The organism is Pseudomonas sp. Fl5BN2, from assembly GCF_009908205.1.
Classification (GTDB): domain Bacteria; phylum Pseudomonadota; class Gammaproteobacteria; order Pseudomonadales; family Pseudomonadaceae; genus Aquipseudomonas.
The window spans coordinates 113,113-222,679 of sequence record NZ_JAAARL010000009.1 but is presented as its reverse complement, the minus strand read 5'-3'; the positions used below and the strand labels follow the sequence as shown (position 1 = coordinate 222,679).

The window sequence follows — 109,567 nt, the reverse complement described above, 5'->3', positions numbered from 1 at the left end:
CCGACCCCGAGGTGCTGGCCACCAGTGGCAAGACCCATCACCCGATCCTGCGCCCGGGTTCGGCGGACAGTGCGCCAATTGCCGGCATGGTCTTTCAGATCACCCCGCAGGAGCTGGCGGCGGCCGACAGCTATGAGGTCTCGGACTACAAGCGGGTCAGCGTGAGCCTGGCGTCCGGGATCGAAGCCTGGGTCTACGTCAGCGCCTGAGTCTTGCGGCTCACTCCGGCGGCAGCATCACCCCGATGCACGCCAGTGCCAGCAGCAGCGCCCCGAGCACGATGAACACATAGTTGATCGGCGTGAAGCGGGCGTTGCTGCGGCCTTCGAGATCGCCGGCGGCGGCATTCAGGCCGCGCTGGCCCAGCCAGGTGATCCACGCCAGCACCGGCAGCAGCGCCAGGCTGGCGATGTCGGTCACCGGGTAGCCGATGTTCTTGCGCGACAGGGCATCAATCACGTTATTGACGATCAACCCCACCACAAACAGGGTCGCCAGTTCACCGGGTCGCCAGTCATGGCTGCGACCGTCGCGCTTGAGTATCGCGTCGGCTTCTCGGTACAGCGCATGGGTGAAGAAGATGGCGAAGAACGCCCGGGCTACCGGCCACAGTTCCTGGCCGCTGGCGTGCCTGAACTGATGCCAGTTCCTGTAGGCCCAATACAGCTGGTAGATACCGAAGGTGAGGATGTACAGGGTCAGGAACTTGGCCTTGGACACCACATAGAACGGTTGTGGTGCTGTGTGCGCCGAAGGGGCGACTAGATCCGCCTGGGGTGGGGCATAGAGATTGTCAGACACGGGCACTCCATGGGTTGGGTCTGAGGGGGAAGGCGGCAAGGTTAGCGCAGCTTGGGCGGCAAGCCTAGCGCAGTCAGGCGGCTCTTTTGATCATGAAACGGCTGTCCGGCCGATCCACGAATACTGGAAGGCTTTCGCTTCACCCCGGTGCCCGCGCCGGCGATAGCTGGCCAGGGTTGGGGTCGAGCAGTAGGTGCACAGCTCGCTGATTTCGATCTGTTCATCGTTGATGCCGGCGGCATTCAGCAGGTACACGGCGTAGCGGCTCAGGTCGAACCACAGGGAGTCAGCCTGGGTCGGTTGTGGTGGGGGAATCTGTGGGGGCAGGAGCGGGGCCGGCTGCTGACGACTCCAGGGCGCCTGCGCAGCAGGCCACAGCGGATCCTGAGTGGCGGACAGGGTATCGATGAAATCGGCGCTGACTTCATAGCAGCAGGGTTTGATCGACGGGCCGATGGCCACCCGCAACTGGCGTGGGGTGATGCCCTTGCTGGCGAAGTGTTGCAGCACATTGTCGATAATCCCGCCGTGCAGGCCTTTCCAGCCGCCATGTACCGCGGCCACCCAGGAGCTGTCGTCGCTGCTGATCAGCAGCGGCAGGCAGTCGGCGGTGACGACCGCAATCGGCCGGGTTGAACGGGTAAACACCGCATCGCCGCGAATGATTCCGCTGGGCAAGGTGGTGCTGGCTTCCACGACTTCGCCGCTGTGGATCTGAGAGCAGAAGAACAGGTTGGCCGGTACGGGGGCGCCCACGGTCGAGAACTCATGACGGATACCCGCAATCTGCTTCAACATTTCTGCCTGGAAACTCATCGGGCCTTCGCTCGGTAACCTGGGAATGGCAGCAGAGCATAGCGGTATCCGAGGTACTTTTGCTGACAGGCAGCGCTGGATGAGCAGGCGCAGACCAGCGGTAGCGTGCTGGTCTGCCTGCCCGTCGGGCGTTTCAAGCGTTCAGCGGGAGATACCGCTGCACTACACTTTCCGGGTGCGCAGGGCCGAGGAAGCGTTCGCCGGAGCAGCGGCTGCCGAAGATGATCGGCAGCGTAGCGGGCGTCGTTCTTGAGGTTCGAGGCTGATCCTCCGAGTGGCCTCGGCCTGCGGCAGCCGCTGGTGTCAGGCGATATCGATAACCACTTTGCCCAGCGCCTTGCCTTGCTGCACTGCGTCATGGGCGGCGTGGGCCTCAGCCAGGGCGTAGCGTTGCTCGTCCAGCAGGGGGACGAATTGGCCTTGCTCCACCATCTGCGCCGCCGCCTTGAGAATCTCGCCATGATGAGCCCGGCCGTTTCCGCTGAGCATCGGCAGCAGTACGAAGACTCCGGACAAGGTCATGCAACGCAAGGAGCCGGCCGCCAGGCTGTGCTGACCAAAGGCTGCGCAACTGGCGATGTGGCCGTAAGGGGCAATGGCCTCGAAGGAAGCATCCAGGCTGGCGCCGCCAACCGTATCGTAGATCACGTCAAAACCTGCGCCAGCGGTATGGGCTGCGACATAATCAGCGACGCTGCCGGTGCGATAGTCGATGGCCGTTGCACCATAGCCTTCGACGATGCTGCGCTTGCCTGCCGACACCGTAGCAAACACCTCGGCCCCCAGTGAGCGGGCAATCTGCACCGCCGCATGGCCGACACCGCCGGCACCGCCATGCACCAGCACCTTGTGCCCGGCGCCGACCTTGGCCCGATCCACCAAGCCTTCCCAGGCCGTGAGAAATACCAGTGGCATCGCCGCCGCCTGCCGCAGGCTGATATTGCGCGGCTTGTGGGCCAGCAGTTGGGCATCCACTGCTGCGTACTGTGCCAGTGAGCCCTGCAGGCCGCGCACGCCGCCGGTGAGGCCATAGACTTCATCGCCGACGCTGAAGCAGGTGACGCCAGCGCCGAGTGCTTCGACCACGCCCGCCAGGTCGGTGCCGATGATGGCTGGGAGCTCGGGCATGGCGTAAGGCGCGTTGCCGGTGCGGATCTTGTAGTCGATCGGATTGACCCCGCTGGCCACAACGCGCACCAGTACCTCACCCGGGCCGGCCTTGGGCACGGGCAGTTGCTGTTCAATCAGCTGACCGCTGGCGTAATCGTGCAGCACTAGGGCGCGCATGGTGGTAGGCAAAGACATATTCAAACCTCGAATCAATGTTGGGCGGCAATCGCCCTTGGCTTGGTTAGAATTATTGGCAGCCAGTGCCCGGCTGTAAATCAGGCACTTTTTAGTGCCCTAGACACGTGGAAGTAACCATGAGCGATCTCCCCCCCATTCCCGTTACCGGCCCGCTGATCGTCGAGGAGACCTGTCCGCCCCGACGCATTCACGCGTTGCTGTCGACCAAATGGACCTCCATGGTCCTGTACTGCCTGAGCTTTGGCGCCCTGCGCACCGGGCAGTTGCAGCGCAGCATGCCGGGTATCTCGCAGAAGATGCTGACCCAGACTCTGCGCGAGTTGGAGAGGGATGGACTGGTGGCGCGCACGGTGTTCCAGGTGATGCCGCCGATGGTGGAGTATTCGCTCACGCCCCTGGGTTGGCGCTTTGTCGAGCCTTTGAGAGCGCTGTATGGCTGGGCTGACGATAACTGTGATGCGCTGGATGAGCTGATGGACAATCGCCAGCGAGCGGGGTAGTTACAGGCGTTGTGCCTGCCCCGAGTGTGCTTCAGGAAGGCTTTGTCGGCTTGATCAGGCTCTCGGCGGGAATGCCGAACAGCTGGTGCAGTTTCCAGATCATCGGCAGGGTCAGCGCGCGCTTGCCGTTGAGCACTTCGTAGACGCGGTTGGTGCGGCCGATGGCGGGTGCCAGGTCGGCGGCAGACAACCCGGACTGTTCCATGCGGAACTTGATGGCTTCGATCGGGTTGGGCAGGTCCAGGGGAAACTGCTTGGCTTCGTACGCCTCGATCAGGGTGATCATGACATCGAAGTAATCGCCTTCAGGTGTCCCCGGCTGCGGTTCGTTGTCGAACAGTGGCGAGACGCTTTTCAGCGCTGCGCGGTAGTCCTGGTCGGTGTGGATAGGGCGGATGTTCATGTGGGTTACTCCATTTCTACGCTGTCGGCATCAATGGCATCGTACTGTTGGTGGGTGCCTACGAACTTGATGTAGAGCGCGCCGAAGCGATAGGCCACGGCAACGATCAGTCGATACTCATTTCCCTTGATGTTGAAGACCACCCTGCGGCTTTTGAGAATGCTCGCGTTGCGATATTGGTCCTTGATCTGCGCAGGGTTGGACCACTCTGCCTTCCTTGCTTCATCGATCCATGCCAGCAGAGGCTGTTCTGCATCCGGGTGCTTTGCCCAGAAGGCCTTCAACTGGCTGACGGCAATAATTCTCATGGCGCGATCCTAGTCCCGTGCTGGGACTTAAACAAGTCGCTGAGTGAGTCAGGCGACGTACGGGCAGATCGGTGGATCTGCCCGCGCAGGCGACGTTGGCTCAGTGACGATCAGGTCATGCAGAGAGCGTGGCGTGCACGTCGTCCATCAGTGCCTTGCCCATCTCTGCCAGGTAGTGTGCCGCCCAAGCATAGCGGTCGAACCGCGGCTCCATGGCCGCCTCCAGGGTGAATTGCTTTGCCAGATGCAACAGGGCCGAGGCGTGTTCCAGGGCATCGCTGATCGGCACATCGGCATTCACGCGAAACAGCGGATGCAGGTGTTCGCCGCATTGGGAAAAGCGGATTTCGCCGAGGGTGGTCAGGGGCGATTGAGTGGTCATTGGGTGCCTCCGGTTTTGTGTGACGGGAGGTGTGGGGGAAACAGATTGCAGAAGCAGTTCATGGTCACGACTCCTTGATTCGAAGGACCGTCACCGTCTGCCGCCAAGCAGATCAGGGTGGCGGATTGCGCAGGATTGGCGGACCGGGAATCAAGGAACCGGCGAACCCGAAGGTTCTCCCACGCAACCCGCCATAACGCAGGTATGCGGGCGCAAAAAAAGCGCCTGCATGATTGGTGGGGGCGCTGTTGCGGCTCGATTCTATCAGGCCGCCAAGCCTGTTCGCTGATTTTGCAGCGACGGTCGAACCATAGGTTGGAGGAGGGGGAGTCGCAACGGTATTACTGCGACATTTTGTGAACCGCCCCTGTAGCCGCTGCCGCAGGCTGCGAACGGCCGGAACGGCCGGAACGGTCGCAGCGATCGCCCAGGCGCCGAAGGCCCTTCGGTCCTTGTCGCAGCCTGCGGCAGCGGCTACAGAGGTTGTGCCAGCACCTCACGAAATACATCGGGCCTGAGCATCGCGATATGCAGCAATGAACGGGCAGCTCTGGAAGGCGAGCGCCGACCTTGCTCCCACTCCTGAAGGGTTCTCACCGAGACGCCAAGCAGTTGGGCAAATTTGGGTTGCGACAACCCGGTTTTACCGCGCGCTTCGGCAGCCTTGGTGATCGGAATGCTGTGGGTATGGCCCTGCCGACGGGCTTTGACATCGATGATCGCTTCCAGAAGCTCTTGGCCGATATTGCGCTTGGCATCGCGCTCCAATAGCTCTTTTTCAGTAAGGGGCATGACTCATCTCCTTCGCAATTCTGCGCAGAACAGGCGCTGGAATGTTTTCGGTGGCGCGTTGGAGATTAAGAACGTGGAGTTGCAACTCCAATGAGCGGAGTCCTGATCTCCAGTCAGCCCATTCGTTTTCTTGTGTGTGATCCATGCCCTCGATGTCACCTTTTGCATGACCTGAAACCCGGGCAACTCTGCTCAGGGCGGTTCCAGGATCCGGAGCCGCTCACTCAACCTTCCAACACTTTCGCCATCTCACTGGTCGCCGCCCAACCCAGCCCTTGATACAGCGGCTTGCCGGCCTCGGTCGCATGCAGCACGGCAAAGCCCAGCCCGCGCTGGCTGAACTCGGCGTCCGCCAGTTTCATCAGCGCCGACGCCAGGCCGCGGCGCCGGTAGGCCGGTTCGACGTAGACGTTGAGTACGTAGCCGCGCTGATCCTGGGTCGGATGGGAAGGGTGGGGCGGCCAGTCGATGTTCATCAGGCCGATGCTGGCCACGCTCTGCTCGGCGTCCATCAGGGCGAAGCCGTAGTAACGGCCGTCCTCCAGGCGTTCGCGCAACCAGGGGCGAAAGTGCTCGGTCATCACCTGCAAGGTGCAGAGGTCCTTGCCGGCATCGAGAAACATCGCCTGGCGATGGCGGCAGATCAGCTCAAGGTCCTGGGGCGTCAGGCGTCGTGGGCTCAGGCCCGGGAGATCAAGGTTGGCGGCAATTTCGTTCATCGTCGGTTCCTCGGTGGACAGGGACGATGCTAGGGCAGATCCCCAGGCCGGGTCAGACACAGACCGGCGCAAAATTTTGCATACAGCGCCGTTGTTCCCCGCCCACAAAAAAGGGCCAGCCTCACGGCCAGCCCTCGGGTTCAGCGCAGAGCCTTCAATCCCCCAGCGCTTCGCCTTCACGCCGAGGATCGGCGCCGCCGGCCCAGGACGCCTTGCCCTGTGCATCGCGCACGCGAACGATGGCCTGGGTGCCGCTGGTCATGTCGATCTCGTTCACTTCATGGCCCTGGGCCTGCAACGCCTGTTTCAACGCCGGGCTGAACTGGCCCTGTTCCAGTTCGGTGGGGCCATTGCGGCTGCCGAAGTTGGGCAGGCCGACGGCGGCTTGCGGGTCGAGGTTCCAGTCGAGCATGCCCACCACCGACTTGGCCACGTACTCGATGATCTGCGAGCCGCCGGGGGAACCGACGCTGGCCAGCAGTTCGCCGCTGGCACGGTCGAAGACCAGGGTCGGTGCCATGGATGAGCGCGGGCGCTTGCCCGGTTGGACGCGGTTGGCCACGGGCTGGCCGTTTTCCTCGGGGATGAAGGAGAAGTCGGTCATCTGGTTGTTGAGCATGAAACCCTGGACCATCAGGTGCGAACCAAAGGCCGCCTCCACCGTGGTGGTCATGGAGACGGCGCCGCCCAAGTCATCCACCGCCACCACTTGCGAGGTGGAAATGCGCATCGGCGAACGGTCCGGCGCGTAGGCCACCTGGATGCCCTGGGGCTTGCCCGGTTCGGCCTTGCCCATGCTGCGCTCGCCAATCAGCGCGGCGCGCTGGGCCAGGTAGCCCGGTGCGATCAGGCCAGCCACCGGCACTGGCACAAAATCGCTGTCGGCCACGTACAGGCCGCGGTCGGCATAGGCCAGGCGCTCGGCTTCGGCAATCAGGTGCACCGCTTGTGGTGCTGGTTCAAGGCCTGCGGGCAGGTTGGTTTTCTGTGGTTTGAGGTTGGCCAGGGCATAGCGCGGGTCGCGCTGCTCCAGGGCCTGCAGGGTGCCGAGAATCTGCGCCACCGCCACGCCGCCGGAAGAGGGCGGCGGCATGCCGCACACCTGCCAGCGCTTGTAGTCGCTGCACAGCGGCGCGCGTTCCTTGGCGCGGTAGCCTTGCAGGTCATTGAGCGACAGGCTGCCGGGGTTGGCGTGGCCCTGGACCTTGGCGACGATTTCTGCGGCCACCGGGCCTTTGTACAGAGCGTCCGGGCCTTCCTCGGCGATGCGCTTGAGCACTGCGGCCAGTGGTGGATTTTTCAGCAAGGTGCCCACGGTTTTTGGCGTACCGTCGGCATTCAGGAAGTACGCGGCCATGTCCGGCGAGCGCGCCAGGAACGGATCGGCGCTGATCATGGTATGCAGCCGTGGCGAGATGGCGAAGCCTTGCTCGGCCAGGCGGATCGCCGGTTCGAACAACTGCGCCCAAGGCAGTCGCCCATGTTTCTGATGAGCCATTTCCAGGGCACGCAGCACGCCTGGGGTGCCCACCGAGCGTCCGCCGATCTGCGCCTGGGGAAAGGCCATGGGCGTGCCGTCGGCTTGCAGGAAGAGCTTCTCGGTGGCGCCTGCCGGAGCGGTTTCCCGACCGTCATAGGTGCGCACGGCCTTGCCGTCCCAGAGCACGATCATCGCGCCGCCGCCAATCCCCGAGGACTGCGGCTCTACCAGGGTCAGCACGGCCTGCATGGCAATCGCCGCGTCGATGGCCGAGCCCCCCTGGCGCAGCATTTCGCGCCCGGCCTCGGCCGCCAGCGGGTTGGCCGCGGCGGCCATGTGCTTGGCGGCATGGTGGGTCTGCATGTCGCTGCGGTAGCCCGAAGCGATTTCCGGCGCGGCGGGCAGGGCGTTGGAGGGAGGCGGGTTGTGGCAGGCACTGAGGCCGAGGGTGGCGGCCAGCAGGCCGAGGCTGAGCAGGTGACGGGGAGGGAAGTTCGAGAACACGCATTGAGCTCCGTTCACTGGGAAATGAGGTGTCGTCCGTGTGGGGCAATGTACAGCAGTGACGCCGCGAGTTGGGCCTGGGTGTGGCCCTGGCCATGTCTGCGGCAAGGTGGACGGTATGGCCCATGTCCCCTGTACACGGGGTCGCAGGCAGGGCTTCACCCGGCCGTCGATTGATCTGAGTCAGGGCAGTGGGGGGGAGTTGGGTACAGGGTGAAGCAAACTATAAGCCTGATGAGAGGACGCCATGCACCGTTGTAAGTGGTTACTTGTTTTCGGATTGCTGTTAGGGGGCGAGGTACGGGGAGAGACGCCGAACGAGCCGATCCTGCCGGTACAACCGGCGAAGATTGTCGATGCCGCCAAGGTGGAGCTGGGCAAGCAGTTGTATTTCGACCCGCGCCTGTCCAAGTCCGGTTTCATTTCCTGCAACTCCTGCCACAACCTGAGCATGGGCGGCAGTGACAACCTGCCCACCTCCATTGGCCACAACTGGCACCAGGGGCCGATCAACTCGCCCACGGTGCTCAACTCCGGTTTGAGCTTTGCGCAGTACTGGGATGGCCGCGCGGCCACGCTTCAGGAGCAGGCCGGCGGTCCGATCACCAACCCGGGCGAGATGGGCTTTACCCACGAACTGGCGGTGGACGTACTGCGCTCCATTCCCCAATACCGGGCCTCGTTCAAGCAGGTATATGGCAGCGAGGAGATCAAGTTCGACGATGTCACCAATGCCATCGCCGCCTTCGAGGACACCCTGGTGACGCCGAATGCGCCTTTCGATCGCTGGTTGAAGGGTGACAAAGCGGCGATCAGCCCGACCGCGCTCAAGGGCTACCAACTGTTCAAATCCATTGGCTGCGTGGCTTGCCACAACGGTGAGGCGGTGGGTGGCAGCTCATTCCAGAAAATGGGCATGATCGAGCCCTATGTGACCCAGAACCCGGCCCAGGGCGTGGCCGGACTCACCGGCAAGGATGCCGACCGCATGCTGTTCAAGGTACCGACCTTGAGGAACGTGGCCTTGACCTACCCCTACTTCCATGACGGTGCCTACTGGAAGCTGGAGGAAGCGGTAGACGTGATGGCTCGGTTGCAACTGGGGCGCAAGCTGGGGGATGAGGAAATCGGCCAGATCGTGGCTTTCCTCGAAACCCTGACTGGTGATCAGCCGGACTTCAAGCTGCCGATGCTGCCGCCTTCCTCGGCGCAGACCCCGCGCCCGCAACCCTTCAACTGACCTGGGTGGAAAAACCGCAGCGTGCTGCGGTTTTTCCGGCAAGGCCCGGCATGCGGCATTCAGGTCTGCCGGGAAGGGGGCTCTGTTGTCATGAAAAAACGACTGGATAATAATGAGAGATATTATCATTAGCGACGGTCGATCATGGACGCAGGGGTCAAGGCTTCAATATTGCTGGAGATCGAAGATCTGTATGGCGCACACCACGGCTGGTTGAAGGGCTGGTTGCGCAGCCGTACCGGCAACTGTGCCGATGCCGCAGACCTGGCCCAGGACACCTTCGTGCGGATGCTGTCGCTGCGCCAGTTGCCGGCACTGCGAGAGCCCCGTCATTACCTTGCGACCATCGCCCGCGGCCTGCTGATCGACAAGGCGCGCCGCAGAGTTCTGGAACAGGTCTATCTGGAGGCTTTGGCGGCACGTCCGGAGCCCCAGCACATTTCTCCTGAAACCCATCATCTGATCATCGAGTCATTGCTGGCCATCGATGCCTTGCTCGATGGACTGGGCACGCGTACCCGGCAGATTTTCCTCATGGTGCAGCTGGACGGCTTGAGCTATGTGCAGGTCGGGCGGCAGTTGGGGGTGTCGGTGACCACCGTCAAGAATCATCTGGGCAAGGCGCTGCTGCAATGCATACAACTGATGGACGATTGAACGTGCCGTCGCCTCCTCCCCTGGACAAGGCCCACCTGCAGGCAGCGGTGGACTGGTACCTAGTCCTCAACGATCAACAGGTCAGCGCGGCGCAGCAACAGGCCTGGCAGCAGTGGCTTGGCGCCGATGCGCAACATGCGCGGGCCTGGGGCCGGGTGCAAAGGCTGCAACAGCAACTGCGTGGGGTCCCGCAGGATATTGCTTTGCCGGTCTTGTCGGAAATGGGCATCCAGCGCCGCCAGGGTCTCAAGGTGCTGCTGCTGATGGCTGGCGGCTCGGCGTTGCTGGGCGGGTATCGGCTGTCTCCCTACAGCGCCGACTTCGCCACGCGCACCGGCCAGCGCCGGGAAGAACTGCTGGCCGATGGCACGCGGCTGCACCTCAATACCGATACCCGGGTCGACGTTGCCTACAGCCATGAAGAACGGTTGATCTTCTTGCGTCAGGGCGAGATCCAGGTCACCACGGCCGCAGACCGGGCCCCGGCGCGCCCTTTGCTGGTGGCAACCCCCCATGGCCGCATCCGGGCCCTGGGCACCCGTTTCGATGTGCGCCTGGAATCGGCCTTCAGCCGTGTCTCGGTTCAGCAGCATGCGGTGGAGGTGCGCCTGAACGATGATCCACAACATGCCCAGAGGGTCGCCGAAGGCCAGGCGCTGACCTTCGGCTCCGGGCAGATGGGGGCGCTGCGGGTGGCGGACAATGCCGAGAGTGCCTGGGTCCGGGGCCAGATGGTGGCGCTTGACTGGCGACTGGCGGATTTCATCCGTGAGTTGGGCCGTTACCGCCCTGGCTACCTGGGGTGTGCGGATGAAGTTGCGGAGCTGCGGATCAGCGGCGCCTTTCGCCTGGATGATATCGATGGGGTGCTGGCCAACCTGCCGTTGTCGTTGCCGGTGAAGGTACGGCGGTTTTCCAGGTACTGGGTGCGTGTGCAAGCGTGACGGGCGGATGGTCGCTTGAAGAAAAATCGTCAATGCGCCTTGCCGATTCCCTCTGGCGTTCGGCTCATCAGTAGAGCGGTCAATCAGCCGCCTTTACTGCTATGGCATAGGACGCGTACATGAGCCACCGGAGTCGTTTCACCCAGGCCGCCCTGCGGCGCAGTTTCAATCGCACGGCGTTGAGCATCACCCTTGGCGCGCTGCTGGCGGCCACCAGTGCTGCGCCATTGGCCCTGGCCCAGGAGGCGGTGGGCGAAGCGCAGGCGTTCAACATAGCGTCAGGGGCACTGGGTACTGCGCTCAGTGAGTTTGCCGCGGCCAGTGGGGTCACTTTGTCCTTTGGCTCCAGCCAGACCCAGGGTCTCGTTACCCAGGGGCTCAAGGGCCATTATTCCTTCACTCAGGGCGTAGCGCAGCTGCTGGCCGGCAGCGGCTTGCAGCTGCGCCAGGAGGGCCCGGCGCGCTACACCCTGGTCAAGTTGCCGACGGGGGCGGCGCTGAATCTGGGGCCGACCCAGATCACCGGCGCGTCGCTGGGCACCACCACCGAAGACACTGGCTCCTACACCACCGGCGCCATGCAGACGGCCACCAAGCTGGCCCTGTCGATTCGCGAGACTCCGCAGTCGGTGACCGTGGTTACCCGCCAGCGCATGGACGATCAGAACATGCAAAGCCTGGAGGATGTGCTCAAGAGCACCCCGGGCATTTCCATCACCAAGGACGGACCACAGCGCCCCATTTTCTATTCGCGGGGTTTTGCCGTGCAGAACCTCATGGTCGATGGCCTGGCCAACGACATGTCCCATTACCTGAGCCGGGACATGAGCACTGCGGCCGACACGGCGATCTTCGATCGGGTCGAGGTCATGCGTGGCGCCGCCGGCCTGATGCAGGGTACGGGCAGCCCCTCGGCGGCGATCAACATGGTGCGCAAGCGGCCCACTGTGGCCCCGCGTTTGAGCATCACTGCCAGTGCCGGCAGTTGGGACAATTACCGCAGCGAAATCGATGCCTCCAGTGCCCTCAATGACAGTGGCACGTTGCGCGGACGCTTGGTGACTGCCTACCAGAGCAAGAACAGTTTCCAGGACGTGGCCGATGCCGAGCGTTCGGTGTTCTACGGCATTGCCGAGGCCGACTTGAATGACAACACCACGCTGAGCGTGGGCGCTACCAATCAGGCGTCGCACAACACCACGACCTGGGGCGGGCTGCCTGCGGCGATTGACGGCCGGCATCTGCACCTGTCGCGCTCGGCCTACCTGGGCAGTGACTGGGAGTACTGGGACCAGAACAACGTCACGGCTTTTGGTCGCCTGGAGTACCGCTTCGACAACGCCTGGAAATTGTTGCTGTCGGCCAGCAAGTCCCGGTCCGACCTGCAGATGCTCGGTTCGATGACCGAGCGTTTCGGCGCCGATTTCGACGAATTCGGTCAGTACGTCGGTCAGTACCACTACAAGGATCAGCAAGACAGCTACGACCTCTTCGCTTCCGGGCCGTTTGCCCTGTTCGGGCGTGAGCATGAGCTGGTGGTGGGGGCCAGTCAGCGTGAGCTGGCCTTTCGCGGCAAGGGCAATTTCCAGGACAACGAGACGCGGACCAACATCTACCATCCCGATCCCCATAGCGTGCCCAAGCCGCAGATGGACCTGGATTACTGGCGCCAGGAGCGCAACGCCGAGCTGAAAAGTTTCTACCTCACCTCACGTTTTAGCCTCGCCGAGCCCCTGACCCTGATTCTGGGCGGGCGCCTGGACTGGTACGACTACGATGTGGATACGCGCTTTGCCGGGGTGCGCACCGCCTCCAGTACCGACTACAAGGTCACCCGCAACCTCACCCGCTATGCCGGCGTGGTCTACGACCTCGACGCCCATCACTCGGTGTATGCCAGCTACACCGATGTCTTTAGCCCACAAGCGGAAGTGGACAGCTCCGGTGGCTTGATCAAGCCCGTAGTCGGCAAGAACTATGAGACGGGCATCAAGGGTGAATACTTCGAGGGGGCCCTGACCGCCAGCGCTGCGGTGTTCAGGATCGACCAGGTCAATCGCGCCAAGCAGGTGATCAGCGCTCAGTGCTCCAGCCTGCAGTGCTACGAAGCCAGCGGCGAGGTGCGCAGCGAAGGTATCGAGCTTGAGGTCAATGGTAAGCTGGCGCCGGGCTGGGAGCTGGGGACGGGCTACACCTATGCCCAGGCCAAGTACCGCAAGGACAGCAACGAAGACAATGTCGGCCGCCTGTTCGACACCGATATTCCACGTCACGTGTTCAAGGCCTTTACCACCTACCAGCTCCCGGGAGATCTGCATCGCTGGAGTGTGGGCGGGGGGCTCTATAGCCAGAACCGGATCTACAACAAGGATGTGAACTTCTACGACTCGGGCACGCCGATGTACGTCGAGCAGAAAGGCTATGCCCTGGTGGACCTGATGACCCGTTACCGGGCGTCCGAGCATCTCGAGTTTCGCCTCAACCTGAATAACGTCTTCGACAAGAAGTACTACCAGAGCATCAGCACCAATACCTATTACGGCAACGACATTTATGGCGAGCCACGTAATGCCATGGTGACCATGCGCTGGTCGCTGTAGGGGGCCATGGCTCGAAGGGAGTCATGACCGCCCTTGTGCGGGGGGGGCGTGGCGTTGCCTGGTTACTCTTTCGTCTGCCAGGCGTTGGCACCGGCTGCGGCCTTGAACTTGGCACGATTCTCCGGCGTGGCCGGTGGTTCGGAATCACCAAAGATTGCCTTCAGCCAGTGGCCGTCGGTGGGGTTGGGGAAAAGGATGAACTTGCGCCCGAACTGTTCCTTGTCTTCGGTCATCAGGCTGCTGCGTTGCTTGACGTCCGCCACGTAGTACTTGCGCTTGAAGTCGTTGAGGTTGTCACCGAGCACCACCACCACGGTGTGGTCCTTGGCGATTTCCATTTGCCGAGGCTCCTTGTTGGAGCTGTCGCGATATACCGTCAGGTGTTGCTCATCGGCAAAGGGCAGTTGGTTTTTACGCAGGTTGGCCAAGGCATATTCGTAGGTCTTTTCGCCTTGGTCCCGGCTGGTGACATAGAAGACTTCGACGCCCTTGGACTGGGCGTACTTCAGGAACTCCACGGCGCCCGGGGTGGCGACGGGGCCATTGTCTGCAACCCACTTGTCCCAGGCCTCGTCATCGAAGAACTCTTTCCCCGAGTTGATCATGTAGCCCCAGTAGCTGTTGCTGCTGAGCACGGTGTCGTCAACGTCGCTAATGATCGCCAGCGGCCGGTCACCGGCCTTGTGTTCTTGCAGAGCGCGATCCAGTTGCAGGCGGGCGATGTTGAAGCCCTGGTAGTACAGGGCCTCGAATTCGGCGGCGGTCTGCTTCCAGGCCACGGCGGCGGTCAGCAAGTTGGAGGGCGGAGTAGGGGCCTGTTCGGCGAAGGCTGGAGTACAGGTGATTGCCAGAAGCGAGAACAGCCACGGAGCGACTGAAGTCATGTGGTTTTTTATTGTCATTATCGAGCCCTTGAAGTGAGGATGGCGCAGCTCTCACAAACACTGCTGGAGTGTTCTATCCCAGCCAGTGGGGGTGCTCAATGCGGGTGTCGCGTTTGTAGATCAATGCGGCGTAATCTCCAGACTTTTCTGCGGCAATCCACACCTCAGCTTGCTGACCTACCACGGTGCTGGTGACCTGCAATACGTTGGCTGAGTGTTCTGGCAAGGCTCGCAGCCGGCTTATCGACGATATGTGTGATTCGTTTGCCTCGGGTATCAGTGTGCGAGGCATCGGTGGGTTTTCTCCGAAAAAATAGCTCAGGGAGCAGGGTGTGCGTAAATCCGACCGACTGTTCCAGGTCGTCAACCTGATCCGCGTGCATCAGCCGATCACGGCTGAGGATCTGGCCGAGCGTATTGGCGTTTCGGTCCGCACCATCTATCGCTATGTCGATGACCTGTCGGTGAGCGGTGTTCCGCTGTATGGCATGCCGGGTATCGGCTATGCACTGCGCGAAGGGTTCGAGTTGCCGCCTTTGAACCTGACTCAGAGTGAGTTGGATGCGCTGATGCTGGGTGTCGAGATGCTTTCAAATTCGGCGGGGGCGGAGCTGGCTGCTTCTGCCAGGACACTGTTGAGCAAGGTAGCCGCTGCGGTGCCACGGCGTAATACACAGCCTGGCCTTTCCAGTATCCGGGCGCTGCGGGTCAGGCCCTCGACCGTGCAGCAGCAATACCTGGATGACCTGCACCGCGCGATTCAAAAGGCCGGCGCGGTGCGTTTTTCCTATCTCAGCTTGAGCGGGCAGTTGTCGAGCAGGCGGGTATTTCCGTTGGGGCTGTTCTACTGGGGCGGGAAGTGGACAGTGGGAACCTGGTGCACGAGCAAAAAGGCATACAGGGATTTCAGAGTCGATCGGATCAGCCATTTACACATCACTGAGCATGAGCCGCCGTTAGCAGGACAATGGAATTTGCGCGCTTACATGCAGTTCCAGTCTGAGCAATGGGCGGCGCAGAACATCAACAGCGACTGACAGCACGCTGTCAGTAGGGGCTCCGGATACTGACCGCCTTTCACCACAGCAAAGGAGTGATGTATGACGCAGAGCAACCATGTACTGGAATTGGCCGTTTTTACCGTCAAGGAGGGTTTTGAATGTCAAATGCCGCAACTGCGCGTGATGCTTCGAGAGGCGCTGCGAGGATTTGATGGGCTGATCGAGTTCTTGGGGTATTGCCCTGAACCCCAAGGCCGGATGTTTGCCGATCTGGCTAAGTGGGACAGTCTTGAACATGCGCAGAAAGTTGCACGGGCTTTTGCGGATGGCGATCTCAGGTTTGCCCCATACGCTCAGGCGATCGAAACACTGACGTTCATGGGGCATTTTTACCCTGAGTAGAGCCGGCCTTTTCAAGGCCGGCCGTGGCGTTACTTTTCTACGGGCATAAAAAAACGGCCTACCTTGCGGTAAGCCGTTTTTAGTACTTGGTGGCTACACAGGGACTTGAACCCCGGACCCCAGCATTATGAATGCTATGCTCTAACCAACTGAGCTATGTAGCCAAGTGGCGCGCATTATTCGCTCGGAACGGCAATGCGTCAAGCATTTTTGTAAAAAAATTATCTACGCTATCAACCGTTTATCCCTTTCCCCCCGAAAGTAGCGGCGATGGGCAGCGCTGGAACCAGCGGCTGGCCTGTTCGTAGGCATGGGCCAGTTGCAGGACGGCGAAGTCGGCCTGGTGCCGGCCGATGATCTGCAACCCCATGGGCAGGCCGTCGGCGTTGAAGCCGGCCTGCACGTTGGCCACCGGGCAACCGGACAACGTGCCTGGGATCACCACCTCCATCCAGCGGTGATAGGTGTCCATGCTCATGCCTTCAATGCTCCGAGGCCAGGGCACGGTCTTGTCGAAGGGGAAGACCTGGGCGCTGGGCAGCAGCAGGTAGTCGAAACGTTCGAATAGCTTTGAAATAGCCCGATACCAGTCGCTGCGAATCACCGAGGCTTCAAACACCTGGTTGGCGGATAGCTTGAGGCCATTCTCCACTTCCCAGATGGCTTCAGCCTTGAGTTGTGAACGCTTCTGCGGATCGGCATAGACGCTGCCCAGGGAGCCGGCAACCATCCAGTGGCGCAGGGTGCGCCAACTGCTCCACAGGCGTTCCGGGGCGAAGTCGGGGGTTGCCGGTTCAACGCTGCAACCCAGGCTGCGGAAGTCGTCGAAGGTCTTTTCGCAAAGTGCCAGCAGGCCCTTTTCCATGGGCAGGTAGCCGTTGAAATCTCCCAGCCAGCCCAGGCGTGCACCTTTGAAGTCGCGCTCCAGCGGGGCGGCGAAGCCTTGGCCGGATTCGGCGATGGACAGTGGCGCCCGGGCATCGCCGCCGGCCTGCACCGACAGCAGCAGCGCCGCATCGCGCACGCTGCGGGCCATGGGGCCTTCGTAGCCGAGTTGGTCGATGAACAGGTCGGCACTGTCGTCGAAGGGCACCCGGCCCTGGGACGGACGGAAGCCGAAGATGTTGTTGAAGGCCGCCGGGTTGCGCAGCGAACCCATCATGTCGCTGCCGTCGGCCACTGGCACCAGGTGCAGGGCCAGGGCCGCGGCGGCGCCACCGCTGCTGCCGCCGGCGGTCTTGCGCGGGTCATAGGCACAGCCGGTGGCGCCAAACAGCGGGTTGTAGGTCTGGGAGCCGAGGCCAAACTCCGGGGTGTTGCTCTTGCCGATCAGAATGGCGCCGGCGGCCCTGATCCGTTCCACCATGATGCCGTCGCGCTGGGGGATGAAGTCGCGGTACAGCGGTGAGCCCAGGGTGGTGCGGATGCCCCGGGTCAGGGACAGGTCCTTGATGGCATGGGGCAGGCCGTGCATCCAGCCGCGGTACTCGCCACGGGCCAGTTCGGCGTCGCGCTGGTCGGCCTGGGCCAGCAGGCTGTCGGCCGGTTGCAGGCTGACCAGGGCATTGACCAGGGGGTTGTAGTGCTCGATGTGGGCAAGGTAGGTCTGCATCACTTCCCGGCAGGAAACCTGACGCAGGCGGATACGCTCGGCGAGTTCATGGGCCTGGAGCAGGACCAGTTCGCTGGGGGGCTTGGCGATCATGGCAGGAGGGCCTTTCAAACGGCTTTAGAAACGCCCCGGCATCCAGGCCGGGGCGGCAGAAGTCAACGCAGCTCAGCGCATCAGGTTGGTCCACAAGCGGTCCGCAAGGCGGATCGCGCCTTCACCGCAGGTCTGGCTGAAGACCACCTTGGTGCCCTCGGGGATGTGCAGCTCCGGGGCGTCCTTCAGGGCCGCGTCGAGGAACGGTGCGACGCCCTTGATCGGGCTCTGGTGCTTGAGGAAGTTCTGGGTCATGGCGGCGTTCTCAGGCTGGCTGAGGAAGGCGATGAAGGCCCTGGCATTAGCCGGATTCTTGCTGCCCTTGGGGATGACCATGTTGTCCACCCAGGCCAGCACGCCTTCTTTCGGGTAGAGGTATTTCAGGCTGGGTTTCATCTCCCGGGCGCGCATCGACGAGCCGCCCCAGAACATCGACATATCGACTTCCCCGGCCGCCAGGTTCTCGCGGATCGACCCGGCCTTGGAGCTGTAGGTCTTGACGAAGGGCTTCTGCGCCTTGAGCAGGCCGAGGATCTGCTGCATCTGTTTCGGGTCTTCGCTGCACAGCGGGATGTTCAGGTACAGGCTGGCCATGTCGATCACTTCGCTCACCGAGTCGAACATGTTGATCCGCCCCTGGAGCTCCGCTGGCGGCTCGTAGAGCACCTTGTAGCTATCGGCCGGCCCCTTGTAGCGGTCGCCGTTGAGCACCACGCTGGTGGTACCCCAGATGAAGGGCACCGAGTAGGCGCCTTCAGGGTCCCAGGTGGGGTGCTTCAGGTTGTCGACGACACTGGCGTAGTAGGGCTGCTTGGCCGGGTCGAAGCGCTCCAGCAGCTGTTCCTTGATCAGGATCGGGATGAACTGGTGGGACGGGATCGCCACGTCATAACCGGTGCCGCCCTGTTTCAGCTTGGCCAGCAGGGTCTCGTTGGAGTCGTAGGAGTCCACCGTCACCTCGATACCGGTCTGCTTCTGGAACTTGGCGAGGATCTCCGGCGAAAAATAGCCGCTCCAGCTCACTACGTTGAGTTTCTCGGCGGCTTGTGTCAGCAGTGGCAGACTCAGCAGCAACGAGGCACCCAGGCTTGCGATCAACTTGCTCATGTCATTTCCCCAAGGTCAGTGGAAGGTTCAAGCGTGTTTCTTGCTCAGCAGGTAAGAGAGGCTGACGAACAGCACCGAGACGCCGAGGATCAGCGTCGACACGGCGTTGACGTCGGGTGTCACGCCCATGCGCAACAGGCCGAAGATGAAGATCGGCAGGGTGGTGGTGCCGGCCTGGGAGACCATCATCGAGATCACGAAGTTATCCAGCGAGACGATGAAGGCCAGCATCAGCCCGGAGACGATCCCCGGCATCAACAGCGGCAGGGTCACCTTGCGAAAGGTCCGCCAGGGCCCGGCATACAGGTCCGCCGCGGCGTGCTCCAGGGACAGGTCCATGTCGTTGAGGCGGGCGCGAATCGGCAGGTAGGCGAAGGGGATGCAGAACACCGTGTGGGCGATGATCAGGTTGCCGTAGCCCAGGGACAGGCCCAGGGTCGAGAACAGCGCCAGGGTGGCCACGCCAACGACAATTTCCGGCAGCACCAGGGGCAGCATGATGGCGCCCATGGACAGTTGCAGGCCCTTGAACTTGGCGCCTCGCGAGGTGCCCAGCGCTGCCAGGGTAGCGATGGCGGTGGCGGCCATGCTGGCGCACACGGCGATCAGCAGGCTGTTGCCCGCCGCCTGGCGCAGGGCCTGGTTGGCGAACGCGGCGCGGTACCAGTCGAGGCTGAAGCCGCTCCACACCGTGGCTGACTGGTTGGCGTTGAAGGAGAACACCACCAGCACCAGGATCGGCGCATAGAGGTACAGGTAGAACAGGAAACTGAAGCCGCCGAAGCCGGGAAAGTCCTGGACGCTGAGGCCCGTGCGTTTGAACAGGTTCATCATCATGCACCTTCCTGGACATTGCGCTGGCGCTGGGCGCGCAGGGCGTAGACGGTCAGTACCAGCATCACCGCGGCCATCAGCACCAGCGACAGGGCAGCGCCGAAGGGCCAGTTACGCGCATCGCTGAACTGGCGGAAGATCAGGTTGCCGAGCATCATCTTGGTCCCGCCGCCCAGCAGTTCCGGGGCGATCATGGCCCCCAGGCACGGCACGAAGGTGAGGATGGCGCCGGCGAAGATCCCCGGCTTGGCGATCGGTAGCACCACCTTGCGCAGGGTACGAATACGCCCGGCGTAGAGGTCCTGGGCCGCTTCCAGCAGGCGGATGTCCATTTTTTCCAGGGTGGCGTAGATCGGCAGCACCACGAAGGGTGCGTAGGTGTAGACCAGCCCCAGCAGCACCGCGCCGTCGGTGTACAGCAGTTGCAGTGGCTCGTGGATGACCCCCAGGCCCATCAGGCTGTTGTTGATCACTCCGGTGTTGCGCAGCAGCAGGATCCAGGCGTAGGTGCGGATCAGCAGGTTGGCCCAGAACGGCACGGTGATCAGGAAGATCAGCAAGCCCCGGCGTTGCACCGGCTGCATGGCCAGCCACACCGCCACCGGGAAACCGATCAACAAGGTGATCACCGTGGTCAACCCGGCGATGCCGATGGAGCGCAAGGCGATCAGCAGGTAGGAGTCGGCGAACGCCAGGCTGTCATCCAGTTGCCGTTCGAACAGCAGGGAGGTGTAGGCGTCACTGCTGAATACCTTGTTCACCCCGCCGTAGGGGTTGGCTTCCATCAGCGAATAAGCGATGACGATGAGGATCGGCACGATCAGGAACAGGCCGATGGTGACCAGGGCCGGGCTGACCCCGAGGAAGCTGCGAAAAGCCTTGCGGCGTTCCAGGTGCTGCGAGATCGATGAGGCTTGCATGGCGAATCCTCCCGTTCAATCCAGCAGGACGCTGGCGCTGCCGCGTTCGAAGACCAGGCCGGCGTTGCTGCCCACGGCCAGGCGCTGGTTGTGCTCGACGCTGTTGGGGGTGCGCACGGTGAGCCGCGTACCGTCGCTGAGGCTGACCTGGTACTGCAGGTCGGTGCCCAGGTAGGTCATCGTTTCGATGCGGCACGGCAATGCGTCTGCGGCGATGTCGCTGCACAGGTGCAGGCGCTCCGGGCGCACCGACAGGGTGACCTGCTGGCCGACCTGGGCTTCCTTGCACGGTTGCGCCGGCAGAGCATGCCAGGCCGGGCCGTTGAACCAGACCAGGCCCGCTTCGACGCGGCTGACGGTGGCCTGGATGAAGTTGGTTTCACCGATGAAGTCGGCGACGAAGCGATTGCGCGGCTGTTCGTAGATTTCCTCCGGGCGACCGACTTGCTGTACTTCACCTTCGGACAACACGGCGATGCGGTCGGACAGGGTCAGGGCTTCTTCCTGGTCATGGGTGACGAAAATGAAGGTGATGCCGGTCTTGGCCTGGATGGTCTTGAGTTCCTCGCGCATGGCCTGGCGCAGCTTGAGGTCCAGGGCCGAGAGGGGTTCATCCAGCAGCAGCACCTTGGGATGGGGCGCCAGGGCCCGGGCCAGGGCGATGCGTTGCTGCTGGCCACCGGACAGCTGGTTGGGCTTGCGCCCGGCGAAGCGCTCCATCTGCACCAGGGCCAGCATCTCGCGCACCCGCTCGGCAATCTGCGCCTTGCTCAGCACCTGGCCCATGGGCCGGGATTCGAGGCCGAAGGCCAGGTTCTCGGCGAGGGTCATGTGGGGGAACAGCGCGTAGTGCTGGAACACCGTGTTCACCGGGCGCTCGAAGGGCGGCCGCTCGGCGATGTTCTCGCCATAGAGGAGGATCTCGCCCTGGGTCGGGAATTCGAACCCGGCGATCATCCGCAGGAGGGTGGTCTTGCCGCAGCCTGAGGGGCCGAGCAGGGTGAAGAATTCGTTGTCGCGGATGTCCAGGTCGATGTTCTTCAGGGCCACCGGGCCGCTGTGTGGATCGCCGTAGACCTTGCGCACTGAACGGACGGACACCGCCAGCGTTTGCAGCGCATGCAGGGCATTCATGCCTTACCTCCGATTCCCCCATGAACTGTCTGGCAGGCCATGGATATTGTTTTTTTTGGGGCAGGATCGAGATGTGTTCGGGTGTCTGGAGAACCCGATTTTCTGGGCTTCTCAGGTGTTTTTTGTTGTTCTGCTGGGGCTGATTATCAGTGAGGGGTTGCGGGGGCGAAACATCAATTTTAACATACCAGCTGTTAAAAAATTTAATAGCAGAGAGCGTGCAGAACCATGGCTGAACAGCGTTTGCCGCCGTTGAACGCAGTGCGTGCTTTTGATGCTGCGGCCCGCCTGGGTAGCTATGTCGAAGCGTCCAGGGCCCTGCATGTGACCCAGCCAGCCATCGGCCGGCATGTGAAGCTGTTGGAGGACTGGCTCGGTGTGCAGTTGTTCGAACGCACTTCGCGCGGGGTGACCCTGACCCCGGCGGGGGAGAAATACCACCGCAAGATCGCTGCGGCTTTGCAGTTGATCATCGAGGCCGGACGTGAGGCGCAACCCAAGGCCGCCGAGCGCTGGTTGCGGATCATGGTGGTGCCGGGGTTTGCCAAGCGCTGGCTGACGCCGCGCCTGGAGGCGCTGCGGCATCTGCGTCCGGGGCTGAAGTTCGCCATCGAACCGAACTCGACCTTCACCGAGGTCGACGCCAAGACCAGCGACCTGGGAATTGCCTATGGCCTGGAAGGGCAATACGCCGAGTCTCGGGTCAGCCTGATCTGCCCTCGGGTGTTTCCGATTTGTACTCCGGCCTACCTGGCCAGCATCGAGCCGATGCGTAGACCGGCGGACCTGGCCAGGCATGAGCTGATCCACTTTGACGACGGCGAGTGGTGGAACATGTGGTTTGCCGCCAATGGCCTGGATCTCCACCTCACGTCCGACTTGATCTACGTGAACAACGATCACGCCTTGTCGGTGGCCGAAAGCGGCCAAGGCATTGCCCTGGCCAATGAAGTGCTGGTGCGCGAGGAACTCAAGGCCGGGACCCTGGTGCGAGTGCTGGAGGATCAGGTGAAGCTGGAGAGCTATCGTGTGCTGACCCCGGACCATGAATGGTCGGCGGATGTCGAATGGTTTATCCAATGGCTCAAGGCCGAGCTGGAAGCGGACTTCCCCGAGGCGCGGATTATCGATTGATCGCCAGCGGCTGCCTGAGGGGCGCTTGAGGTCGTTAGCAAGCTAATGGGATGGCGCCACTGCATTGAAAAATGGCACATTGACGCACCTGCCCCTGTGCACCCACTCGTTGTACGGAAACTCTCTATGGCTACCCGTAACGCCCCGCCTGTCGCAACGACGGCTTCTCCTGCTTCACCAAGCAGCCCGCTGGTCCTGCGCATCATTGGCGCGGTGGCCCTGGCGCACTTGATCAACGACCTGATCCAGGCGGTGTTGCCAGCGATCTATCCGATGCTCAAGAGCAGCTACGGCCTGACCTTCACCCAGGTCGGCCTGATCACCCTGACTTTCCAGCTCACGGCGTCGCTGCTGCAACCCTGGGTCGGCTATTACACCGATCGGCGGCCCCAGCCGTTCCTGCTACCGGCGGGGATGATCTGCACCCTGATCGGTATCTTGATGATGTCCCAGGTGGGCAGCTTTGCCTTGATCCTGCTGGCGGCGGGCCTGATTGGTGTCGGTTCCTCGACCTTTCACCCGGAAGCCTCGCGGGTGGCGCGGCTGGCCTCAGGCGGGCGTTATGGCCTGGCGCAGTCGAGCTTCCAGGTGGGCGGTAACGCCGGCACCGCGTTCGGCCCCTTGCTGGCGGCGGCGATCATCATTCCCTACGGCCAGGGCAACGTCGCCTGGTTCGGGCTGTTCGCGCTGTTTGCCCTGGTGGTGCTGTACGCCATCAGCCGCTGGTACGCCAACCACCTGCGCCTGTACAAGCTCAAGCAGGGCCAGGCGGCGACCCACGGCCTGTCGAAGAACCGGGTGATCAGCGCCCTGGTGGTCCTCGGGTTGCTGGTGTTTTCCAAGTATTTCTACATGGCCAGCTTCACCAGCTACTTCACCTTCTACCTGATCGAGAAGTTCGACCTGTCGGTGGCCAGCTCGCAATTGCACCTGTTCCTTTTCCTCGGCGCGGTGGCGGCCGGGACCTTCTTCGGTGGGCCCATCGGCGACAAGATCGGCCGCAAGGCGGTGATCTGGTTCTCGATCCTTGGTGTTGCGCCGTTCACCCTGCTGCTGCCCCATGTGGACCTGTTCTGGACCAGTGTCCTCAGTGTGGTGATCGGTTTTATCCTGGCCTCGGCGTTCTCCGCCATCGTGGTCTATGCCCAGGAATTGGTGCCGGGCAATGTCGGCATGATCGCTGGCGTGTTCTTCGGCCTGATGTTCGGTTTTGGCGGGATCGGCGCAGCGCTGCTGGGGCATCTGGCGGACATTCATGGCATCGAGTACGTGTACTACCTGTGCTCGTTCCTGCCGTTGTTCGGGGTGTTGGCGATCTTCCTGCCGCGAAGCAAAAAGGCCTGAGACCCCTGTCAGCCGTGAGCAAAAAACGCCCGGGGCAGAGTGCCTCGGGCGTTGTTGTTTCAGCGCTTCTGAACGTCGTGCGGTTGTGCCTGTGTCTTGCTCCTGCTGACCTCGACGCGGGTCTGGTGCCTAGAACGGGTTGGCCAGGTCGATCCCGGACTTGCCTGGAGCGAGGATGTTGTTCGGGTCCAGGGCACGCTTGATCGCGTGCTCGACCTTGCGCTTGACCGGGCCGTAGCTCTGCGCCACCCGTTCCTGGAAGGCCGTGTTGACCCGGTACACCGCATAGCCTTGCTCCTCGAACACATCCAGCAGTTCGGCGAAGCAGGCGTTGGCCCGCAGGGTTTCCTCCGGGTTGCTGCGGTCGTACAGCACGTCGATGACGTGGTGCATGTCGCGCCAGCCGACGATGAATTCGCCCACATAATCCAAGCCATGTTTGTTGAGGATCTTCTTGGCCAGTGCCTGTTGCTTGTTGCACTCGCTGCCCCGGGCCTGGCTCACCGGAGCGAACCACATCGAGCCACCGCCGCCGCGCCAGTTGTACAGGCCGAACTCCTGCAGGTTGGGTACTCCGGACATCAGTTGCGAGCGGTACAGGAAGGGTTGCGTGGAGCCGGCTTGTTCCTGGGTGACCATGCGTCCCTTGCCCAGCGCCTTGAGGGCCTGGGTGACGATCTTCCAGTTGACGTCCACTTGCTCCTGGGTGCCGTACAGGGCGGCGTAGACGTTCCAGGCGCCGAGGTCCTTGTCCTTCTGGATCTGCTTGAGGATGGCCTCCGAAGTGGCCCCCGGCTCACGGGTGTAGTCGGCGCGGCGAGTGTTGCAGGTGGCGGCTTCCCACAGTACCCCGGCGATCACCACCGAGTTGGGAATCACCTGGGCGATGCGCAAGGGGCGGATGAATTCGACGATCTCGGCGATGTCCGACTCGTTCTCGAACTTGATCTCGAACGGCTTGAACACCGGCGGCTTGGGCATCAGCCAGAAGCCCATCTTGGTACAGATGCCGTAGTTGGCCTGGGTGAACATGCCATCCAGGGTCGGGCCGTAACCCCATTTGAACACCTGCCAGGCGTTGTCGCCTTTGACCCCGCCCATGCCGGTGCGATAGATGTCACCGTTGGCCAGCACCACCTCCATGCCGCATTGCATCAGGAAGTGCTCGCCATAGGGGGTGTAGCCCACGCCGCGGTCCATGGTGTTGCCCAAGGGCCCAGCGATGGCCGACGGCGCCGAGAAGGACAGCATCAGCGGCAGGTTGTTTTCCTGTATGTAGTCGTACAGCTGCTGGTAGGTCACCCCGGGCTCCACCAGCGCGGTGCACAGCTCTGGGTCGACGTGGAGGATCTTGTTCATTTTCTTCAGGTCGAGAATCACCTGGCCGCGCTGGCCGGGAGCTGCCGAGCCGTAGCCGAAGTTGCGTCCGGTGGAGATGGTCCAGAGCGGAATCTTGTGCTCGTTGCAGATCTTCACCACCCCTTGCACCTGCTCGACGCTGGTGGCGGTAACCGCCGCGGAAGGCATGTGCTCGGCGGTGTCCACGGCGATCATGATCTTGCTGTAGGGCACCAGCTGGTCGTCCTTGACCAGCACGTTCTCGTCACCCAGCAGGGCGCGGAACTGGGCGATGGCTTTCTGGAAATGGGCGGCGTTCACGCCCCTTGGCAGCAGTGGCTTCTGGGTTTGCTCAGTCATTGGATCAGCTCCTTCAAGCCTCAATCGAGAACGAAACGAAATGGCCGCTCAGCGGGGTGGCCCGAGGGCTCGCCAAAGGCGCTTCGCCGAGTGTGCCGCGGGCCAGTTGGGCCAGGTTGTAGCCCAGGGTGGCCGCCCATTGTTCGGCACTGCGCGGGTCGCGGGCCCGGGCGCTGGCCTGGAACGCGGGTTGTGCCAGCAGGCGTTGTTCACTGAGGCTGAAACCGGCGCCACAGGCGTTCAGTTGCAGGCCCAGTTGCAGGGCGCAGCCATTGGCGGCCTCGGCGCTGAGCAGTTGGTGGCGCGAGGTGCGGGCATCGCTGTGGTGCTGGCCGAGCCATTGCAACCGCGCTCCGGCGCTGCGGGCCTGGTCGAGCACCAGCGCCGCGCTGGCATCGTCCAGCAGGCCGATGATGCGTTGCGGCTGGCCGCTGCCCAGGCGCTGTTGCAGTGCCAGGATGAAGTCGAGGTTGCCCTCGCAGCGTTGCACGCTGATCTGGCGCGCCACCGAGCTGGCGTTGATCCCCTGGACGAAGGCTGAGTCGGCGACGGCGGTGCTGACCAGGGCCAGGGTCGGCAGCACCTTGCCTGACGGCGAGCCCAGCACGCTGTTGGCCAGGCTCAGGCCGGAGCCGGTTACCGTGACGCTGGCCAGGCCGCCCAGGGCCATGCCCTTGAGCAGCGAGCGACGTTCAATGTTCATGCGCATCTCCTCAAGGTTGGGCAGCCGCAGCCGGTGCCTTGGATATGTAGTCGGCGACTTGCTGCAAGGCGTTGTCGTCGATGAAGGAGGCCGGGAAGGCCGGCATCGCCCGAAAGCCGTTGCGCACTACCGCAGTGATGTAGGGCGCTGGCAATTGGCGGCCCTTGATCAGCGGTCCGACGTTGTGTTCATGGCAGTGGCCGCAGACCTTGGCGTAGACGTTTTCACCATTTTTCCAGACGCCGTCGCCATCGGCGGCGGCCTGTCCGGCAAGCATCGCCAAGGGCAGTGCCAGGCACAGGGCAAGGGTCCGTTTCACAGCTGAGCTGTTGAGGAGCGAGGACATTGCGTACTCCGTATTGTTATGGATGGATCGGTTGATGAGCGCCTGGGTCAGAAGGGGTAGGGGCGCGGTGCGTGTTGCAGGGTGATCCAGTGGTCGGTGGTGAACTCGTCGATTGCCCAGTCGCCGTTGAAGCGGCCCAGGCCAGAGTTCTTCTCACCACCAAAGGGCGCGTTGGGCTCGTCGTTGACCGGCATGTCGTTGACGTGACTCATGCCGGCATGCAGGCGCTGGGCGAACTGTGCGCCGCGTTCCAGGCTGGCGCTGAACACGGCGCTGGACAGGCCATATTCACTGGCATTGGCCAGTTCCAGGGCGTGCTCGGCATCCCGCGCGCACTGGATGCCCACCAGTGGGCCGAAGATTTCCTCCCGGGCGATCTCCATGTCGGCGCTGACGTTGCCGAACACATGGGGAGGCAGGACATTGCCCAAGGCGGCGCTCCCCAGCAGCAAGGTCGCGCCTTCGGCCAGGGCCAGGCTGATCTTGTCTTGCAGGCCGGCCAGTTGTTTGCTGTTGATCACCGGGCCGACCACGGTGGCGGCCAGGCTCGGGTCGCCGTAGGGCAGCGCTTTGACCCGTTCGACAAAGCGTTGGGTGAAGGCCTGCAGCAGCGGTTGCTCGACGATGATGCGATTGATCGCCATGCAGATCTGCCCCTGATGCAGGAACTTGCCCACTACGGCGGCGTTCACCGCTTGTTCGACATCAGCGTCGGCCAGGACCACGAACGGGCTATTGCCGCCCAGCTCCAGGGCTACGTGCTTGAGGTGCTCGCCGCCGCTGGCAATGCGCCCGATGTTGCGGCCGACCTGGGTCGAGCCGGTAAAGGAAATGAACGCCGGGACCGGGTGCTCGACAAAGGCATCGCCGATCTCCGCTCCGGCGCCGACCACCACGCTGAGGACCCCGGCGGGCAGGCCCGCCTCCTCGAAAATCCGTGCCAGCAGCAGGCCGCCGGTCACCGGGGTGTCGCTGGCCGGCTTGATCACCACCGCGTTGCCCAGGGCCAGGGCCGGAGCCAGGGAGCGGGCGCTCAGGTGCAGGGGGAAATTCCATGGGCTGATGACTCCGATGACCCCCAGCGGCTTGCGGTAGACGCGGCTTTCCTTGCCGGGAATGTTGGAGGCGACAATCCGTCCGTGTACCCGGCTGGGCAGGCTGGCCGATTCAACGATGATGGCGCGGGCAGCGCCCCATTCGATCTGCGCCTTGATCCGCGTGCTGCCGGACTCGCGGATTAGCCAGTCGATGATCTCTTCGCGGCGCTCATCGAAGATCCGTGCGGCGTTGAGCAGCACTTGGCCTCGTTCCGCCGGCCCGTTGGCGGCCCATTGCACCTGGGCCTGTTGGGCTCCGGCATAAGCCGCATCGAGGTCCTGACGATTGGCCAGGCTGATCTGCAGCAGGCATTCCTGGGTGAAGGGGTCGAATACGCGGAGCGGACGGCCGCTGCTGCCGGCTCGCCATTGTCCGGCGAGAGGTTGCAGTTCGAGGTGTTGATAGGCAGGTCGAGTCAGGGTCATGGGGTTTCTCTTGTTCGTGGCCATAGCTCGGCGTTCGGCAGTCAAGCCGATGGCGCGGGAGGGTGTGAGGCGATTACCGCTACAGCGGCATGTCAGCCGAGTGCGGCAAGGTTCTGGATGAGCCGAACGGAGCAACGCAGGCGCTTATGGGGCGGCAAGGTGCAGGGAAGAGCGGGCGCAAGGTGGGCGGAGGGCATGGCAAGGTCACCTGTTCTTTTGTTATGGATGAGCATCTGCCTGTGCATAACAACTATCGTGCCAGATGGTTTTTTCATGAAAATATTGTTTAAAAACAATTAGTTATTAATTATTTTCGATTTTTATGCAGTGTTTGAGTGAGCGCTACAGCGCGGGCTGCGGAAATTTATGCAGAGAAGTCGTAGCCCTGTCGAAAGCTCGGCGCGCCAGCATGGTTGTGGATACTGTGCGGTTACCGGCCAGAATCAGCGGTGAGCCCGTGGGGGACAGGGATGACGATTGACCCGGTATAGCGCCGGGGCATACTGCAAGCTCCCTGAGCTGCCGGTTGCCTGCCCATGACTCGTTCTCCTTCCAGCAAGCCCGTTCGTTCTGTGGATGAAGACTTTCTCAAGCAGGTGCTGGGCCGACACAAGCGCTTGATCGTCGATCGCACCAGCCAGTTCGAGGTCAGCGGCCTGCCCTCGGCCGCGCAACTGGCAGAGACGGTGGCCTTTGCTCCTCAGGACGGCAGCATCTGGTTGTGCGGACAGCGGATGCTGCTGATGCAGGGGGCGGCGTTCGGCGCCATCCGACGCGAGTTGATCGAGGCGCTGGGTTTCGACAAGGCCCGCGGACTGATCACCCGTATCGGCTGGCAGGCGGGCGCCCGGGATGCGGCCCAGGTCAGCGAGCAGTGGCCGGAAGGTGATCACGCCAGTCTCTACAGTGCCGGGCCACGTCTGCACATGCTTGAAGGCATGGTCAATGTCGAGGTGGTGCGTTTCGAAATCGACTCCAGCATCGGGCATTTCTATTCGGAGTTTCTGTGGCACAACTCCCTGGAGGACGATGAGCACATCGCCGCTTATGGCCTGGGGGGCGAGCCGGCGTGCTGGATGGAGATCGGCTACGCCAGTGGCTACGCCTCGTCATTGCTGGGGCGGCTGGTGGTGTTCCGCGAGCTGGAGTGCCGGTCGATGGGACAGGCGGCCTGTCGTATTGTCGGCAAGCCGGCCCAGCAGTGGGACGACATTGATGTCGACCTGATGTACCTGGACGCCGGTGATTTCCTTAGCCGCAGTGCCTATGTCTCGAAGGGCGAGACCACGGTCGCCGAGCTGGACGCGCCGGCGGGTGACAAGCAGTTGGTGGGGATCTCTGCCGCCTTTGTGGCGGCCAGCCAGTTGCTGCAACGGGTGGCGCCGACCCAGGCGACAGTGCTGCTGACCGGGGAGTCGGGGGTGGGCAAGGAGCTGTTTGCACGCAATCTGCATCAGGCCAGCGCCCGTCAGCATCAGCCGTTGGTGGCGCTGAACTGCGCGACCCTGCCGGAAAACCTGGTGGAGGCCGAACTGTTCGGGGTGGAGCGGGGGGCTTTTACTGGCGCCGACCGCTCGCGTCCCGGGCGCTTTGAGCGGGCCCACGGTGGCACCTTGTTTCTCGATGAAATCGCCACCCTCAGCCTCAGCGCCCAGAGCAAGATCCTGCGGGCCCTGCAGGAGGGCGAGATCGAGCGAGTCGGTGGTACTGAGTCGCTGCAGGTGGATGTACGGGTGATCGCCGCGACCAACCTCGATCTGCGACGCGAGGTCGAGGCCGGGCGTTTTCGCGAGGATCTGTTCTATCGCTTGAATGTGTTTCCCATTCACCTGCCGCCCCTGCGTGAACGGCGTGAAGACATTCCACTGCTGATGAGTTACTTCCTGCACCGCTTCAGCCTGCGCCATGGACGGCAACTGGCAGGCTTCAGCACGCGGCTGGTGAATGCGCTGCTGACTTATCGCTTCCCCGGCAATATTCGTGAATTGCAGAACCTTATCGAGCGTGGGGTGATCGCGGCCGGCGAAGGTGAGGTCATGGATGTGGTGCACCTCAGCGAGGCGGGGACGCCGCTGGCGGGGATGGCGATTGGACTGACCGCTGAAGGGCGTCTGTCGGCGCCGCCGATGCGGAATGAAGCGGCGCCGGTGGTTGCGTCGGCCAAGACGGATCAAGCGCCGGTCGAGGAACCCGAGCTGGCCAGCCTGCAGGCCTTTCTCTCTGGGCGGGCGCCGGCCCTGGGTACGTCACTGGAGGAGATCGAGTTGCGGTTGGTGCGTCTGGCGCTGGAGCGCTCCGCTGGCAATATCACGGCAGCTGCACAGATGCTTGGCATGAGCCGGGCCCAGGTCAGCTATCGCCTCAAAGGCCGTTGAGCGGGCACCTCGCCCGCATCGGGGCAAGGTTGCGCCGCTGGCCGCGGGCTAGAGTGCAGTGGTGAACTTCAGCCAGTAGGCCTGGCCTTCAGCGCGGTTGCGTACCCCCGATTCGTCCTGCCATTTGGCGCTCAGCGACCAGCCGTTCCTGCTGGTGTATTGCAGCGCGGGACCGATGGCGAAGGAGCGTCCGCGGTTGCCGTCGCGGGCTTGCACCAGGGCTGCGGCCGCGCAGTTGGCAACGCTGCACTGGTCGTCGCTGATCTGTTGATAGGCGTGCCCGCCGACGCCGATCACCCAACCGTTGTCCAGCCCCCAGCCGAGGCTGTAGTCGGCATGCAACTCGCGCCCGGACTGATAATGGGTGGCGCGGTTTTCGAAGTTGTAGTCGTGCATCAGGCGCACGTCGGCGTTGAGTCCGGCGGGGTCGGTGTAGGTCATGGCATAGACCGCCTGCACCGTGTAGTAGTTGTTCCCCAGGTTGATCAGGTCGTGCTTGTCGTATTCACCGCCGGTGGGCAGCACAAAGTCGACTCCCAGGGCGCTGTGGAACTTGTCGCTGTGATGAAAGCCCAGCACCGGGCCGAGGTGGGCGTCTCCGATACCGCGCTTTTGCTCATGGGGGCCGTTCTTGAGGTTCAGGCGCATGTCGTTGAGGGGCAGCAAGGCGTGGAAGCCGAGATTGCCCCCCAGCACCTGCTGTTCGGTAACCCAGACCAGGCGCGGCACCACGCTGGTGACGCGCAGGTCGATGGCCGCCGCCTGGTGTCCGCCATTGTCTCGCAGGCTGTCGGCGAGGTAGTTGCCGACGAATACCTGAGCGTAGGTCCCGGGCGGTGGCAGGATGCCCATCCCGTAGAGCTCGATGCCCATGGGCCAGGAAGAAACGCCGCCTTCGCTGGCCTGGACCCAGGAAGCGTGGCCGCTCAGCAGCAGGCTGGAGGTGAGAGCAAGGGCGCGCAGGCGCAAGGAATTCTGATGCATGAGAAGGTCTGCCTTATTGTTATGGGGGCACTCGCTGGACGTGGATCCAGGAGTGCGGGCAGAACATTTCAACTAGTGTGCCAACCGCTCGTTTTCTATCTTTCCCTTTTAAATCATGTTGATAGCCTTCGCTGGCAGTGCCTGGTGGCGCGTGTGGGATCGCTTCGTGGCGAGATTTGTTAAGAGAAATCGGCTGTTTGCATAAAACTCGTGGTAGCTCAGTCGCCCGGCGTGGCGTGCCCGGTGCCCTGTCGGAAGTGATTGGGCGATTGGCCGCTGAGGCGTTTGAAGAAGCGCGAGAAGTAGGTGGGATCGCTGAAGCCCAGGTTGTCCGACAGCTGGCTGATGCTGATGTTGGTGTAGATCAGGCCGCGCTTGGCTTCCAGCATCAGGCGCTGGTGGAGGATCTGCAGCGCAGTCTGCCCGGCCAGTTCCCGGCACAGGGTATTGAGGTGCACGCTGGACAGGCCGATGCGGTGAGCCAGGGACTCCACCGTGGGATGCTCCTGATAGTGCTGTTCCACCAGCTTGATGAAGTGCCCCAGCAATTGCTGGTTGCGCTCACTGCGGTTGCTCGGCGGGGTGTTCTGCTGGCCACGACGACTGATCCATACCACCAGCACGTTGACCAGCGAATGCAACAACAGGTCCCGGGTCGATGCGCTGCCTTCGTATTCGTCCAGCAGTGCCTTGAACAAGGTGTTGAGGCTGAGCCGGTCGCGGCCCACCGGGTAGCAGCCGGAAGATGCGAGCACCGCCAGGGGGGCGCCCAATTGCGTTTCCAGTTGCGCCACCAGTGGCGCCCCAAGAGTCAGCACATACCCTTCGATGTTCTCGGAAAACTGGAAGCCGTGGACCATTAATGGTGGGACCACCTGGATTGACGCCTCGCGCACTTCCTGGCGACGCCCCTCGACCTCCACGAGGGCCTGGCCCCGTTGCACATACAGCAGTTGGTAGAGGTCGGCGTGGCGGTGCGGCTTGATCTCCCAATGGTGCAGGCTGCTGCGCTTGGGGATGGATTCGCAGTGCAGCAGGTCCGGTGTCGGCCAGGCCTGGTTTTCGCCATAGAGCTTGAACACGGGGATGCTGGAGCGGCTGGTTTTCATGGGAAGCGACCCTTCGGATCAGTACGGGCAGAGTGCTCGATAATCGAACGCTGTTTTCAAAAGTGCATTTTTACGCCGGTTAATCACCATTTTTTCTAATTTTTGTCGGTAAAAATGCAGGGGTACAACAATAACCATAATTTCCAGCCTTCGCCCACCGGGTGACTGGAATGCCCTCATGAGACGACAACAATGAAAACTCAGGTTGCGATTATCGGCGCCGGACCTTCGGGTCTGCTACTCGGCCAGCTGTTGCACAAGGCTGGCATCGACACGGTGATTGTCGAACGTCAGACCCCGGACTATGTGCTCGGTCGTATCCGCGCTGGAGTCCTGGAGCAAGGCACCGTGGATATGATGCGCGAGGCGGGGGTCGCCCAGCGCATGGACGCTGAGGGCCTGGTTCACGAAGGGGTGGAGTTGTTGATGGGTGGCAAGCGTGTGCGCATCGACCTCAAGGCACTGACCGGCGGCAAGACGGTGATGGTCTACGGCCAGACTGAAGTCACCCGCGACCTGATGGCGGCCCGTGCTGCCAGCGGTGCACCGATTATTTACTCGGCAGACAACGTACAGCCTCATGGCATGAAGGATGGCCAGCCCTACATCACCTATGAAAAGGACGGCCAGCTTCACCGCATCGATTGCGACTACATTGCCGGTTGTGATGGTTTTCATGGCGTTGCGCGCAAGAGCATTCCCGAGGAAGTACTCACTCACTATGAGCGCGAGTACCCGTTCGGTTGGCTGGGGCTGCTGTCCGATACTCCGCCGGTCAACCATGAACTGATCTATGGCCAGCACCCACGCGGTTTCGTGCTTTGCAGCCAGCGTTCCCTGACTCGCAGCCGTTATTACCTGCAAGTGCCGCTGACCGACACGGTCGAGGACTGGTCCGATGAGCGCTTCTGGGGCGAGCTCAAGGCGCGCTTGCCGGCGGATGTGGCGGATGACCTGGTCACCGGGCCGTCACTGGAAAAAAGTATCGCGCCGCTGCGCAGCTATGTGGTGGAGCCGATGCAGTACGGCAAGCTGTTCCTGGTGGGGGACGCTGCCCACATCGTCCCGCCTACAGGCGCCAAGGGCCTGAACCTGGCGGCTTCCGATGTGTGTTACCTGTACCGCATTCTGGTCAAGGTTTATCGAGAAGGGCGCACCGACCTGCTGGAGAAGTATTCCGAGCTGGCACTGCGCCGAGTCTGGAAGGGCGAGCGTTTCAGCTGGTTCATGACCAACCTGCTGCACGACTTTGGCGAGTACCAGGACGCCTGGGATCACAAGATGCAGCAGGCCGACCGCGAGTATTTCCTCAACTCCCAAGCGGGCCTGGTGAACATTGCCGAGAACTATGTGGGCCTGCCTTACGAAGACGTTTGCTGAGGCATTGATGCTGCAACCGTCCGTGCTCATGGGACGGTTTTAGCGCGTCGATCTACGAACAGTGCTCTGCCGTGAATGTATCTGTTTTGAAATATATCTATTTATAAATGCTAATCATTAGCATTACACTCCGGACCTTCTCCCTTCTAGTGCACCTCTAGGGTGCATTGAATCGACAAGGATTGTGTGTAATGAAAGTCAGTTCCTGCCTGTTCAATTCCCTGCTGTTGAGTGCTGGTGTCAGCCTTGCCGCCCCGGTGCTACACGCCAGCGAGGCCGGTGACAAGGCTGCCCCTGCAGCGCTTGAATTGGACACCGCGTTCGTCACCGCCACCGGTGGCGCCACGGACCTCAAGGATGCTCCGGCCAGTGTCAGTGTCATTACCCGCGAGGAAATCGAGCGCCAGCCGGTCTACGACCTCAATACGCTGTTGCGTCGGGTGCCGGGAGTGACCGGTGGTTTCGGTCCTGTGGGCGAACAGTCGAAGATCAAGCTGCGGGGGCTGGACGACAAGTACACGCTGATCCTGGTGGACGGCAAGCGCGTCGGCAGCTCCGCTGACCTGAGCTATCGCCGTGACCTGGCGCGTCAGGACCTGAACTGGATCTCGCCGAACATGATCGAGCGCATCGAGATTGTTCGCGGCCCGATGTCGTCGCTGTATGGCTCGGACGCCATGGGTGGGGTGATCAACATCATCACTCGCAAGGTCTCGCGGACCTGGACCGGCTCGGCCAGTACCAACATCACCGTGCCCAAGGACTCCGATCGTGGCCAGACCACCCAATACAGTGTGAATGCGGCGGGGCCATTGACCGAGTCCCTGGGCCTGCGCCTGGGGGCCAACGTTACGCGTCGGGCGGCGGATGAAGTCACGGCGCGGCGCGATGCCCAAGGCGATTTCATGTACGACGACGGTGCGGGCGGGTCAAAGGATCAGAGCGTGAATGCTCTGCTGGACTGGCAGATCAATGAAGAGCAGAGCTTGTCCTTCGAGGCGGTGCACGGTGTCGAAAACTCCTGGGCATCAAAGAAGACCTTTGGTGACTGGGACGAAACCATTGGTGGCGCCTTCGGCCCCAGCCGACTGACGCGCGACAGCTACATCCTGTCCCACACCGGCAATTGGAGCTTTGGTACCTCGAAGCTCGATGCCTATCTGAACAAGTACCGCAACGACCTTGATATGGGCAAAGCCAACTCCGAGGAGAAGATCGTCGAGGGCAGCCTCAATCTACCCTTCGAGCTACTGGTGGATCAGCGCCTGACGCTGGGCGGGCAATGGAAGCGCGAGGAACTGACCAACACCAATACCCTTGGCACCGTACCGGTGGATTACCAGGGCGCGCCGGTCAATGGCTCGACCTTGAAGGGCGATTACTCGGCGGCCTTTATCGAGGATGAACTGTTCCTGCTGGACAACCTGTCCCTGACCCTGGGCAACCGTTTCGACCACAGCGACAAATATGGTAACCACAACAGCCCACGGGCCTATGTGGTGTATCACCCGCACCCGGACTGGACCGTACGTGGCGGGGTTTCCAAGGGTTTCCGTGCTCCGAGCCTGAAAGAGGGCAGTGCAGGTGCCGCGACCGAGTCTGGTGGCCGGGGATGTGGTTCGCTGCGTCCATTGGGCTATGACCGGGGCAGTTGCTGGATGGCCGGCAACCCGAACCTGATGCCGGAAACCAGCACCAACAAGGAAATCGGCGTGTCGTTCGATCATGACGGTTGGGAAGCTGGCCTGACTTACTTCCACACCGACTTCACCGACAAGATCGAATACGGTCCGCTGGGCAAGTATCAGGGCCGCTGGTGGACCATGCTGGAAAACGTCGACAAGGCGCGTACCCGTGGCTGGGAAGGCTCCACCCGGGTGCCGCTGGGTGAGTCCGTATCTTGGCGGACCAATGCCACTTACATGCTCGAGAGCAAGAACCTGTCCACTGGCGAAGAGCTGATCAGCGCGCCCAAGTTGTCGTTGTTCAGTGCACTGGACTGGCAGGTCAACGACCGTTTGAGCACTGAGTTGTCGGCGCAGCACGTCGGCAAGCAGCGGGGCATGGGCAATGATTTCGTGCAGTCCTATACCACCTACGACCTGACGGCGAACTTGGCGTTAACCAAGTGGCTGACCTTGAACGGTGGTGTGCAGAACTTGATGGATAAGGACCTGCGGGACGGATCGACCAACTTCTATGTGCCCGGACGGGCGTTCTTCGCGGGGGCGACCACCTACTTCTGAGGTGCGCCAGGACCCCGTTGCCAGGCAACGGGGTTGAAGGTGTGACGAATGGAAACTTGAGGCCCCCGCGGGCTGGTTTGCAAGAGTTCCAGAGGGGCCTCCTGTGACAGTGCGTCGTCTTGCTGGCGACGCAGCGGCGAGGTTGCTAGAACACGTATTGCATGCGCATCACCAGGCCCTGCCCGGAGTCGTCACCGACTGCGTTGCTGATGTTGTCGGTGTTCGCCCTGATGTAGTTGGCACTGAGTTTCAGGGCTTCGTTGGCGTACCAGTTGACCCCCAGGGTGTGGGTCTTGCCCTCGGCGTCACCCACCTGGCGCAACGCGCTGCTGGCTACCAGATTGTCGTCCTCGACCTGCATGGCGTCATAGCGATAGAACAGTTCCCAGGCGCCGAGCGCTTTGTTCTGGGGCTTGATTGTGTCGAACTTGGCGCCATCGAGCTTGTAGATCCGCGGCTCGCCGGTGAGGGTATAGGCCAGTTGGGTGTAATAGCCCGAGGCCTTGAGGTCATTGGCGGCGCTATCGGCCTTGAGGGTACGTCGCAGGTATTCGGCCTGGATGGAAAACGCCTGGATCGCCCAGGCGCCCTCCAGTCCCCAGACTGAATCGTCTTTCCACAACCCGGACTGGGCAGTGGCTCCGCCGAATACGCCACGGTTACCGTTGCTGCCGGCACTGTTGCCGCCATTGGTCTCGACGCCACGCACGCCCATGCGTGAGCGGATGCGGGTATCGACGGCGCTGTCCTTGAGATCCCGGTAAGCGTATTGCAGCCCCAGGTGCAGGACGTTACCCGGCGCGTGCCAGGGCGCGAAGACACCACGCAGGTTGTAGCGCTTGACGCTGTCGCCATCGGTGTCGTTGTTGTTCTCGCTGAACACGCTGGCGGACAGATAGGCCAGGTTGCCCACCACGCTGTTGGCCTGCACGCCCATGCCGCTGTTGTCATTCACCCATTCGGCAGTGTCATAGGAGAGGTTGCGCTCCAGCGCCGTCACCCACTTGGAACTGGTGGCCTTTTCCAGGCCGAAGTCGGTGTAGAAGCGGCCGATCTTCAGGTTCAGCGGATTGAAACCGGTGTAGGTCACGGCCGCTTCGTCGAAATAGCCGGTGCTGTCATTGCCGACGTTGCGTGAGAGGTCGTAGTTGATCTGGTATTTCCAGTCTCGGTAGACGGTGCCGCCGAACTCCAGGTAGGCGCGGCGAAAGTAGGCGGCGTCCGCAGTATCGCCGTTGCGCGTGTAGTAGCCATCGAAGCGGCCGTAGTCCGCCTGCAGGCGCCCACCCAGCTTGAAGCTGAAGGCTTGGTCGGTGGTGGCCACTTCAAGGCCGCCCTTGGTTTTCACGACAATGTCCGCACCGTCGGTGGTGACTGTGCCGGCATGGCTGGTGAGGGGCATGGCCACGCTCAGCAGGCTGAAAAGCATTGCGCAGCCCTGTGGGGCCCTGGTTGTTCTGACCGACATACTGCTCTCCTGTCCGTTTCTCGTTATGTCTTGGGTGGCCGTGCCTGCAGGTGCGCAGGCCGGCTGGGCGGATAGTTGTCAGGGCACATGAAGGTTTTTGTTCATTCGAATTACGGTTTTATTGCAGCGGCCCGTGAACCCTCTCGGGGCCTTGGCCGGCCCAGGATTTTCAAGGGGTGCAGCGCTCCAGGCCGGTGGCGGGCAGGGCGGGGGAAATATGTCGGGAACATGAAGGAAAAAATTAACGGCTGCTGTATCCGGGCTCTTTCAGGGTGAATCTGCAACACCAGGCTCCTGCAACAAAGCCGTATCGAGAGGCTGATACGGCGTGGGAGCAGACATCTTTCGTGGTATCAGGCGTGGAGGGCTCAGCTGTTTTGGGGGGTAAACCACTCGCTGCGACTAGCAAAGGCGTGTTGAATCAGCGCCACCAGCACCTTGACCTCTGCGCGCTCGGCGGCTTGGGCATGGGTACTGAGCCAGGCGTACTGCTGCATGCTGGCATCGAACAGCTGCGGCAGAGGAACCAGGGTCTTGTCCAGCTGGGCGATGTAATCGGGCAGCAAGCCGATGCAGGCACTGTTCCTGATCAGCTCCAGGGCCAGCTGCGGATCACTGGTCTGTGCCACGCCGTTTGCCCTGCGACGTATCAGCCGGTTCCAGGGTTCGAGGGCGGGCATGCCCATGTGGCTGCTGACCTGGACCAGCATGTAGTCATCCAGCTGTTCCATGCGTCGAGGCATCGCCGGCTTGGCGACATAGCGCTTGGCAACATGGGCCGAATAGCGGATCCGGGTCAGGCAGATCGGCTGGGTGGTGGCGAAGCCGGGGTCCGGTCGGGGGCTTCCCGGATCGGCCAGCCACAGCATGATGTCGGCCTTGGCCGAGGGCACGCCATGCAGGGCAATCAGCTCCAGTCGTGAGGCGGCATTGCGCCGCAGAAAGGCAATCAGGTCCCTTGCGAGGATGTCTCGCAACAATATGTCCGCGACAGCAATCACCACTCCCTGGCGAGTGCTGTCGGCCCTGGCAGGCAGCAACCCCTCCTGGCGACTGGCGAGCGCTGCCTGCAATCGCTTGCCCACAAGGGTCAGGCTCAGGCTGTTGTCCTGGTAGAGAAACAGAGGCGTACCGATACGCTGTTCCAGCGCCAGCAGTTTCTTACGCAGGACCGATGCACTGATGTTCAGGCTGCGAGCCGCTTGTTTGAACGACGCACAACGTGCACTGGCGAGGAAGTATTGAGCAGAACGGCTGTCCAGCGACTGGGCATGGATGAGCGGTTGTTCATCTGGCATGCAAAGACCCTAAGCGTCTTTGCTGTCGCGATGGATCGCGGTGACTTGAGGCCTCATGTGCGCACCCTGAACTGATATTCGGGCACAAGGATACGTAACGCTGCCTTGCACCAGCATCGCAGGCAAATTACTTATCTGTTATGTCGTGCCTTGAGTGCCAGCCCGCTTTCAGTCGGGCGCTGCAGTAAAGGCGTGCTTGCTCTTGTCTCGGCGGGATGGGGCGCAGGCTGCCCTTGAAAAATATGTGGCCGTGAAAAACAGAACCCCCGTGCATCCTGATGATGCACGGGGGTTCTGGTGTCCGTTGTCGTTCGGGTCGAACCGACAGCGGGTTAGACGTTGAAGCGGAAGTGCATCACGTCGCCATCCTTGACGATGTACTCCTTGCCTTCCAGGCGCCATTTACCGGCTTCCTTGGCGCCGGCTTCACCCTTGAACTGGATGAAGTCGTCGTAGGCAATGACTTCGGCACGGATAAAGCCTTTTTCGAAGTCGGTGTGGATCACGGCAGCGGCTTGCGGCGCGGTGGCGCCCACGCGTACGGTCCAGGCGCGAACTTCCTTCACCCCGGCGGTGAAGTAGGTCTGCAGGTTGAGCATTTCGTAGCCGGCGCGGATCACCCGGTTCAGGCCTGGCTCTTCCAGGCCCAGGGCCTCGAGGAACATGTCCTTTTCTTCGCCGTCATCGAGCTCGGCGATTTCCGCTTCGATCTTGTTGCACACCGGCACCACGATCGCGCCTTCTTCTTCGGCGATGGCCTTGACCACGTCCAGCAGCGGGTTGTTCTCGAAACCGTCTTCAGCGACGTTGGCGATGTACATCACCGGCTTGGTGGTCAGCAGGTGGAAACCGCGGATGATCGCCTTCTCGTCGGCGTTCATGTCCTTCATCAGGCTGCGAGCCGGTTTGCCTTCGGTGAAGTGGGCGATCAGTTGTTCCAGCAGGGCTTTCTGCGCCACTGCATCCTTGTCGCCGCCCTTGGCGTTACGCGTGACCTTCTGCAGTTGCTTCTCGCAGCTGTCGAGGTCGGCGAAGATCAGTTCCAGGTCGATGATCTCGATGTCGCGCTTGGGATCAACGCTATTGGACACGTGGATCACGTTGTCGTCTTCGAAGCAGCGGACCACGTGGGCGATGGCATCGGTTTCGCGGATGTTGGCCAGGAACTTGTTACCCAGGCCCTCACCTTTCGAGGCACCGGCTACCAGGCCGGCGATGTCGACGAACTCCATGGTGGTCGGCAGCACGCGCTCCGGCACCACGATGGCGGCCAGGGCGTCCAGGCGCGGATCGGGCATTGGCACGATGCCGGTGTTGGGCTCGATGGTGCAGAAGGGGAAGTTCTCGGCCGCGATCCCGGATTTGGTCAGGGCGTTGAACAGGGTGGACTTGCCGACGTTAGGCAGGCCGACGATGCCGCAATTGAATCCCATGGTGTTTCCCCTCGGATAAGAGTCAGGCCTTCTGGCTGTGCAGGTTTTTCATCGCACGGTTCCATTCCCCGGCGAAGATATCCGGCAGCACGCCGAGGGCAAAATCGATGCTGGCATCGAGTTTTTCCTGTTCGGCGCGAGGCGCACGACCCAGGACAAAGTTTGAAACCATACTGGCAACGCCCGGGTGGCCAATGCCGAGCCGCAGACGGTGAAAGGTATTCTGATTACCGAGCTGCGCGATGATGTCCCGCAGTCCGTTGTGCCCGCCATGCCCGCCGCCGGTCTTGAGTTTGGCAACGCCGGGTGGCAAGTCGAGTTCGTCGTGGGCCACCAAGATTTCTTCCGGCTTGATGCGGAAGAAGCCGGCAAGTGCCGCCACGGCTTGGCCGCTACGGTTCATGTAGGTGGTGGGAATCAACAGACGAATGTCCTGACCCTGGTGACTGAAGCGCCCGGTCAGGCCGAAATATTTGCGATCGGCGACAAGGTTGATTCCTTGTTTCTCGGCGATGCGCTCAACAAAAAGGGCCCCTGCGTTATGCCGGGTCTGTTCGTATTCGGCGCCTGGATTACCCAGGCCAACGATCAGTTTGATGGCAGTCACGATAGGGGCCCTTCTTTGGAGTGATGGATAACATCGCCGCAACCGGTGCTACGGCGAAAGTGGACGACAAAAACTTGTTTGCCTTGCGGCAAATTTCGCGTTCTCGCCCGCTTTCTCGCTACGTTCCAGTCCGCGATGTGTTCCGCTTACTCCGGCGTCAGAGTGAATTACTCTGCAGCGCCTTCTTCTGTCTCAGCAGCAACACGTGGGGCGTAGACGTTGGCAACAGCCAGGTCGTTGCCGTGTGCCAGAGCAACAAACTCAACGCCTTTAGGAGCGTTGAGGTTGGACAGGTGGATCACGGTGCCGATGTCAGTCGCAGCCATGTCGACTTCGATGAACTCAGGCAGGTCTTTCGGCAGGCAGGAAACTTCGATCTCGGTAGCTGCGCGGAAGATCTCGCCGCCTTTCTTGATCGGTGCTGCTTCGTTGATCAGGTGCACTGGAACCATGGCGGTCAGTTTCTGACCGGCGATCACGCGAACGAAGTCAGCGTGCATCACGTGGCCTTTGGCCGGGTGACGTTGCAGGGCCTTGATCACAACGCTCTGCTTGGTGCCACCGACGTTCAGTTCGATGATGTGGCTGTAGGCAGCTTCGTTTTCCAGCAGCTTGGCCACTTCTTTGGCCAGCATGCTGATGGATTCAGGGGCTTTGTCGCCACCGTAAACTACAGCTGGAACCAGGCTTGCGAGACGACGCAGGCGGCGGCTCGCACCTTTCCCCAGGTCGGAACGCACTTCAGCATTCAGAGTAAAATCGTTCATGTTGTATCTCCAAAATAACCACATTCGCCCCAGCGTTTGCGACCAGCGCTAAAGGCGATATGGGCAAAAAAGCCCCGTCCCAACAGAGGTTGGGACGGGGCGCTTTTCGTCATCGGGATGTTCTGCCAGGGCAAGCCCTTAGCGGAACATCGCGCTGATCGATTCTTCGTTGCTGATGCGGCGAACCGCTTCGGCAACTACCGGGGCGATATCCAGTTGGCGGATACGCGCACAGGCTTGTGCTGCAGCGGACAGCGGGATGGTGTTAGTCACCACCAGCTCGTCCAGCATGGAATTTTCGATGTTCTCGATGGCCCGACCCGACAGCACAGGGTGTGTGCAGTAGGCAAAGACCTTGGCTGCGCCATGCTCTTTCAGGGCCTTCGCCGCGTGGCACAGAGTGCCGGCGGTATCGACCATGTCATCGACCAGAATGCAGGTGCGTCCTTCGACATCGCCGATGATATGCATCACTTCAGAGTGATTGGCTTTCTCACGACGCTTGTCGATGATCCCGAGGTCCACGCCCAGGGACTTGGCCACGGCACGTGCACGCACGACGCCACCAATGTCCGGGGACACGATCATCAGGTTTTCGAAACGCTGATCTTCGATGTCATCCACCAGAACTGGGGAGCCGTAGATGTTATCTACCGGAATATCGAAGAAACCCTGAATCTGGTCAGCATGCAGATCAACCGTGAGAACACGGTCAATGCCGACTACGGTAAGCATGTCAGCGACAACTTTCGCGCTGATAGCCACACGTGCGGAACGCGGACGGCGATCCTGACGGGCATAACCAAAATAAGGAATAACAGCAGTGATACGAGTGGCTGAGGAGCGACGGAAGGCATCAGCCATCACGACGAGTTCCATCAGGTTATCGTTGGTCGGAGCGCAAGTCGGCTGAATAATGAAGACGTCTTTACCGCGGACATTTTCATTGATCTCGGCAGTAATTTCGCCGTCGGAAAATTTTCCAACAGAGATGTCACCGAGAGGGATATGCAGCTGACGTACGACACGCCGAGCCAGATCGGGGTTAGCGTTCCCCGTAAAGACCATCATCTTGGACACGCGCAGTACCTGAAGGCTGAGGGTATACCTGGATGAGTATAGGAAAATGGCAGGGGCGGCTGGATTCGAACCAACGCATGGCAGGATCAAAACCTGCTGCCTTACCGCTTGGCGACGCCCCTGTATCTGTTGCTTCGAGTACCTGGTACCCGGTTCCTTTAGAGCAGACTTTGCAGCTTGCGATGCAACATCGAAACGTTGCTTCCTTTAGCGACAAACCCTGTAAGGGTCTCTGTAAGAAGGGCCGAGACTTTATCAGCTTCAGCTTTGCTTGGGAAGCCCCCAAACACACAACTTCCAGTTCCAGTCAGTTTTGCTTCGGTAAATTTACCTAACAAATTCAATGCGTTACGTACTTCTGGATAACGCCTTGCGACTACCGGAAGGCAGTCGTTTCTGCTGTTTCCCTTGGGAACGGGGCGCACTTTAATGGGCGGAGTGTCACGTGTCAACAACGGATCGGAAAAAATTTCCGCTGTACTTACAGACACTTGCGGGATCAGTACCAGATACCAGGGTTCGTCGGGATCTACAGGGGTGAGTTTTTCCCCCACGCCTTCAGCGAAAGCTGCATGCCCACGTACGAAAACCGGGACATCGGCACCCAGTGTCAGCCCCAGGGCGGCCAGTCGATCCTCGTCCCAACCCAATTGCCAGAGATGATTGAGGCCCAGCAGGGTCGTGGCGGCATTCGAGCTGCCGCCGCCGATGCCGCCGCCCATGGGCAGGATCTTGTTGATCCAGATATCGATGCCCTGTGTGCAGCCGGATTGTTCCTGGAGTTTTTTCGCGGCCTTGACGATCAGGTTACTGTCGTGAGGTACGCCGTCGAACTCGGTGTGCAACTGAATCACGCCGTCATCACGCAGGGCAAAGGTGATCTCGTCGCCGTAGTCGAGAAACTGAAACAGCGTCTGCAGTTCGTGATAACCATCTTCGCGGCGACCGAGGATGTGCAGCATCAGATTGAGTTTGGCCGGCGAGGGCAGGGTCAGTTTTTCCACGGCCATGTCATTGCCCCAGCTTGCGCGGTTGCCATTCCTTGATCACCAGGGTGACATCAAGGTCGCTGCCGTGCAGTTTGATGCGCTCAGGCAGCCAATAGCCGTTCTGCTCCGAGTAGCTGCTGTATTCCACTTGCCAGCCGTCTTGTTCCAGGCTCGCCAGATGGCTGTCACCGTCCAGGGTCAGGCGGCTTTTGCTGTCGGGAGCGGGCAGGCCGCGGACCCACCAGGCTAGATGGGATACCGGTAATTTCCAGCCCATCTGTTCTTCCAGAAGGGTTTCCGGACTGGCCGCTTCATAGCGACCCTGGTTGGCCACTTCCAGGCTGACCTTGCCGGGGCGACCGGTGAGACGTGCAGCGCCGCGACCCAATGGGCCGGACAGGCGGATGTCGTAGTAATCCTGGCGTTGCAGCCAGAACAGGGTGCCGCTGCCGGAATCCTTGGGTGCGCGAATGCCGATCTTGCCGTTGATCTGCCAGCCATCAAGGGCCGTCAGTTGATCTTTGTACAGGCGCCATTGCGCCGGATTGCCTTGGCCTTGCACCGACTCACGGGCACCAAAGCCGGCGCAACCGGCGAGCAGGGCAATGAAGCTGAAAACGATAAGGTGGCGCAAAAACATAGTCTTAAAGGGTCTCTGATCCGGTCAGGCGTTTGATGGTGCCACGCAGGACGGGGCTGTCTGGCTGGTCCTTGAGGAACTTGCTCCAGATCTGCTTGGCCTCGCGCTGCTTGCCGTTGTTCCACAGCACTTCGCCCAGGTGCGCCGCGACTTCCTGGTCGGGGAAACGCTCCAGGGCTTGACGCAACAGGCGCTCAGCTTCGTCGAGGTTACCCAGGCGGAAGTTCACCCAGCCCAGGCTGTCGAGTACCGCCGGGTCTTCCGGGGTCAGTTGGTGGGCCTGTTCAATCAGCGTCTTGGCTTCGGCGTAGCGTGTCGTACGGTCAGACAAGGTGTAGCCCAAGGCGTTCAGGGCCATGGCGTTGTCCGGTTCGCGCTGGATGATCAGGCGAAGGTCTTTTTCCATCTGCGCCAGGTCATTGCGTTTTTCCGCCTGCATGGCTCGGGTGTAGAGCAGGTTCATGTCGTCGGGGTACTGCAGCAAAGCCTGCTGGATGACTTTCCAGGCACGGTCGCCCTGGTTGTTCGCCGACAGAGTCTCGACTTCGATCAGGTACAACTGGATGGCGTAGTCGGGCTGGGCATCGCGGGCCGCTACCAGGCGTTTTTGCGCCTCGTCGGTGCGGCCATTGTTCATCAGGATATCGGCCTGCCGCAGTTGCGCCGGCAGATAGTCGTTGCCCGGGCCGACCTGGCCGTATTCGATCAACGCTCCTTGCGGGTCGTTGAGCTCTTCGGCGATGCGCCCCAGGTTCAGGTGCGCCGAGTCTTCGTGGCTTTCCCGGGCGATCAGGTCTTCCAGGTAACCCTTGGCTTCTTGCCAGGCCTTGGCTTCCAGGCACACCAGTGCCAGGGAGTAACGCAGCTCGTCGTCTTCCGGATACTGCTGGACCAGGCTGGAGAACTGGGTCTTGGCGTCCTCCATGCGGTCCTGCTCCACCAGCATGCGGGCGTAGGTCAGGCGCAGGCGCTTGTCGTCCGGGTACTTGCGGATGCTTTTTTCCAGCAGCGGCAGGGCTTCTTTGCCGCGGTTGAGGCTTTGCAGCAGGCGGGCGCGCAACAACAGCGGTGCCACCTCGCCGTCTTCCGGCGGATTCTGCTCCAGCAAGGTCAGCGCATCCTTGGCGTCGCCGTCCTGTTGCATCAACAAGGCCTTGCCGAAGATCAGCTGGCTGTTGTGCGGGTGCTTTTGCAACAAGCGGTCGAAGCTTTTCATCAGGCCGTTGCGGGTGTCCTGATCGGTATCGGCGGCCGACAGGGCGAGAAAGTCGAAATGCGTGTCGCCCTTGCCCTGCAGGACCTTCTCCATATAAAGCATGGAGTCGTCATAACGTCCGGCCCGGGCCAGCTGGATCGCGGCAGCCCGTTGCGCTTCGAGGTCATCGGGGGCGTTTTTGGCCCAGATCAGCGAAGTATCCAGAGCCGCCTGATCGGCGCCCAGGTATTCGGCGATGCGGAAGGCCCGCTCGGAAATGCCCGGGTCCTGGGTATTGATGGCCTGGGTCACGTAGTTGTCCAGGGCAATGTCGAAACGATTGCGCTGGCCCGCCAGTTCAGCGCTCAGCAGACTGAAAATGGTGTCTTCACTGAACGAGGAGTAGACCTTGGGCTTTTCAGGGGCGGGGGTACTGTCTTCCACCGGCGATGTAGCGTCCGATGAGCCGGGTGCCAGAGACTGGCAACCGCTGAGGAAGGCAAGGGCGAGGAACAACGCGGAAGATCTATTCATATAGGAAGAGGGCGACTAACCTGCGGTCGGATCATCATGACACAAGCCTTCGGCCAAACATAACCGAGACTCAACGGGATGCCAGAACAGAGGCAGTCTATTAGGACAATAGTCGGCGGTAGTTGTTCTGAATCTGTCGAAGTAGGACAATTGCCGGCTTCTCGACATCATCAGCGACCTTGAATGGCCTTCCTTGCACTCGGTATTAACCACAAGACTGCTTCTGTAGACGTCCGCGAGCGCGTGGCCTTTACCCCTGAGCAGTTGGTTGAGGCCTTGCAGCAGCTCTGCCGACTCACCGACAGCCGCGAAGCTGCGATCCTCTCCACCTGCAATCGCAGTGAGCTCTATATAGAACAGGATCATCTTTCTGCGGATGCGGTACTGCGCTGGCTGGCGGATTATCACCACCTGAGCCTAGACGAGCTGCGCGCCAGTGCCTATGTGCATGAAGACGATGCGGCAGTTCGTCACATGATGCGGGTGGCCTCGGGCCTGGATTCGCTGGTGTTGGGCGAGCCGCAGATTCTCGGGCAGATGAAGTCCGCCTACGCCGTGGCCCGCGAGGCCGGCACCGTCGGACCGTTGCTGGGGCGGCTGTTCCAGGCGACGTTCAGTGCTGCCAAGCAGGTGCGCACCGATACGGCTATCGGCGAGAACCCGGTGTCCGTGGCCTTTGCCGCGGTGAGCCTGGCGAAACAGATTTTCAGTGATCTGCAGCGCAGCCAGGCGCTGCTGATCGGCGCGGGCGAGACCATTACCCTGGTCGCCCGGCACCTGCATGACCTGGGCGTCAAACGTATTGTGGTGGCCAACCGCACCCTGGAGCGTGCCAGCCTTTTGGCGGAGCAGTTCGGCGCCCACGCGGTGTTGCTGTCGGATATTCCTCAGGCGCTGGTGCATAGCGATATTGTCATCAGCTCGACGGCCAGCCAGCTACCTATTCTCGGGAAGGGTGCCGTGGAAAGCGCGTTGAAGCTGCGTAAGCACAAGCCGATCTTCATGGTGGACATCGCCGTTCCTCGGGATATCGAACCAGAAGTCGGCGAGTTGGACGACGTTTACCTGTATACCGTCGACGATCTGCACGAAGTGGTCGCGGAAAACCTCAAGAGCCGTCAAGGCGCGGCCCAAGCCGCTGAGGAGTTGGTGAACATTGGCGCCGAGGATTTCATGGTGCGCCTGCGGGAACTGGCGGCGGTGGACGTGCTCAAGGCCTATCGTCAACAAAGCGAGCGCCTGCGTGACGAAGAACTGCAGAAAGCCCTGCGCATGCTGGCCAATGGCAGCGGTGCAGAGGAGGTCCTGGCCCAACTGGCCCGCGGCCTGACCAACAAATTGCTGCACGCGCCGAGTGTGCAACTGAAAAAGCTCTCTGCCGAAGGCCGCCTCGATGCGCTGGCCATGGCCCAAGAACTGTTTGCCCTCGGTGAGGGCTCTTCGGATAAAACCCCGTAATGAAAGCGTCACTGCTCAATAAACTGGACATCCTCCAGGACCGTTTCGAGGAATTGACCGCCTTGCTCGGCGATGGCGAAGTCATTGCCGATCAGACCAAGTTCCGTGCCTATTCCAAGGAATACGCAGAAGTCGAGCCGATCGTGGCCACCTATAAGCAGGTGCTCAAGGTCCAGGCTGATCTTGAAGGCGCTCAGGCCCTGCTCAAGGACAGCGATCCAGACCTGCGGGAAATGGCTGTCGAGGAAGTGCGCGATGCCAAGGAGCAATTGGCCGAGCTGGAAAGTACCTTGCAGCGCATGTTGTTGCCCAAGGACCCGAACGACGGACGCAACGTATTCCTGGAAATCCGCGCCGGCACTGGCGGTGATGAGGCGGCAATCTTCTCCGGCGACCTGTTCCGCATGTATTCCCGTTATGCCGAGCGGCGTGGCTGGCGGCTGGAGATCCTCTCGGAAAACGAGGGTGAGCACGGCGGCTATAAGGAAGTGATTGCCCGGGTCGAAGGCGACAGCGTCTACGGCAAGCTGAAGTTCGAGTCCGGCGTGCACCGTGTACAGCGGGTGCCGGCCACTGAATCCCAGGGGCGTATCCACACCTCCGCCTGCACCGTGGCGGTGCTGCCGGAGCCGGATGAACAGGAAACCATCGAGATCAACCCGGCAGACTTGCGCGTCGATACCTATCGCTCCTCGGGCGCTGGCGGTCAGCACGTGAACAAGACTGATTCGGCGATCCGCATTACCCACCTTCCTTCGGGAATCGTGGTGGAGTGCCAGGAAGAGCGTTCCCAGCACAAGAACCGGGCGCGAGCCATGTCCTGGCTGTCGGCCAAGCTCAACGACCAGCAGACCAGCGCGGCGGCCAACGCGATCGCCAGCGAGCGCAAGTTGCTGGTGGGCTCGGGGGACCGCTCCGAGCGCATTCGCACCTATAACTTCCCCCAGGGGCGGGTCACTGATCACCGGGTCAACCTGACCCTGTATTCCCTGGACGAAATCCTTGCTGGGGGCGTGGACGCGGTGATCGAACCGCTACTGGCTGAATATCAGGCCGATCAACTTGCGGCATTGGGTGAGTAAATGACCATCATCGCCAGCCTGCTGCGCGCAGCCCAATTGCCCGATTCGCCGACTTCGCGCCTGGATGCCGAATTGCTCCTGGCCGCGGCCCTGGGCAAGCCCCGCAGTTTTCTTCACACCTGGCCGGAGCGCATAGTGCCCAGCGAGGCGGCACTGTTGTTCGCCGAGTATCTGCAACGGCGTCGCTCTGGCGAGCCGGTGGCCTACATCCTCGGCCAGCAGGGTTTCTGGAAGCTCGATCTGGAAGTGGCCCCCCATACGCTGATCCCGCGTCCTGACACTGAACTGCTGGTGGAAGCGGCGCTGGAGTTGCTGCCAGCGACCCCGGCCAAGGTACTCGACCTGGGTACTGGCAGTGGGGCCATCGCCCTGGCCCTGGCCAGCGAGCGCCCGGCCTGGAAGGTCACCGCGGTGGATCGGGTGCTGGAGGCCGTGGCCCTGGCCGAGCGCAATCGTCAGCGCTTGCAACTGGACAACGTCACGGTGCTCAGCAGTCACTGGTTCAGTGCCATCGAGTCCCAGCGCTTCCAGTTGATCATCAGTAATCCTCCGTACATTGCCGAGGCCGATCCGCACCTGGTGGCCGGTGATGTGCGTTTCGAACCGGAAAGTGCCCTGGTCGCGGGCAAGGATGGCCTGGATGATCTGCGGCTGATTGTTGCGCAGGCTCCGCAACACCTGGAAGCCGGCGGCTGGCTGATGCTCGAACATGGTTACGACCAGGCAACTGCGGTGCGTGAGTTGTTGACCGAGCAAGGCTTTGTCGAAGTCCATAGCCGGGTCGACCTGGGTGGGCATGAGCGCATCAGCCTCGGGAGCCTGCCGTGCTGACGGACCAGGAACTGCTGCGCTATAGCCGGCAGATTCTGTTGCAGCACGTTGATATCGACGGCCAACTGCGCCTCAAGCAGAGCCGGGTGCTGATTGTCGGCCTCGGCGGCCTCGGTGCGCCGGCGGCGCTGTACCTGGCGGCAGCCGGTGTCGGCGAACTGCACCTGGCAGACTTCGACTCGGTGGACCTGACCAACCTGCAGCGTCAGATCATCCACGACAGCAACAGTGTTGGGGTCAGTAAAGTGGATTCGGCCATCAGCCGGTTGTCCGCCCTCAATCCGCAAATCCGTCTGGTGCCCCATCCCGTGGCGCTGGATGCCGACTCCCTGGCCGCCGCTGTGGCGGCCGTGGACCTGGTCCTCGACTGCTGTGACAACTTCGCTACCCGTGAGGCGGTGAATGCCGCTTGCATGGCTGCCGGTAAACCCCTGGTCAGCGGTGCGGCAATTCGCCTGGAAGGGCAGTTGTCAGTGTTCGACCCGCGTCGTCCTGAGAGCCCTTGCTACCACTGTCTGTATGGCCACGGCAGCGAAGCCGAACTGACCTGCAGCGAAGCCGGGGTCCTGGGCCCGCTGGTGGGAGTGGTGGGCAGCCTGCAGGCGTTGGAAGCCTTGAAACTGTTGGCTGGTTTTGGCGAACCGCTGGTGGGCCGGTTGCTACTGATCGATGCGCTGGGCACGCGTTTTCGTGAACTGCGAGTCAAACGCGACCCAGGCTGCAGTGTCTGTGGTGCGCATCGTGAGTGAGGCGCCGATCGGCGTGTTCGACTCCGGCGTCGGCGGTCTGTCGGTGCTGGCGGAAATTCAACAATTGCTGCCCCGGGAGTCGCTGTTGTACTTCGGTGACTGCGGGCATATCCCCTATGGCGAAAAGACCCCCGAATTCATTCGCCATCGTTGCGGCCTGATGGCGCGGTTCTTTCGCGAGCAGGGAGCCAAGGCGCTGGTGCTGGCCTGCAACACCGCCACGGTGGCCGGGGTCGCCGAGCTGCGCCGGGATTACCCGGACTGGCCGATCGTTGGCATGGAGCCTGCGGTCAAGCCCGCGGCGGCGGCGACCCGCAGCGGCGTGGTCGGGGTGCTGGCCACCACCGGGACCTTGCAAAGTGCCAAGTTCGCCGCCTTGCTCGATCGTTTTGCTACCGATGTGAAGGTCGTTACCCAGCCCTGCCCGGGCCTAGTGGAGATGATCGAAAACGGCGATCTGCACAGCGCTGCCCTGCGTCAGTTGCTGCAGGGCTATGTCGAGCCGCTGCTGGCCGCCGGTTGCGACACCATTATCCTGGGCTGTACCCATTATCCGTTTCTCAAGCCTCTGCTGGTGCAGATGCTGCCTGCCCACATCAGCCTGATCGACACTGGCGCCGCTGTTGCCCGGCAGTTGCAGCGCTTGCTGGACGAGGGCCATCTGCGCGCCCGGGACGTGGCTCGCGAGACGCTGTTCTGGACCAGTGGCGATGTCCCGCATTTTGCTCGGGTACTGCCACTGCTGTGGAAAGAACCTGGCAGGGTTCAGCGTTTCGAGTTGTGAAAGAAATGTGAAATGACCGCGGTCGACGCTGAACTTCTGAGCGCGCGTGGACTTCTATAACTTATGCACAAGGTTGTACAAAACCCTACAAAATCGTCGAAAAAAGGATGTTTCTGATGAAGCGACTGTTCTGCCTGACCGCCTTGGCGGCCGCGTTGCTGGGGCACGGTTTTTCCGCTCAGGCGGCCGGTGTCGAGTTTTCCGTAGGGCAAACCGGAGATTCGACTCAGACTTATCGGCTGGGCATGCAATGGGATTGGGACAAGAGCTGGCTGCAAAGTGATGTCGGTCGCCTGACCGGCTACTGGAGCGGTGCCTACACCTATTGGGATGGCGATAAACGGTCGAGTAACCACAGCTTGTCGTTCTCGCCGGTGCTGGTCTACGAATTTGCCGGCAACAATGTCAAACCCTACATCGAAGCTGGGATCGGGGTGGCAGCCTTTGCCCACACTGAGGTCGAAGACAACAAGCTGGGTTCTTCCTTCCAGTTTGAGGACCGCATCGGTTTTGGCCTGCGTTTCGCTGGGGGGCATGAGGTCGGCATCCGCGCCACGCACTATTCCAATGCCGGGATTCAAACGCCCAACGAGGGAATCGAAAGCTACGCCCTGCATTACACGATGCCGCTGTAACGCCTGTTCAGCGATACGCCGTGGTAATTCCCTGGCGTTCGCTCAGGCAGTCCGCTTCTCCCAGTTCGAATTCGCGACAGATCAAGGGACGCAGCTCATAGATGCTGCAACGCATGCTGTCGCGATCGAGTGCTGCGCACCAGCCGTCGTCCAGGCGGCGCATGACTTCGCCGCCCCAATCGTCGGTATCGATAAAGCGCTCGGGCACCCCGGTGTCGGTGATCAGCATGACTTCCAGCTGACAGCAACAGGCGGCACAGGTCGAGCAACTGATGGCCGGTTCGGGGATGGCGGTAACGGGGATGGTGATCATAGGCGCGCAGTGTAAGGCAGTGGGCATGGGCTGTGTTAAAGCCCTGACGGACGCTCAATCCTGGGCCGTCAGTTCAGGCTCTTCGGGAGCGGGGCGCGCCAGCACGTGCAGCAGTGGCAAGAGCATTGCCCAGAGCAGCCCCAAGCCGATCAAGGTCGGCCACAAGCCATAGGCAAAACCCACCCCGGCCAGTCGTCCCCCGGCGTAATACGACAGCGGTCCGAACAGCGCGCCCAAAGCGCTGGCCAGCCACCAGCGGCGTGCGGTCCAGGCCAGGCAATGGCGCAGGGTCGTTCCCAGTAAGGCCCAGAGCAGCATCAGCCAGAGCGGAATCAGCAGGCTCACCTGCTTGAACTGGAACACCCCCAGCCAGTGCAGGAAACTGTCCAGGGTGATGCCGATCAGGGCAATCCCGATGATCATGCGCCCTTCGCCGGTCCAACTGCCGATCCACAGGAAGTGCACCATCAGGATCGCCGCCGCCAATAGCAGCCAGGGACTGTCGCCACTGAGCACGCAGATGAACCAGCCCAGCTGGAACAGCATTGCGTTGGCCAGTTGCTTACGCATCGAAGCGGCCCAGCAGCGGCTGCGGTGCTGCCGCGGGTTTGGCCAGGAGCAGTTGCGCAGTGCCGATGGTGCGCTCAAGGAAACCGCCTTCGCAGTAGCACAGGTAGAACTCCCACAGCCGCAGGAAATACTCGTCGTAGCCCAGCTCGGTCAGACGGCCGTGGGCGCGCCGGAAGTTCTCGTGCCACAGGCGCAGGGTGCGGGCGTAGTGCAAGCCGAAGTCCTCCATGTGCAGCAGGTTCATGTCGGTATCGCGACTGACCACTTCGAGCATTTTCTGCACGCAGGGCAGGGCCCCGCCGGGGAAGATATAGCGTTGGATGAAATCCACGCCGTTCTTTGCTTGTTCATATCGCTGGTCGCGGATGGTGATGGCCTGCAGCAGCATCAGGCCGTTGCTTTTCAACAACTGGGCGCATTGCTTGAAGTAGGTGGGCAGGAAGCGGTGGCCCACGGCTTCGATCATCTCGATGGACACCAGCTTGTCGTACTGCCCGGTCAGGTCGCGATAGTCCTCCAGCAGCAGGGTGACCCTGTCCTGCAGGCCGGCCGCCTCGATCCGTTGCCGGGTAAAGGCGAACTGCTCTTTGGACAGGGTTGTGGTGGTGACCTGGCAACCATAATGCTGCGCCGCGTACAGGGCCATGCTGCCCCAGCCGGTGCCAATCTCCAGCAGATGATCCTCGGGTTGCAGGGCCAGTTTCTGGCAGATGCGCTCCAGCTTGTTCAACTGGGCCTGCTCCAGGCTGTCGTCGTCACGGCGGAACTGTGCTGCGGAGTACATCATGGTGGGGTCGAGGAACTGCTCGAACAGCTCATTGCCGAGGTCGTAGTGGGCGGCGATGTTTTTCTGCGAACCCTTGCGGGTATTGCGATTGAGCCAGTGCAGGCCACGCACCAGCGGCCTGCCGAGTCTTGCCAGGCCGCCCTCCATGGCGTCCAGCACCTCCAGGTTGCTGACGAATACGCGGACCACCGCTGTCAGGTCCGGGGTGCTCCAGTAACCGTGGATGAAGGCTTCGCCGGCGCCGATCGAACCACTGCTGGCGACCAAGCCCCAGGCGTTACTGTCATGGATATGGATTTCTCCGAGCAAGGCCGCTGCGCTGCTGCCGAATACCAGGCGCTCACCGTCTTCGATGATCACCAGTTGCCCGTGCCTGAGCTGCGCCAGTTGTCGCAGCACGGCACGGCGCAGCAGGCTGGCGGTAAGGCCGTGGGTGCTGAACAGCGTGGGCTTGGCCGATACGCTAGAGGATTTCATGGCGGCGATCCTTGGGTTGTACAGCGGCTGTGCGATAGGCGCCGGTGGCGGCCTCGTGGGGTACAAACTCGATGCCCTTGCCGACCAGGCGCAGGGCTTGCCAGTAGATCGCCAGGCAGGTCTTGGCAGTCATCCACGGAAAGCGCAGCAGGTACTGATGCAGGCTGCGGCGATCCAGGGCCTGGCGTTGCAGGTTGAGGGTGGCGTCGAACACCTTGAGCTCGCCTTGCCAGTCGGCCATGTGCACGCCAAGCCGGTCGGCAGGAGGGCTGAAACTCATGCGGTATTGCAGGTCCCGGGGCAGGAACGGCGACACGTGAAAAGCCTTGGCCACAGCGAAGTGTTGGTGTTGCGCGGTTTCGGCACTGTCGGCGCTGGCTGGCAGCACATAGTGGTAGCGCTCGCGCCAGGGCGTGTTGGTGACCTCGCAGAGAATCGCCGCCAGTTGCCCATCCGCTTCAAAGCAGTAGAAGAAACTCACCGGGTTGAAGGCCAGGCCCCAGCTGCGTACTTGGGTCAGCAGGCGCACGGCGCCTTGCGGCGTATGGCCGATGGCCTCGCTTACTTGCTGGCGTACCGCGTCTATCAGGCGCATGCCCTGGCTGGTGAAGGTTTTCAGGTAGTCGCTTTCCCGGAAGGAGAACGGCGCGAAGCGGCTCTGGCCGGCCAGGGGCGAAAGACCCAGCACCGCCTCCTGTTCATCCAGGTCCAGGTACAGCAAGCCGATCCTGTACCGGAAGGCATGGCCTTTGGGGACGAAGCGCCGGTGGCTGATCCAGCCGCTGTACAGGGCACTGTTCACAATTGTTCTCCAAAGGCCTGGGCCACGCGCAAGGCGCTGACCACGCCGTCTTCGTGGAAACCGTTGGCCCAGTAGGCACCGCAGTAGAAGCTGTGATGGGCACCCTGCAGTTCGCCCCAGCGTGCTTGGGCCGCCACTGCACCAAGGCTGTATTGCGGATGGGCGTAGGTGTAGCGGGCGAGAACTTTCGAGGGGTCGATGGCCTCGCTCTGGTTGAGGCTGACGCAGAAGGTGGTGGCGCTCTGCAGACCCTGGAGAATGTTCATGTCGTAGGTCACCGCGGCAGCTTTCTCGCCGCGGCTGTCGAGGCGATAGTTCCAGCTGGCCCAGGCCAGGCGGCGGCGTGGCAGCAGCCGGGTATCGGTGTGCAGCACCACTTCGTTGTCGGCGTAGGGCAGGGCCTGGAGAATCTCCCGTTCGGCATGGCTCGGACTGGCCAGCAGTTGCAGGGCCTGGTCGCTGTGGCAGGCGAACACCACCTTGTCGAAACGCTCGCTGCCCGCGGCACTGTGGATCACCACCCCGAGTGCGTCGCGTTCGACCCGCTGCACTGGGCAATCGAGGCGGATGTGCTGGTGGAACGAGGCGGTCAATGGCTCGATGTAGCGGCTCGAGCCGCCTTCGATCACGCACCATTGCGGGCGGTTGCTCACTGACAACAGGCCGTGGTTCTTGAAGAAGCGCACAAAGAACTGCAGGGGGAAGCCGAGCATCTGCACGGGCGACATCGACCAGATCGCCGCACCCATGGGCACGATGTAGTGCTGGATGAAGCGTTCGCCGTAACCCCGGCTTTTCAGGTAGTCGCCGAGGGTGGTGTCGGCGGCGATCCGTTGGTGCTGCAAGTCGAGCTGGGAGGCTTTGTTGAAGCGCAGGATGTCCCGCAGCATGCCCCAGAAGCCCGGCGACAGCAGGTTGCGGCGCTGGGCGAAGAGGCTGTTGAGGTTGTTGCCGTTGTACTCCAGGCCCGAGATTGGGTCGCAGACCGAGAAGCTCATTTCGGTGGGTTTGAACCTGACCCCTATCTGTCCCAGCAGGCGGATGAAGTTGGGGTAGGTCCAGTCGTTGAAAACGATGAAGCCGGTGTCCACCGCCTGGGTTTCGCCGTTCAGGCTGACATCCACGGTATGGGTATGGCCGCCGATCCAGCTGCCGGCTTCGTATACCCGGATGTCATGGCGGCGATTGAGTACATAGGCGCAGGTCAGGCCGGCGATACCGCTGCCGATGATGGCTATTTTCACGATGCATCCCCCGTGCGGGCCAGGCGCTTGGCGATCGCCAGTTGCAGCCGGCCGGGCAGCCAGGCCAGGAACCTGAGGCCGAAGATGAACGGGGTTGGGAAAGCGATCTCCAGGTCCCGGTGTGGCAGGCGAGTGTGGATATGCCGGGCGGCCTTGTCGGCGGGCCAGCTCATGGGCATGGGAAAGTCGTTGTGCGCGGTCAGCGGGGTGTCGACGAAGCCCGGGCTGACCAGGGTGACATCGATGCCTTCGGCGGCGAGGTCGATGCGCAAGGATTGCAGCAGGTAGCGCAGCGCGGCCTTGGAGGCACCGTAGGCGCCGGCCCGGGGCAGCGGCAGGTAGGTCACGGAGCTGGCCACGCCGACCAGATGCGGGCGATTGCCGGCGCGCAACAACGGCAGCGCGGCTTCGATGCAATAGCTGGCGGACAGCAGATTGCTGCTCAACACGCGTTCGATCATTGCCGCTTCGAACTGCCGCACGTCGATGTATTCACAGGCCCCGGCATTGAGGATCGCACTGTCCAGGGCGCCCCAGGCCTGGGCGATGCGTTTGCCGATCTCGCGCACTTGCAGGGCGTCGGTGAGATCGCCGGGTACCACCAGTACCCGGCCCGGATAGCGCTGGGACAGGGCTTCCAGGGGCTCGCGTGAGCGCGCACTGACGGCCACCTGGGCGCCGGACTTGAGCAGTTCCTCGGCCAGTGCCGCGCCGATCCCGCTGCTGGCGCCGGTGAGCCATATCCGCCGTGGCATTGCCGCGTTCATCCGAGTCTCCTTTTCAGCCAGGCGATCACCCGGCCGAGGATGGGCAGGTGTTCGTAGAGCAAGGCGCCGGCGTCGAAATAGTCGCGGTGACGGTAGACCTTGCCGTCGCGCCAATGCAGGTGCGAGCAGCCAGGGACTCGAATCCACTGGCCGCCTTCGAGGCGCGGGTGGCGGTAGCTCATGGTCCAGCGCAGATAGCCCTGGCCATCGCCGCAGGTATCGGCGCCGTGGAACTCGAAGCGCAACTCGCTGATGTTGGCGTACAGCTCGACGAAGTAGTTCTGCAGGCGTGGCAGCCCGTGCACTTCATGCAGCGGATCGGTGAACTGGATGTCCTCGCTGTAGAGCTGGCCCAGGCGCTGCAGGCTGTGCTTGTCGAGGCTGGCGAAATCCCGGGCGAAGTGTTCGAGGAAGTCACTCATGGGCACCTCCCGCATCCAGGCGCGAAGGCAACGCCTTGAATGCTGCCAGGGCACGCTCCCGGGACATCGACAGGTTGACCATGGGGGCTGGATAGTCGGCGACGCCGAACAGGCCACCCAGCGCAGCAGGGTTGTGGATATCTTTTTTGTTCAGCCCCGCCAGTTGCGGTAGCCAGTGCTTGATGAAGCGTCCCTCGGCGTCGAAGCGTTCTGACTGGCTCACAGGGTTGAAGATGCGGAAGTAGGGCGCTGCATCGGTGCCGGTCGAAGAACTCCACTGCCAGCCACCGTTGTTCGCCGCGAGGTCGCCGTCGATCAGGTGCTGCATGAAGAAACGCTCGCCCTCGCGCCAGTCGATCAGCAAGTTCTTGGTCAGGAACATTGCCACCACCATTCGCAGGCGGTTGTGCATCCAGCCGGTCTCCAGCAACTGGCGCATGGCGGCGTCGATGATCGGCAGGCCGGTGCGCGCTTGCTGCCAGGCTTCCAGCTCTTCGGGCGCGTCGCGCCAGGCCACGGCTTCGGTTTCCGGGCGGAAGGCCCGATGTCTGGAAACCCGTGGGTAGCCCACCAGGATGTGTTTGTAGAACTCGCGCCACAGCAACTCGTTGATCCAGGTGACGGCGCCGGGGTTGCCGCTTTCAAACTCCCCCTGGTTGCCGCGCAAGGCGGCGTGCAGGCACTGCCGGGGTGAGATCACGCCGGCGGCGAGGTAGGGTGAAAGCTGGCTGGTGCCGGGTTTTGCCGGGAAGTCGCGCTCGCTCTGGTAGTAGGTGATCTGCTCGTCGGTGAACTGTTCGAGGCGCTCCTGGGCTTCACTCTCACCGGCTGGCCACAAATCCTGCAGTGACTGGCTGGGACGTGGGAAACCTTCGATCTGACGCGGCAGTGGATCGGCATTGATCGACAGTCGCTGTTGCGCCTTGGGCGTGCTCACCAGAGCGGGTAGTGCGCTGTGCAGACGGCTGTAGCAGACCTTGCGGAACTGGCTGAACACCTGGAAGTAGCTGCCGCTTTTGGTCAGTACGCTGCCGGGCTGGAACAGCAGTTGATCGAGGTAGCCCCGGACATTCACATCGGCATTTTCCAGGGCCTGGGTCACGGCCGCATCGCGCCGACTCTCGTGGATGCCGTATTCCTCGTTGAAGTGCAGCATCTGTACCTGCAACTGTCGGCACAGCTCCAGCAGGACCTGGGGCGCCTGGTCCCAGGTAGTGGCGCTGCGGATCAGCAAGGGGATGTTCAATTGGTCCAGAGCGGTGCTCAGGTGCTGCAGGTTGCGCAGCCAGAAGTCGACTTTGCACGGTGCGTCATCGTGGGCCAGCCATTGCTCCGGGCTCAGCAGGTACACCGCTACGGTCGGCCCCCGTTGCATGGCGGCGCTCAGAGCGGTGTTGTCATGTAGGCGCAGGTCGCTGCGTAGCCAGATCAGTTGCATGCCGGTTCCCGGATTAGAAGAGTCCTCGCTGAAGCAGTGCCTGGTAAGCCGCAATCGGGTCTTGGGCCAGGTTCAGATCAGCGACTCGTGTGATACATACGGACCACTCGGCGGGGTGGATGCACACCGCGGGTCCTGCGATGAATTTTTTGCAGGTAATGCCGTTGAGCAACTTGGGCAGGTGCGTGGGGTTCAAGGTCTTGCTGGAGTACAGCAGCAGGCCGCGGGCCTGCAGGCGCTCGACAGCCAGGGCCAGTTCGGCTCCGGGCAGTGGCCAGTCGAAGACTTCCACCGGGCAGTCGGCGCTGCTGGCCAGCCAGGCGGTCAGCCACAGGTGGGGCTCCAGGGCCAGGTCAGACTGGTTGACCAGCAGCAGCGGGGGGCCCTGCAGTTGACGATTGTTGTGGTAGATCCGGGCGCCCAGCTTGCTGCGCAGCCAGGAATAGAAAAATACCTGCTCCATCTGGCTGCCGAACTGGCCTTGCCAGTGCTGCTCCAGTTCCGCCAGCAGTGGCATCAGCAATTGCTCGCACAAGGTGCGCGGCGGATAGAGCGCCATGGCCTGGTTGAAGACATCGTCGACTTTGCGCTCGGCCAATTGGCTGATGGCTTGGCTCAGGCTTTGGCGCAACCGCTGCCAGTCATTCTCGGCAGGCGCGCTGTGGGCAGGAGTGTTGTCTAGCAGATGCTTGACCTGGCTGACCGCGACCCCGCGATTGAGCCAGGTGAGGATGGTCAGGACCTGTTGCACCTGTTCCTGGGAAAACAGTCGGTGGCCCTTGGGCGTACGCAGCGGCACGATCAGCCCGTAACGGCGTTCCCAGGCCCGCAGGGTTACCGCATTGACCCCGGTCTGGCGTGCCACTTCACGGATCGGCAGCCAGCCTTCATCCAGGGCGCGCTGGTACTGGGTGCTGTTATCGTCGGCCTGTTGGCTCGGCTGTTTCATGGCTCAGATCGCGTTGCGCAGGCTGAGATTTTCCGGGTGCGGCTGCAGGTACAGCTGCTGGGCGATGTAGGGATCGGGGTGTTGGCGGAAGTGGTGCTTGAGCAGGGTCAGGGGCACCACCAGAGGGACGATGCCGTGGCGGTACTGGCCAATGATGTGCAGCACCTCCTGCTTGTCTTCAGCGCTGATGGCTTGCTTGAGATAACCGCTCAGATGCTGCAGTACATTGCTGTGGGTACCGCGAGTGGCGCATTTGCTCAGCGCCGCCATCAGCTCTCTGAAATAGCGCGGGCCGATCAAGGCCGGGTCACCCTTGCCCATGCTGCCCAGCAGCTTGCCCAAGGTCTTGTACTGCACCGGGTGATGGGCCATCAGCAGGTATTTGCAGCGCGAATGGAAGTCGGTCAGACCACGGCGACTCAGGCCTTGCTTGAGCAGTTCCTGCCAGTCGCGGTAGACGTAGACCCGGGTCAGGAAGTTTTCCCGCAGCACCGGATCATTGAGACGCCCGGCTTCTTCCACCGGCAGGTCGGGATGTTGCTGGCAGAAGGCCTGGGCATAGATTCCGCGGCCGCCGTTTCGGTGGGGAATGCCGTTGGCCTGATACACCTTGACCCGTTCCAGGCCACAGGACGGCGAGTTCTGCATGAAGATGTAGCCGCAGATATCGTGCACTTGCACCGCCATGCGCTCGCCGTATTCCGCCAGGGGCTGGGTGACATCCAGCGCTGCGTCCACCGTACCCACGGCGCGAGGGTGCTCGGGGTCGCCGCTCAGGCGAATCGGCTCACGGGGAGTGCCCATGCCAATGGCGACTTCCGGGCACAGCGGCACGAAATCGAAGTAGTCACTGAGCACCCGGCTGCACAGGCGTGATTCTTTATGCCCACCGTTGTAGCGGACCTCGACGCCCATCAGGCAGGCGCTGATAGCAATTTTCGGTTTGCTGGACATGGTTAAACCTCCGGGATTTACCTGTACAAAAACTAGTTCCTGTACAACTTGTCTTCATCATAGAATTAAAGTTGTACAAGTCAAATTATTTGTATAGGTAATTCCCTGGCAGGTTCGCTGAGTTATTGCCAGCCCATTCGCCAATCGCTGTCGTTCTGCAGGGTTTGCCATTTCAAGCGCTGGCAACGTCGGGTGAGAACCGCCTGCAACTCGATGTCCAGCACTGTGCCTTGTTCATCGCAGAGCAATTCAGTGACCAGAAAGTGCTTTTCGCGGCGTTGTGGAAGGGCTGCTGTCCACTTCGACAGCAGCAATTTACGTGGGTTGAGGCGATTCACTGCAGGCTCTCGTGTAGCCGGCGCGCCGCTTCCTGGCCACTGAGCCAGGCGCCTTCGACCCGCCCGGACAGGCACCAGTCACCGCATGCATAAAGCCCCAGGTCGACATCGGCCAGTGCGCCCCATTCGTGGCTGCTGGCCGGGCGAGCGTAGAGCCAGCGGTGGGCCAGGCTGAAGGTGGGGGCGGGCATGACACTGTGCAGCAACTCGGCAAAGGCCCCGTGCAATTGTTCGGTCACGGCCTCTTTGGACAAGTCGATGTGTTGCCGGCTCCAGGCACTGGTGGCGTGCAGGATCCAAGTGTCGAGATGACTGTCGCGCCCGGGCTTGCTGCGGTTGCGGGCCAGCCAGTCCAGTGGGCTGTCTTGTACGAAGCAGCCTTCCATTGGGGTTTCCAGGGGGGTATCGAAGGCTAGGGCGACGGCCCAGGTCGGGTCCATCTTGACTCCCGCGGCGACCCCGGCGAGTTTCGGTGCGGCGGTAAGCAGGGCGGTGGCTTGGGGGGCCGGGGTGGCGATCACCACGTGACTGAACGGGCCATGGGTGAAGCCTTCGGCATCCTGCAGGTGCCAGTGCTGTTCGCCACGGAAGACTTCGGTGATGCGGCAGGCGAAGTGCACTTCCACGTCGCCGATCAGCGCACGGGTGATGGCGCTCATGCGCGGGGTGCCGACCCAGCGAGTCTGTTCGTCCGGCGAGGGGCTGAGTTGGCCGCCGTGAGAGTTGTAGAGTTGCGGTGCCCATTCGGCGACCCAGCCCTCGGCTTGCCAGCGCTGGACTTCAGTGACGAAACGGCGGTCGCGGGCGGTAAAATACTGGGCTCCCAGGTCCAGGCTTCCGGCATCGCTGCGTTTGCTCGACATGCGTCCACCACTGCCGCGGCTTTTGTCGAAGAGTTGGACGGTATGCCCGGTATCTCGCAGCGCCTGGGCGGCGGAGAGTCCGGCGATGCCGGTACCAATGATTGCGATGGGTACTGTCATAGGGGCCTCGTTTACCTTTCTGTACAGATTACGCCGCCGCCAAAACCTGTACAATATTGTTTTTTGGTATAGTTTTCGGCGTCATCAGTGGGGCAGGTTGTCTATCGTTGAAACACAACCTGCCCGATTGAAAAGCTCCCTGCTTATAAAAATAGACTAGTCATTCGGGTAAAACGCCACGCGAGGAAGATGTCATGCATATATTGCTGACCGGCGGTACTGGTTTGATCGGGCGTGCGCTATGTCGTCATTGGCAAGCCCAGGGTCACCAGTTGAGTGTATGGACTCGCCAGCCCGATAAAGTTGCCGCCCTGTGCGGGCCCCAGGTGCGGGCAATCAAGACTTTGCAAGAGCTGGACCAGGCTCCGCTGGACGCGGTGATCAACCTGGCCGGGGCGCCGATTGCCGATCGGCCCTGGACTCATAAGCGCAAGGCGCTGGTGTGGAACAGCCGCATTGCCCTTACCGAAACTCTGCTGGCCTGGCTCGAAAGCCGTGAGCACAAGCCTCGGGTTTTGCTCTCGGGATCGGCAGTGGGTTGGTACGGCGACGGTGGCGAGCGGGAACTGACTGAGGATTCGCCTCCAGTCAGCGAGGACTTTGCCAGCCAGTTATGTATTGCCTGGGAAGAAACCGCCCTGCGGGCCGAGGCCATGGGGGTGCGTGTGGTGCTGCTGCGCACCGGTTTGGTGCTGTCCGCCGAGGGCGGCTTTTTGTCGCGCTTGCTGCTGCCGTTCAAGTTGGGGCTGGGTGGCCCTATCGGCAATGGCCGGCAGTGGATGCCATGGATTCATATCCAGGACCAAATAGCCCTGATTGATTTTCTTGTGCATCAGGACGAGGCACGAGGTCCTTATAATGCCTGCGCGCCGAAGCCGGTACGCAATCGCGAGTTCGCCAAGAGCCTGGGACGGGTTTTGCACCGGCCGGCAGTGCTGCCCTTGCCGGCGTTTGTCTTGCGTCTGGCGCTGGGTGAGTTGTCAGTGCTGTTGCTGGGTGGCCAGCGTGCGGTACCCGCGCGCTTGCTGGAGGCAGGTTTCACTTTCCAGTTCACTGATTTACCTGCGGCCCTGGACGATGTGTCCCGCCGCCTCTGAAATAGGACGTTGCATGACCGATCACGCGTTGCTTCTGGTCAATCTCGGTTCGCCGGCTTCCACCTCGGTGGCGGATGTGCGCAGCTACCTCAATCAATTCCTCATGGATCCCTACGTGATCGACCTGCCGTGGCCGGTGCGCCGGTTGCTGGTGTCGCTGATCCTGATCAAGCGCCCCGAGCAATCGGCCCATGCCTATGCCTCGATCTGGTGGGCGGAGGGCTCGCCGCTGGTGGTGCTCAGCCGTCGTTTACAGCAAGCGATGACACGTGAATGGACGCAGGGGCCGGTAGAGCTGGCCATGCGTTATGGCGAGCCGTCCATCGAGTCGACATTGGTGCGCCTGGCTGCCGCCGGCCATAAGAAAATCACTCTGGCGCCGCTGTATCCACAGTTTGCCGATAGCACCGTGACCACGGTGATCGAAGAGGCCAAGCGCGTAGTACGGGACCAGAAGCTGGATGTGCAGTTTTCGGTGCTGCAGCCGTTCTACGACCAGCCGGAGTATCTCGACGCTCTGGTTGCCAGTGCCAAGCCGCATTTGCAGCAGGATTTCGACCACCTGTTGCTGAGCTTCCATGGTTTACCGGAGCGGCACTTGCAGAAGCTCAATCCTGGTCATCGGCTGGAGGGTGATTGCTGTCGTGATGCACCGCCGGACGTTGCCGCTCGCTGCTACCGCGGACAGTGCCTGCGTACGGCTCAAGCCTTTGCCGAGCGCATGGGGCTCCCGGATGGCAAGTGGTCGGTGTCATTTCAATCGCGTTTGGGGCGGGCCAAGTGGATCGAACCCTACACAGAAGCGCGTCTTGATGAACTGGCGAAGCAGGGGGTGAAGAAGATTCTGGTGATGTGCCCGGCGTTTGTTGCTGATTGCATCGAGACGCTGGAGGAGATCGGTGATCGCGGTCGCGAGCAGTTCCGTGAGGCGGGGGGCGAGGAGTTGGTGCTGGTGCCGTGCCTGAATGACGAACCGCAGTGGGCCAAGGCGCTTAATGCTTTGTGCGAGAGAGCGCCTTTGGCGCTTTGAAAGCTGCGCGAGCAAGCTCGCTCCTACAGAGTCATGTGACTACGTGTAGGAACGAGCAAGCTCGCGACAGAACTGACAGCCGTCTCAGATTACTGGTTCGTCAGATTTCTTGTTTTTCCAGCCATCGTTACCCGGCAGGATCAGGTTCAGCGCAATCGCCACTACGGCGCACAACGCAATCCCTTTCAGGCCAAAATCATCCGGACCGGTGCCGGTGCCAACCAGCACGCCGCCAATCCCGAACACCAGGGTCACCGAGACAATCACCAGATTGCGGGCTTCGCCCAGGTCAATCTTGTGGCGAATCAGGGTGTTCATGCCCACGGCGGCGATCGAGCCGAACAGCAGGCAGAGAATCCCGCCCATCACCGGCACTGGGATGCTTTGCAGCAGCGCGCCGAACTTGCCGATAAAGGCCAGGCTGATTGCAAAGACTGCTGCCCAGGTCATGATTTTCGGGTTGTAGTTCTTGGTCAGCATCACCGCGCCAGTGACTTCTGCATACGTTGTGTTAGGCGGACCGCCGAACATCCCGGCTGCAGTAGTCGCGATGCCGTCACCCAGCAGGGTGCGATGCAGGCCCGGCTTCTTCAGGTAGTCGCGACCGGTCACGCTGCCGACGGCAATCACTCCGCCGATGTGCTCGATGGCGGGGGCCAGCGCTACTGGAACGATGAACAGGATCGCCTGCCAGTTGAATTCCGGTGCGGTGAAGTGCGGCAGGGCAAACCATGGCGCGGCAACGATCTTCGCGGTGTCGACCACGCCGAAGTAGAACGACAGGGCAAAACCCATCAGTACGCCGGAAATGATCGGTACCAGCCGGAAGATGCCTTTGCCGAACACGGCGACGATCAGCGTGGTCAGCAGGGCGGGCATCGAGATCATCATCGCCGTCTGGTAATGAATCAGCTCGCTGCCGTCACCGGCCTTGCCCATCGCCATATTGGCGGCAATCGGCGCCATGGCCAGGCCGATGGAAATGATCACTGGGCCAATCACCACCGGCGGCAACAGCCGATCGATAAAACCGGTGCCCTTGATCTTCACTGCGAAGCCAAGAAAGGTATAAACGAAACCGGCCGCCATTACGCCGCCCATGGTCGCGGCCAGGCCGAACTGGTGCTTGGCGAGAATGATCGGGGTGATAAAGGCAAAACTCGAAGCCAGGAACACCGGCACCTGACGCCCGGTGACGATCTGGAACAACAGAGTCCCGAGACCCGCGGTGAACAGTGCGACGTTGGGGTCGAGACCGGTAATCAGCGGCATCAACACCAACGCGCCAAAGGCCACGAAGAGCATCTGAGCGCCAGACAGTACCTGGCGCCAGAGCGGATCGTTGAACTCGTCCTGCATGATCAGGCGTCCTTCTGCTTGGTGCCGAAGATCTTGTCACCGGCATCGCCCAAGCCGGGGATGATGTAGCCATGCTCATTCAGTTTCTGATCAATGGAGGCGGTGTAGATGGTCACGTCCGGGTGAGCCTTTTCTACAGCTGCGATACCTTCAGGCGCGGCAACCAGCACCATGGCGCGGATGTCCCGGCAGCCGGCTTTCTTCAGCAGGTCGATGGTGGCGACCATGGAGCTGCCGGTGGCCAGCATCGGGTCGATGATCATCGCCAGACGCTCGTTGATCTCCGGTACCAGTTTTTCCAGGTAGGTATGGGCCTGCAGGGTTTCCTCGTTGCGGGCCACGCCTACGGCGCTGACCTTGGCGCCCGGGATCAGGCTCAGCACGCCCTCGAGCATGCCGATACCGGCGCGCAGGATTGGCACCACGGTAATCTTCTTGCCGGCGATCTTTTCGACCTGGACGGGACCGCACCAGCCTGGAATTTCATAGCTTTCCAGGGGCAGGTCTTTGGTGGCTTCGTACGTCAGCAGGGCACCGACTTCCTGAGCAAGCTCGCGAAAGTTCTTCGTGCTAATGTCTGCGCGGCGCATAAGGCCAAGTTTGTGTCGGATCAGCGGATGGCGGATCTCACGGATGGGCATAGGGAAAGGCTCCGGCGGCGGGCAAAAAAACCGGCCTAGATTAATCTATCCGAGGTTGATGTCCTATAGACATAAAGTACGTTAGTCCAGAAACGCTTGATCTGGCCGGGCCGGATGCGTACCTTTGCCCGCTTTTCCGAAACTGCCACCCCCTTGGAGAGCGCCATGTCCGCTGATCTCGAGCATATCCGTCAAATCATGCGCGAGGCTGACTGCCTGTACACCGAAGCTGAAGTCGAGGCGGCCATTGCCCGTGTCGGTGCACAAATCACCGAAGAACTGGCTGAGCGCAATCCGGTGGTGTTCTGCGTCATGAATGGCGGCCTGATCTTCGCCGGCAAGCTGCTGACTCACCTGCAGTTCCCGCTGGAGGCGTCCTATCTACACGCCACCCGTTATCGCAACGAAACCAGCGGCGGCGAGCTGTTCTGGAAGTCCAAGCCGGAAGTCTCCTTTATTGACCGCGACGTGCTGATCATCGACGACATCCTCGATGAAGGTCACACCCTGGGCGCGATCATCGACTTCTGCAAACACGCCGGCGCGCGTGCGGTACACACCGCCGTACTGATCGACAAGGAACACGATCGCAAGGCCCGTCCGGACCTGAAGGCCGACTACATGGGCCTGACTTGTATCGACCGTTACGTCTTCGGTTACGGCATGGACTACAAAGGCTACTGGCGTAACGCTGCCGGCATCTACGCCGTGAAGGGGATGTAAGCTATGAGTGGGCCGTTGTTTCTCGATCAAGCGTTGTTCAGCGACCTGGCTGAGAAGGCCGCGGCCAATCCCCGTGGGCGCCAGCACCACAACTTCCATGCCATGGAAGAGCCCTGCCATCGCATGGCGGTGGGGCTGCAGCCATCGACTTACGTTCCGCCGCACCGGCACTTGAGCGCTGACAAGGCCGAGACCCTGTTGGTACTCAAGGGGCGTCTTGGCGTGCTGATTTTTGATGAGCACGGCCAGGTCCAGGGCAAGCGAGTCTTGCAGGCTGGCGGTGCTTGCGTGGGGGTGGACCTGCCGGCCGGTGTGTTCCACGGCCTGGTGGTACTTGAGCCAGACAGCCTGATGTTCGAATGCAAGGCCGGGCCTTATCGCCCGGTAGGCGAGGGCGAGCAGGCCAGTTGGGCGCCCCGCGAAGGCGAGCCAGGCGTGGCCGAGTATCACGCCTGGATGTGCGCTCAGTTCGACTGACTCCAGGGCTGAACCTGGCAGTTGCAGCGGTGGGAGATTTGTAGCAAAAACCCGTGCTAGAGTGCTCAGCCCTTGTCTGGAGCCTCTCATGAGCCTGTTGATTCGCAGTAGCGCGGCCCTTCTTCTGAGCTTGAGCCTGCCCCTGGCAGCTGCCCCAGCCCTCCTGCACGGGCAGTTTCTGCCGCCAGATGATCAGACCTTGCGCGATACGGTCCCTGAACAGCAGCAGTTGTTGCAGGTCACTGAATATTCGGTGGTGATCGGCAGCCAGCGTCAATCCAACCAGCAGCCGATTCCCGTGACCTCGCCGGTATGGGTGCGGCTCAAGGGCAAGCCCCTGAACAAGGGCGCCACTATCAGTCAGGTGCTGGTGAATTTCGACGGTGAAAGCAAAAGCCTGAAAAAGCCGCAGTACGATGCCAAGAGCAGAACCCTGACCCTGTATTACCCGCTGGCCCAGTACCGGGCGGTCATGGATCTGTTGCGTAACGACACCGTGTATTGCCAGTTCCTCAGCTATGCCAATGGCCATGTCTGGGCCGACTTGCACACCGGTAGCGTGCGTCCGCGTTGAGGCCCGATGCTGGCTGAGGGTAAACTGCCCGCCCCGTGAAATGTCTGCGAGCTGGAGTCGGCAATGCGTAAAGATAAGAAACAACTGATTGGTGACGAGATCGGCGATGAGCAGATCAAATTGTTCCTCGATTTCGAACCGGTCGACGCCACTTCGCCGTCCCTGCACAAGCTGATCAAGGCTTACCGCGGGCTGCGCATCGACGACTTCGAGCGGTTTCTAGTGTTCTTCGTCGAGGCCGGTCACGACCTGGACGGCAAGGACGAGCACGGCCAGTCTTTCGTCGATCTGATCAAGGATCAGCGTAACGCCGCCGATTACGTCGAACTGATCGAACGAGCCCGCGGCTGATCCTCATTTTGTAGGAGCGGGCTTGCCCGCGAAGGGGAGAGCAGTTCCTCTGTGCAACCGCCTCAGCCTTGTTCGCTGGCCAGCCAGCTCCTACGACAAGGCATAAAAAAACGCCCGGTCCTCTTGCAGGAGCGGGCGTTTTTTATCGGCGCCAGATCACGCGCAGCTTTCGGTTTCCTTGCTTGGCTCGACCAGCTCCAGGCTCAGGTTATTTTCACTGTTGATCTTGTGGTACAGGGCCGCGTCGGTTTCCAGGATCTTCTCCCGCGCCGGGAAAATTTCCTGGAGCTTGGTCGCCCACTCGCCGCTGGCCTTGGCCGGGAAGCAGCGTTCGATCAGTTCCAGCATGATCGAAACGGTCACCGAAGCACCCGGAGAGGCGCCTAGCAGGGCGGCCAGAGAACCGTCCTTGGCCGCCACCAGTTCGGTACCGAATTGCAGGATGCCGCCTTTCTTCGGGTCCTTCTTGATGATCTGTACCCGCTGGCCGGCCACTTCCAGGCGCCAGTCTTCGGCTTTGGCCTGTGGATAGAAGCGGCGCAGGGATTCCAGGCGCTGCTCCATCGACTGCATGACTTCGCTGACCAGGTACTTGGTCAGGTCCATGTTGTTCTTGGCCACGGCCAGCATCGGGCCAATGTTGCCGGCACGTACCGACATCGGCAGGTCCATGAACGAGCCGTGCTTGAGGAACTTGGTGGTGAAACCGGCATAAGGTCCGAACAGCAGGGATTTCTTGCCATCCACTACCCGAGTGTCCAGATGCGGCACGGACATCGGTGGCGAACCCACGGCAGCCTGGCTGTAAACCTTGGCCTGGTGGTGCTTGACCACTTCCGGGTTGTCACAGCGCAGCCACTGGCCGCTGATCGGGAAACCGCCGAAACCTTTGCTTTCTTCGATGCCCGAGGCCTGTAGCAGTGGCAAGGCCGCGCCACCAGCGCCGAGGAACACGAACTTGGCATCGACTTCGCGGGTGCTGCCGCTGTTGACGTCCTTGATGCTCACAGTCCAGCCGTTGGCTTGGTTGCGTTTCAGGCCGGTCACGCGCTTGCAGTACTTGACCTGGGCATCGGGTGCACTGGTCAGGTGCTTGAGAAGCTGATTGGTCAGCGCACCGAAGTTGACGTCGGTACCGTTGATCACCCGAGTGGCGGCGAGGGTTTCATCCGCCGGGCGGCCCGGCATCATCAGCGGCATCCACTCGGCCATCGTGGCTTTGTCTTCGGTGTATTCCATGTCCGAGAAGGCGTGGTGCTGGCTCAGCACTTCAAAGCGTTTCTTGAGGAAGGAAACGCCTTTGTCGCCCTGCACGAAGCTCAGGTGTGGCACTGGGCTGATGAAGGACTTGGACGAGCCGAACGTGCCTTTCTTGGTCAGGTAGGACCAGAATTGCTTCGACACCTCGAACTGGGTGTTGATGTGCACGGCTTTCTTGATGTCGACGGAACCGTCGGCCGCTTGCGGTGTGTAGTTCAGCTCGCAGAGGCCAGCGTGACCGGTACCGGCGTTGTTCCACGGGTTGGAACTCTCCGCGGCCCCCGAATCCATCAGCTCGACGACTTCCAGCTTGATCGCGGGGTCGAGTTCTTTGAGCAGTACAGCGAGGGTGGCACTCATGATGCCGGCCCCAACCAATACGACGTCTACTGCTTCGTTATGCGCCATTAACGCGTCTCCAAAATCTGCAGCACCAAATTGACGGCATGGCTGCCAGGAGTGACGGGGCGGTTCACGTAATGCCCCAGGTTACCCATGGCCAGGATCGCCATGTCCGAATCTTCGCAATTTTTTGCAACTACTACGGACGCTGCCAACCGGGCCTCAAGGTGCGTATGAACGCATCTTGCGGAGCCTCGGGCAATTCGACTTATGGTCGATACATCCCTTCGTGCAACCAAATCCGTCAGCGGACAGGCTTCAAGCTCCAGTTCTTGAGGAGTGCTCGGTCCTGTGTAATCGGGCTGTTGTAGAGGCTAATGGTGCCAGTTCAGACGCAAAACTATTCATTTGCTCGCCACACTCTTGTGAAGTTGTGAAAACCCGTTTTTTTCACGCTCTTTTGAAGACGTGAACCTCAAAAAAGGGCTGCCTCGACCTGGCACCTGGCCCGAGCGGTGATGCCGGCATGAAGGTATGCGGGCACAACGGGCAAACAGCGTTAGTGGCCGAGCAATGGCAGCTCTGCAGATTCGCGAAAAGTGGAGGTTTGCAAGGTGAACAGCAAGCACGCCAGCTTCACTCGATCTGTGTGGGCGGCTCTCTGTGGGCGGTGCGGGGTGCCAAAGCAGCGGCGTTGGCGGTACTGCGAGGCCCGATCAGGAGACGTCCTTATAATCGGGGGGAGATTGTAACGAAGAAACGCGCAGAAATGATCCTGTTTCGCGACTTTTATTAGGCTTTTGGTCAGGTGGCCAGTATTGGTTGCACCCCGGAGACTGCACCGCGTGGGCTGATACGGGCATTCGCGGGCAGCGCTTGGTGCAACCAGTTCAGGCGAATCTCTTGGATTTCCACCCAGCCGTCGCCCACCGGGGCCGCCGAGCGATGCTGGAAGGCCTGGCAGCGCCCCTGGCTGTCCAGCAGGGCGAAGCTGCGAAACTGTTGACGTGGAGTGAACAGGGAGCGAAGGAAGTTCATGACCAAGCACCTGATTGTGTCATTGACGATAAGAATGCCCTTGAGCCGTTACATGATGATGTATTGCGGGTGAACGGCAGGTTACAGGAACCCGCTTGTACGGGACCTGTCTGAGTCTTGACTAACTCTTGCCTGATGCTGGTTCGTCGTGGTTGTGCCCCGCTATACTGCTGGCCTGTTTGTGCCTGATTCCTGGAGAGATGAGCATGTTGCAACGCCTGTTGTTCGGTTTGATCACTGTGACCAGCCTGTCGCTGGTGGGTTGCGCCCACAGTCCGCAACAACTCAGTCCGGAGCCTAAGCTCACGACCCAGTTGGCACCCGTTGGCCACGGTCAGCCGGTGGTGGTGAAAGTGGTCGATGGCCGTCCATCGCCGACCCTGGGTACCCGTGGCGGCCTGTATCCGGAAACCAGCGCCATTACTGTGCAGAGCGCGCAGATTTTGCCCAAGCTGCAAGCTCAGGCTGAAGCAGCGGTGCGCCTGTTGGGGTTCACCCCGACCGCTGCTGGCTCCAATGCTCCACAGTTGACCGTGACCCTGGCCGAACTCAAGTACCAGTCGCCTAAAGAAGGCCTGTACGTGACCGAGGCTACCATCGGCGCCACTTTCCGCTCCGATGTGCAGAATGCCAACCGCCGCTACAGTGGCCGTTATGGTGCATCCCTGGACCAGCGTTTCGGTATGGCGCCGAATCAGGACACCAACACCAAGCTGGTGGGCGATGTACTGAGTGATGCCTTGACCCGTCTGTTCAAGGATCCGACGGTCGGCCAGATCCTCGGCGAATAATTGGTTGTTAGCCCGGGCGTGTGCCCGGGGATCAACAAAAAGCCCGGCTTGCCTATCGGCAGCCGGGCTTTTTGTTGGGCGCTTTTCAGGCTGCTTCGACATAGAAGTCCAGCATGCTGACGCCGGTCAGCAGATCGGTTTCCGGCAGGTCCGCATGCTGATGTCCGCCCAGAGCGCAGTACACCAGCCAATGCCGGTCCTGAACGTTGAAGGCCAGGGCGCCGACCAGCGCCTGCTGTTCTTCACTGGGGGCAATCAGGTAGAGGCGATCCTGGTTTTCTGCGTGCAGCATGACAAGCTCCGTGGGGCAATGAGGGGCGACAGACTGGCTTGTTTAGATGACGAAAAGATGACGCTTTAAATTAAGTGACCAACGCCTCGTTATTGGTCGGAAAGACTCACGGGTTTTCCTGGGGATTGAGTAGAATCCGCGCCGCGGGTGCACTCGACGGCCCGAACACAGCTTTCATTCGAGGTTCATGATGTCGCTGCAACTGATCTGGTCGATGTTCAACGCTCACCCTGCCAAATTGATCAATCTTTTTGCCCTGTTGTTTGCCTGCCCGGGCAGTTGGCTGCTGCACGCCACTCGCCGCCGTGAGCAGCGGGCCCTGGCCAGCCTGGCGACCCAGAGTGAAGACCGGGCCGTGGATCAGCCGTTGCTGATGCTGGATCCTGCCACCTTGCGCATCAACCGCTTCTTCTATCGCTTCGGCTTCGCCTGCCTGGGGCTGGCGTTGCTGGTGTCCTGGATCAGTACGCGCCTCTGACCGATCCTTTCGACAGTAGATACAACAACGGCGCCCGCAGGCGCCGTTGTGCTATCCAGTCTTGCTGTTACAGCGCCAAGCCTGCCTTGACCCGGTATTGATTGCGCACTGGGGTTGCATATTGCAGCACCAGATAAGGGCGATGCTCCGGCGGGCAAGCGTCCAGGCGGCGCTGCCACTCCTGCTCGGCCTTGGCCAGTTCCTGCGCGGGGAATACCTCGGCGGCGGCGGGTACCTGCAGTTGTGGGTCGGCGTCGCTCCACTGGGCATAGGCCAGGTAATGCACGGGAAACAAACGGTAGCCGCCGAGAATCTGCCGGTCCATTTCCAGGGCCAGTTGCTTGGTGTCTTCGAACAGTTCGCGGATGGGCGCGGCGAAATTCACGTGGACCCGGCCTTTATAGCCGGTGATGCCCTTGGCGATGCTGGCGTCATCTTCCCCTGGCGCCTTGGTATAGCTGCCGGTGCTGGCGCGAATGTACAGCTCCCGGGCCTTGGCCTGGTCGCAAGGATCGTATTCGTAGCTGATGGACACCGGGGTCAGGTTCAGCGACTGGATGACCTCGCCGAAAGGCTCGTCCTTGCGGCTCATGTGGAACATCTTGAGGATCGCCGACTCGGTGCGATCATCACCGTCCTTGGCTCGGCCTTCGGCCTGGGCGATCCAGATCGATTGGCCGTCGTTGCGGATCGAATGGTTGATATAGGCCGAGAGCAGCTGATAGGCCGCCATCTTTTCCCGTCGACCACTGATGGAGCGGTGGACGATGAAGCTCTTGTTCAGGCGCATCAGGTCGCTGACGAAAGGCTTCTGCAGCAGATTGTCGCCAATGGCGATGCGTGGCGTCGGCAGGCCGGCGTGATACACCGCGTAGTTGACGAAGGCCGGGTCCATGACGATGTCGCGATGGTTGGCCAGAAACAGATAGGCGGTGCCGGACTTGAACTGCTCGACGCCGGTGTAGGTCACGCCATCGGTGGCCCGTTCGATGGTGTGGTCGACGTAGAACTCGACCTTGTCCTGCAGGGTGGCCACTGAAGTGACCCCGGCGAACTCACGGCGCAGGCGGTGAGCGATCAGGGGTTTGAGCAGCCAGCCGAAAGTATTGGCAAAACGCGGGAAGCGAAAGTGGGTGAGGATATCTAGAAACGCCTTGTCGCCGAGCAGCCGGGCCAGCACCGCTGGTACTTCGCTGTCGTGGTAAGGTCGGATGGCATCGAATTCGCCCATCATGCTCTCTTGTTAGAAACGGCTAGGGTAAGAAAAGGTTGGTATCGAAAAAAGCCGGGCGCGGTTTGAAAAGTCAGCTCAAACAAAAAAAGGCCCTGCAAATAGACCGGCGATTATACGCATAAGTCACTCTGGAGACGGCGATGCTGGAAACCGAGCATTATCAATGCCCTTACTGCGGCGAGCAGGCGGAAGCGGTACTGGACCTGTCCGCCGGCGACCAGACCTATATTGAAGACTGCCCGGTGTGCTGCCGGCCCATTGTGTTCACGCTGCAAACCGATGGTCAGGAATGGATGCTCGACGTTCACAGTGAAAACGACTGAGTGGGGAGTGGCCTTTATGCAGCGCATCTACGAGCCGGAAAACCTGATGGAAGGCGAGTTGCTCCAGTGCATGCTGGCCAGCGAGGGCATCGCCGCGCACCTGCAGGGCCGTGATCTGCTGGGCGGGGCAGGGGAACTGCCATTGTTCGGGCTGTTGGGGTTGTCGGTGGAGAACCACCAGGCGCAACAGGCGCGGGAGTTGATCGCTGCGTACAATGCCGCCCTGCCATTACCCTTTGATGAACCGGATAGTTTTGCCGGGGTGCTGGTCTGTTAGGCTGAGCGCCGATTTACCGAGAGTTGTATTGCCCCATGTGTGGACGTTATGCCCTGTTTCGCTGGAACCCCGCGTTTGCCGCTTTGCCGGGATTTCCCGCTGATCAGCGGGCGCAGTGGAATATATCCCCCAATGATTCGGTGCTGATCCAGCGCATTGAAGCTGGCCAGCGCACCCTGGCCCGGGCCCGCTGGGGCCTGACTCCGGCCTGGTTGACCGACCTGTCGCGTACCCCAGCCCATGCCCGGGCGGAAACCCTGGCGGAGCAGCCGATGTTCCGTCAGGCGTTTCGTGAGCGCCGCTGTCTGTTGCCGGCCAACGGTTTTTACGAATGGCGCGGCGGCAGCCGCAAGCGCCCGTATTGGCTGACGCCGGGCGAGGGTTCATCGATCTTCTTTGCTGCGATCTGGGAGGCCTATCCAGTGCAGGAGCAAGTCTGGCTGAGCACCGCGGTGGTAACCCAGGCGGCCTCCAATCTGCGTCGCCCGTTGATCCTCGATGCTGCCGGCCAGGAAGCCTGGCTTGATCCCGAGACTCCGCAGCACGTATTGCAAGCCTTGCTGGCCAGTCCGCCTGCGACGTTACGCGAGCGGGTCCTGGCCAACCTGGTCAATGACCCCAAGCTCAACGGTCCCGAGTGCCTGACCCCGGCCTGATGTGTCCTTGCTGCGGCGGCTCCTGCAAGGAGCCGGGCGCAATAGTCGCGGCTTATACCTTGAACTGGTTGATCAGGCGCCGTTGCTGCTCCGCCAGTTTGGTCAGCCCGGCGCTGGCAGCACTGGACTCGTCGGCGCCGCCGGCCACTTCATTGGCCACTTGGCCGATGTTGATCACGTTGCGGTTGATGTCCTCGGCCACCGCGCTCTGCTCTTCGGCGGCGCTGGCGATCTGATTGTTCATGTCGTTGATCACCGACACTGCGTGGGTGATGGTTTCCAGGGCCTGGGCCGCTTTTGCCGCATGCTCCACGCTCTGGTCGGTCTTGTGCTGACTGTCCTCCATGACCTGCACCACTTCGCGGGTGCCCTGTTGCAACTGCTGGATCATCGACTGGATTTCTTCCGTGGCCTGCTGGGTTTTTTGCGCCAGGTTGCGCACCTCGTCGGCGACCACGGCAAAGCCGCGGCCCTGCTCGCCGGCCCGGGCCGCTTCGATCGCCGCGTTGAGGGCCAGGAGGTTAGTCTGCTCGGCAATGCCACGAATGGTGATGAGGATCGTGTTGATGTTCTCGCTGTCCTTGGCCAGGGTTTGCACCACTCCGACCGCGCGGCCGATTTCCTCGGCCAGGGCACCAATGGCGCTGGAGGTGTCGCGGACGATTTGCATGCCCTGGCTGGCGGCCTGGTCGGCATGGCTGGCAGCTTGAGCGGCCTGGGTCGCATTACGCGCCACGTCCTGGGCGGTGGCGGTCATTTCATGCACTGCGGTGGCGACCTGATCGATCTCCACCATTTGTTTGTGCACGCCCTGGTTGGTGCGGATGGCGATATCGGCGGTGTGCTCGGAGGAGTCGCTGACGCTCTGTACTGACGTCACCACCTGGCTGATCATCGCTTGCAGCTTGGCCAGGAAGGTATTGAAGCCTTTGGCGATGGAGCCCAGTTCGTCGGCGCGATCGCTGGCCAGGCGCCGAGTCAGGTCGCCTTCACCCTGGGCGATGTCGTCGAGCATGGCGACCATCTGTCGCAGCGGCCGGGCGATACCATGACCCACCAGCCAGATCACCAGCAGTCCGAGGCCGGCAATTACCAGGCCGACCATGGCCATACCGAAGGTATCGGCCTGGCGTTGTTCGGCCAGGTCGTTCTGCAGTGTGTTCAGGTCGGCCATGACCGCGCCCAGGGGCAGTTGCAGCATCAAGGTCCAGTGAGCATCGGTCTGGCCGATACCGAACGGTAGGTACAGGGTGATGATGCCGTTGGCCTGGTCGACGTTGTAGGTCACTTCGCCGCGTTTGAGGCTGGACAGCTTGGCGACGCTGTCGCTGTTGAGCACGTCACTGACTTTCTCGCCGAACTTGCTCTGATCCTTGGTGTAGGCCACCAGACGACCGTTGCCGCCAATCAGGGCCATTTCTCCGGCGCCGCCGTAAAGTTTCTGGTTGGCACCCAGCAGCATGTCCTGGATGAAGTTCACTGACAGGTCGGCACCGACGATGCCCTGGAATTTACCGTTCAGCAGGATGGGTTGAATAAAAGAAGCGAGCATCACCACTTTGTCGCCGACCTTGTACGGGGCGGGGTCAATGGCGCAGGGCTTGAGACTGTCCTGGGAGCACAGGTAGTACTCACTGGCCCGGACCCCGGTGGAAAGCAGCGTCCGGTCGTTGACGTCGGCCAGTTTGTCGAGGCTCAGGCTGCCGTCTTCGTTACGGAACCACCAGGGCAGGAAACGGCCGTTGGCGGCGTCGACGCCGACCACCGAGGTGCCGATGTAGGCCGCGTCGTTGTGGTCGATGGCGTTAGGTTCCCAGCCGATGTAGGCGCCGAGGATCTTCGGGTTCTGAGTGACGTTTTCCTTGATCAGGGCGATCAGCTGTTCACGGCTCAGGCTCAGTCCGGCATGGCCTTGCGGATCCTGCGTAGCCATCAGTGTGTTGACCCGCACCAGGCCGTCGGCTATCAGCAGAGGCGCTTCCAGTTCGCGCTGGATCTGGCTGACCTGGGTCTGCGCCAGGCCGCTCAGGCGTTGTTCGATGACTTGTTCGAACTGGCTCTGGGTCCGTTCCTGAACCATTTGCTGGGTCCTGGCTCCGGCGAACAGGGCGTACAGCACCAGGGCTGCCACCACGCTGAGGACGATGGCTCCGGCCAGCGCGGCCACTGAAAACTGGATCGACTTGAACTTCATAAAGGCTCCGGGCGCAGGAATAGGGTCTGCCCCGCTGTATCGGCCGCTGCATTGCTGGCCATTAGCCTCGGGTGGGAAAATGACTGCTTCAGATGGCTTGAGGTGATGCTTGGCAGGCAGGTGTTCCAGGGCCCTGGCGGCCTGGAGGGGCATATGAAGTTTTTCCTACGGGGCCCGTATGTATCTGAATTACGACTGATAATGTGATTTGCATCTGGCGCGGATACAGTTCCGCCCTTAGGATACGCGCCATGTTTTCAGGGAGGTTTGCATGAAAAAGAAGTCATTGGTTGTATGTGCACTGAGTGCCGCTGTTCTGCTCAGTGGTTGCGAGACGGTCAACACCACCAACGGTGGCGTTGTGGGCGTGGATCGCAAGCAATCCATGTTCAGCATGGTCTCCAGCGCTGAGGTCAATCAATCCTATGCTCAGTCCTACCAGGAGACCTTGGGGGAGGCCAGCAGCCAGGGCGTGCTGGACAAAACCAGTGCCAACGCCAAGCGCCTGCAGGTCATCGCTGATCGCCTGATTGCCCAGGCACCTAACTTCCGCCCTGACTGCGCGCAGTGGAAGTGGGAGGTCAATTTGATCAAGAGCGACGAGCTCAACGCCAACTGTGGTCCTGGCGGCAAGATCATTTTCTACTCCGGTCTGATTGATAAGCTGAAACTGACCGACGATGAGATCGCTGCGGTGATGGGCCATGAAATTGCCCATGCCCTGCGTGAGCATGGTCGTGAGGCGATGTCCAAGCAGTACGCGGTCGGCGCAGGCAAGCAGATCGCTACCTTGTTCGGGGTGCCGCAAGAGACGGTTGCGCTGGGTGACAACGGGGTAAACCTGCTGATGACCCTGCCCAACAGTCGCGAGAATGAAAACGAAGCGGACCTGATCGGTCTGGAGCTGGCCGCCCGTGCCGGTTACAACCCGAATGCGGCCATCAGCCTGTGGAACAAAATGGGCCAGGCTGCGGGCGGTTCCGCGCCACCTGAGTTCATGAGCACTCACCCGGCTTCCACTAGCCGTATCGCCTCCTTGCAGGCGGCGATTCCCAAGGTGATGCCGTTGTACGAGCAGGCCAAGAAGTCCTGATCTGCGCACGTCATTCTCGATGACGTGGTCGCCGGCAAGGCGGCTCCTGCGCAACCTGCAGGAGTCGCCTTGCCGGCGATTTCATTTATACCCAGCCACTGATCTGCATGGCCTTGTACACCGCCACTATGGCGAGGATGAAGAAGGCTGACGCAGCCAGACGACGAATCAGGGTCAGGGGCAGTTTGTCTGCCGCAAAGTTGCCCGCCAGCACCACCGGTACGTTGGCAATCAGCATGCCCAGGGTGGTACCGATGATCACCAGCCACAGGTCCGGGTATTGCGCGGCCAGCATGACGGTGGCGATCTGGGTCTTGTCGCCGATTTCCGCCAGGAAGAACGCAATCAGGGTGGTCAGGAAGGGCCCGAACTTGCGCGCGGTAGTGGCTTCGTCATCGTCCATTTTGTCCGGAACCAAGGTCCACAGCGCAGTGGCGGTGAAGCTGGCGGCGAGAATCCAGTGCAGGGTCGAATCCGAGAAGAAGCTACCGAACCAGGCGCCGACTGCACCCGCGGCCGCATGGTTGGCCAGGGTTGCGGCGACGATGCCGGCGATGATTGGCCAGGGTTTGCGAAAGCGCGCGGCGAGAATCAGGGCGAGCAGTTGCGTCTTGTCGCCGATTTCGGCCAAGGCAACGATTGCGGTGGGAACGAGTAGAGAATCCAGCATCATCAGGGTTTTCCTAAGGGGCGGGTCGACACGGCTATGACACGTACAGCCTTCCCGCCCCGGGTAAGGTGTTCGTGTCATAGGTCTTGTCAAACCCTGCGGTCCGTCTGTGCGGACTCTTGGGTCGCATGCGCCATGGTCTGAGGACCAAGTATGTTGACGCATGCCGGACGAGCGTGGCGCTCGTGGGAGACTACTCCCCTAGGACGGAGCGGATTCTGCCTAGGCAAAACCCTTTCGGCAAGCCTTGTTTGCGAAAAAACCAGTTAGCCGCGCTTGGCTCGGTAGATCCGGAAGCCCTGGCCTTCGGCCTTGATCGCACAAGGTCCCAGATGCTCTTCGATCAGCGGTTGGTAGCGCAGGAAGCTGTTGGCAACTACCCGCAGTTCGCCACTTTTTTGCAGATGTTTTGCTGCTTTTCGCAGCAGGTTTTCCGTGGCCTGGTAGTCGGTGTGAACCCCGATATGGAAGGGCGGGTTGGTCAGGATGCAGTTCAAGTCCATCGGTGCAGCATCGATGCCGTCACCGGTCAGGACCTCGGCCTCAAGGCCGTTGGCGGCCAGGGTCAGGCGGCTGCTGGCAGCGGCGAAGGCATCGACATCCAGCAAGGTCACTCGGTTGTCCGGGTAACGGCGCTTCACCGTGGCTCCCAGCACTCCGGCGCCGCAGCCGAAATCCAGCATGTGGCCGCTGGGCAGGTGATCCAGATGTTCCAGCAGCAGTGCGGTGCCGCGATCCAGGCGCCCGTGGCTGAACACCCCAGGGAGGCTGACGACTTTCAACGGCCCTTCGGTCAGCGGCAGTTCGTACTCCTCGGCCAGACTCTCCAGAGCCACCGGCTCGGGGGCATTGGCCACGGTGACCTGCCACAGCTGGCAGTGCCGCGCGCTGTCGAGCTTGCGTGGCTTGCCAAAGGGGTTGAGTTGCTTGGCGGCACTTTCCACACCGCTGCGCTTTTCCCCCACCAGGTACAGCTCGCGACCGGCCAGGCGCGAGGCGAGGGCGTTGAGCAGGTAGCCAGTGAGGTCCTTGGACTTGGGTAGAAACAGCACGGCGCTGTCGAAGGATTCCGTCGGGGCTGTTACGCCAAAATGGCTGCGGCCTGGAAAGCGAGCTTCCAGGGCCGCTTGATCGCCGGCGTGCCAGCTCCAGCCTCGGGCGTTGGGCAGGCGTCCCAGCAGGTCATCCGCAGCCAGGCCGACCAGCAGCATTGAGCCTTGAAACAATTGAGCCTGGCGTAACAGTACTTCACTGCGTGTGTCCATGATCCGCACCCGAAAAAAGTAGCGGAGTTTATCAACTCACGACACGCAGCGGGGTACCACTGAAGAAGGCTTGGGCATTTTCGCTCAGTTGGCCAACAATTCTTTGCCGTGCCTCTCGACTGCCCCAGGCGTTGTGCGGGGTCACGATCAGCCGCGGAATGTCGGCGGCCAGCAGTGGATTGCCGGCCGAGGGTGGTTCGACACTCAGCACATCGGTGGCGGCGCCTCCCAGATGACCATTGCGCAGAGCGTCGGCCAGGGCCTGCTCATCAATCAGGCCGCCGCGAGCGGTATTGACTACCAAGGCGCCGGGCTTGAGCAGGGCCAGTTCGCGGGCGCCGATAAAGTGCCGAGTGTGTTCGTTGAGCGGGCAGTGCAGGGTCAGCGCATCTACTTGTGGCAACAGATCTTCCAGGGGCAGGCGATCAGGCCGGGCCGGGCGCCCAGGGATTTGTCCCAGCACCACGCGCATGCCAAAGGCTTCGGCCAGGCGCGCTACGGCGCTGCCCAGTTCGCCATTGCCCAGCAAACCGAGGGTCTTGCCTGAGAGCTCGATGATCGGGAAATCCAGCAGGCAGAACTGCTTGGCTTGTTGCCAGCGGCCCGCGGCCACGGCCTGTTGGTAGTCGGCGACTCGGGTGGCCAGATTAAGCAGCAGCATCAGGGTGTGCTGGGCTACCGAAGGGGTGCCGTAGCCCTGGCAGTTGCTGACGGTGATGCCCTGGCTGCGGGCCGCGGCCAGGTCGACATTGTTGGTGCCGGTGGCCGCTACCAGGATCAGTTGCAGATCCGGGCAGGCGGCCAGGGTCTCGGCGGTCAGCGGGACTTTGTTGCTGATGGCCACCTGTGCCCCTTGCAGTCGTTCAGCCACCTGCTCCGGGGCGGTTTGGGCATGCACTTGCAAGGGGCTGAAACTGTCGCGCAGCGCCTTCAGATCCAGGTCACCCAAATCCAGTGAGCTGTGATCGAGAAACACGGCGCGGCGATTGTTAGTCATGAACTGTACCTTTTGCACGAGGGGTCTAAGGCGTAATCTGCCGAGCCTAACAGATGAAATAATTAGACATAAACAGGAGCCTGCATGTACCTCACCGAGTTCTTGACCGTTGCTCTCATTCATTTGCTGGCGGTGGCCAGCCCCGGCCCGGACTTCGCCGTAGTGGTGCGCGAAAGCGTGACCCACGGGCGCCGCGCCGGTACCTGGACCGCCTTGGGAGTGGGCAGCGCGATCTTCCTGCACGTGGGTTACTCACTGCTGGGAATTGGCTTGATCGTTTCCCAGTCCATCGTGCTGTTCAACGCCTTGAAGTGGCTGGCGGCGGCGTACTTGCTGTACATCGGCTACAAGGCGTTGCGCGCCCAGCCAGCCAAGCCGGCGGCGGACAACCTGCATTTGGAAGCTGGAGTGCGCACCGCGCGCGGCGCCTTCACTTCAGGTTTCGTTACCAATGGCCTGAACCCCAAGGCCACCCTGTTCTTCCTCTCGCTGTTTACCGTGGTGATCAATCCGCACACGCCTCTGGCTATCCAGGCCGGTTACGGGCTGTATCTGGCGGTAGCTACCGCCGTCTGGTTCTGCCTGGTGGCCATGCTTTTCAGCCAGCAGCGGGTACGCGCCGGTTTTGCCCGGATGGGGCATTGGTTCGACCGCACCATGGGTGCGGTATTGATCGCCATCGGCGTGAAACTGGCGTTCACCGAGATGCATTGATTGCGCTGAGCTGATTCAGGGTCGCCACGTAGTGCCGTGGCGTGTCCCCTAGCAAGCGGTAGAACATCGCGCTGAAGGCCCGGGCGCTGCCGTAGCCCAGAGAATCGGCGACGCTGTGCACGCTTTCTCCGGCCAGCAGGCGTGGCAGGGCTTCCATCAGGCGCAGTTGCTGGCGCCAGGCATTGAAATTCATCTGCACCTGCTGCTGAAACAGCCGCGCCAGGGTTCGTGAGCTGGCGCCGACCTGCTGTGCCCAGTCCTCCAGGGTATGGGGATGGTCCGGCACCTGCAGCAAGGTCCTGCAGATGGCTTGCAGACGCCGGTCCTGAGGCATGGGAATGTGCAGGGGCAGGTTCTCCAGGGCGGCAATCTCTTCCAGCATCAACTGCTGGATCAAGGGGTTTTGTGCCTGCTCGGGGCCTTGCACCGCCCGCAGGATCAACTCCCGCAGCAAGGGTGTCACCGCCAGTACGCAGCATTGCTGCAAGGTCGGCGGGCAGCGTTGCGGGTCGATGAACAAGGAGCGCATGTGCACCTCGCCAACCATGAAGATCTCATGCTCTACCAGCGAGGGAATCCACACGGCTCGGGTCGGCGGGATCACCCAGGCGCCCTGGGCGGTGACCACGCGCATGGTGCCGCAGGCGGCGTAGAGAAACTGCGCTTCGCGATGACGGTGAGATTCCTGGTGTTCGGCATCGGCATAGTTGCGGGGATAGGCGCTGACCGGGCCGTGGTTTGGCAGGCTGATTAACATGTCTGATCCGGTGACTTTATTGTCAGGAATGCTGTTTGTTGCCAACTTAGCATAGGCAGCACAACAACCAACCTAGCGTGCCGCCATGAATCAAGCTCGAAACGTCATCCGTTACGTCAATGCTGCCCATGTCATCGATCACATGTTCATGCTGATCTTTCCCGCTGCGGTGCTGGGCATGACCCAGGTCTTTGCCCTGGACTATGCCGCACTGATCGGGCTGTCCCTGGGCGGCTTCATCGCTTTTGGCGCCTGTTCACTGCCGGCCGGCTGGCTAGGGGATCACTGGAGCCGCCGACAGATGATGCTGCTGTTCTTCTTCGGCATCGGCGCGGCCTCAATCCTGACCGGCCTGAGTAATAGCCCGACAATGTTGGTGGTCGGGCTGACCCTGATGGGTGTATTCGCCGCCATCTATCACCCGGTAGGCACGGCGATGCTGGTGGCCTATGCGCAAAACCGTGGCCGCGAGATTGGCATCAACGGTATGTGGGGCAACCTCGGCGTGGCCTTTTCAGCATTGATCACCGGCCTGTTGGTGGCGCAATTTGGCTGGCGTTCAGCGTTCATCCTGCCGGGGATCGTGGCGATCCTGCTGGGTATCGGTTTTGCCTTGCAGGTACGCGACGAGCCGGTTCCCGTGCGTCCCCATGTGACACTCAGGGGCAAGGGTGGCCAGCAGATCTCGATGTTCCTGGTGTTCGCGGTGCTGGCCCTGGCCACGGCTACTGGCGGAGTGGTGTTCAACGCCACCACCATGACCTACCCGAAGCTGTTCCAGGAGCGCTTGCATGAGCTGTCGGCCTCGCCACAGATCCTCGGCGTGGTGGTCAGCCTGGCCTATGCCTTTGGCGCGGTGGCGCAGTTGACCATTGGCCGGGTGTTGCATCGATTCAGCCTGAAATGGCCGTTCATTGTGCTGACCCTGTTCCAGGCCCCGCTGTTGGTGGCGATGGCCCACAGCGAGGGCTGGAGTGTGATCCTGTTGGGGGCGGCCTTCATGTTCGTGGTGTTTGGCCAGGTCACGGTGAATGACGCCATGGTCGCCAATTTCGTTGCGCCACAGTGGCAGTCGCGGGTCTTTGCCTTGCGTTACTGTCTGTCGTTCGGTGCCAGTGCCACGGCGATTCCATTGATTGCCCTGGTGGAGCCGCGCCAGGGCTTGAGCGGTCTGTATTTGATCCTGGCCGGGTTTGCGGCACTGACCTTTGCCGCTGCACTGGCCTTTCCTCGTACTCCAGCAGAGGCAGCGGTTGGGCAAAGCGCATAAGGTCACGCGGAGCCGCCTCGATACTGGCTTGGAGCTAGTATTTGTACGGTTCCGCAAATCATTCCTTTGGCTGATTTAGCAGGCGCGCGGGCACACTAGAGTGAGTATTCTCCAGTTACGACCGAGCCGTCAGAAAAGGGATTCTTATGTTGCAGACTCGTGTTATCCCGCCCGCCGAAGGCGCCTATCAATATCCGTTATTGATCAAGCGCCTGCTGATGTCCGGCAGCCGTTACGAGAAAACCCGCGAAATCATCTATCGCGACCAGTTGCGCTACACCTATCCGACCCTGATCGAACGCGTGGCGCGGCTGGCCAACGTCTTGACTGCGGCCGGGGTCAAGGCCGGGGATACCGTAGCGGTAATGGACTGGGACAGCCATCGCTACCTGGAATGCATGTTCGCCATTCCTATGATCGGCGCGGTGATTCACACCATCAACGTGCGCCTGTCGCCGGAGCAGATCCTCTACACCATGAATCACGCCGAGGACCGCTTCGTGCTGGTCAACAGCGAGTTTGTCGGTCTGTACCAGGCGATTGCCGGGCACCTGACCACGGTAGAGAAAACCCTGCTGCTCACCGATGCGCCGGAAAAAACCGCCGAGCTGCCGAACCTGGTGGGCGAGTACGAGAGCTTGCTGGCCGCTGCCAGCACCCAGTATCACTTCGAGGATTTTGACGAAAACTCGGTGGCCACCACCTTCTACACCACGGGCACCACTGGCAACCCCAAGGGCGTGTACTTCACCCATCGCCAACTGGTGCTGCACACCATGGGTGTGTCGACCATCATGGGTTGTATCGACAGCGTCCGCCTGTTGGGCACCAACGATGTGTACATGCCCATCACCCCGATGTTCCACGTGCATGCCTGGGGCCTGCCCTATGTGGCCACCATGCTCGGGCTCAAGCAGGTCTACCCCGGGCGTTACGATCCGGAGTACCTGGTGGAGCTATGGCGCCGTGAGAAGGTCACCTTCTCCCATTGCGTGCCGACCATCCTGCAGATGCTGCTCAACGCCAAGGCCGCCCAGGGCACCGATTTCGCTGGCTGGAAAATCGTCATCGGTGGCAGTGCGTTGAACCGTGCCTTGTACGAGGCCGCCAAGGCCAAGGGGATCCAGCTGACTGCCGCTTATGGCATGTCGGAAACCGGCCCGCTGGTGTCCTGCGCCCACCTCAACGACGAGTTGATGGCGGGCAGCGAAGACGAGCGCACCACCTACCGGATCAAGGCCGGGGTGCCTGGGCCGCTGGTGGAGGCGGCGATCATCGATGCCGAGGGCAACTTCCTTCCGGCGGACGGCGAGTCCCAGGGTGAACTGGTGCTGCGGGCACCCTGGCTGAGCGAAGGTTACTTCAACGAGCCGCAGAAGGGCGCCGAGCTCTGGGAGGGTGGCTGGTTGCACACCGGCGACGTGGCGACCCTGGACGGCATGGGGGTGATCGATATCCGCGACCGGATCAAGGACGTGATCAAGACCGGTGGCGAGTGGATTTCCTCCCTGGACCTGGAAGACCTCATCAGTCGCCACGTGGCGGTACGCGAAGTAGCAGTGGTGGGCATTGCCGATCCGCAGTGGGGTGAGCGTCCTTTTGCCTTGCTGGTGATCCGCGAAGGTCACGAAATTGGCGCCCGTGAGCTCAAGGAACACCTCAAGCCGTTCGTTGAGCTGGGGCACTTGAGCAAGTGGGCGATCCCCAGTCAGATCGCCATTGTTACTGAAATTCCCAAGACCAGCGTTGGCAAGCTCGACAAGAAGCGCATCCGTGTCGACATCAGCGAATGGCAAGCCAGTAACAGCACCTTCCTCTCCACGCTTTGAGCGTCCTCTGCCGTGCCCGCCAGGGCACGGCACGCCCCCTTTGCCTTGTACTCACGGATTTTTCAGTCATTCTTGCCGCGCCGTTTTTCAATGGTTATGGCAAAGGGCTGTTCCAGTTCGGTTAGTGGCTGCAAATCACACTTTAGAGGGATCAAGCACTAATCCCTGCTGGATATAGTCCGTTCACGGTTTTTTCCAAGCAACGGGGCATTGCGGGGTGTTCTCACTGCGCAACTTCGGAGCTGGGGCAAGTGTCTCTGTCCCCGGTATTCGAGGCGGTCTTGGAAGAACTTACTGCCATAACAATAATGCACATGGAGTAGCGTCGATGACATCAGTAAACCAGTTCTGGCGCCGGGCGAAACTGCCTCTGGCCGTCGGTCTTGCCTCTACGCTCGCCGGGCCGGCATTCGGCGTTACGTTCAATGTCGGTGAAATCGAAGGCAGCTTCGATTCGTCCCTGTCGGTGGGGGCCAGTTGGTCGACCGCTGGACGCAACCAGAACCTGATCGGGGTCAACAACGGCGGCAAGGGCCTGTCCCAGACCACCGATGATGGTCACTTGAACTTCAACAAGGGCCAGACCTTCTCGAAGATCTTCAAGGGCATCCATGACCTGGAGTTGAAGTACGGCGATACCGGTGTGTTTGTCCGTGGCAAGTACTGGTATGACTTCAAGCTTCAGGATGAAGACCTGGACTTCAAGAACGTCAGTAATGACGGGCGTAAGGAAGGCGCCAAATCGTCCGGTGGGCAGATACTCGATGCCTTCATCTATCACAACTACTCGATTGCCGATGAGCCGGGTTCGGTGCGTTTCGGTAAGCAAGTAGTGAGTTGGGGCGAAAGTACCTTTATTGGTGGCGGCATCAACTCGATCAACCCGATCGATGTGTCGGCGTTCCGCCGTCCCGGTGCCGAGGTCAAGGAAGGCTTGATTCCGGTCAACATGTTCTACATCTCCCAGAACCTCACCGAGAACTTGTCGGCCGAGGCGTTCTATCAGTTGGAGTGGGACCAGACAGTTACCGATAACTGCGGGACCTTCTTCTCGCAGCCGGACAACATTTCCGACGGTTGCAACGACAACCTGCGACTGCTGGCCAAGCGTTCGACCATTGCGGCTACGGCACCTGGCCGAGCAGCCTTGGCTGGGATGCAGGCACGCGGCGTTGATGTCAACGAAGAGGGCGCCCTGGTGCGCCGCAGTGGCGACCGCGATGCCCGTGACAGCGGTCAGTTTGGTGCGGCTTTCCATTACAACTACGAGCCGCTGGACACTGAGTTCGGCGCCTATTTCATGAACTATCACAGCCGTGCGCCGATCTTCAGCGCCACGGCGGCACCCCAGTCGGCTTACAACATAGCCCCTGGCTTTGGCTCTCTGGCGCCGGTGTGGATCGCTGGTAACTCGAAGTACTTTATCGAGTACCCAGAGGATATTCGTCTGTATGGCTTGAGCTTCTCTACCACCCTGTCTACAGGGACAGCATGGAGCGGCGAAATCAGTTACCGGCCGAATGCTCCTGTGCAGCTCAACTCCACCGATATCCTCTATTCCGCCGTTCGGCCTTTGAAGGGGGCATTTACCAACGCCTCCCTGTTAGAGGGCGTCGCCGGGCAAGACCTCAATGGCTATCGCCGCAAGGAAATCACCCAGTTCCAGACCACCTTCACCCACTTCTTCGATCAAGTCATGGGCGCCAGCCGCCTGACCCTGGTTGGTGAAGTCGGGGTCACCCATGTCGGCGGTCTTGAGAGCAAGTCGGATGTCCGTTATGGCCGTGACCCGGTGTTCGGGCCTGGCTCCTTGCCTGCCACGGGCGGGCAGAACACCTGCCGCGCACTCAACTCCACTACCATCGCCGGTGCAGGCCCTGGCGCAGATGCCAGCAATCTCACCGCCAATTGCAACAACGACGGCTTCACCACCGCCACTTCCTGGGGCTACCGCGGCCGGGCCATCTGGGAATACCCAGACGTGTTCGCCGGTGTCAACCTCAAGCCCAACGTCGCCTGGTCCCATGACGTCAAAGGTTACTCGCCAGGCCCTGGCGGCAACTTCGAGGAAGGCCGCAAGGCCATCAGCCTGGGGCTGGATGCCGAGTACCAGAACACCTACACCGCGAGCCTGGCCTACACCAACTTCTTTGGTGGCGACTACAGCACCGTGGATGACCGGGACTTCCTCGCCTTGAGCGTTGGCGTGAACTTCTAAGCACACTGTATTTTCAGGAAGAACAACACTATGAAAATCACCAAGAGTCTGTTGCACATCGGAGTGCTGGGACTGTCACTGCTGGCCACCAGTGTGATGGCTGCCGTGTCCGCCGATGAAGCGGCCAAGCTGGGCACCAGCCTGACGCCGATGGGCGCCGAGATGGCTGGCAATGCCGCCGGTACCATTCCGGCCTGGAAGCCGCTGGCGACCAACGCCGGCACCGTGGACAGCAAGGGCTTCCTGTCCAACCCTTATGGCAGCGAACAACCGCAGTTCACCATCACCGCGCAGAACGTCGAGCAGTACAAGGACAAGTTGGCCCCGGGGCAATACGCGATGTTCAAGCGCTACCCGGAAACCTTCAAGATGCCGGTCTATCCGTCCCATCGCGGTGCCACCGTGCCGGCCGACGTGTTTGCCGCGATCAAGCGCAACGCGACCAGCACTAACCTGGTGTCCGGTGGCAACGGCCTGGAGCACTTCGAAACCGCGGTTCCGTTCCCGATTCCGAAAAGCGGCGTGGAAGTCATCTGGAACCACATCACCCGTTATCGCGGTGGTAGCGTCACACGCCTGGTGACCCAGGCTACGCCACAGGCCAACGGTTCCTACAGCCTGGTGTACTTCCAGGATCAGTTCGTGTTCCGCGACAAGATGAAGGACTACGATCCGAAAAATCCGGGCAACATCCTGTTCTACTTCAAGCAGAAAGTGACCGCTCCGGCGCGCCTGGCCGGTGGCGTGCTGCTGGTTCACGAAACCCTCGACCAAGTGAAGGAGCCGCGTTCGGCCTGGGTCTACAACGCCGGTCAGCGCCGTGTGCGCCGTGCCCCGCAAGTCTCCTATGACGGCCCGGGTACTGCCGCCGATGGCCTGCGTACCTCGGACAACCTGGACATGTACAACGGTGCGCCAGATCGCTACGACTGGAAGCTGGAAGGCAAGAAAGAGATATACATCGCCTCCGACAGCTACAAGCTCGACTCGCCGACTCTGAAGTACGCCGACATCATCAAGGCCGGGCACATCAACCAGGACCTGGCTCGCTATGAGTTGCGCCGGGTCTGGCATGTGGTCGCGACCTTGAAGGAAGGCCAGCGTCACATCTACGCCAAGCGTGACTTCTATATCGATGAAGACACCTGGCAGGCTGCGGTGATCGACCACTACGACGGTCGTGGCCAACTGTGGCGCGTGGCTGAAGCTCATGCCGAGAACTACTACGACAAACAAGTGCCGTGGTACGCCCTGGAAACTCTCTACGACCTGCAGTCCGGCCGCTACCTGGCGCTGGGCATGAAGAACGAAGAGAAGCAGGCGTATGACTTTGGTTTCACCGCCACCATCAGCGACTTCACCCCCGCCGCCCTGCGTCAGGATGGGGTTCGCTGATCCGCTGTAAATAGAGGCCGCATCCTCGGAAATTGCCCCGACTGGTTCGGGGCTTTTTTTTGCCTATAGGATTGGGCTTCGCTCAAATGCGCAGAGGTCACTGGCAGTACGGACGAGTTTCTCGGAGTGGATTGGTTTTTGTCTCGATAAGAAAATGAAATATCACTTAATAAGTGAGAACTATCTGATCCATTTGGTCATAGTCTTTTTCGCTCGAAAGGTCGCAAAAATCTTCAACAGGTGGCCTTTTACCGCTAGTCTGCGGACATCTGCTACGCCGACAACCGTACATCAATAAGAGTTGGCCATGACTGACCTGTTTCCCCTTCAAAGGACTGACAGCGCGGTGATCCCTGCGCTAGAGGGGCGTTTTTATCGACCGCCGCTGCCTGATGGATACGTGCCGCGGCCGCGGCTTTGCCAGCGCTTGAGCGGTGGGCTGGGGGGGCGACTGTTGCTGGTCAGTGCGCCGGCCGGGTTTGGCAAGAGTTCACTGGCGGTGGAGTTCTGCCAGAGCCTGCCGGGGAATTGGCAGAGCCTGTGGCTGGGGCTGAGTCGCCGAGACAGCGATCCCGGGCGTTTCCTCGAACGCCTGTTGGCGGGGCTGCAGCAATACTTTGAGCAATTGGGCCAGCAATCCCTCGGCCTGTTGAAAATGCGTCAGCGCCACCAGCCCTTCGCTTTTGAAGAGTGGTTGGACGGTCTGCTGGATGAGTTGGCGGCTCACCTGTCCAGCAGCACTCCTTTGTTGTTGGTCCTGGATGACTATCACCTGGCCCAGGGGCCGGTGCTCGATCGTTGCCTGCAATTCTTTCTCAACCACCTTCCCGATGGCTTGCTGGTGCTGGTCACCAGCCGCCAGCGTCCGGACTGGCACCTGGCGCGATTGCGCTTGTCGCGGCAGTTGCTGGAGTTGAATGAGCAGGATCTGCGCCTGACTCATGATGAATCCCTGGGCCTGTTAGCCCGACACAGCAGTGCCTTGCGTGGCGAGGCGCTGGAAAACTTGATCCGGCGCAGCGAGGGATGGGTGGCGGGGCTGCGCTTCTGGTTGCTGGCCGCGTCCGAGGCCGGTGCCGTGGGCGCGTTGCCCCAGGGGCTGCACGGCGGGGAGGGGTTGATCCGGGACTATTTGCTGGAGGAAGTCATCGATTGCCTGCCCGCCGAAGTCCAGGCTTTTTTGTATGACACGGCGCCCCAGGAGCGTTTTTGCGCGGAACTCTGCGACGCCCTGCGTGAAGCCCATGACAGTGCCGAGATCCTCGGTTTTCTGCAGGCGCACCAGGTGTTTCTGGTGCCGTTGGACGAGCACGGGCATTGGTATCGATATCACCATCTGTTTTCCGATCTGCTGCGCACCCGGCCCACGGCCAATGCCTTGGTGCCCGCCGCCAGCCTGCACCTGCGGGCCTGTCGCTGGTTCAACGCCCAGGGATTGCTCGATGAAGCGGTGGAGCAGGCGCTGCGTGCCGGGCATCTGGATGTAGCGGCCAACCTGGTGCAGAACCTGTCGGAGGAGCAACTGCTGGCAGAGCAGAATGTCGGCATGTTACTGCGCTGGAAGATGGACTTGCCCGACAGTCTGCTGGTCAGCACTCCGCGTCTTATCGTGCTCTACAGTTGGGCGCTGGGGCTGGCCTGCCAGCTGGATGCGGCGGAGGAACTGGCAGATCATCTGACGCGTTTCCTGCCGGCGCCCTCGGCCACTGCGCAGAAGTCGATGCTGGCGCAATGGTTGGCCTTGAGCGGGATCATTGCCCGCGGCCGCGGCCAGCGGGAAAGGACCCTGGCCTATTGCAGCGAAGCCCTGGAAAGCCTGCCCCACAAACGTTATGGGCAACGCCTGATGTGCCTGTCGACCTTGTCCAACCTGGCCATTACCGACGCCGACCTGTGGCGTGCCCGTAGCCTCAATCGAGAGTCCCTGGAGCTGGCACAGCGGGTCGGCAATCCGTTGTTCGAGGCCCTGGCCCATTACGATCGGGCGCGGGTCCTGCAGGCGCGGGGTGAGTTGCTGCGGGCCCAGGAGGAAGTGCATCAGGGGCAGCGCCGGCTACAGGGTTTGTCAGTCCAGCGGCTGTACGCCGTACGGGCCCGCTTGACTCTGTATGAAGGCTATCTGCTGACCTTGCGGGCACAGCCCGAGGCCGGCCTGGTGTTGCTGCAGGCCGGGCTGGTGGAGGCCCGGGCCTGCCGTGATATCAGCGTGTTGATCGGTCATTGCGTGATCGCCAAGCAAGAGGGCCTGCGGGGCGAGTTCTCCCGGGCTTTTGCCGAGTTGGCCGAGGCCGAGCGTCTGATGCATATCTGGGATGTGCCGCCGATCTACTATCTGGCGATGATCACCCTGGTGAAGTGCGAACTCTGGCTGGCCCAAGGGCGCACTGATCTCGCCGAAGCCTGGTTGGCTCGCCTGGGCCAGACCTACACCGGCGAACAGGCGGCGGCGCCGCCGGAATTCCACCCCCAATTGCCGTTGCATATCGAATTGCAGCAGGCTCGGCTGGAGAGCATCAAAGGTGACCTGATCAAGGCTGAACAGCGTTTGAATCGGCTGGTTGAGCATGGCCAGCACAGTGGTCGACAACTCTTGAGTGTGATGGCCTTGACCCAGAAAACTGCGCTGTTACTGGCGGCAGGGCGCGGTCCACAGGCGCGCCAGGACTTTGCCCTGGCCTTGGAGGCGGCGGTGGGGGGGGCTGTACAACCCTTCGAGGAGTTGCTCCGCAGTTATCCTTGTTGGGTGCGTGAACAATTGCAGAGCGCCGGGTCGACCGCCTTGACCCAAGCCTTGCAGGAGCGTTTGCCAGCGTTGTCCCGTGAGTCTCCAGAGCTGGGTGGTCATAACGAAACCTTGAGCTCCCGGGAGTTGGCGGTGTTGCAGTTGATTGCCGAGGGTTGTTCCAACCAGGAAATCAGCGAGCGCCTGTTCATTTCGTTGCACACGGTGAAAACCCACGCCAGCCATATCAACAGCAAACTGGGGGTAGAGCGGCGTACCCAGGCGGTGGCCCGGGCCCAGGAGTTGGGGTTGCTGGGCTAGTTACACCCTTTGCAGTGGGTTTGTGTAGCGGCAGGCGTAGGTGGTGAGCAGGCCGCACGTGTTCGCGCCTCAATGCGAACAATGCATTGCTTTGGGGCGAGCGCGGGCTGCGCCTGCGACCCGTGTACGCGGCGGGCCTTCGGCCTGCGGCAAGTCAGGGTTGTGGTGGTCGGGCCAGGTGCTGCTTGCAGTAGTCGGCAAACAGTCGCGCCGGCTTGGTCAATTGGCCCCGCTTGAGCCACGCAGCCACCAGCCCTGAACCGGTCACTTCCTCGACGATATCCACGCCCACTACCGGCTTGCCATCGTAGGAGCATTGGGAGTGGGGGCGGGTCACCAGAATCGAAAATCCGAAGCCCTGGCCCACCATGCCGCGCACCATTTCGATGGACGGCGAGCTAAAGGCAATCTGTGGCGTCAGTCCCAACTCCTCGAACAGGCTGACGAAGTAGGTCCGGCTCGGTTGCACGTCCAACAGAATCATCGGCTCCAGGCACAGGTCCCGCAGCGATACCTGAGCCTGCTTGGCATAACGATGGTCAGCGGGCAGCAGCGCATAGGGACGTTGTGGCGGCATCAGCGGCTCGGTTTCGATGGTGCCGTCCAGATCATGCTCATACAGAATTGCCAGATCGAACGCACCACCGGTCAAGCCCTGTACCAGCTCCTGCTGTTCGCCATCGCGGATGCGGATTTCCACCCCGGGATACAGTGCACTGAATCCGGCGATCAGTTGCGGCAGGTACAGCGGCGCCACGGTTTCAAAACAGCCGATGTCGATCTGCCCGGCTACCACGTCGTTGTCTGCCAGGGCGTTCTGTTCGAATTCCTTGGCCATGCGCAGCAGTTCCTGGGCCTTGCGGTAGAAGCGTGCGCCGCTGGGGGTCAGGGATACGCCCAGGGCGTGGTGGCGTATCAACAGTTGCACGCCGAAGCTGTCTTCCAGGCCTTTGATGGCGGTGGAGATCGACGGTTGGGCGATGTACAGCTTGCGTGACGCTTCGGCGACGCTGCCACATTCGACGGTGGTGATGAAGTACTTGAGTTGACGCAGGTTATAGGCGGCCACAGCAAACCTCGTTGTTTGTCCTGGCGCGGGGGAGGGAGGCGGGTCGTGGTGACCCAGGCTTGAATGCGCCACGGCGATTACAGTCCGTTCAATGCACGCAAGTTACGCATCGGCATGGCCCCCGAGCGTATTTTTTGTCCCTCAACAATACTCACAAGCGGCAGCATAGAGGGCGGTGCCTGGCCATTTTTTTCATCGCTTGCGAACACATATTTCCTCGCTTGCCGGGCTGTACCTGGACGCTGGCCCTGGTGTGAGGAGCTCCTGCATGACGGCTCCTGCCTGGCTTCAGGTGTTTTCGCTGGGGCCGGCCACAACAGCTGGCGATTCCTCGAAGGGCGAAGCTGCCTCGAAATCCAGGGTGACGCTGAAGTGTTGCTGTTCGACGCTGACTTCAATCTGCCAGCCCAGTCTGGCGCACAGCTGGCGCATCAGCTCCAGGCCCAGGCCATAGCCGAAATCGCTGGATGGCTCCGCCTGCTTGGTTTCCCTGATGCGGTTGACGATGCACAGTTGCGGGTACTTGAAGCTGATTTCGACGCTGCCCTCGTCGGCGTATTGCAGGGCATTGCGCAGGAAGTTGCCGACCACGATGCGGCAAGCAGTCAAGGGCAGGCGACAAGGCTCGCTGCTGATATCGAGAATCAGCTCTATGTCCCGTTTGCCGATCAGGTAGCGGTGTTCTTCAATCAATTCACCAACCAACCCGTTCAGGTCGATGGCTTCTTCCGGCAATGCTTCGGGAAGCTCACGGCTCATCCATAGCAAGGTTTCGGCGATGCGTTGCATGTTCAGTACCGAGCGTTCGATACGTTGCAGGGGCGGTGGCAGGACGCCGCCGGACTGTAGGGTCAGCAGCTCGATATTGGCTTTGAGCACCGCCAGTGGGGTCCGCAGTTCATGGCTGGTGTAGCGCAGCAAGCGGCCTTCGCGCAGGCTGGCGGCCTGTACCTGCTGGACACTTTGGGCCAGCGCATCGGCTAGCATGTTGAACTCCTTGAAACTGAAGTTTGGCCGCTCACCGGATACCGCATCCGGCTCCTTCAGGGTGGTGGACCATTGGGCCAGTCGCCCCAGTGGCCGAACCAGCCACCAGACCAATAGGGCGATGATGATCAGTGCCGGAATGAACACTGCCAGGCTGATGAAAATGACGCCGTGCAGCTCTCGGTCGAGGTAGGCGTCGGACAACGGCGTCTCGACTTCACCGCCTTCTTCCTGGTCATGGTCGAGGTCGTACATGTACAGGGTCTTGCCGTCACCTAGAGGCTGGGCCAGGATCGCCCGGCCTTCATCCTGATCTTCGGAATCCAGGTCGCCGAAGACCTGGACCGCGCCGAAGGACAGGCTGGGGGGCGTGTCCAGCATCTTGCGGATGTTCTCTGGCAGCGCCTCCTTGCCGATGACGCTGGTATAGAAGTAGTTGTGTGGTGGTGGCGTGGTCGGGTCCTTCTTGTAGTGCCTGGCGAAGTATTGGGCTTCTTCCTCCATCATGGCACTGGCGGTGTAGAGCAGGCCGCGCACACTGTATTCCGGCAGCAGCCGGCTGTAGATCAGCAACACCACGGCGATCAGCAATAGGAAGCTGCCGCTGATCACCCACTTCAATCCCAGGCCGTTACGCATGTGACCTCAGCTGCATGCCAACGCCGGGAAGGGTGTGGATCAGGGGCTGACCGAAGGATTTATCCACGGTCTTGCGCAGTCGATGCATATGGACCTTGAGGGTATTGCTGTCCGGTGGTTCGTCGCCCCAGATCGCCGCCTCCAGGCGCTCCCGGGTGACCGGTTCGGGGCTGGCGCGCATCAGGCATTCCAGCAGGGTCCAGCAGATGGGCGACAGGTGCAGTTCCTGCCCGGCACGGCTGACCTTGCGGGTACTCAGGTCCATCATCAGGTCGGCGACCTGCAGGCGGCTGGCCTGGCCGCTGCGCCGCATGCTCAGGGCGCGGATCCGGGCCACCAGCTCGGCCAGCTCGAACGGCTTGACCAGATAGTCGTCGGCACCTGCGGCAAAGCTGGCGAGCTTGTCCGACAGCGCATCCAGCGAGGTGAGCATCAGGATCGGCGTCTGGCTGCCTTGCTGGCGCAACTGTGCACATAGCTGCTGGCCGTCCAACCGCGGCAGCATGATGTCCAGCAGGATGACGTCATAATGTTGGCTGAGGGCCAGGTTAAGACCGGTCTGGCCGTTGCTGGCGTGGTCACAGACGATGTCGCTGATCTCCAGGTACTCGATGACGGTATTGGCCAGGTCGAGATTGTCCTCGACCAGCAGCAGGTGAATATGCACGGGAACGTCCCCTTGGACCTTTGTCGCTCAGAGGTCCGAAGGATAGCGGAACTCGGAGCGTTTTCTGCGGGTGTTTACCTGGTGTTAACCCTCGGCTCTCTAAGCTACAGCTCTTCTTATCCACAGCGTGGCGTAGCCGTGAACCTGTCTTCGGTGGTCAAAGGAATCCTGCTGGTCTTGATTCTCCTCGGCCTGATGGCCTGTGTCCTGCCTTCCACGGCGCCGTTGGTGCGCCTTGGCGGCGGCGGCTTCCTGAGCTGGTTTCTGATTGGTCACAACGTTGAGCGGGCAAGGTCGGATCATGTCGCCAGTGCATTCTGAGGAGGGCGGCACCAGCTATACCGATCAGTTGGTGTTGTGCCTGGTGCTGATTCTTTGCGTATCAATATCAATGGGTGCCTATATCGTTCGCTTCAATGCACGCATCGACAAGCAGCGCGAACTGTCTCCCGTGCACTTGCTTGAGTGCGGCAACGGACGCGGGGCCTTTATCATCGACCCGCATGGCCGGCGCAGCAGCAGTGACAATTGTTACCTGATCGAAGAGGATGACTAACCTGTGGCCCAAGTGATTCGCCATTGAGTTCAAGCGCAAGAAACGTAGTTCTTGCGCTTGAATCCCGATTTACAGTGCGGGCGTACCGAGATGAGGACTGCGAGCCACAAGGTTCCCGGCCTTACTCCCTTGGCGGATTAAGGAGACTTAGCATGCCCTGTGTATTCAAGATAATCCCTTCCCCGGTGGGCCAACTGACCCTGGTCGCCAGGGGCATGAAGCTGGCTGCGATTCTCTGGGAGCACGAGCGACAGAACCGGGTGCGCCTTGGTCCGCTTCAGGAGGTGGGCGACCATCCGCTGTTACTGGAGACCGAGCGCCAGCTCCGGGAGTATTTTGCAGGTACTCGCGAGCGCTTTGATCTTGAACTGGACTTTGTCGGCACCGAATTCCAGTGCAAGGTCTGGCAGGCGCTGCTGACCATTCCATTTGGTGAAACCCGCAGCTACAGCCAGATTGCCCAGCAAGTCGGCAGCCCGAAGGCGGTGCGTGCAGTGGGCGCGGCCAATGGTCGAAACCCGATCTCAATTGTCGCGCCTTGTCATCGAGTGATTGGCGCCTCGGGCAGCCTCACCGGTTTCGCCGGTGGGCTTCAGGCCAAGCAGTTCCTGCTGGCGCTGGAGGGTGAGGAGACGTTGCAGCTGGCGTTCTGAGTGAGCGCTGGCGGCGAGCTGTGCCAGAATGGGCCATCGATTTCTCTGGAACCTCCCCATGGACGCCGCTACCCCCAGTCTTATCCGCGAAACTTTCCCCGTTGGCCCTTTGCAGTGCAACTGCACCATCATCGGTGATCCGCTGACCAAGAAAGCCATAGTCGTCGATCCTGGCGGCAACCCTGACATGATCATGGCGCGCCTCGATGCCCTGGGCTTGAAGGTGGTAAGTATCATCCATACTCACGCGCACCTGGATCACTTCCTTGCCTCTGGGCAAATGAAGGAAAAGACCGGTGCCACCTTGCACCTGCACAAGGACGATCAGTTCCTCTGGGATAACCTGGAGATGCAGTGCAGCATGTTCGGCGTGCCCTATACTCCGGTCCCGTCCCCGGACCGCTGGCTGGACGACGAGGAGGAGCTGGCCTGCGGTTGCGGTGTGGCCTTGCATACTCCAGGGCATACCCCAGGCTCCATGAGCTTTTGGTTTTCCGAGGCTAAGCTGCTGATTGCCGGTGACACACTGTTCAAGCGCGGGGTCGGGCGCACGGATTTGTGGGGCGGTGATCAGGCCACCCTGATGCGTTCGATCAAGCAGCGTCTTTACACGCTTGATGAAGATGCAACAGTAGTCACCGGGCACGGTCCAGATACCCGCCTGGGTGATGAAATGCGTCAGAATCCGTTCGTTAGAGCCTGATTATTTGCTCTACTGTTCACGGAATTTTTGCTGCTCTGCGTGTTCCAACGCCAGCAAAGGTCTGTTGCCAACGTCCGCTGCACCACAGAATGCAAAATGTAGGAGCTTTCCATGTTCACCTCGCGTCGTTTGATTCTTGTCGCAACTGCTGTGGCCTTGTTGTCCGGCTGTGCTTCGCCTAATCCCTATGACAATCAGGGGCAGGCCGACGGCGGCTCGTCAGGCATGAGCAAAACTGCAAAATACGGTGGCCTCGGGGCCTTGGCCGGTGCGCTGGCCGGTGCTGCCATTGACCACAACAACCGTGGCAAGGGTGCCTTGATCGGTGCTGCCGTGGTAGGTGCTTCTGCCGCCGGTTATGGCTATTACGCCGACCAGCAGGAGAAAAAGCTGCGCGCCAGCATGGCCAACACCGGGGTTGAAGTGCAGCGCCAGGGCGATCAGATCAAACTGATCATGCCGGGCAATATCACCTTCGCCACTGATTCGGCGAACATCGCACCAAGCTTCTATCAGCCGCTGAACAACCTGGCCAACTCCTTGCGTGAGTTCAGCCAGAACCAGATCGAAATCGTCGGCTACACCGACAGCACTGGCAGCCGTCAGCACAACATGGACCTATCTCAGCGTCGTGCCCAAAGCGTAGCGACCTATCTGACTTCCCAAGGCGTCAGTGGTGCCAACCTGTCCGCTCGTGGTGCCGGTCCGGATAACCCGATCGCCAGCAACGCCGACGTCAACGGCCGTGCGCAGAACCGTCGGGTGGAGGTCAATCTCAAGGCGATTCCGGGTCAGCAGTATCAACAACCTAACCAGCAGTACCAGCAGCCCTACCAGCAGTAAGGTCAGCAGTACCAGCAGTATCCCTGATCAGTCTGGTTCGACCCCAGGCATAAAAAAGCCCGCCCGATGCAGATCGGGCGGGCTTTTTAATGGCTGAGGCTAATTACTTTTTCAGACCATATTGTTCGTCAAGCATGCCGGGGGCGTTCGGCGTCTTCGGCGCGTAGTCCCGTGGCGGTTCCTGATCCCGTGGTGGTGTCAGGCGCTCGCGTGGAGCCTGTACCGACTCCGAGTGCAGGGCGGCCAGCAGACGCTGGCGGGTCAGTTCGTCCAGGGCCAGGCGGTTGGCGCCCTCGGCGAGATGATCCTGCACTTCCTGATAGCTCTGGGTAAGCTTCTTGACCAGGGTTGCGGTGCTGTTGAAGTGAGTCACCACTTCATTCTGATAATTGTCGAAACGTTCCTGAATATCATCCAGCTGACGCTGCGTGCGGTTAGGCGCGGCATTGGGCAGCAGGCGAGCGACCAGGAATCCAATAGCGACACCCGCGACCAGGGCAAGAGTCGGCAACAACCAAACTAAGAGCGAGTGTTCCACGAGTCCTTCCTCTATAAACGGCTTTGCTTTACGTTAACGGCTCGAACCTGCGCTGTATACCGCGATTCACTCGCAATAGATTGGCACAGACCTTTGCTAGACGAGTCGACCCCCTTCGAGGTCACGGAGTTCCTTCCTTGCTAATGCGTGAAACCCCTGTAGTGATTGCCGGCCCGGCGGGCCAACTGGAAACCCTGTATCTGCAGGTGCCCGATGCACGTGGCGTGGCGCTGATCTGTCACCCCAATCCGGTGCAGGGCGGCACCATGCTCAATAAAGTGGTGTCTACCTTGCAGCGCACTGCTCGGGATGCTGGCCTGATCACCTTGCGCTTCAACTATCGCGGCGTTGGCGCCAGCGAGGGCAGCCACGATATGAGCAGCGGTGAAGTCGACGATGCCCAGGCGGCCGCCCAGTGGCTGCTGGCCAAGCACCCAGCGTTGCCCTTGACCTTGCTGGGGTTTTCCTTCGGCGGTTTTGTCGCCGCCAGTCTCGGCGGGCGCCTGGAAGGTCAGGGCGTACAGCTCAAGCACCTGTTCATGGTGGCGCCAGCGGTAACCCGTTTGCGTGACACTGACCTGCTGCCGGAGAACTGCCCGTTGACCCTGATCCAGCCGGAAACCGATGAAGTCATCGAGCCGCAGGTGGTCTATGAGTGGTCCGACGCGCTTGTTCGCCCCCATGAGCTGCTGAAAGTGGCAGAATGCGGGCACTTTTTTCATGGCAAGCTCACCGACCTGAAAGATCTGGTGCTGCCGCGACTTTCGAATTGATAGCAGTCTGATAAGCGATTACCCATGACTACTCGTACGCGTATCCTCACCGGCATCACCACCACCGGCACGCCGCACCTGGGCAACTATGCCGGTGCCATCCGCCCGGCGATCGTCGCCAGCCGCGACAGCAATGCCGACTCCTTCTACTTCCTGGCCGACTACCACGCACTGATCAAGTGTGATGACCCGCTGCGCATCCAGCGTTCGCGCCTGGAAATCGCCGCGACCTGGCTGGCCGGTGGCCTGGATGTGGAGCGCGTGACTTTCTATCGCCAGTCGGACATTCCGGAGATTCCGGAGTTGACCTGGCTGCTGACCTGCGTAGCTGCCAAAGGCCTGCTCAACCGCGCCCATGCCTACAAGGCCTCGGTAGACAAGAACGTCGAGACCGGTGAAGACCCGGACGCGGGCATCACCATGGGCTTGTACAGCTATCCGGTGCTGATGGCTGCGGACATTCTGATGTTCAACGCGAACAAGGTGCCGGTGGGGCGTGACCAGATCCAGCACGTGGAAATGGCCCGGGATATCGGCCAGCGCTTCAACCACCTGTTCGGCCAGGGCAAGGAGTTCTTTGCCATGCCTGAGGCGCTGATCGAGGAAAGCGTTGCCACTTTGCCTGGCCTGGACGGTCGCAAGATGTCCAAGAGCTACGACAACACCATTCCGTTGTTCACCAGCGCCAAGGACATGAAGGACGCGATCTCGCGGATCGTCACCGACTCCAAGGCGCCGGGTGAGGCCAAGGATCCGGATAACTCTCATCTGTTCACCCTGTTCCAGGCGTTCGCCACTCCTGCACAAGCCAACGAATTCCGCAGCGAGTTGCTGCAGGGCCTGGGTTGGGGCGAAGCCAAGAACCGCCTGTTCCAGTTGCTGGACGGCGAGTTGGGCGAAGCTCGCGAGCGTTACCATCAGTTGATCGCGCGTCCATCGGACCTCGAGGACATCCTGCGCACCGGTGCTGCCAAGGCTCGTACCGTAGCGACACCGTTCCTCGCTGAGCTGCGTGAAGCTGTGGGCCTGCGTTCTTTCGCCACCCAGGTGCAGGTGGCGGCCAGCACCAAGAAAAAGGCGGTCAAGGCCGCGCGCTTCATCAGCTTCCGTGAAGACGATGGCAGTTTCCGTTTCCGCTTGCTTTCTGCGGATGGCGAGCAGTTGTTGCTGTCGCGCAACTTCGCTGACGGCAAGGCCGCTGGTGCGGTGACCAAGCAACTGCAGTCGGGGCATGACCTGGATCTGCGCAGCGAAGCCAATCGCTTCAGCATCTGGCTGGACGATGCCTGTGTGGCTGACAGCCCGGACTTTGCCGATGCAGCAGCACGTGACGCGGCCATAGCTGCACTGCGGATTGCACTGACCCCGGCGCAGGACTAAGCGGAATCTTCCCGACCAAGGGCTGATTGCCATTCCCTGAGGCCGTCGCTAAAGTGGCGGCCCGTTTTTGTTGCCTTGCTAACGAATTATGACGCCCCTAGAACGATACCAAGCTGATCTGAAACGCCCGGACTTCTTCCATGACGCGGCACAGGAAACTGCTGTGCGTCATCTGCAGCGCCTGTACGACGACCTGGTCGCCGCAGACCAACACAAGCCGGGGCTGCTCGGCAAACTGTTTGGCAAGAAGGATCAGGCGCCGGTCAAGGGCCTGTACTTCTGGGGTGGCGTAGGGCGGGGTAAGACCTACCTGGTGGACACCTTCTTCGAAGCCCTGCCGTTCAAGGAAAAGGTTCGTACGCACTTTCACCGTTTCATGAAGCGCGTACACGAAGAAATGAAGACCCTGGGCGGCGAGAAGAATCCGCTGGTCATCATCGCCAAGCGTTTCTCCCAAGAGGCGCGAGTGATCTGCTTCGACGAATTCTTTGTGTCCGATATCACCGACGCGATGATTCTCGGCACCTTGATGGAGGAGCTGTTCAAGAATGGCGTGACCCTGGTGGCCACCTCCAACATCGTCCCGGACGGCCTTTACAAGGACGGGCTGCAACGTGCCCGCTTCTTGCCAGCGATTGCCCTGATCAAGCAGAACACTGAAATCGTCAACGTCGACAGCGGTGTGGATTATCGCCTGCGTCATCTGGAACAGGCGGAACTGTTCCACTTTCCGTTGAACGAGGAGTCCCAGGAAAACCTGCGCAAGAGTTTTCGGGCGCTGACGCCTGAGTGTACTCAGGCAGTGGAAAACGATGTGCTGATGATCGAGAACCGTGAGATCCGCGCAGTGCGTACCTGCGATGACGTGGCCTGGTTTGATTTTCGTGACTTGTGCGACGGTCCTCGCAGCCAGAACGACTACATCGAACTGGGCAAGATCTTCCACGCGGTACTGCTCAGCGGTGTGGAGCAGATGAGCGTCACCACCGACGATATTGCTCGGCGCTTCATCAATATGGTCGACGAGTTCTATGACCGTAACGTCAAGTTGATCATCTCCGCCGAAGTTGAGCTCAAGGATCTCTACACCGGTGGTCGGCTGACGTTCGAGTTCCAGCGGACCCTCAGCCGGCTGCTGGAGATGCAGTCCCACGAGTTTCTCTCGCGGGCGCACAGGCCGTAACCACAAGCCAATGAAAAAGGGCCTGCATTGCAGGCCCTTTTTTTATGCCGCCTGTTGCTGGAACTGCTGGCGGTACTGGTTGGGTGAGAGCTCGGTGTGCTGGCGGAACAGGCGGGCGAAGAAGCTGGCGTCGTCATAACCGACTTCGTAGCTGATGGTCTTGATGCTCTTGCGTGTCCCGGAGAGCAGGCCCTTGGCGGTTTCGATGCGCAGGCGCTGCAAGTAATGCAGGGGCTTGTCGCCGGTGGCCGTCTGGAAGCGGCGCATGAAGTTGCGGATGCTCATACCGTGTTCGCGGGCCACGTCCTCGAAGCGGAACTTGTCGGCGAAGTGCTCTTCGAGCCAATGCTGGATCTGCAGGATGATCACGTCCTGATGCAGCTTCTGGCCACCGAAGCCAATGCGCCCGGGGGCGTAGCTGCGTTGCACTTCGTAGAGGATGTCCCGCGCTACTGCCTGGGCCACGTTGGCCCCGCAGAAGCGTTCGATCAGGTAGATGTACAGGTCGCAGGCCGAGGTGGTGCCGCCGGCGCAATACAGGTTGTCGGCGTCGGTTAGATGCTTGTCCTGATTGAGCTGGACCTTGGGGAAGCGCTCGCTGAAGGCGCTGAAGAAGCGCCAGTAGGTGGTGGCTTCCTTGCCATCGAGCAATCCGGCTTCAGCCAGCCAGAACACCCCGGTGGCTTCGCCGCAGAGTACCGCGCCACGAGCGTGCTGGGCTCGCAGCCAGGGCAATATCTGTGGGTAGCGCTGGCATAGGGTGTCGAAGTCATCCCAGAACGCCGGGAGGATGATCACATCGGCGTCTTCCAGCGGGCCATCCACCGGCATGATCACGTTGCTGAAACTGCAGACCGGCTGACCGTCGGGGCTGACCAGGCGGGTTTCAAATACCGGAGTCAGGCCTTGGCCCAGTTGTTTGCCGTAGCGCAGGCTGGCCAGATGGAAAAAATCCTTGGCCTGCATGAGGGTAGAAGCGAAAACCCGGTCGATAGCCAGGATGCTGACGCGCCGCAAGGGCGTAGAGGTTTGGTTAGACATAAATTCAATTGTTCTTATAGGGGAAAGTGGTCACCAGACGGCTGGATCGTCTTATTTTTTGTCGGATGTGTCCAGTGTCCCGTGCAGGCACCTGGGCTTAGGCTCTGGCAGCTAATCTCGATCAACAACCACAGGTGGCTGCATGATTCCCAGAACCTTGTTTAGTTCCGAGCACGAGCTTTTCCGTGACAGCGTGCGTACTTTCCTTGAGAAAGAGGCGGTGCCCTTCCATGGGGAGTGGGAGAAGCAGGGTTATATCGACCGTCAACTGTGGAGCAAGGCCGGCGAGGCAGGAATGCTGTGCTCGCATATTCCGGAAGAGTACGGCGGCCTGGGCGCGGACTTTCTCTATAGCGCAGTGGTGATCGAAGAAGTCGGCCGGTTGGGGCTGACCGGCATCGGTTTTTCCCTGCATTCGGACATTGTCGCGCCCTATATCCTGCATTACGGCAGTGAGGCGCTGAAGCACAAGTACCTGCCCAAGCTGGTATCGGGTGAGATGGTTACCGCCATCGCCATGACTGAGCCGGGGGCAGGTTCCGACCTGCAAGGGGTGAAAACCACTGCGGTGCTCGACGGTGATGAGTACGTGATCAATGGCTCCAAGACCTTTATCACCAATGGCTTTCTGGCGGAGCTGGTGATTGTGGTGGTCAAGACCGATCCCAAGGCGGGGGCCAAGGGCACCAGCCTGCTCCTGGTGGAGGCCAATACCCCCGGCTTCTCTAGAGGCAAGCGTCTGGAGAAGATCGGGATGAAGGCTCAGGACACCTCTGAGTTGTTCTTCCAGGATGTGCGAGTGCCCAAGGAGAACCTCCTGGGGCAGGCCGGGATGGGGTTTGCCTATCTGATGCAGGAGCTGCCACAGGAACGCCTGACCGTCGCAATTGGTGGTCTGGCCAGTGCCGAGGCGGCTCTGCAGTGGACGTTGCAATACACCCGTGAGCGCAAGGCATTCGGCAAGGCCATTGCTGACTTCCAGAACACGCGTTTCAAACTGGCAGAAATGGCCACGGAAATTCAGATCGGCCGGGTCTTTGTCGATCGCTGCCTGGAGCTGCACCTGCAAGGCAAGCTCGATGTGCCGACGGCGGCGATGGCCAAGTATTGGGGCACTGACCTGCAGTGCAAGGTGCTGGACGAATGCGTGCAATTGCACGGTGGCTACGGCTACATGTTGGAGTACCCGGTGGCCCGGGCCTGGGCGGATGCCAGGGTGCAACGCATCTACGCCGGGACCAACGAGATCATGAAGGAAATCATCGCCCGCTCGTTGTAGAAGTGGCCGGGTAGCACTCGGCTAGCAGGTGAAACAAGGCAGCGCGGAGTCCGAGCTGCCTCATTTACTGATAAGCCGGCGTGTGGCGGCCTTATGGGGCTGGGTTGGGGTGATCCTTGTGGATCGCCTCGATGCCGGCGAGCACCTCTTCCGACAGCTTCAATTCGGCACTGGCGATGTTGCTATCCAGTTGTTCCAGGGTGGTGGCACCGATGATGTTGCTGGTCACGAATGCTTGCTGGGTGACGAAGGCCAAGGCCATTTGTGCCGGATCCAGCCCATGCTCGCGGGCCAGGGCCACGTAGCGGCTGCAGGCTGCTTCCGACTGAGGGTTGAAGTAGCGACTAAAGCGGCTATATAGACTCAAGCGCGCTTTGGCCGGGCGAGCGCCGCCTTCGTATTTGCCGGACAGATAACCGAACGCCAGGGGCGAGTAGGCCAGTAAGCCGCATTGTTCGCGAATGGCGATTTCCGCCAGGCCCACTTCAAAGCTGCGGTTGAGCAGGTTATAGGGGTTCTGGATCGAAACGGCCCGTGGCCAGCCACGGCTCTCGGCCAGGGCGAGGAATTTCATGGTGCCCCAAGGGGTTTCATTGGACAGGCCGATATGACGGATCTTGCCGGCCTTGACCTGTTCATCCAGGGCTTCAAGGGTTTCTTCCAGTGGGGTGAAGTCTTCGTTGGCCTGGTGCTTGTAGCCCAGTTGGCCGAAGTAATTGGTACTGCGTTCGGGCCAATGCAGTTGATAGAGGTCAATCCAGTCGGTCTGCAGGCGTTTGAGGCTGGCATCCACGGCTTCGACAATGTGCTTGCGGTTGTGCTTGAGCTGCTTGTCACGAATGTAGTCGATGGTGTTGCCGGGGCCGGCAATCTTGCTGGCGAGGATCCAGTCGGCGCGATCACCACGCTGCTTGAACCAGTTGCCGATATAGCGCTCGGTAGTCGCGTAGGTCTCGGCCTTGGGTGGGACCGGGTACATTTCGGCGGTATCAATGAAATTGATTCCGGCGTCCTTGGCGCGTTCGATCTGGGCGAAGGCTTCAGCCTCGGTGTTTTGCTCGCCCCAAGTCATGGTGCCCAGGCAAATCGCACTCACATTCAGATCGGTTCGGCCCAGCTGGCGATAGTCCATCGGGTGCTCCCTTGGCAAAACAATCATAAAAGCAGGTTGAAATTTTTTTCGCAATCTGCATAATTCGGCAGCTCTTTCTGCAGTGGAAGTGATGCGCCGCCTGCCGAAGAATCTTGCCGTATATCAGACGCGCTGACCCGAGCCCCCGAAAGCGTCTGTGTTCGGCTGCCTTTGACCTTGTCAAAGTACGCACTATTCAGTAAGATCCGCCGTCTATTTTGCTGGACGGCCCCTGAGGCTATAAAGAATGAAAACTTTTACTGCTAAACCGGAAACAGTAAAGCGCGACTGGTTTGTCGTCGACGCTGCTGGTCAGACCCTGGGTCGTCTGGCCACCGAAATCGCGAGCCGTCTGCGTGGCAAGCACAAGCCTGAGTACACTCCTCACGTTGATACCGGCGACTACATCGTCGTGATCAATGCCGAGCAGGTACGTGTTACTGGCGCTAAAACCACTGACAAAATGTACTACTCCCACTCCGGTTTCCCGGGCGGCATCAAGTCGATCAACTTCGAAAAGCTGATCGCCAAGGCCCCTGAGCGCGTGATCGAGACCGCGGTAAAAGGCATGCTGCCTAAAAACCCGCTGGGTCGCGACATGTACCGTAAGCTGAAAGTCTATGCGGGCGCTGCTCACCCTCATACTGCTCAGCAGCCCCAAGAACTGAAGATTTAACGGAATAGTTCATTATGTCGGCGACTCAAAATTACGGCACTGGCCGTCGCAAGACTGCAACCGCACGCGTTTTCCTGCGTCCGGGTACTGGCAATATCTCCATCAACAACCGCACTCTGGAGAACTTCTTCGGTCGCGAAACTGCCCGCATGGTAGTTCGTCAACCGCTGGAGCTGACCGAGACTGTTGAGAAGTTCGATATCTACGTTACCGTTATTGGCGGCGGCGTAAGTGGTCAAGCTGGCGCAATCCGCCACGGCATCACTCGTGCTTTGATGGACTACGATGACACCCTGCGCGGCGCGCTGCGCAAAGCTGGCTTCGTTACTCGCGATGCCCGTGAAGTTGAACGTAAGAAAGTGGGTCTGCGTAAAGCGCGTAAGCGTCCGCAATACTCCAAGCGTTAATTCGCAGCTGCGTTCCAAAAACGCCCAGCCTCCTCGCGGAGCTGGGCGTTTTTTATTGTCTGAAATTTGCTCTGTGACAACTTGCCACATCCGCGGAAGCCCTATACTGCAAGGCTTCTGGCTTGGCCAGCTTGGTAATTACCTTGTCAGAATAGGGGCTTTTCATTACCATTCGGCAAAATTTTTATAAGTTCAGATTTTTACTTAGTAGATGCCTGATTTAACAGGCCACAAAGCTGATGGGAGAGGACTGAATGAGCAATGACGGCGTGAATGCAGGCCGGCGTCGCTTCTTGGTAGCAGCCACATCCGTGGTGGGTGCTGCTGGAGCGGTGGGGGCTGCGGTCCCGTTCGTGGGGTCATGGTTTCCCAGTGCCAAGGCGAAAGCCGCAGGTGCACCGGTGAAAGTGAATATCAGCAAGATCGATCCAGGTCAGCAGATGATTGCTGAGTGGCGCGGTCAGCCGGTGTTCATCGTCCGCCGTACCGAGGAAATCCTGGGCAATCTTAAAAAGATCGAGGGCCAGCTATCTGACCCGGACTCCAAGAACTCGGTACAACCAACCTACGTCGACCCGGAAGTGCGTTCGATCAAGCCAGAGATCCTTCTGCTGATCGGTATTTGCACCCACCTGGGCTGTTCTCCGACCTTCCGTCCTGAAGTGGCGCCCGCAGATCTGGGCAAGGATTGGGTCGGTGGTTATTTCTGCCCTTGCCACGGCTCCCACTACGATCTGGCTGGTCGCGTCTACAAGTCGCAACCTGCGCCTTTGAACCTGCCAGTACCGCCGCATTCCTATGAGTCGGATGACATCATCGTCATTGGCGTCGACACGGAGAAAGCGTGATGAGCAAGTTCATGGATTGGGTGGATGCGCGCTTCCCCGCAACCAAAATGTGGGAAGACCATCTCAGCAAGTATTACGCTCCGAAGAACTTCAACTTCTTCTATTTCTTTGGCTCCCTGGCACTGTTGGTTCTGGTCAATCAGATCGTTACCGGCGTCTGGCTGACCATGAGCTACACCCCTTCGGCGGAAGAAGCCTTTGCTTCCGTTGAATACATCATGCGTGACGTCGAATACGGCGCCATCCTGCGATTACTGCACTCCACTGGCGCTTCGGCGTTCTTCATCGTGGTCTATCTGCACATGTTCCGTGGCCTGCTTTACGGTTCCTACCAGAAGCCTCGTGAGCTGGTGTGGTTGTTCGGCATGCTGATCTATCTGGCGTTGATGGCCGAGGCCTTCATGGGCTACCTGTTGCCTTGGGGACAGATGTCCTACTGGGGTGCCCAGGTGATCATCTCGCTGTTCGGTGCGATCCCGGTTATCGGTGACGACCTGACCCAGTGGATTCGTGGTGACTACCTGATTTCCGGGATCACCTTGAACCGCTTCTTCGCCTTGCACGTCGTGGCCTTGCCAATCGTTATTCTTGGTCTGGTGGTGCTGCATATCCTCGCGTTGCACGAGGTGGGTTCGAACAACCCGGATGGCGTGGACATCAAGAAGCACAAGGACGAGAACGGTATTCCGCTGGACGGCATTCCTTTCCACCCTTACTACACCGTGAAAGATATCGTCGGCGTGGTGGTGTTCCTGTTCATCTTCTGCTCGATCGTGTTCTTCTTTCCGGAAATGGGTGGTTATTTCCTCGAAAAACCGAACTTCGAACAAGCTAACGCGTTCAAGACGCCTGAGCACATTGCTCCGGTGTGGTACTTCACTCCGTTCTACGCAATTTTGCGTGCAATCCCAGACAAGCTCATGGGTGTTGTTGCCATGGGTGCCGCTATTGCCGTGCTGTTCGTGCTGCCATGGCTGGACCGTAGTCCGGTCAAGTCAATGCGCTACAAAGGCATGCTGAGCAAGATCTGGTTGCTGGTGTTCTGCATCTCGTTCGTGATCCTGGGAGTGCTGGGCGTGCTCGCACCGACTCCGGGTCGTACGTTGCTGTCGCAGGTGTGTACCTTCCTGTACTTCGCCTACTTCATTCTGATGCCGTTCTATACCAGGCTCGAGAAGACCAAACCGGTTCCGGAAAGGGTGACTGGCTGATGAAAAAGCTATTTGCTGTACTGATTCTTGCTGCTATGCCTGTATTGTCTTTCGCAGCCGAGCACGGTCCTGAGTTGGAAAAGGTCGACATCGACCTGTCTGACAAAGCTGCCCTGCAAGATGGTGCGCGTACCTTTGCCAACTACTGCATGGGCTGCCACAGCGCCAAGTTCCAGCGTTATGAGCGAGTTGCCGATGACTTGGGCATCCCTCACGACCTGATGCTGAGCAATCTGGTGTTCACCGGAGCAAAGATCGGTGACCACATGAACATCGGCATGCAGCCGGCGGATGCCAAGACCTGGTTCGGTGCTGCGCCGCCGGACCTGACCTTGGTAGCTCGTGTGCGTGGTACCGACTGGCTCTATGGTTACCTGAAGTCCTTCTACGAGGACCCTTCGCGGCCTTGGGGTGTGAACAACACGGTGTTCCCGAATGTGGGTATGCCTAACGTTCTGGTCGGTCTGCAAGGCCGTCAGGTGATTGGTTGCAAGCAGGTCCAGATTGTCGAGGACGGCAAGAAGCAATACGATCCGCTGACCGGCACGCCTCTGACGCATGAGGCTTGCGACCAGCTGACCATCAAGGAAAACACGGGCACCCTCAATGAGGCGCAGTTCGACGAGAAGGTCAAGAATCTGGTGACCTTCCTGGCTTACTCGGCCAACCCGGTCAAGCTGCAGCACCAGCGCATCGGTACTTATGTACTCTTGTACC

The 109,567-nt window shown here is 61.0% G+C and carries 111 protein-coding genes, 2 tRNA genes, 1 pseudogene and 1 riboswitch (2 of these 115 running past the window's edge); of the genes and pseudogenes, 51 read left to right on the top strand and 63 right to left on the bottom strand.

Annotated features, from left to right (window positions below; genetic code table 11):
- A protein-coding gene (locus GV819_RS15100; protein WP_161756847.1) for a gamma-glutamylcyclotransferase family protein crosses the window boundary here: on the top strand, positions 1 to 209 show its 3' portion. 145 nt of this gene lie to the left of the window's left edge; 209 of the gene's 354 nt are visible here — the last part of the coding sequence; its start codon lies beyond the left edge, outside the window; the stop codon is at positions 207 to 209.
- A 10-nt stretch (positions 210 to 219) separates the two neighbouring features.
- On the opposite strand, the gene GV819_RS15095 is transcribed toward GV819_RS15100, so the two are convergent.
- From GV819_RS15095 to GV819_RS15085, 3 genes are all read right to left on the bottom strand, one after another.
- Positions 220 to 801 (bottom strand): hypothetical protein, encoded by a 582-nt coding sequence (locus GV819_RS15095; protein WP_161756846.1) that lies wholly within the window; start codon positions 799 to 801, stop codon positions 220 to 222.
- 90 nt (positions 802 to 891) lie between these two features.
- On the bottom strand, positions 892 to 1,617 hold the full coding sequence (locus tag GV819_RS15090; protein ID WP_161756845.1) for a polyphenol oxidase family protein: 726 nt from the start codon (positions 1,615 to 1,617) through the stop codon (positions 892 to 894).
- 303 nt (positions 1,618 to 1,920) lie between these two features.
- On the bottom strand, positions 1,921 to 2,922 hold the full coding sequence (locus GV819_RS15085; RefSeq protein ID WP_161756844.1) for a zinc-dependent alcohol dehydrogenase family protein: 1,002 nt from the start codon (positions 2,920 to 2,922) through the stop codon (positions 1,921 to 1,923).
- 119 nt (positions 2,923 to 3,041) lie between these two features.
- Here GV819_RS15085 and GV819_RS15080 point away from each other — a divergent pair, with 119 nt between their 5' ends.
- The gene (locus GV819_RS15080; RefSeq protein ID WP_161756843.1) at positions 3,042 to 3,425 is read left to right on the top strand and encodes a winged helix-turn-helix transcriptional regulator; all 384 of its coding nucleotides are present in this window, start codon (positions 3,042 to 3,044) and stop codon (positions 3,423 to 3,425) included.
- A 31-nt stretch (positions 3,426 to 3,456) separates the two neighbouring features.
- Here the strand turns inward: GV819_RS15080 and GV819_RS15075 are convergent, their stop codons facing one another.
- The 6 genes from GV819_RS15075 to ggt form a co-directional block, all read right to left on the bottom strand.
- A complete protein-coding gene (locus GV819_RS15075; protein ID WP_161756842.1) occupies positions 3,457 to 3,828 on the bottom strand; it encodes a helix-turn-helix domain-containing protein in 372 nt (123 codons plus the stop codon).
- A 5-nt stretch (positions 3,829 to 3,833) separates the two neighbouring features.
- The gene (locus tag GV819_RS15070; RefSeq protein ID WP_161756841.1) at positions 3,834 to 4,136 is read right to left on the bottom strand and encodes a type II toxin-antitoxin system HigB family toxin; all 303 of its coding nucleotides are present in this window, start codon (positions 4,134 to 4,136) and stop codon (positions 3,834 to 3,836) included.
- A 115-nt stretch (positions 4,137 to 4,251) separates the two neighbouring features.
- Positions 4,252 to 4,518 (bottom strand): DUF3077 domain-containing protein, encoded by a 267-nt coding sequence (locus GV819_RS15065; RefSeq protein ID WP_161756840.1) that lies wholly within the window; start codon positions 4,516 to 4,518, stop codon positions 4,252 to 4,254.
- A 474-nt stretch (positions 4,519 to 4,992) separates the two neighbouring features.
- Positions 4,993 to 5,310, bottom strand: coding sequence for a helix-turn-helix domain-containing protein (locus tag GV819_RS15060; RefSeq protein WP_161756839.1), 318 nt, complete (start codon positions 5,308 to 5,310; stop codon positions 4,993 to 4,995).
- Between the two features lie 224 nt (positions 5,311 to 5,534).
- Positions 5,535 to 6,029, bottom strand: coding sequence for a GNAT family N-acetyltransferase (locus GV819_RS15055; protein ID WP_161756838.1), 495 nt, complete (start codon positions 6,027 to 6,029; stop codon positions 5,535 to 5,537).
- 154 nt (positions 6,030 to 6,183) lie between these two features.
- Positions 6,184 to 8,013 (bottom strand): gamma-glutamyltransferase, encoded by a 1,830-nt coding sequence (ggt, locus tag GV819_RS15050; RefSeq protein WP_161756837.1) that lies wholly within the window; start codon positions 8,011 to 8,013, stop codon positions 6,184 to 6,186.
- Between the two features lie 247 nt (positions 8,014 to 8,260).
- Here ggt and GV819_RS15045 point away from each other — a divergent pair, with 247 nt between their 5' ends.
- The 4 genes from GV819_RS15045 to GV819_RS15030 all read left to right on the top strand — a co-directional run bounded on the left by GV819_RS15045 (position 8,261) and on the right by GV819_RS15030 (position 13,454).
- Positions 8,261 to 9,253 (top strand): cytochrome-c peroxidase, encoded by a 993-nt coding sequence (locus GV819_RS15045; RefSeq protein ID WP_161756836.1) that lies wholly within the window; start codon positions 8,261 to 8,263, stop codon positions 9,251 to 9,253.
- Positions 9,254 to 9,397: 144 nt separating this feature from the next.
- Positions 9,398 to 9,910 carry a sigma-70 family RNA polymerase sigma factor gene (locus GV819_RS15040; protein WP_161756835.1) on the top strand — a complete coding sequence of 171 codons (513 nt, stop codon included), beginning with the start codon at positions 9,398 to 9,400 and terminating at the stop codon, positions 9,908 to 9,910.
- Positions 9,911 to 9,912: 2 nt separating this feature from the next.
- Entirely contained in the window at positions 9,913 to 10,854 is a 942-nt protein-coding gene (locus GV819_RS15035; RefSeq protein WP_368668898.1) for a FecR domain-containing protein, read from the top strand.
- 119 nt (positions 10,855 to 10,973) lie between these two features.
- Positions 10,974 to 13,454: a TonB-dependent siderophore receptor gene (locus tag GV819_RS15030; RefSeq protein WP_161756833.1), complete on the top strand. Its 2,481-nt coding sequence runs from the start codon at positions 10,974 to 10,976 to the stop codon at positions 13,452 to 13,454.
- A 62-nt stretch (positions 13,455 to 13,516) separates the two neighbouring features.
- Here GV819_RS15030 and GV819_RS15025 read toward each other — a convergent pair whose 3' ends face one another.
- Positions 13,517 to 14,356 carry a 5'-nucleotidase, lipoprotein e(P4) family gene (locus GV819_RS15025; protein ID WP_161756832.1) on the bottom strand — a complete coding sequence of 280 codons (840 nt, stop codon included), beginning with the start codon at positions 14,354 to 14,356 and terminating at the stop codon, positions 13,517 to 13,519.
- Positions 14,357 to 14,411: 55 nt separating this feature from the next.
- Positions 14,412 to 14,564 (bottom strand): hypothetical protein, encoded by a 153-nt coding sequence (locus GV819_RS15020; RefSeq protein ID WP_161756831.1) that lies wholly within the window; start codon positions 14,562 to 14,564, stop codon positions 14,412 to 14,414.
- Positions 14,565 to 14,670: 106 nt separating this feature from the next.
- On the opposite strand from GV819_RS15020, the gene GV819_RS15015 reads away from it, so the two are divergent.
- Both GV819_RS15015 and GV819_RS15010 read left to right on the top strand, forming a co-directional pair.
- On the top strand, positions 14,671 to 15,375 hold the full coding sequence (locus tag GV819_RS15015) for a helix-turn-helix transcriptional regulator (protein ID WP_161756830.1): 705 nt from the start codon (positions 14,671 to 14,673) through the stop codon (positions 15,373 to 15,375).
- 63 nt (positions 15,376 to 15,438) lie between these two features.
- A complete protein-coding gene (locus GV819_RS15010; RefSeq protein WP_161756829.1) occupies positions 15,439 to 15,741 on the top strand; it encodes a hypothetical protein in 303 nt (100 codons plus the stop codon).
- Positions 15,742 to 15,828: 87 nt separating this feature from the next.
- Here GV819_RS15010 and GV819_RS15005 read toward each other — a convergent pair.
- The 6 genes from GV819_RS15005 to GV819_RS14980 all read right to left on the bottom strand — a co-directional run bounded on the left by GV819_RS15005 (position 15,829) and on the right by GV819_RS14980 (position 21,441).
- Positions 15,829 to 15,905: transfer RNA gene (locus tag GV819_RS15005), tRNA-Met, on the bottom strand.
- Between the two features lie 77 nt (positions 15,906 to 15,982).
- The gene (locus GV819_RS15000) at positions 15,983 to 17,446 is read right to left on the bottom strand and encodes an amidase (RefSeq protein WP_161756828.1); all 1,464 of its coding nucleotides are present in this window, start codon (positions 17,444 to 17,446) and stop codon (positions 15,983 to 15,985) included.
- A 72-nt stretch (positions 17,447 to 17,518) separates the two neighbouring features.
- On the bottom strand, positions 17,519 to 18,553 hold the full coding sequence (locus GV819_RS14995) for an extracellular solute-binding protein (RefSeq protein WP_161756827.1): 1,035 nt from the start codon (positions 18,551 to 18,553) through the stop codon (positions 17,519 to 17,521).
- Between the two features lie 27 nt (positions 18,554 to 18,580).
- Positions 18,581 to 19,387, bottom strand: coding sequence for an ABC transporter permease (locus GV819_RS14990; RefSeq protein ID WP_372242136.1), 807 nt, complete (start codon positions 19,385 to 19,387; stop codon positions 18,581 to 18,583).
- Entirely contained in the window at positions 19,387 to 20,307 is a 921-nt protein-coding gene (locus GV819_RS14985) for an ABC transporter permease (protein ID WP_161756825.1), read from the bottom strand. The genes GV819_RS14990 and GV819_RS14985 overlap by 1 nt, the downstream gene beginning before the upstream one ends.
- 15 nt (positions 20,308 to 20,322) lie before the next feature.
- Positions 20,323 to 21,441, bottom strand: a complete 1,119-nt coding sequence (locus tag GV819_RS14980) for an ABC transporter ATP-binding protein (RefSeq protein ID WP_161756824.1) — start codon at positions 21,439 to 21,441, stop codon at positions 20,323 to 20,325.
- A gap of 228 nt (positions 21,442 to 21,669) precedes the next feature.
- Here GV819_RS14980 and GV819_RS14975 point away from each other — a divergent pair, with 228 nt between their 5' ends.
- Positions 21,670 to 22,575 (top strand): LysR substrate-binding domain-containing protein, encoded by a 906-nt coding sequence (locus GV819_RS14975; protein WP_161756823.1) that lies wholly within the window; start codon positions 21,670 to 21,672, stop codon positions 22,573 to 22,575.
- A gap of 126 nt (positions 22,576 to 22,701) precedes the next feature.
- Positions 22,702 to 23,919: an MFS transporter gene (locus tag GV819_RS14970; protein ID WP_161756822.1), complete on the top strand. Its 1,218-nt coding sequence runs from the start codon at positions 22,702 to 22,704 to the stop codon at positions 23,917 to 23,919.
- A gap of 129 nt (positions 23,920 to 24,048) precedes the next feature.
- On the opposite strand, the gene GV819_RS14965 is transcribed toward GV819_RS14970, so the two are convergent.
- The 4 genes from GV819_RS14965 to pchA are packed head-to-tail and all read right to left on the bottom strand — an operon-like array spanning position 24,049 to position 28,189.
- Positions 24,049 to 25,617 (bottom strand): FAD-binding oxidoreductase, encoded by a 1,569-nt coding sequence (locus tag GV819_RS14965; protein WP_161756821.1) that lies wholly within the window; start codon positions 25,615 to 25,617, stop codon positions 24,049 to 24,051.
- A 13-nt stretch (positions 25,618 to 25,630) separates the two neighbouring features.
- On the bottom strand, positions 25,631 to 26,320 hold the full coding sequence (locus tag GV819_RS14960; protein WP_161756820.1) for a hypothetical protein: 690 nt from the start codon (positions 26,318 to 26,320) through the stop codon (positions 25,631 to 25,633).
- 10 nt (positions 26,321 to 26,330) lie between these two features.
- Entirely contained in the window at positions 26,331 to 26,666 is a 336-nt protein-coding gene (locus GV819_RS14955) for a c-type cytochrome (protein WP_161756819.1), read from the bottom strand.
- A gap of 47 nt (positions 26,667 to 26,713) precedes the next feature.
- Positions 26,714 to 28,189, bottom strand: coding sequence for a 4-hydroxybenzaldehyde dehydrogenase (gene pchA, locus GV819_RS14950; protein WP_161756818.1), 1,476 nt, complete (start codon positions 28,187 to 28,189; stop codon positions 26,714 to 26,716).
- 536 nt (positions 28,190 to 28,725) lie between these two features.
- On the opposite strand from pchA, the gene GV819_RS14945 reads away from it, so the two are divergent.
- Entirely contained in the window at positions 28,726 to 30,564 is a 1,839-nt protein-coding gene (locus tag GV819_RS14945; protein ID WP_161756817.1) for a sigma-54-dependent Fis family transcriptional regulator, read from the top strand.
- A gap of 48 nt (positions 30,565 to 30,612) precedes the next feature.
- Here GV819_RS14945 and GV819_RS14940 read toward each other — a convergent pair whose 3' ends face one another.
- Entirely contained in the window at positions 30,613 to 31,548 is a 936-nt protein-coding gene (locus GV819_RS14940) for a SphA family protein (RefSeq protein WP_161756816.1), read from the bottom strand.
- 218 nt (positions 31,549 to 31,766) lie between these two features.
- Positions 31,767 to 32,657 carry a helix-turn-helix domain-containing protein gene (locus tag GV819_RS14935; protein ID WP_161756815.1) on the bottom strand — a complete coding sequence of 297 codons (891 nt, stop codon included), beginning with the start codon at positions 32,655 to 32,657 and terminating at the stop codon, positions 31,767 to 31,769.
- 192 nt (positions 32,658 to 32,849) lie between these two features.
- Between GV819_RS14935 and pobA the strand changes: the two genes are divergently transcribed.
- Both pobA and GV819_RS14925 read left to right on the top strand, forming a co-directional pair.
- Positions 32,850 to 34,037 (top strand): 4-hydroxybenzoate 3-monooxygenase, encoded by a 1,188-nt coding sequence (gene pobA / locus GV819_RS14930; protein WP_161756814.1) that lies wholly within the window; start codon positions 32,850 to 32,852, stop codon positions 34,035 to 34,037.
- Positions 34,038 to 34,228: 191 nt separating this feature from the next.
- Positions 34,229 to 36,283 carry a TonB-dependent receptor domain-containing protein gene (locus GV819_RS14925; protein WP_161756813.1) on the top strand — a complete coding sequence of 685 codons (2,055 nt, stop codon included), beginning with the start codon at positions 34,229 to 34,231 and terminating at the stop codon, positions 36,281 to 36,283.
- Positions 36,284 to 36,428: 145 nt separating this feature from the next.
- On the opposite strand, the gene GV819_RS14920 is transcribed toward GV819_RS14925, so the two are convergent.
- From GV819_RS14920 to GV819_RS14875, 10 genes are all read right to left on the bottom strand, one after another.
- Complete coding sequence (locus GV819_RS14920; protein ID WP_434738429.1) at positions 36,429 to 37,712, bottom strand: OprO/OprP family phosphate-selective porin; 1,284 nt, start codon at positions 37,710 to 37,712, stop codon at positions 36,429 to 36,431.
- Positions 37,713 to 38,119: 407 nt separating this feature from the next.
- Positions 38,120 to 39,049 carry a LysR family transcriptional regulator gene (locus GV819_RS14915; RefSeq protein ID WP_161756811.1) on the bottom strand — a complete coding sequence of 310 codons (930 nt, stop codon included), beginning with the start codon at positions 39,047 to 39,049 and terminating at the stop codon, positions 38,120 to 38,122.
- A 332-nt stretch (positions 39,050 to 39,381) separates the two neighbouring features.
- Positions 39,382 to 40,482, bottom strand: a complete 1,101-nt coding sequence (gene ychF, locus GV819_RS14910) for a redox-regulated ATPase YchF (protein WP_161756810.1) — start codon at positions 40,480 to 40,482, stop codon at positions 39,382 to 39,384.
- 22 nt (positions 40,483 to 40,504) lie between these two features.
- Positions 40,505 to 41,089 carry an aminoacyl-tRNA hydrolase gene (gene pth, locus GV819_RS14905; protein WP_161756809.1) on the bottom strand — a complete coding sequence of 195 codons (585 nt, stop codon included), beginning with the start codon at positions 41,087 to 41,089 and terminating at the stop codon, positions 40,505 to 40,507.
- Positions 41,090 to 41,256: 167 nt separating this feature from the next.
- Positions 41,257 to 41,856, bottom strand: a complete 600-nt coding sequence (locus GV819_RS14900) for a 50S ribosomal protein L25/general stress protein Ctc (protein ID WP_161756808.1) — start codon at positions 41,854 to 41,856, stop codon at positions 41,257 to 41,259.
- Between the two features lie 138 nt (positions 41,857 to 41,994).
- Positions 41,995 to 42,936 (bottom strand): ribose-phosphate pyrophosphokinase, encoded by a 942-nt coding sequence (locus GV819_RS14895; RefSeq protein ID WP_161756807.1) that lies wholly within the window; start codon positions 42,934 to 42,936, stop codon positions 41,995 to 41,997.
- Positions 42,937 to 42,983: 47 nt separating this feature from the next.
- Positions 42,984 to 43,058: transfer RNA gene (locus GV819_RS14890), tRNA-Gln, on the bottom strand.
- 36 nt (positions 43,059 to 43,094) lie between these two features.
- Entirely contained in the window at positions 43,095 to 43,946 is an 852-nt protein-coding gene (gene ispE / locus GV819_RS14885) for a 4-(cytidine 5'-diphospho)-2-C-methyl-D-erythritol kinase (protein ID WP_161756806.1), read from the bottom strand.
- 1 nt (position 43,947) lies between these two features.
- Positions 43,948 to 44,565 (bottom strand): lipoprotein insertase outer membrane protein LolB, encoded by a 618-nt coding sequence (gene lolB / locus GV819_RS14880; RefSeq protein WP_161756805.1) that lies wholly within the window; start codon positions 44,563 to 44,565, stop codon positions 43,948 to 43,950.
- Positions 44,566 to 44,569: 4 nt separating this feature from the next.
- Positions 44,570 to 46,294 (bottom strand): tetratricopeptide repeat protein, encoded by a 1,725-nt coding sequence (locus GV819_RS14875; protein WP_161756804.1) that lies wholly within the window; start codon positions 46,292 to 46,294, stop codon positions 44,570 to 44,572.
- A gap of 183 nt (positions 46,295 to 46,477) precedes the next feature.
- Here GV819_RS14875 and hemA point away from each other — a divergent pair, with 183 nt between their 5' ends.
- The 6 genes from hemA to GV819_RS14845 all read left to right on the top strand — a co-directional run bounded on the left by hemA (position 46,478) and on the right by GV819_RS14845 (position 51,833).
- Entirely contained in the window at positions 46,478 to 47,752 is a 1,275-nt protein-coding gene (hemA, locus tag GV819_RS14870; RefSeq protein WP_161756803.1) for a glutamyl-tRNA reductase, read from the top strand.
- A complete protein-coding gene (gene prfA, locus GV819_RS14865; protein WP_161756802.1) occupies positions 47,752 to 48,834 on the top strand; it encodes a peptide chain release factor 1 in 1,083 nt (360 codons plus the stop codon). The genes hemA and prfA overlap by 1 nt, the downstream gene beginning before the upstream one ends.
- Positions 48,835 to 49,665, top strand: coding sequence for a peptide chain release factor N(5)-glutamine methyltransferase (prmC, locus tag GV819_RS14860; protein ID WP_161756801.1), 831 nt, complete (start codon positions 48,835 to 48,837; stop codon positions 49,663 to 49,665).
- Complete coding sequence (moeB, locus tag GV819_RS14855; protein WP_161756800.1) at positions 49,659 to 50,414, top strand: molybdopterin-synthase adenylyltransferase MoeB; 756 nt, start codon at positions 49,659 to 49,661, stop codon at positions 50,412 to 50,414. Before prmC ends, moeB begins: the two co-directional genes overlap by 7 nt.
- The gene (gene murI, locus GV819_RS14850) at positions 50,407 to 51,198 is read left to right on the top strand and encodes a glutamate racemase (RefSeq protein WP_161756799.1); all 792 of its coding nucleotides are present in this window, start codon (positions 50,407 to 50,409) and stop codon (positions 51,196 to 51,198) included. Before moeB ends, murI begins: the two co-directional genes overlap by 8 nt.
- 116 nt (positions 51,199 to 51,314) lie before the next feature.
- Positions 51,315 to 51,833 (top strand): acyloxyacyl hydrolase, encoded by a 519-nt coding sequence (locus GV819_RS14845; protein WP_161756798.1) that lies wholly within the window; start codon positions 51,315 to 51,317, stop codon positions 51,831 to 51,833.
- 7 nt (positions 51,834 to 51,840) lie between these two features.
- Here the strand turns inward: GV819_RS14845 and GV819_RS14840 are convergent, their stop codons facing one another.
- The 12 genes from GV819_RS14840 to GV819_RS14785 all read right to left on the bottom strand — a co-directional run bounded on the left by GV819_RS14840 (position 51,841) and on the right by GV819_RS14785 (position 61,877).
- Entirely contained in the window at positions 51,841 to 52,146 is a 306-nt protein-coding gene (locus tag GV819_RS14840; RefSeq protein WP_161756797.1) for a YkgJ family cysteine cluster protein, read from the bottom strand.
- A gap of 54 nt (positions 52,147 to 52,200) precedes the next feature.
- Positions 52,201 to 52,716, bottom strand: a complete 516-nt coding sequence (locus GV819_RS14835) for a DUF2878 domain-containing protein (RefSeq protein WP_161756796.1) — start codon at positions 52,714 to 52,716, stop codon at positions 52,201 to 52,203.
- Positions 52,709 to 53,980: an SAM-dependent methyltransferase gene (locus GV819_RS14830; protein WP_161756795.1), complete on the bottom strand. Its 1,272-nt coding sequence runs from the start codon at positions 53,978 to 53,980 to the stop codon at positions 52,709 to 52,711. Before GV819_RS14830 ends, GV819_RS14835 begins: the two co-directional genes overlap by 8 nt.
- Entirely contained in the window at positions 53,967 to 54,782 is an 816-nt protein-coding gene (locus GV819_RS14825; protein WP_161756794.1) for a DUF1365 domain-containing protein, read from the bottom strand. Before GV819_RS14825 ends, GV819_RS14830 begins: the two co-directional genes overlap by 14 nt.
- Positions 54,779 to 56,026 carry an NAD(P)/FAD-dependent oxidoreductase gene (locus tag GV819_RS14820; protein WP_161756793.1) on the bottom strand — a complete coding sequence of 416 codons (1,248 nt, stop codon included), beginning with the start codon at positions 56,024 to 56,026 and terminating at the stop codon, positions 54,779 to 54,781. Before GV819_RS14820 ends, GV819_RS14825 begins: the two co-directional genes overlap by 4 nt.
- Complete coding sequence (locus GV819_RS14815; protein WP_161756792.1) at positions 56,023 to 56,793, bottom strand: SDR family NAD(P)-dependent oxidoreductase; 771 nt, start codon at positions 56,791 to 56,793, stop codon at positions 56,023 to 56,025. The genes GV819_RS14820 and GV819_RS14815 overlap by 4 nt, the downstream gene beginning before the upstream one ends.
- A complete protein-coding gene (locus GV819_RS14810; protein ID WP_161756791.1) occupies positions 56,790 to 57,215 on the bottom strand; it encodes a nuclear transport factor 2 family protein in 426 nt (141 codons plus the stop codon). Before GV819_RS14810 ends, GV819_RS14815 begins: the two co-directional genes overlap by 4 nt.
- A complete protein-coding gene (gene phrB / locus GV819_RS14805; protein ID WP_161756790.1) occupies positions 57,208 to 58,653 on the bottom strand; it encodes a deoxyribodipyrimidine photo-lyase in 1,446 nt (481 codons plus the stop codon). Before phrB ends, GV819_RS14810 begins: the two co-directional genes overlap by 8 nt.
- Before the next feature lie 13 nt (positions 58,654 to 58,666).
- On the bottom strand, positions 58,667 to 59,602 hold the full coding sequence (locus GV819_RS14800) for a MerR family transcriptional regulator (protein WP_161756789.1): 936 nt from the start codon (positions 59,600 to 59,602) through the stop codon (positions 58,667 to 58,669).
- 3 nt (positions 59,603 to 59,605) lie between these two features.
- Positions 59,606 to 60,556, bottom strand: a complete 951-nt coding sequence (locus GV819_RS14795; RefSeq protein WP_161756788.1) for a YbgA family protein — start codon at positions 60,554 to 60,556, stop codon at positions 59,606 to 59,608.
- Between the two features lie 122 nt (positions 60,557 to 60,678).
- Complete coding sequence (locus GV819_RS14790) at positions 60,679 to 60,894, bottom strand: TIGR02450 family Trp-rich protein (protein ID WP_161756787.1); 216 nt, start codon at positions 60,892 to 60,894, stop codon at positions 60,679 to 60,681.
- On the bottom strand, positions 60,891 to 61,877 hold the full coding sequence (locus tag GV819_RS14785) for an NAD(P)/FAD-dependent oxidoreductase (RefSeq protein WP_161756786.1): 987 nt from the start codon (positions 61,875 to 61,877) through the stop codon (positions 60,891 to 60,893). Before GV819_RS14785 ends, GV819_RS14790 begins: the two co-directional genes overlap by 4 nt.
- A 194-nt stretch (positions 61,878 to 62,071) precedes the next feature.
- Between GV819_RS14785 and GV819_RS14780 the strand changes: the two genes are divergently transcribed.
- The gene (locus GV819_RS14780) at positions 62,072 to 62,974 is read left to right on the top strand and encodes a TIGR01777 family oxidoreductase (RefSeq protein WP_161756785.1); all 903 of its coding nucleotides are present in this window, start codon (positions 62,072 to 62,074) and stop codon (positions 62,972 to 62,974) included.
- A 13-nt stretch (positions 62,975 to 62,987) separates the two neighbouring features.
- Complete coding sequence (gene hemH / locus GV819_RS14775; protein WP_161756784.1) at positions 62,988 to 64,004, top strand: ferrochelatase; 1,017 nt, start codon at positions 62,988 to 62,990, stop codon at positions 64,002 to 64,004.
- Between the two features lie 84 nt (positions 64,005 to 64,088).
- On the opposite strand, the gene GV819_RS14770 is transcribed toward hemH, so the two are convergent.
- Together GV819_RS14770 and upp are read right to left on the bottom strand one after the other, a co-directional pair.
- Positions 64,089 to 65,363 (bottom strand): uracil-xanthine permease family protein, encoded by a 1,275-nt coding sequence (locus GV819_RS14770; RefSeq protein ID WP_161756783.1) that lies wholly within the window; start codon positions 65,361 to 65,363, stop codon positions 64,089 to 64,091.
- 2 nt (positions 65,364 to 65,365) lie between these two features.
- Positions 65,366 to 66,004 (bottom strand): uracil phosphoribosyltransferase, encoded by a 639-nt coding sequence (gene upp, locus GV819_RS14765; protein ID WP_161756782.1) that lies wholly within the window; start codon positions 66,002 to 66,004, stop codon positions 65,366 to 65,368.
- A 165-nt stretch (positions 66,005 to 66,169) separates the two neighbouring features.
- Here upp and GV819_RS14760 point away from each other — a divergent pair, with 165 nt between their 5' ends.
- From GV819_RS14760 to GV819_RS14745, 4 genes are all read left to right on the top strand, one after another.
- The gene (locus tag GV819_RS14760) at positions 66,170 to 66,727 is read left to right on the top strand and encodes a hypoxanthine-guanine phosphoribosyltransferase (RefSeq protein ID WP_161756781.1); all 558 of its coding nucleotides are present in this window, start codon (positions 66,170 to 66,172) and stop codon (positions 66,725 to 66,727) included.
- A 3-nt stretch (positions 66,728 to 66,730) separates the two neighbouring features.
- Positions 66,731 to 67,204, top strand: coding sequence for a WbuC family cupin fold metalloprotein (locus tag GV819_RS14755; protein ID WP_161756780.1), 474 nt, complete (start codon positions 66,731 to 66,733; stop codon positions 67,202 to 67,204).
- 88 nt (positions 67,205 to 67,292) lie between these two features.
- Positions 67,293 to 67,778: a hypothetical protein gene (locus tag GV819_RS14750; protein WP_161756779.1), complete on the top strand. Its 486-nt coding sequence runs from the start codon at positions 67,293 to 67,295 to the stop codon at positions 67,776 to 67,778.
- Between the two features lie 63 nt (positions 67,779 to 67,841).
- Complete coding sequence (locus tag GV819_RS14745) at positions 67,842 to 68,129, top strand: PA4642 family protein (RefSeq protein ID WP_161756778.1); 288 nt, start codon at positions 67,842 to 67,844, stop codon at positions 68,127 to 68,129.
- A gap of 156 nt (positions 68,130 to 68,285) precedes the next feature.
- Here GV819_RS14745 and mqo read toward each other — a convergent pair whose 3' ends face one another.
- Together mqo and GV819_RS14735 are read right to left on the bottom strand one after the other, a co-directional pair.
- Positions 68,286 to 69,797, bottom strand: a complete 1,512-nt coding sequence (gene mqo / locus GV819_RS14740; protein ID WP_161756777.1) for a malate dehydrogenase (quinone) — start codon at positions 69,795 to 69,797, stop codon at positions 68,286 to 68,288.
- 738 nt (positions 69,798 to 70,535) lie between these two features.
- Positions 70,536 to 70,769, bottom strand: a complete 234-nt coding sequence (locus tag GV819_RS14735) for a hypothetical protein (protein WP_161756776.1) — start codon at positions 70,767 to 70,769, stop codon at positions 70,536 to 70,538.
- A 206-nt stretch (positions 70,770 to 70,975) separates the two neighbouring features.
- On the opposite strand from GV819_RS14735, the gene GV819_RS14730 reads away from it, so the two are divergent.
- A complete protein-coding gene (locus GV819_RS14730; RefSeq protein WP_161756775.1) occupies positions 70,976 to 71,560 on the top strand; it encodes a YajG family lipoprotein in 585 nt (194 codons plus the stop codon).
- A gap of 85 nt (positions 71,561 to 71,645) precedes the next feature.
- Here the strand turns inward: GV819_RS14730 and GV819_RS14725 are convergent, their stop codons facing one another.
- Positions 71,646 to 71,852, bottom strand: a complete 207-nt coding sequence (locus tag GV819_RS14725) for a hypothetical protein (protein ID WP_011063378.1) — start codon at positions 71,850 to 71,852, stop codon at positions 71,646 to 71,648.
- Positions 71,853 to 72,042: 190 nt separating this feature from the next.
- Between GV819_RS14725 and GV819_RS14720 the strand changes: the two genes are divergently transcribed.
- Positions 72,043 to 72,330, top strand: a complete 288-nt coding sequence (locus GV819_RS14720; RefSeq protein ID WP_178125022.1) for a hypothetical protein — start codon at positions 72,043 to 72,045, stop codon at positions 72,328 to 72,330.
- A 67-nt stretch (positions 72,331 to 72,397) separates the two neighbouring features.
- On the opposite strand, the gene GV819_RS14715 is transcribed toward GV819_RS14720, so the two are convergent.
- Positions 72,398 to 73,564 (bottom strand): 1-acyl-sn-glycerol-3-phosphate acyltransferase, encoded by a 1,167-nt coding sequence (locus GV819_RS14715; protein WP_161756773.1) that lies wholly within the window; start codon positions 73,562 to 73,564, stop codon positions 72,398 to 72,400.
- A gap of 140 nt (positions 73,565 to 73,704) precedes the next feature.
- On the opposite strand from GV819_RS14715, the gene GV819_RS14710 reads away from it, so the two are divergent.
- Genes GV819_RS14710 through GV819_RS14700 form a run of 3 tightly spaced genes read left to right on the top strand, consistent with a single transcriptional unit; the run spans position 73,705 to position 74,820 of the window.
- Entirely contained in the window at positions 73,705 to 73,887 is a 183-nt protein-coding gene (locus tag GV819_RS14710) for a CPXCG motif-containing cysteine-rich protein (RefSeq protein WP_161756772.1), read from the top strand.
- Positions 73,888 to 73,903: 16 nt separating this feature from the next.
- Positions 73,904 to 74,164, top strand: coding sequence for a putative signal transducing protein (locus GV819_RS14705; protein WP_161756771.1), 261 nt, complete (start codon positions 73,904 to 73,906; stop codon positions 74,162 to 74,164).
- A gap of 35 nt (positions 74,165 to 74,199) precedes the next feature.
- The gene (locus GV819_RS14700; protein WP_161756770.1) at positions 74,200 to 74,820 is read left to right on the top strand and encodes an SOS response-associated peptidase; all 621 of its coding nucleotides are present in this window, start codon (positions 74,200 to 74,202) and stop codon (positions 74,818 to 74,820) included.
- Positions 74,821 to 74,872: 52 nt separating this feature from the next.
- Here GV819_RS14700 and GV819_RS33755 read toward each other — a convergent pair whose 3' ends face one another.
- Both GV819_RS33755 and GV819_RS33750 read right to left on the bottom strand, forming a co-directional pair.
- Complete coding sequence (locus tag GV819_RS33755; RefSeq protein WP_434738430.1) at positions 74,873 to 75,616, bottom strand: methyl-accepting chemotaxis protein; 744 nt, start codon at positions 75,614 to 75,616, stop codon at positions 74,873 to 74,875.
- Between the two features lie 111 nt (positions 75,617 to 75,727).
- Positions 75,728 to 75,925: pseudogene (locus GV819_RS33750) on the bottom strand (HAMP domain-containing protein); the annotation flags it as partial.
- A 1,360-nt stretch (positions 75,926 to 77,285) separates the two neighbouring features.
- Here GV819_RS33750 and GV819_RS14690 point away from each other — a divergent pair.
- The gene (locus GV819_RS14690; protein WP_161756768.1) at positions 77,286 to 78,107 is read left to right on the top strand and encodes a M48 family metallopeptidase; all 822 of its coding nucleotides are present in this window, start codon (positions 77,286 to 77,288) and stop codon (positions 78,105 to 78,107) included.
- 85 nt (positions 78,108 to 78,192) lie between these two features.
- Here GV819_RS14690 and GV819_RS14685 read toward each other — a convergent pair whose 3' ends face one another.
- The 3 genes from GV819_RS14685 to GV819_RS14675 form a co-directional block, all read right to left on the bottom strand.
- Entirely contained in the window at positions 78,193 to 78,777 is a 585-nt protein-coding gene (locus GV819_RS14685; protein ID WP_161756904.1) for a TMEM165/GDT1 family protein, read from the bottom strand.
- 91 nt (positions 78,778 to 78,868) lie between these two features.
- Positions 78,869 to 78,992: riboswitch (yybP-ykoY riboswitch) on the bottom strand.
- Positions 78,993 to 79,043: 51 nt separating this feature from the next.
- Positions 79,044 to 80,042, bottom strand: coding sequence for a class I SAM-dependent methyltransferase (locus tag GV819_RS14680; RefSeq protein ID WP_161756767.1), 999 nt, complete (start codon positions 80,040 to 80,042; stop codon positions 79,044 to 79,046).
- A 31-nt stretch (positions 80,043 to 80,073) separates the two neighbouring features.
- Entirely contained in the window at positions 80,074 to 81,039 is a 966-nt protein-coding gene (locus GV819_RS14675; RefSeq protein WP_161756766.1) for a 2-hydroxyacid dehydrogenase, read from the bottom strand.
- Between the two features lie 84 nt (positions 81,040 to 81,123).
- On the opposite strand from GV819_RS14675, the gene GV819_RS14670 reads away from it, so the two are divergent.
- The gene (locus tag GV819_RS14670; protein ID WP_161756765.1) at positions 81,124 to 81,753 is read left to right on the top strand and encodes a LysE family translocator; all 630 of its coding nucleotides are present in this window, start codon (positions 81,124 to 81,126) and stop codon (positions 81,751 to 81,753) included.
- Here the strand turns inward: GV819_RS14670 and GV819_RS14665 are convergent.
- Positions 81,737 to 82,510: an AraC family transcriptional regulator gene (locus GV819_RS14665; RefSeq protein WP_161756764.1), complete on the bottom strand. Its 774-nt coding sequence runs from the start codon at positions 82,508 to 82,510 to the stop codon at positions 81,737 to 81,739. The two genes, GV819_RS14670 and GV819_RS14665, sit on opposite strands and share 17 nt — an antisense overlap.
- Before the next feature lie 85 nt (positions 82,511 to 82,595).
- Here GV819_RS14665 and GV819_RS14660 point away from each other — a divergent pair, with 85 nt between their 5' ends.
- The 5 genes from GV819_RS14660 to GV819_RS14640 all read left to right on the top strand — a co-directional run bounded on the left by GV819_RS14660 (position 82,596) and on the right by GV819_RS14640 (position 92,265).
- Positions 82,596 to 83,780, top strand: coding sequence for an MFS transporter (locus GV819_RS14660; RefSeq protein ID WP_161756763.1), 1,185 nt, complete (start codon positions 82,596 to 82,598; stop codon positions 83,778 to 83,780).
- Positions 83,781 to 83,926: 146 nt separating this feature from the next.
- Entirely contained in the window at positions 83,927 to 85,609 is a 1,683-nt protein-coding gene (locus tag GV819_RS14655) for a fatty acid--CoA ligase (protein WP_161756762.1), read from the top strand.
- A gap of 328 nt (positions 85,610 to 85,937) precedes the next feature.
- A complete protein-coding gene (locus tag GV819_RS14650) occupies positions 85,938 to 87,827 on the top strand; it encodes a DUF1302 domain-containing protein (protein WP_161756761.1) in 1,890 nt (629 codons plus the stop codon).
- Between the two features lie 30 nt (positions 87,828 to 87,857).
- A complete protein-coding gene (locus tag GV819_RS14645) occupies positions 87,858 to 89,222 on the top strand; it encodes a DUF1329 domain-containing protein (protein ID WP_161756760.1) in 1,365 nt (454 codons plus the stop codon).
- Positions 89,223 to 89,529: 307 nt separating this feature from the next.
- On the top strand, positions 89,530 to 92,265 hold the full coding sequence (locus tag GV819_RS14640; RefSeq protein WP_161756759.1) for a LuxR C-terminal-related transcriptional regulator: 2,736 nt from the start codon (positions 89,530 to 89,532) through the stop codon (positions 92,263 to 92,265).
- A gap of 154 nt (positions 92,266 to 92,419) precedes the next feature.
- Here GV819_RS14640 and GV819_RS14635 read toward each other — a convergent pair whose 3' ends face one another.
- From GV819_RS14635 to GV819_RS14625, 3 genes are all read right to left on the bottom strand, one after another.
- Positions 92,420 to 93,334 (bottom strand): LysR substrate-binding domain-containing protein, encoded by a 915-nt coding sequence (locus GV819_RS14635; RefSeq protein ID WP_161756758.1) that lies wholly within the window; start codon positions 93,332 to 93,334, stop codon positions 92,420 to 92,422.
- Between the two features lie 288 nt (positions 93,335 to 93,622).
- Positions 93,623 to 94,960, bottom strand: coding sequence for a sensor histidine kinase (locus tag GV819_RS14630; protein WP_161756757.1), 1,338 nt, complete (start codon positions 94,958 to 94,960; stop codon positions 93,623 to 93,625).
- On the bottom strand, positions 94,953 to 95,627 hold the full coding sequence (locus GV819_RS14625; protein ID WP_161756756.1) for a response regulator transcription factor: 675 nt from the start codon (positions 95,625 to 95,627) through the stop codon (positions 94,953 to 94,955). The genes GV819_RS14630 and GV819_RS14625 overlap by 8 nt, the downstream gene beginning before the upstream one ends.
- 138 nt (positions 95,628 to 95,765) lie before the next feature.
- Here GV819_RS14625 and GV819_RS14620 point away from each other — a divergent pair, with 138 nt between their 5' ends.
- From GV819_RS14620 to GV819_RS14600, 5 genes are all read left to right on the top strand, one after another.
- Positions 95,766 to 95,948, top strand: a complete 183-nt coding sequence (locus GV819_RS14620; protein WP_161756755.1) for a hypothetical protein — start codon at positions 95,766 to 95,768, stop codon at positions 95,946 to 95,948.
- Entirely contained in the window at positions 95,929 to 96,183 is a 255-nt protein-coding gene (locus tag GV819_RS14615) for a hypothetical protein (RefSeq protein WP_161756754.1), read from the top strand. Before GV819_RS14620 ends, GV819_RS14615 begins: the two co-directional genes overlap by 20 nt.
- A 152-nt stretch (positions 96,184 to 96,335) precedes the next feature.
- Positions 96,336 to 96,836, top strand: a complete 501-nt coding sequence (locus GV819_RS14610; protein WP_161756753.1) for a methylated-DNA--[protein]-cysteine S-methyltransferase — start codon at positions 96,336 to 96,338, stop codon at positions 96,834 to 96,836.
- Between the two features lie 58 nt (positions 96,837 to 96,894).
- Complete coding sequence (locus GV819_RS14605; RefSeq protein WP_161756752.1) at positions 96,895 to 97,539, top strand: MBL fold metallo-hydrolase; 645 nt, start codon at positions 96,895 to 96,897, stop codon at positions 97,537 to 97,539.
- A gap of 111 nt (positions 97,540 to 97,650) precedes the next feature.
- Positions 97,651 to 98,382 carry an OmpA family protein gene (locus GV819_RS14600; RefSeq protein WP_161756751.1) on the top strand — a complete coding sequence of 244 codons (732 nt, stop codon included), beginning with the start codon at positions 97,651 to 97,653 and terminating at the stop codon, positions 98,380 to 98,382.
- A gap of 103 nt (positions 98,383 to 98,485) precedes the next feature.
- Here the strand turns inward: GV819_RS14600 and GV819_RS14595 are convergent, their stop codons facing one another.
- The gene (locus tag GV819_RS14595) at positions 98,486 to 98,920 is read right to left on the bottom strand and encodes a YhcB family protein (protein ID WP_011063336.1); all 435 of its coding nucleotides are present in this window, start codon (positions 98,918 to 98,920) and stop codon (positions 98,486 to 98,488) included.
- A gap of 143 nt (positions 98,921 to 99,063) precedes the next feature.
- Between GV819_RS14595 and GV819_RS14590 the strand changes: the two genes are divergently transcribed.
- The 3 genes from GV819_RS14590 (at position 99,064) to zapE (ending at position 102,256) form a co-directional block, all read left to right on the top strand.
- Positions 99,064 to 99,693, top strand: coding sequence for an alpha/beta hydrolase (locus GV819_RS14590; protein ID WP_161756750.1), 630 nt, complete (start codon positions 99,064 to 99,066; stop codon positions 99,691 to 99,693).
- Positions 99,694 to 99,717: 24 nt separating this feature from the next.
- Entirely contained in the window at positions 99,718 to 101,073 is a 1,356-nt protein-coding gene (locus GV819_RS14585; RefSeq protein WP_161756749.1) for a tryptophan--tRNA ligase, read from the top strand.
- Positions 101,074 to 101,161: 88 nt separating this feature from the next.
- Complete coding sequence (zapE, locus tag GV819_RS14580; protein WP_161756748.1) at positions 101,162 to 102,256, top strand: cell division protein ZapE; 1,095 nt, start codon at positions 101,162 to 101,164, stop codon at positions 102,254 to 102,256.
- Between the two features lie 42 nt (positions 102,257 to 102,298).
- Here zapE and GV819_RS14575 read toward each other — a convergent pair whose 3' ends face one another.
- Positions 102,299 to 103,198, bottom strand: coding sequence for a GlxA family transcriptional regulator (locus tag GV819_RS14575; RefSeq protein WP_178126006.1), 900 nt, complete (start codon positions 103,196 to 103,198; stop codon positions 102,299 to 102,301).
- Between the two features lie 241 nt (positions 103,199 to 103,439).
- On the opposite strand from GV819_RS14575, the gene GV819_RS14570 reads away from it, so the two are divergent.
- A complete protein-coding gene (locus GV819_RS14570) occupies positions 103,440 to 104,576 on the top strand; it encodes an acyl-CoA dehydrogenase family protein (RefSeq protein ID WP_161756746.1) in 1,137 nt (378 codons plus the stop codon).
- 91 nt (positions 104,577 to 104,667) lie between these two features.
- On the opposite strand, the gene GV819_RS14565 is transcribed toward GV819_RS14570, so the two are convergent.
- The gene (locus GV819_RS14565; RefSeq protein WP_161756745.1) at positions 104,668 to 105,708 is read right to left on the bottom strand and encodes an NADP(H)-dependent aldo-keto reductase; all 1,041 of its coding nucleotides are present in this window, start codon (positions 105,706 to 105,708) and stop codon (positions 104,668 to 104,670) included.
- A 247-nt stretch (positions 105,709 to 105,955) separates the two neighbouring features.
- Between GV819_RS14565 and rplM the strand changes: the two genes are divergently transcribed.
- The 5 genes from rplM to GV819_RS14540 form a co-directional block, all read left to right on the top strand.
- Positions 105,956 to 106,384, top strand: a complete 429-nt coding sequence (gene rplM, locus GV819_RS14560; protein WP_007928449.1) for a 50S ribosomal protein L13 — start codon at positions 105,956 to 105,958, stop codon at positions 106,382 to 106,384.
- 14 nt (positions 106,385 to 106,398) lie between these two features.
- The gene (gene rpsI, locus GV819_RS14555) at positions 106,399 to 106,791 is read left to right on the top strand and encodes a 30S ribosomal protein S9 (protein WP_161756744.1); all 393 of its coding nucleotides are present in this window, start codon (positions 106,399 to 106,401) and stop codon (positions 106,789 to 106,791) included.
- A gap of 254 nt (positions 106,792 to 107,045) precedes the next feature.
- Complete coding sequence (gene petA, locus GV819_RS14550; protein WP_011063329.1) at positions 107,046 to 107,639, top strand: ubiquinol-cytochrome c reductase iron-sulfur subunit; 594 nt, start codon at positions 107,046 to 107,048, stop codon at positions 107,637 to 107,639.
- Positions 107,639 to 108,850, top strand: a complete 1,212-nt coding sequence (locus tag GV819_RS14545; protein WP_161756743.1) for a cytochrome b — start codon at positions 107,639 to 107,641, stop codon at positions 108,848 to 108,850. Before petA ends, GV819_RS14545 begins: the two co-directional genes overlap by 1 nt.
- Positions 108,850 to 109,567 carry the 5' portion of a cytochrome c1 gene (locus GV819_RS14540; protein ID WP_161756742.1) on the top strand. 62 nt of this gene lie beyond the right edge of the window, so only the first 718 of its 780 coding nucleotides appear in the window; the start codon lies at positions 108,850 to 108,852; its stop codon lies off the right edge, out of view. The genes GV819_RS14545 and GV819_RS14540 overlap by 1 nt, the downstream gene beginning before the upstream one ends.

What these genes read in the sequence shown, in the direction of transcription:
- GV819_RS15090 (WP_161756845.1), bottom strand. Translation starts at nt 1,617, where the DNA reads ATGAGTTTCCAGGCAGAAATGTTGAAGCAGATTGCGGGTATCCGTCAT.
- GV819_RS15085 (WP_161756844.1), bottom strand. Translation starts at nt 2,922, where the DNA reads ATGTCTTTGCCTACCACCATGCGCGCCCTAGTGCTGCACGATTACGCC.
- GV819_RS15080 (WP_161756843.1), top strand. Translation starts at nt 3,042, where the DNA reads ATGAGCGATCTCCCCCCCATTCCCGTTACCGGCCCGCTGATCGTCGAG.
- GV819_RS15075 (WP_161756842.1), bottom strand. Translation starts at nt 3,828, where the DNA reads ATGAACATCCGCCCTATCCACACCGACCAGGACTACCGCGCAGCGCTG.
- GV819_RS15070 (WP_161756841.1), bottom strand. Translation starts at nt 4,136, where the DNA reads ATGAGAATTATTGCCGTCAGCCAGTTGAAGGCCTTCTGGGCAAAGCAC.
- GV819_RS15065 (WP_161756840.1), bottom strand. Translation starts at nt 4,518, where the DNA reads ATGACCACTCAATCGCCCCTGACCACCCTCGGCGAAATCCGCTTTTCC.
- GV819_RS15060 (WP_161756839.1), bottom strand. Translation starts at nt 5,310, where the DNA reads ATGCCCCTTACTGAAAAAGAGCTATTGGAGCGCGATGCCAAGCGCAAT.
- GV819_RS15055 (WP_161756838.1), bottom strand. Translation starts at nt 6,029, where the DNA reads ATGAACGAAATTGCCGCCAACCTTGATCTCCCGGGCCTGAGCCCACGA.
- GV819_RS15045 (WP_161756836.1), top strand. Translation starts at nt 8,261, where the DNA reads ATGCACCGTTGTAAGTGGTTACTTGTTTTCGGATTGCTGTTAGGGGGC.
- GV819_RS15040 (WP_161756835.1), top strand. Translation starts at nt 9,398, where the DNA reads ATGGACGCAGGGGTCAAGGCTTCAATATTGCTGGAGATCGAAGATCTG.
- GV819_RS15030 (WP_161756833.1), top strand. Translation starts at nt 10,974, where the DNA reads ATGAGCCACCGGAGTCGTTTCACCCAGGCCGCCCTGCGGCGCAGTTTC.
- GV819_RS15025 (WP_161756832.1), bottom strand. Translation starts at nt 14,356, where the DNA reads ATGACAATAAAAAACCACATGACTTCAGTCGCTCCGTGGCTGTTCTCG.
- GV819_RS15010 (WP_161756829.1), top strand. Translation starts at nt 15,439, where the DNA reads ATGACGCAGAGCAACCATGTACTGGAATTGGCCGTTTTTACCGTCAAG.
- GV819_RS15000 (WP_161756828.1), bottom strand. Translation starts at nt 17,446, where the DNA reads ATGATCGCCAAGCCCCCCAGCGAACTGGTCCTGCTCCAGGCCCATGAA.
- GV819_RS14995 (WP_161756827.1), bottom strand. Translation starts at nt 18,553, where the DNA reads ATGAGCAAGTTGATCGCAAGCCTGGGTGCCTCGTTGCTGCTGAGTCTG.
- GV819_RS14990 (WP_372242136.1), bottom strand. Translation starts at nt 19,387, where the DNA reads ATGATGAACCTGTTCAAACGCACGGGCCTCAGCGTCCAGGACTTTCCC.
- GV819_RS14985 (WP_161756825.1), bottom strand. Translation starts at nt 20,307, where the DNA reads ATGCAAGCCTCATCGATCTCGCAGCACCTGGAACGCCGCAAGGCTTTT.
- GV819_RS14980 (WP_161756824.1), bottom strand. Translation starts at nt 21,441, where the DNA reads ATGAATGCCCTGCATGCGCTGCAAACGCTGGCGGTGTCCGTCCGTTCA.
- GV819_RS14975 (WP_161756823.1), top strand. Translation starts at nt 21,670, where the DNA reads ATGGCTGAACAGCGTTTGCCGCCGTTGAACGCAGTGCGTGCTTTTGAT.
- GV819_RS14970 (WP_161756822.1), top strand. Translation starts at nt 22,702, where the DNA reads ATGGCTACCCGTAACGCCCCGCCTGTCGCAACGACGGCTTCTCCTGCT.
- GV819_RS14965 (WP_161756821.1), bottom strand. Translation starts at nt 25,617, where the DNA reads ATGACTGAGCAAACCCAGAAGCCACTGCTGCCAAGGGGCGTGAACGCC.
- GV819_RS14960 (WP_161756820.1), bottom strand. Translation starts at nt 26,320, where the DNA reads ATGAACATTGAACGTCGCTCGCTGCTCAAGGGCATGGCCCTGGGCGGC.
- GV819_RS14955 (WP_161756819.1), bottom strand. Translation starts at nt 26,666, where the DNA reads ATGTCCTCGCTCCTCAACAGCTCAGCTGTGAAACGGACCCTTGCCCTG.
- pchA (WP_161756818.1), bottom strand. Translation starts at nt 28,189, where the DNA reads ATGACCCTGACTCGACCTGCCTATCAACACCTCGAACTGCAACCTCTC.
- GV819_RS14945 (WP_161756817.1), top strand. Translation starts at nt 28,726, where the DNA reads ATGACTCGTTCTCCTTCCAGCAAGCCCGTTCGTTCTGTGGATGAAGAC.
- GV819_RS14940 (WP_161756816.1), bottom strand. Translation starts at nt 31,548, where the DNA reads ATGCATCAGAATTCCTTGCGCCTGCGCGCCCTTGCTCTCACCTCCAGC.
- GV819_RS14935 (WP_161756815.1), bottom strand. Translation starts at nt 32,657, where the DNA reads ATGAAAACCAGCCGCTCCAGCATCCCCGTGTTCAAGCTCTATGGCGAA.
- pobA (WP_161756814.1), top strand. Translation starts at nt 32,850, where the DNA reads ATGAAAACTCAGGTTGCGATTATCGGCGCCGGACCTTCGGGTCTGCTA.
- GV819_RS14925 (WP_161756813.1), top strand. Translation starts at nt 34,229, where the DNA reads ATGAAAGTCAGTTCCTGCCTGTTCAATTCCCTGCTGTTGAGTGCTGGT.
- GV819_RS14920 (WP_434738429.1), bottom strand. Translation starts at nt 37,712, where the DNA reads ATGCTTTTCAGCCTGCTGAGCGTGGCCATGCCCCTCACCAGCCATGCC.
- GV819_RS14915 (WP_161756811.1), bottom strand. Translation starts at nt 39,049, where the DNA reads ATGCCAGATGAACAACCGCTCATCCATGCCCAGTCGCTGGACAGCCGT.
- ychF (WP_161756810.1), bottom strand. Translation starts at nt 40,482, where the DNA reads ATGGGATTCAATTGCGGCATCGTCGGCCTGCCTAACGTCGGCAAGTCC.
- GV819_RS14900 (WP_161756808.1), bottom strand. Translation starts at nt 41,856, where the DNA reads ATGAACGATTTTACTCTGAATGCTGAAGTGCGTTCCGACCTGGGGAAA.
- ispE (WP_161756806.1), bottom strand. Translation starts at nt 43,946, where the DNA reads ATGGCCGTGGAAAAACTGACCCTGCCCTCGCCGGCCAAACTCAATCTG.
- lolB (WP_161756805.1), bottom strand. Translation starts at nt 44,565, where the DNA reads ATGTTTTTGCGCCACCTTATCGTTTTCAGCTTCATTGCCCTGCTCGCC.
- GV819_RS14875 (WP_161756804.1), bottom strand. Translation starts at nt 46,294, where the DNA reads ATGAATAGATCTTCCGCGTTGTTCCTCGCCCTTGCCTTCCTCAGCGGT.
- hemA (WP_161756803.1), top strand. Translation starts at nt 46,478, where the DNA reads ATGGCCTTCCTTGCACTCGGTATTAACCACAAGACTGCTTCTGTAGAC.
- prfA (WP_161756802.1), top strand. Translation starts at nt 47,752, where the DNA reads ATGAAAGCGTCACTGCTCAATAAACTGGACATCCTCCAGGACCGTTTC.
- prmC (WP_161756801.1), top strand. Translation starts at nt 48,835, where the DNA reads ATGACCATCATCGCCAGCCTGCTGCGCGCAGCCCAATTGCCCGATTCG.
- GV819_RS14845 (WP_161756798.1), top strand. Translation starts at nt 51,315, where the DNA reads ATGAAGCGACTGTTCTGCCTGACCGCCTTGGCGGCCGCGTTGCTGGGG.
- GV819_RS14840 (WP_161756797.1), bottom strand. Translation starts at nt 52,146, where the DNA reads ATGATCACCATCCCCGTTACCGCCATCCCCGAACCGGCCATCAGTTGC.
- GV819_RS14835 (WP_161756796.1), bottom strand. Translation starts at nt 52,716, where the DNA reads ATGCGTAAGCAACTGGCCAACGCAATGCTGTTCCAGCTGGGCTGGTTC.
- GV819_RS14830 (WP_161756795.1), bottom strand. Translation starts at nt 53,980, where the DNA reads ATGAAATCCTCTAGCGTATCGGCCAAGCCCACGCTGTTCAGCACCCAC.
- GV819_RS14815 (WP_161756792.1), bottom strand. Translation starts at nt 56,793, where the DNA reads ATGAACGCGGCAATGCCACGGCGGATATGGCTCACCGGCGCCAGCAGC.
- GV819_RS14810 (WP_161756791.1), bottom strand. Translation starts at nt 57,215, where the DNA reads ATGAGTGACTTCCTCGAACACTTCGCCCGGGATTTCGCCAGCCTCGAC.
- phrB (WP_161756790.1), bottom strand. Translation starts at nt 58,653, where the DNA reads ATGCAACTGATCTGGCTACGCAGCGACCTGCGCCTACATGACAACACC.
- GV819_RS14800 (WP_161756789.1), bottom strand. Translation starts at nt 59,602, where the DNA reads ATGAAACAGCCGAGCCAACAGGCCGACGATAACAGCACCCAGTACCAG.
- GV819_RS14795 (WP_161756788.1), bottom strand. Translation starts at nt 60,556, where the DNA reads ATGTCCAGCAAACCGAAAATTGCTATCAGCGCCTGCCTGATGGGCGTC.
- GV819_RS14785 (WP_161756786.1), bottom strand. Translation starts at nt 61,877, where the DNA reads ATGACAGTACCCATCGCAATCATTGGTACCGGCATCGCCGGACTCTCC.
- GV819_RS14780 (WP_161756785.1), top strand. Translation starts at nt 62,072, where the DNA reads ATGCATATATTGCTGACCGGCGGTACTGGTTTGATCGGGCGTGCGCTA.
- hemH (WP_161756784.1), top strand. Translation starts at nt 62,988, where the DNA reads ATGACCGATCACGCGTTGCTTCTGGTCAATCTCGGTTCGCCGGCTTCC.
- GV819_RS14770 (WP_161756783.1), bottom strand. Translation starts at nt 65,363, where the DNA reads ATGCAGGACGAGTTCAACGATCCGCTCTGGCGCCAGGTACTGTCTGGC.
- upp (WP_161756782.1), bottom strand. Translation starts at nt 66,004, where the DNA reads ATGCCCATCCGTGAGATCCGCCATCCGCTGATCCGACACAAACTTGGC.
- GV819_RS14760 (WP_161756781.1), top strand. Translation starts at nt 66,170, where the DNA reads ATGTCCGCTGATCTCGAGCATATCCGTCAAATCATGCGCGAGGCTGAC.
- GV819_RS14755 (WP_161756780.1), top strand. Translation starts at nt 66,731, where the DNA reads ATGAGTGGGCCGTTGTTTCTCGATCAAGCGTTGTTCAGCGACCTGGCT.
- GV819_RS14750 (WP_161756779.1), top strand. Translation starts at nt 67,293, where the DNA reads ATGAGCCTGTTGATTCGCAGTAGCGCGGCCCTTCTTCTGAGCTTGAGC.
- GV819_RS14745 (WP_161756778.1), top strand. Translation starts at nt 67,842, where the DNA reads ATGCGTAAAGATAAGAAACAACTGATTGGTGACGAGATCGGCGATGAG.
- mqo (WP_161756777.1), bottom strand. Translation starts at nt 69,797, where the DNA reads ATGGCGCATAACGAAGCAGTAGACGTCGTATTGGTTGGGGCCGGCATC.
- GV819_RS14735 (WP_161756776.1), bottom strand. Translation starts at nt 70,769, where the DNA reads ATGAACTTCCTTCGCTCCCTGTTCACTCCACGTCAACAGTTTCGCAGC.
- GV819_RS14730 (WP_161756775.1), top strand. Translation starts at nt 70,976, where the DNA reads ATGTTGCAACGCCTGTTGTTCGGTTTGATCACTGTGACCAGCCTGTCG.
- GV819_RS14725 (WP_011063378.1), bottom strand. Translation starts at nt 71,852, where the DNA reads ATGCTGCACGCAGAAAACCAGGATCGCCTCTACCTGATTGCCCCCAGT.
- GV819_RS14720 (WP_178125022.1), top strand. Translation starts at nt 72,043, where the DNA reads ATGTCGCTGCAACTGATCTGGTCGATGTTCAACGCTCACCCTGCCAAA.
- GV819_RS14715 (WP_161756773.1), bottom strand. Translation starts at nt 73,564, where the DNA reads ATGATGGGCGAATTCGATGCCATCCGACCTTACCACGACAGCGAAGTA.
- GV819_RS14710 (WP_161756772.1), top strand. Translation starts at nt 73,705, where the DNA reads ATGCTGGAAACCGAGCATTATCAATGCCCTTACTGCGGCGAGCAGGCG.
- GV819_RS14705 (WP_161756771.1), top strand. Translation starts at nt 73,904, where the DNA reads ATGCAGCGCATCTACGAGCCGGAAAACCTGATGGAAGGCGAGTTGCTC.
- GV819_RS14700 (WP_161756770.1), top strand. Translation starts at nt 74,200, where the DNA reads ATGTGTGGACGTTATGCCCTGTTTCGCTGGAACCCCGCGTTTGCCGCT.
- GV819_RS33755 (WP_434738430.1), bottom strand. Translation starts at nt 75,616, where the DNA reads ATGGTGGAGATCGATCAGGTCGCCACCGCAGTGCATGAAATGACCGCC.
- GV819_RS14690 (WP_161756768.1), top strand. Translation starts at nt 77,286, where the DNA reads ATGAAAAAGAAGTCATTGGTTGTATGTGCACTGAGTGCCGCTGTTCTG.
- GV819_RS14685 (WP_161756904.1), bottom strand. Translation starts at nt 78,777, where the DNA reads ATGCTGGATTCTCTACTCGTTCCCACCGCAATCGTTGCCTTGGCCGAA.
- GV819_RS14680 (WP_161756767.1), bottom strand. Translation starts at nt 80,042, where the DNA reads ATGGACACACGCAGTGAAGTACTGTTACGCCAGGCTCAATTGTTTCAA.
- GV819_RS14675 (WP_161756766.1), bottom strand. Translation starts at nt 81,039, where the DNA reads ATGACTAACAATCGCCGCGCCGTGTTTCTCGATCACAGCTCACTGGAT.
- GV819_RS14670 (WP_161756765.1), top strand. Translation starts at nt 81,124, where the DNA reads ATGTACCTCACCGAGTTCTTGACCGTTGCTCTCATTCATTTGCTGGCG.
- GV819_RS14665 (WP_161756764.1), bottom strand. Translation starts at nt 82,510, where the DNA reads ATGTTAATCAGCCTGCCAAACCACGGCCCGGTCAGCGCCTATCCCCGC.
- GV819_RS14660 (WP_161756763.1), top strand. Translation starts at nt 82,596, where the DNA reads ATGAATCAAGCTCGAAACGTCATCCGTTACGTCAATGCTGCCCATGTC.
- GV819_RS14655 (WP_161756762.1), top strand. Translation starts at nt 83,927, where the DNA reads ATGTTGCAGACTCGTGTTATCCCGCCCGCCGAAGGCGCCTATCAATAT.
- GV819_RS14650 (WP_161756761.1), top strand. Translation starts at nt 85,938, where the DNA reads ATGACATCAGTAAACCAGTTCTGGCGCCGGGCGAAACTGCCTCTGGCC.
- GV819_RS14645 (WP_161756760.1), top strand. Translation starts at nt 87,858, where the DNA reads ATGAAAATCACCAAGAGTCTGTTGCACATCGGAGTGCTGGGACTGTCA.
- GV819_RS14640 (WP_161756759.1), top strand. Translation starts at nt 89,530, where the DNA reads ATGACTGACCTGTTTCCCCTTCAAAGGACTGACAGCGCGGTGATCCCT.
- GV819_RS14630 (WP_161756757.1), bottom strand. Translation starts at nt 94,960, where the DNA reads ATGCGTAACGGCCTGGGATTGAAGTGGGTGATCAGCGGCAGCTTCCTA.
- GV819_RS14615 (WP_161756754.1), top strand. Translation starts at nt 95,929, where the DNA reads ATGTCGCCAGTGCATTCTGAGGAGGGCGGCACCAGCTATACCGATCAG.
- GV819_RS14610 (WP_161756753.1), top strand. Translation starts at nt 96,336, where the DNA reads ATGCCCTGTGTATTCAAGATAATCCCTTCCCCGGTGGGCCAACTGACC.
- GV819_RS14605 (WP_161756752.1), top strand. Translation starts at nt 96,895, where the DNA reads ATGGACGCCGCTACCCCCAGTCTTATCCGCGAAACTTTCCCCGTTGGC.
- GV819_RS14600 (WP_161756751.1), top strand. Translation starts at nt 97,651, where the DNA reads ATGTTCACCTCGCGTCGTTTGATTCTTGTCGCAACTGCTGTGGCCTTG.
- GV819_RS14590 (WP_161756750.1), top strand. Translation starts at nt 99,064, where the DNA reads ATGCGTGAAACCCCTGTAGTGATTGCCGGCCCGGCGGGCCAACTGGAA.
- GV819_RS14585 (WP_161756749.1), top strand. Translation starts at nt 99,718, where the DNA reads ATGACTACTCGTACGCGTATCCTCACCGGCATCACCACCACCGGCACG.
- zapE (WP_161756748.1), top strand. Translation starts at nt 101,162, where the DNA reads ATGACGCCCCTAGAACGATACCAAGCTGATCTGAAACGCCCGGACTTC.
- GV819_RS14570 (WP_161756746.1), top strand. Translation starts at nt 103,440, where the DNA reads ATGATTCCCAGAACCTTGTTTAGTTCCGAGCACGAGCTTTTCCGTGAC.
- GV819_RS14565 (WP_161756745.1), bottom strand. Translation starts at nt 105,708, where the DNA reads ATGGACTATCGCCAGCTGGGCCGAACCGATCTGAATGTGAGTGCGATT.
- rplM (WP_007928449.1), top strand. Translation starts at nt 105,956, where the DNA reads ATGAAAACTTTTACTGCTAAACCGGAAACAGTAAAGCGCGACTGGTTT.
- rpsI (WP_161756744.1), top strand. Translation starts at nt 106,399, where the DNA reads ATGTCGGCGACTCAAAATTACGGCACTGGCCGTCGCAAGACTGCAACC.
- petA (WP_011063329.1), top strand. Translation starts at nt 107,046, where the DNA reads ATGAGCAATGACGGCGTGAATGCAGGCCGGCGTCGCTTCTTGGTAGCA.
- GV819_RS14545 (WP_161756743.1), top strand. Translation starts at nt 107,639, where the DNA reads ATGAGCAAGTTCATGGATTGGGTGGATGCGCGCTTCCCCGCAACCAAA.